General features: G+C 72.1%; 93 protein-coding genes and 1 riboswitch (1 of these 94 running past the window's edge). Of the genes, 32 read left to right on the top strand and 61 right to left on the bottom strand.

What is annotated here, in order from left to right:
- Positions 1–413 precede the first annotated feature (413 nt).
- Both OO68_RS19885 and ptsP read left to right on the top strand, forming a co-directional pair.
- Entirely contained in the window at positions 414–863 is a 450-nt protein-coding gene (locus OO68_RS19885) for a PTS sugar transporter subunit IIA (protein WP_033309748.1), read from the top strand.
- 78 nt (positions 864–941) lie between these two features.
- The gene (gene ptsP, locus OO68_RS19880) at positions 942–2,612 is read left to right on the top strand and encodes a phosphoenolpyruvate--protein phosphotransferase (RefSeq protein WP_033309747.1); all 1,671 of its coding nucleotides are present in this window, start codon (positions 942–944) and stop codon (positions 2,610–2,612) included.
- A gap of 68 nt (positions 2,613–2,680) precedes the next feature.
- Here ptsP and OO68_RS19875 read toward each other — a convergent pair whose 3' ends face one another.
- Both OO68_RS19875 and OO68_RS19870 read right to left on the bottom strand, forming a co-directional pair.
- Positions 2,681–3,571, bottom strand: coding sequence for a DUF8829 domain-containing protein (locus OO68_RS19875; protein ID WP_033309746.1), 891 nt, complete (start codon positions 3,569–3,571; stop codon positions 2,681–2,683).
- Between the two features lie 183 nt (positions 3,572–3,754).
- On the bottom strand, positions 3,755–5,722 hold the full coding sequence (locus OO68_RS19870; protein WP_033309745.1) for an acetoacetate--CoA ligase: 1,968 nt from the start codon (positions 5,720–5,722) through the stop codon (positions 3,755–3,757).
- 210 nt (positions 5,723–5,932) lie between these two features.
- Here OO68_RS19870 and OO68_RS19865 point away from each other — a divergent pair, with 210 nt between their 5' ends.
- Positions 5,933–8,299, top strand: a complete 2,367-nt coding sequence (locus OO68_RS19865; RefSeq protein WP_033309744.1) for a glycoside hydrolase family 31 protein — start codon at positions 5,933–5,935, stop codon at positions 8,297–8,299.
- A 2-nt stretch (positions 8,300–8,301) separates the two neighbouring features.
- Here the strand turns inward: OO68_RS19865 and OO68_RS19860 are convergent, their stop codons facing one another.
- Together OO68_RS19860 and OO68_RS19855 are read right to left on the bottom strand one after the other, a co-directional pair.
- Complete coding sequence (locus tag OO68_RS19860; protein WP_033309743.1) at positions 8,302–8,838, bottom strand: NUDIX domain-containing protein; 537 nt, start codon at positions 8,836–8,838, stop codon at positions 8,302–8,304.
- A gap of 47 nt (positions 8,839–8,885) precedes the next feature.
- On the bottom strand, positions 8,886–9,695 hold the full coding sequence (locus OO68_RS19855) for a M15 family metallopeptidase (RefSeq protein ID WP_033309742.1): 810 nt from the start codon (positions 9,693–9,695) through the stop codon (positions 8,886–8,888).
- A gap of 266 nt (positions 9,696–9,961) precedes the next feature.
- On the opposite strand from OO68_RS19855, the gene OO68_RS19850 reads away from it, so the two are divergent.
- From OO68_RS19850 to glpK, 3 genes are all read left to right on the top strand, one after another.
- On the top strand, positions 9,962–11,623 hold the full coding sequence (locus OO68_RS19850; protein WP_033309758.1) for a GGDEF domain-containing protein: 1,662 nt from the start codon (positions 9,962–9,964) through the stop codon (positions 11,621–11,623).
- Positions 11,624–12,432: 809 nt separating this feature from the next.
- Complete coding sequence (locus tag OO68_RS19845; protein WP_033309741.1) at positions 12,433–13,230, top strand: MIP/aquaporin family protein; 798 nt, start codon at positions 12,433–12,435, stop codon at positions 13,228–13,230.
- Positions 13,231–13,248: 18 nt separating this feature from the next.
- A complete protein-coding gene (gene glpK, locus OO68_RS19840; protein ID WP_033309740.1) occupies positions 13,249–14,766 on the top strand; it encodes a glycerol kinase GlpK in 1,518 nt (505 codons plus the stop codon).
- 84 nt (positions 14,767–14,850) lie between these two features.
- On the opposite strand, the gene OO68_RS19835 is transcribed toward glpK, so the two are convergent.
- From OO68_RS19835 to OO68_RS19815, 5 genes are read right to left on the bottom strand one after another with little or no spacing between them, the layout of a single operon-like run.
- Positions 14,851–15,456 carry a GTP-binding protein gene (locus OO68_RS19835; protein ID WP_033309739.1) on the bottom strand — a complete coding sequence of 202 codons (606 nt, stop codon included), beginning with the start codon at positions 15,454–15,456 and terminating at the stop codon, positions 14,851–14,853.
- Complete coding sequence (locus OO68_RS19830) at positions 15,437–19,111, bottom strand: hydantoinase B/oxoprolinase family protein (protein ID WP_033309738.1); 3,675 nt, start codon at positions 19,109–19,111, stop codon at positions 15,437–15,439. The genes OO68_RS19835 and OO68_RS19830 overlap by 20 nt, the downstream gene beginning before the upstream one ends.
- A gap of 24 nt (positions 19,112–19,135) precedes the next feature.
- Entirely contained in the window at positions 19,136–19,531 is a 396-nt protein-coding gene (locus OO68_RS19825) for a DUF742 domain-containing protein (RefSeq protein ID WP_033309737.1), read from the bottom strand.
- 9 nt (positions 19,532–19,540) lie between these two features.
- Positions 19,541–19,975: a roadblock/LC7 domain-containing protein gene (locus OO68_RS19820; protein ID WP_033309736.1), complete on the bottom strand. Its 435-nt coding sequence runs from the start codon at positions 19,973–19,975 to the stop codon at positions 19,541–19,543.
- Positions 19,972–23,049 carry a sensor histidine kinase gene (locus OO68_RS19815; RefSeq protein WP_033309735.1) on the bottom strand — a complete coding sequence of 1,026 codons (3,078 nt, stop codon included), beginning with the start codon at positions 23,047–23,049 and terminating at the stop codon, positions 19,972–19,974. Before OO68_RS19815 ends, OO68_RS19820 begins: the two co-directional genes overlap by 4 nt.
- A 419-nt stretch (positions 23,050–23,468) precedes the next feature.
- On the opposite strand from OO68_RS19815, the gene OO68_RS19810 reads away from it, so the two are divergent.
- Together OO68_RS19810 and OO68_RS19805 are read left to right on the top strand one after the other, a co-directional pair.
- Positions 23,469–24,032, top strand: coding sequence for a hypothetical protein (locus tag OO68_RS19810; RefSeq protein WP_033309757.1), 564 nt, complete (start codon positions 23,469–23,471; stop codon positions 24,030–24,032).
- A gap of 314 nt (positions 24,033–24,346) precedes the next feature.
- Positions 24,347–25,909, top strand: a complete 1,563-nt coding sequence (locus OO68_RS19805) for an APC family permease (protein WP_033309734.1) — start codon at positions 24,347–24,349, stop codon at positions 25,907–25,909.
- Between the two features lie 49 nt (positions 25,910–25,958).
- Here OO68_RS19805 and OO68_RS19800 read toward each other — a convergent pair whose 3' ends face one another.
- From OO68_RS19800 to OO68_RS19785, 4 genes are all read right to left on the bottom strand, one after another.
- Positions 25,959–30,605, bottom strand: a complete 4,647-nt coding sequence (locus tag OO68_RS19800) for a hypothetical protein (RefSeq protein WP_033309733.1) — start codon at positions 30,603–30,605, stop codon at positions 25,959–25,961.
- 52 nt (positions 30,606–30,657) lie between these two features.
- On the bottom strand, positions 30,658–31,539 hold the full coding sequence (locus OO68_RS19795) for a hypothetical protein (protein ID WP_033309732.1): 882 nt from the start codon (positions 31,537–31,539) through the stop codon (positions 30,658–30,660).
- A 31-nt stretch (positions 31,540–31,570) separates the two neighbouring features.
- Entirely contained in the window at positions 31,571–33,097 is a 1,527-nt protein-coding gene (locus OO68_RS19790; protein ID WP_033309731.1) for a hypothetical protein, read from the bottom strand.
- Between the two features lie 80 nt (positions 33,098–33,177).
- A complete protein-coding gene (locus tag OO68_RS19785; protein ID WP_033309730.1) occupies positions 33,178–33,873 on the bottom strand; it encodes a GntR family transcriptional regulator in 696 nt (231 codons plus the stop codon).
- Between the two features lie 171 nt (positions 33,874–34,044).
- Between OO68_RS19785 and OO68_RS19780 the strand changes: the two genes are divergently transcribed.
- From OO68_RS19780 to OO68_RS19760, 5 genes are read left to right on the top strand one after another with little or no spacing between them, the layout of a single operon-like run.
- Entirely contained in the window at positions 34,045–35,346 is a 1,302-nt protein-coding gene (locus OO68_RS19780) for an MFS transporter (protein ID WP_033309729.1), read from the top strand.
- Entirely contained in the window at positions 35,343–36,170 is an 828-nt protein-coding gene (locus OO68_RS19775; RefSeq protein WP_033309728.1) for a putative hydro-lyase, read from the top strand. Before OO68_RS19780 ends, OO68_RS19775 begins: the two co-directional genes overlap by 4 nt.
- Before the next feature lie 15 nt (positions 36,171–36,185).
- The gene (locus OO68_RS19770) at positions 36,186–36,944 is read left to right on the top strand and encodes a LamB/YcsF family protein (RefSeq protein ID WP_033309727.1); all 759 of its coding nucleotides are present in this window, start codon (positions 36,186–36,188) and stop codon (positions 36,942–36,944) included.
- Entirely contained in the window at positions 36,941–37,558 is a 618-nt protein-coding gene (locus OO68_RS19765; protein WP_033309726.1) for a 5-oxoprolinase subunit B family protein, read from the top strand. Before OO68_RS19770 ends, OO68_RS19765 begins: the two co-directional genes overlap by 4 nt.
- Complete coding sequence (locus OO68_RS19760) at positions 37,555–38,424, top strand: 5-oxoprolinase subunit C family protein (RefSeq protein ID WP_033309725.1); 870 nt, start codon at positions 37,555–37,557, stop codon at positions 38,422–38,424. Before OO68_RS19765 ends, OO68_RS19760 begins: the two co-directional genes overlap by 4 nt.
- Before the next feature lie 52 nt (positions 38,425–38,476).
- Here the strand turns inward: OO68_RS19760 and OO68_RS19755 are convergent, their stop codons facing one another.
- From OO68_RS19755 to OO68_RS19735, 5 genes are all read right to left on the bottom strand, one after another.
- Positions 38,477–39,352: an SGNH/GDSL hydrolase family protein gene (locus tag OO68_RS19755; RefSeq protein ID WP_051814727.1), complete on the bottom strand. Its 876-nt coding sequence runs from the start codon at positions 39,350–39,352 to the stop codon at positions 38,477–38,479.
- Positions 39,349–40,542 carry a glycosyltransferase gene (locus tag OO68_RS19750; RefSeq protein WP_033309723.1) on the bottom strand — a complete coding sequence of 398 codons (1,194 nt, stop codon included), beginning with the start codon at positions 40,540–40,542 and terminating at the stop codon, positions 39,349–39,351. Before OO68_RS19750 ends, OO68_RS19755 begins: the two co-directional genes overlap by 4 nt.
- The gene (locus OO68_RS19745) at positions 40,539–41,666 is read right to left on the bottom strand and encodes a glycosyltransferase family 4 protein (RefSeq protein WP_033309722.1); all 1,128 of its coding nucleotides are present in this window, start codon (positions 41,664–41,666) and stop codon (positions 40,539–40,541) included. Before OO68_RS19745 ends, OO68_RS19750 begins: the two co-directional genes overlap by 4 nt.
- A 185-nt stretch (positions 41,667–41,851) precedes the next feature.
- Positions 41,852–43,270, bottom strand: a complete 1,419-nt coding sequence (locus OO68_RS19740) for a HEAT repeat domain-containing protein (RefSeq protein WP_033309721.1) — start codon at positions 43,268–43,270, stop codon at positions 41,852–41,854.
- Between the two features lie 300 nt (positions 43,271–43,570).
- Positions 43,571–43,963, bottom strand: a complete 393-nt coding sequence (locus OO68_RS19735; RefSeq protein ID WP_033309720.1) for an ankyrin repeat domain-containing protein — start codon at positions 43,961–43,963, stop codon at positions 43,571–43,573.
- 298 nt (positions 43,964–44,261) lie between these two features.
- Between OO68_RS19735 and OO68_RS19730 the strand changes: the two genes are divergently transcribed.
- Both OO68_RS19730 and OO68_RS19725 read left to right on the top strand, forming a co-directional pair.
- Positions 44,262–44,456: a hypothetical protein gene (locus OO68_RS19730; RefSeq protein ID WP_030843336.1), complete on the top strand. Its 195-nt coding sequence runs from the start codon at positions 44,262–44,264 to the stop codon at positions 44,454–44,456.
- Between the two features lie 50 nt (positions 44,457–44,506).
- Positions 44,507–46,168, top strand: a complete 1,662-nt coding sequence (locus OO68_RS19725) for a P-loop NTPase family protein (RefSeq protein WP_033309719.1) — start codon at positions 44,507–44,509, stop codon at positions 46,166–46,168.
- A gap of 47 nt (positions 46,169–46,215) precedes the next feature.
- Here OO68_RS19725 and OO68_RS19720 read toward each other — a convergent pair whose 3' ends face one another.
- A complete protein-coding gene (locus OO68_RS19720) occupies positions 46,216–47,715 on the bottom strand; it encodes an SCO1417 family PLP biosynthesis transcription factor (RefSeq protein ID WP_033309718.1) in 1,500 nt (499 codons plus the stop codon).
- A gap of 101 nt (positions 47,716–47,816) precedes the next feature.
- On the opposite strand from OO68_RS19720, the gene yczE reads away from it, so the two are divergent.
- The 4 genes from yczE (at position 47,817) to OO68_RS19700 (ending at position 51,270) form a co-directional block, all read left to right on the top strand.
- Complete coding sequence (gene yczE / locus OO68_RS19715) at positions 47,817–48,470, top strand: membrane protein YczE (protein WP_033309717.1); 654 nt, start codon at positions 47,817–47,819, stop codon at positions 48,468–48,470.
- Entirely contained in the window at positions 48,467–49,234 is a 768-nt protein-coding gene (locus OO68_RS19710; protein WP_033309716.1) for a glycerophosphodiester phosphodiesterase family protein, read from the top strand. Before yczE ends, OO68_RS19710 begins: the two co-directional genes overlap by 4 nt.
- Before the next feature lie 48 nt (positions 49,235–49,282).
- Positions 49,283–50,629, top strand: coding sequence for an MFS transporter (locus OO68_RS19705; RefSeq protein ID WP_033309715.1), 1,347 nt, complete (start codon positions 49,283–49,285; stop codon positions 50,627–50,629).
- 266 nt (positions 50,630–50,895) lie between these two features.
- Entirely contained in the window at positions 50,896–51,270 is a 375-nt protein-coding gene (locus OO68_RS19700) for an RNA polymerase-binding protein RbpA (RefSeq protein WP_003977404.1), read from the top strand.
- Positions 51,271–51,826: 556 nt separating this feature from the next.
- Here the strand turns inward: OO68_RS19700 and fxsA are convergent.
- From fxsA to OO68_RS19680, 4 genes are all read right to left on the bottom strand, one after another.
- The gene (gene fxsA, locus OO68_RS19695; protein WP_033309714.1) at positions 51,827–52,402 is read right to left on the bottom strand and encodes an FxsA family membrane protein; all 576 of its coding nucleotides are present in this window, start codon (positions 52,400–52,402) and stop codon (positions 51,827–51,829) included.
- A 92-nt stretch (positions 52,403–52,494) separates the two neighbouring features.
- The gene (locus OO68_RS19690) at positions 52,495–53,298 is read right to left on the bottom strand and encodes a polyprenol monophosphomannose synthase (protein WP_033309713.1); all 804 of its coding nucleotides are present in this window, start codon (positions 53,296–53,298) and stop codon (positions 52,495–52,497) included.
- Positions 53,299–53,831: 533 nt separating this feature from the next.
- Positions 53,832–55,433, bottom strand: coding sequence for an amidohydrolase (locus OO68_RS19685; protein ID WP_033309712.1), 1,602 nt, complete (start codon positions 55,431–55,433; stop codon positions 53,832–53,834).
- A gap of 97 nt (positions 55,434–55,530) precedes the next feature.
- A complete protein-coding gene (locus tag OO68_RS19680; RefSeq protein WP_004002750.1) occupies positions 55,531–55,971 on the bottom strand; it encodes an Lrp/AsnC family transcriptional regulator in 441 nt (146 codons plus the stop codon).
- A 269-nt stretch (positions 55,972–56,240) separates the two neighbouring features.
- On the opposite strand from OO68_RS19680, the gene OO68_RS19675 reads away from it, so the two are divergent.
- Positions 56,241–56,672: a hypothetical protein gene (locus tag OO68_RS19675; protein WP_033309711.1), complete on the top strand. Its 432-nt coding sequence runs from the start codon at positions 56,241–56,243 to the stop codon at positions 56,670–56,672.
- Positions 56,673–56,838: 166 nt separating this feature from the next.
- Complete coding sequence (locus OO68_RS48735) at positions 56,839–57,087, top strand: hypothetical protein (RefSeq protein WP_078625374.1); 249 nt, start codon at positions 56,839–56,841, stop codon at positions 57,085–57,087.
- Here OO68_RS48735 and OO68_RS19670 read toward each other — a convergent pair.
- Complete coding sequence (locus OO68_RS19670) at positions 57,050–58,222, bottom strand: acyl-CoA dehydrogenase family protein (protein WP_033309710.1); 1,173 nt, start codon at positions 58,220–58,222, stop codon at positions 57,050–57,052. The genes OO68_RS48735 and OO68_RS19670 overlap by 38 nt on opposite strands.
- Positions 58,223–58,554: 332 nt before the next feature.
- Here OO68_RS19670 and OO68_RS19665 point away from each other — a divergent pair, with 332 nt between their 5' ends.
- On the top strand, positions 58,555–59,820 hold the full coding sequence (locus OO68_RS19665; RefSeq protein WP_033309709.1) for a glycoside hydrolase family 18 protein: 1,266 nt from the start codon (positions 58,555–58,557) through the stop codon (positions 59,818–59,820).
- A gap of 46 nt (positions 59,821–59,866) precedes the next feature.
- Here the strand turns inward: OO68_RS19665 and OO68_RS19660 are convergent, their stop codons facing one another.
- The 3 genes from OO68_RS19660 to OO68_RS19655 all read right to left on the bottom strand — a co-directional run bounded on the left by OO68_RS19660 (position 59,867) and on the right by OO68_RS19655 (position 62,209).
- On the bottom strand, positions 59,867–60,523 hold the full coding sequence (locus OO68_RS19660) for a TetR/AcrR family transcriptional regulator (RefSeq protein ID WP_033309708.1): 657 nt from the start codon (positions 60,521–60,523) through the stop codon (positions 59,867–59,869).
- A gap of 75 nt (positions 60,524–60,598) precedes the next feature.
- Positions 60,599–60,739 carry an SCO1431 family membrane protein gene (locus OO68_RS45525; protein ID WP_106974374.1) on the bottom strand — a complete coding sequence of 47 codons (141 nt, stop codon included), beginning with the start codon at positions 60,737–60,739 and terminating at the stop codon, positions 60,599–60,601.
- 90 nt (positions 60,740–60,829) lie between these two features.
- Positions 60,830–62,209 carry a C39 family peptidase gene (locus OO68_RS19655; protein WP_033309707.1) on the bottom strand — a complete coding sequence of 460 codons (1,380 nt, stop codon included), beginning with the start codon at positions 62,207–62,209 and terminating at the stop codon, positions 60,830–60,832.
- Positions 62,210–62,403: 194 nt separating this feature from the next.
- Between OO68_RS19655 and OO68_RS19650 the strand changes: the two genes are divergently transcribed.
- Positions 62,404–63,060: a uridine kinase family protein gene (locus OO68_RS19650; RefSeq protein ID WP_033309756.1), complete on the top strand. Its 657-nt coding sequence runs from the start codon at positions 62,404–62,406 to the stop codon at positions 63,058–63,060.
- Between the two features lie 432 nt (positions 63,061–63,492).
- Positions 63,493–65,352 (top strand): AAA family ATPase, encoded by a 1,860-nt coding sequence (locus OO68_RS19645; RefSeq protein ID WP_033309706.1) that lies wholly within the window; start codon positions 63,493–63,495, stop codon positions 65,350–65,352.
- Positions 65,353–65,469: 117 nt separating this feature from the next.
- On the opposite strand, the gene OO68_RS19640 is transcribed toward OO68_RS19645, so the two are convergent.
- From OO68_RS19640 to OO68_RS19600, 9 genes are all read right to left on the bottom strand, one after another.
- Positions 65,470–66,546: a hemolysin family protein gene (locus OO68_RS19640; protein WP_033309705.1), complete on the bottom strand. Its 1,077-nt coding sequence runs from the start codon at positions 66,544–66,546 to the stop codon at positions 65,470–65,472.
- Complete coding sequence (locus OO68_RS19635; RefSeq protein WP_033309704.1) at positions 66,543–67,877, bottom strand: hemolysin family protein; 1,335 nt, start codon at positions 67,875–67,877, stop codon at positions 66,543–66,545. Before OO68_RS19635 ends, OO68_RS19640 begins: the two co-directional genes overlap by 4 nt.
- Positions 67,878–68,122: 245 nt before the next feature.
- A complete protein-coding gene (locus OO68_RS19630; RefSeq protein ID WP_033309703.1) occupies positions 68,123–68,578 on the bottom strand; it encodes a PH domain-containing protein in 456 nt (151 codons plus the stop codon).
- Positions 68,579–68,592: 14 nt separating this feature from the next.
- Complete coding sequence (gene hisG / locus OO68_RS19625) at positions 68,593–69,441, bottom strand: ATP phosphoribosyltransferase (protein WP_033309702.1); 849 nt, start codon at positions 69,439–69,441, stop codon at positions 68,593–68,595.
- Between the two features lie 45 nt (positions 69,442–69,486).
- A complete protein-coding gene (locus OO68_RS19620) occupies positions 69,487–69,759 on the bottom strand; it encodes a phosphoribosyl-ATP diphosphatase (RefSeq protein WP_003988914.1) in 273 nt (90 codons plus the stop codon).
- A gap of 34 nt (positions 69,760–69,793) precedes the next feature.
- The gene (gene ribH / locus OO68_RS19615; protein ID WP_030038615.1) at positions 69,794–70,279 is read right to left on the bottom strand and encodes a 6,7-dimethyl-8-ribityllumazine synthase; all 486 of its coding nucleotides are present in this window, start codon (positions 70,277–70,279) and stop codon (positions 69,794–69,796) included.
- Between the two features lie 20 nt (positions 70,280–70,299).
- The gene (locus tag OO68_RS19610) at positions 70,300–71,589 is read right to left on the bottom strand and encodes a bifunctional 3,4-dihydroxy-2-butanone-4-phosphate synthase/GTP cyclohydrolase II (RefSeq protein WP_033309701.1); all 1,290 of its coding nucleotides are present in this window, start codon (positions 71,587–71,589) and stop codon (positions 70,300–70,302) included.
- Positions 71,586–72,227 carry a nicotinamide mononucleotide transporter family protein gene (locus OO68_RS19605; RefSeq protein WP_033309700.1) on the bottom strand — a complete coding sequence of 214 codons (642 nt, stop codon included), beginning with the start codon at positions 72,225–72,227 and terminating at the stop codon, positions 71,586–71,588. Before OO68_RS19605 ends, OO68_RS19610 begins: the two co-directional genes overlap by 4 nt.
- Positions 72,224–72,832 (bottom strand): riboflavin synthase, encoded by a 609-nt coding sequence (locus tag OO68_RS19600; protein ID WP_033309699.1) that lies wholly within the window; start codon positions 72,830–72,832, stop codon positions 72,224–72,226. The genes OO68_RS19605 and OO68_RS19600 overlap by 4 nt, the downstream gene beginning before the upstream one ends.
- Before the next feature lie 143 nt (positions 72,833–72,975).
- A riboswitch (FMN riboswitch) is annotated at positions 72,976–73,106 on the bottom strand.
- A gap of 306 nt (positions 73,107–73,412) precedes the next feature.
- Between OO68_RS19600 and OO68_RS19595 the strand changes: the two genes are divergently transcribed.
- Entirely contained in the window at positions 73,413–74,300 is an 888-nt protein-coding gene (locus OO68_RS19595) for an RNA polymerase sigma-70 factor (protein ID WP_033309698.1), read from the top strand.
- A gap of 102 nt (positions 74,301–74,402) precedes the next feature.
- Positions 74,403–75,179: an SDR family oxidoreductase gene (locus OO68_RS19590; protein ID WP_033309697.1), complete on the top strand. Its 777-nt coding sequence runs from the start codon at positions 74,403–74,405 to the stop codon at positions 75,177–75,179.
- A gap of 52 nt (positions 75,180–75,231) precedes the next feature.
- Here OO68_RS19590 and OO68_RS19585 read toward each other — a convergent pair whose 3' ends face one another.
- A complete protein-coding gene (locus tag OO68_RS19585) occupies positions 75,232–76,644 on the bottom strand; it encodes an ROK family transcriptional regulator (protein ID WP_033309696.1) in 1,413 nt (470 codons plus the stop codon).
- 135 nt (positions 76,645–76,779) lie between these two features.
- On the opposite strand from OO68_RS19585, the gene OO68_RS19580 reads away from it, so the two are divergent.
- Positions 76,780–77,985, top strand: a complete 1,206-nt coding sequence (locus OO68_RS19580) for an MFS transporter (protein WP_033309695.1) — start codon at positions 76,780–76,782, stop codon at positions 77,983–77,985.
- A gap of 58 nt (positions 77,986–78,043) precedes the next feature.
- Here OO68_RS19580 and OO68_RS19575 read toward each other — a convergent pair whose 3' ends face one another.
- Positions 78,044–78,532: an NUDIX hydrolase gene (locus OO68_RS19575; RefSeq protein ID WP_033309755.1), complete on the bottom strand. Its 489-nt coding sequence runs from the start codon at positions 78,530–78,532 to the stop codon at positions 78,044–78,046.
- A 140-nt stretch (positions 78,533–78,672) separates the two neighbouring features.
- Here OO68_RS19575 and OO68_RS19570 point away from each other — a divergent pair, with 140 nt between their 5' ends.
- Positions 78,673–80,052, top strand: a complete 1,380-nt coding sequence (locus OO68_RS19570) for a uracil-xanthine permease family protein (RefSeq protein WP_033309694.1) — start codon at positions 78,673–78,675, stop codon at positions 80,050–80,052.
- On the opposite strand, the gene OO68_RS19565 is transcribed toward OO68_RS19570, so the two are convergent.
- On the bottom strand, positions 80,031–81,164 hold the full coding sequence (locus OO68_RS19565) for a glycoside hydrolase family 6 protein (protein ID WP_033309693.1): 1,134 nt from the start codon (positions 81,162–81,164) through the stop codon (positions 80,031–80,033). The two genes, OO68_RS19570 and OO68_RS19565, sit on opposite strands and share 22 nt — an antisense overlap.
- A gap of 175 nt (positions 81,165–81,339) precedes the next feature.
- On the opposite strand from OO68_RS19565, the gene OO68_RS19560 reads away from it, so the two are divergent.
- On the top strand, positions 81,340–82,050 hold the full coding sequence (locus OO68_RS19560; protein WP_033309692.1) for a DUF5995 family protein: 711 nt from the start codon (positions 81,340–81,342) through the stop codon (positions 82,048–82,050).
- Between the two features lie 3 nt (positions 82,051–82,053).
- Here OO68_RS19560 and OO68_RS19555 read toward each other — a convergent pair whose 3' ends face one another.
- Positions 82,054–83,751, bottom strand: coding sequence for a flavin monoamine oxidase family protein (locus OO68_RS19555; RefSeq protein ID WP_033309691.1), 1,698 nt, complete (start codon positions 83,749–83,751; stop codon positions 82,054–82,056).
- A 50-nt stretch (positions 83,752–83,801) separates the two neighbouring features.
- The gene (locus OO68_RS19550; RefSeq protein WP_033309690.1) at positions 83,802–84,590 is read right to left on the bottom strand and encodes a carbon-nitrogen hydrolase family protein; all 789 of its coding nucleotides are present in this window, start codon (positions 84,588–84,590) and stop codon (positions 83,802–83,804) included.
- 301 nt (positions 84,591–84,891) lie between these two features.
- Between OO68_RS19550 and OO68_RS19545 the strand changes: the two genes are divergently transcribed.
- Positions 84,892–85,428: a hypothetical protein gene (locus tag OO68_RS19545; protein ID WP_033309689.1), complete on the top strand. Its 537-nt coding sequence runs from the start codon at positions 84,892–84,894 to the stop codon at positions 85,426–85,428.
- On the opposite strand, the gene OO68_RS19540 is transcribed toward OO68_RS19545, so the two are convergent.
- From OO68_RS19540 to rpe, 8 genes are all read right to left on the bottom strand, one after another.
- Complete coding sequence (locus OO68_RS19540; RefSeq protein ID WP_033309688.1) at positions 85,397–86,596, bottom strand: MFS transporter; 1,200 nt, start codon at positions 86,594–86,596, stop codon at positions 85,397–85,399. The two genes, OO68_RS19545 and OO68_RS19540, sit on opposite strands and share 32 nt — an antisense overlap.
- A gap of 136 nt (positions 86,597–86,732) precedes the next feature.
- On the bottom strand, positions 86,733–87,185 hold the full coding sequence (locus OO68_RS19535; RefSeq protein ID WP_033309687.1) for an Lrp/AsnC family transcriptional regulator: 453 nt from the start codon (positions 87,183–87,185) through the stop codon (positions 86,733–86,735).
- A gap of 10 nt (positions 87,186–87,195) precedes the next feature.
- A complete protein-coding gene (locus tag OO68_RS19530) occupies positions 87,196–88,665 on the bottom strand; it encodes an amino acid permease (protein WP_033309686.1) in 1,470 nt (489 codons plus the stop codon).
- A gap of 229 nt (positions 88,666–88,894) precedes the next feature.
- On the bottom strand, positions 88,895–89,389 hold the full coding sequence (locus OO68_RS19525; RefSeq protein WP_033309685.1) for a GNAT family N-acetyltransferase: 495 nt from the start codon (positions 89,387–89,389) through the stop codon (positions 88,895–88,897).
- A 91-nt stretch (positions 89,390–89,480) separates the two neighbouring features.
- On the bottom strand, positions 89,481–90,923 hold the full coding sequence (locus OO68_RS19520) for a GuaB1 family IMP dehydrogenase-related protein (protein ID WP_033309684.1): 1,443 nt from the start codon (positions 90,921–90,923) through the stop codon (positions 89,481–89,483).
- 108 nt (positions 90,924–91,031) lie between these two features.
- Positions 91,032–91,382: a barstar family protein gene (locus OO68_RS19515; RefSeq protein ID WP_033309683.1), complete on the bottom strand. Its 351-nt coding sequence runs from the start codon at positions 91,380–91,382 to the stop codon at positions 91,032–91,034.
- A gap of 25 nt (positions 91,383–91,407) precedes the next feature.
- Positions 91,408–92,451, bottom strand: a complete 1,044-nt coding sequence (locus OO68_RS19510; protein WP_033309682.1) for a sugar-binding transcriptional regulator — start codon at positions 92,449–92,451, stop codon at positions 91,408–91,410.
- Between the two features lie 78 nt (positions 92,452–92,529).
- Positions 92,530–93,216 carry a ribulose-phosphate 3-epimerase gene (rpe, locus tag OO68_RS19505; protein ID WP_033309681.1) on the bottom strand — a complete coding sequence of 229 codons (687 nt, stop codon included), beginning with the start codon at positions 93,214–93,216 and terminating at the stop codon, positions 92,530–92,532.
- Positions 93,217–93,380: 164 nt separating this feature from the next.
- Between rpe and OO68_RS19500 the strand changes: the two genes are divergently transcribed.
- On the top strand, positions 93,381–95,522 hold the full coding sequence (locus OO68_RS19500) for an MMPL family transporter (RefSeq protein WP_033309680.1): 2,142 nt from the start codon (positions 93,381–93,383) through the stop codon (positions 95,520–95,522).
- On the opposite strand, the gene OO68_RS19495 is transcribed toward OO68_RS19500, so the two are convergent.
- Positions 95,503–96,930 (bottom strand): RsmB/NOP family class I SAM-dependent RNA methyltransferase, encoded by a 1,428-nt coding sequence (locus OO68_RS19495; protein WP_033309679.1) that lies wholly within the window; start codon positions 96,928–96,930, stop codon positions 95,503–95,505. The genes OO68_RS19500 and OO68_RS19495 overlap by 20 nt on opposite strands.
- 298 nt (positions 96,931–97,228) lie before the next feature.
- Positions 97,229–98,161, bottom strand: a complete 933-nt coding sequence (gene fmt / locus OO68_RS19490; RefSeq protein WP_033309678.1) for a methionyl-tRNA formyltransferase — start codon at positions 98,159–98,161, stop codon at positions 97,229–97,231.
- A 322-nt stretch (positions 98,162–98,483) separates the two neighbouring features.
- Between fmt and OO68_RS19485 the strand changes: the two genes are divergently transcribed.
- Positions 98,484–99,035: a hypothetical protein gene (locus tag OO68_RS19485; protein WP_033309677.1), complete on the top strand. Its 552-nt coding sequence runs from the start codon at positions 98,484–98,486 to the stop codon at positions 99,033–99,035.
- Positions 99,036–99,193: 158 nt separating this feature from the next.
- On the opposite strand, the gene OO68_RS19480 is transcribed toward OO68_RS19485, so the two are convergent.
- From OO68_RS19480 to carA, 10 genes are all read right to left on the bottom strand, one after another.
- Entirely contained in the window at positions 99,194–101,347 is a 2,154-nt protein-coding gene (locus tag OO68_RS19480; protein ID WP_033309676.1) for a primosomal protein N', read from the bottom strand.
- A gap of 401 nt (positions 101,348–101,748) precedes the next feature.
- Positions 101,749–102,957 (bottom strand): methionine adenosyltransferase, encoded by a 1,209-nt coding sequence (metK, locus tag OO68_RS19475; protein ID WP_033309675.1) that lies wholly within the window; start codon positions 102,955–102,957, stop codon positions 101,749–101,751.
- A gap of 236 nt (positions 102,958–103,193) precedes the next feature.
- Positions 103,194–104,396, bottom strand: coding sequence for a bifunctional phosphopantothenoylcysteine decarboxylase/phosphopantothenate--cysteine ligase CoaBC (gene coaBC, locus OO68_RS19470; protein ID WP_033309674.1), 1,203 nt, complete (start codon positions 104,394–104,396; stop codon positions 103,194–103,196).
- A gap of 114 nt (positions 104,397–104,510) precedes the next feature.
- Positions 104,511–104,783, bottom strand: coding sequence for a DNA-directed RNA polymerase subunit omega (rpoZ, locus tag OO68_RS19465; RefSeq protein WP_003988945.1), 273 nt, complete (start codon positions 104,781–104,783; stop codon positions 104,511–104,513).
- Positions 104,784–104,851: 68 nt separating this feature from the next.
- Positions 104,852–105,445 carry a guanylate kinase gene (gmk, locus tag OO68_RS19460; protein WP_051814725.1) on the bottom strand — a complete coding sequence of 198 codons (594 nt, stop codon included), beginning with the start codon at positions 105,443–105,445 and terminating at the stop codon, positions 104,852–104,854.
- A gap of 58 nt (positions 105,446–105,503) precedes the next feature.
- Positions 105,504–105,827, bottom strand: coding sequence for an integration host factor (locus tag OO68_RS19455; protein ID WP_003977346.1), 324 nt, complete (start codon positions 105,825–105,827; stop codon positions 105,504–105,506).
- 277 nt (positions 105,828–106,104) lie between these two features.
- On the bottom strand, positions 106,105–106,950 hold the full coding sequence (gene pyrF, locus OO68_RS19450) for an orotidine-5'-phosphate decarboxylase (protein ID WP_033309672.1): 846 nt from the start codon (positions 106,948–106,950) through the stop codon (positions 106,105–106,107).
- The gene (locus OO68_RS19445) at positions 106,947–108,053 is read right to left on the bottom strand and encodes a quinone-dependent dihydroorotate dehydrogenase (protein ID WP_033309671.1); all 1,107 of its coding nucleotides are present in this window, start codon (positions 108,051–108,053) and stop codon (positions 106,947–106,949) included. Before OO68_RS19445 ends, pyrF begins: the two co-directional genes overlap by 4 nt.
- A gap of 70 nt (positions 108,054–108,123) precedes the next feature.
- A complete protein-coding gene (carB, locus tag OO68_RS19440) occupies positions 108,124–111,432 on the bottom strand; it encodes a carbamoyl-phosphate synthase large subunit (RefSeq protein WP_033309670.1) in 3,309 nt (1,102 codons plus the stop codon).
- On the bottom strand, positions 111,425–112,348 hold the 3' portion of the coding sequence (gene carA / locus OO68_RS19435; RefSeq protein ID WP_033309669.1) for a glutamine-hydrolyzing carbamoyl-phosphate synthase small subunit. It continues 219 nt past the right edge of the window; only the last 924 of its 1,143 coding nucleotides appear in the window; the start codon falls outside the window, past its right edge — the gene reads right to left on this strand; its stop codon occupies positions 111,425–111,427. The genes carB and carA overlap by 8 nt, the downstream gene beginning before the upstream one ends.

Genomic DNA, 112,348 nt, shown 5'->3' with positions numbered 1-112,348 from the left:
ATCTGGCGTTGACTTTTGGCACGCTGTTGAGTTCTCAAGGAACGGTCGCTTCCTTTGTACTCACCCTCTCGGGCTTTCCTCCGGGCGCTTCCCTTCGGTGTTCCAAACTCTATCAGTGTTTTTCCGGCCCCCTGACCACTCTCCCGCAGGCATGCAGAAGGTGATCCAAAGTTAGGATCTGACAAGTTGGTTGCTGCCCGGCCAGGACGCGAAGTCGCATCGCTCAGCCCCAAGCAGGAGTACGACTGTACACGCGGCCGCGGAGCGGGTGCAAATCGATTTGGGGTATGGTCTAGACCACTTCGACGTGCTCGCGCGGAACCGGCACTTCAGGTGACATACGCTGCTGAACAGTGTGCCGCCCGGTACCTACAGGGACGGCCATATCGATCTCCACCCCTGGGAGGCTTCCCATGACCACCGTGACGTCCCCGCTCGCAGGACGCGCCATCGGACTGGCAGCCGTGCCGGACCCCGTCTTCTCCGGGGCCATGGTCGGCCCGGGCACAGCGATCGACCCCGTACGTGAGCCCTCCGAGGCCGTCTCCCCCGTGGACGGCGTCATCGTCTCCCTGCACCCCCACGCGTTCGTCGTCGTCGACGAGAACGGACACGGCGTGCTCACTCACCTCGGTATCGACACCGTGCAGCTCAACGGCGAGGGTTTCGAGCTGCTGGTGAACAAGGGCGACACCGTCACGCGCGGCCAGGCGGTCGTGCGCTGGAACCCGGCTGCCGTCGAGGCCGCCGGCAAGTCCGCGATCTGCCCGGTCGTGGCCCTGGAGGCCACGGCCGAAGCTCTCTCCGATCTTCGCATCGACGGCGAAGTGAAGGCCGGCGACAGTCTCTTCCTCTGGAAGTGACGTCAGTGCCGTCGTATGACGGCGAGTACGACAACCATCGCGGCGGCGGGGCCCGCCGCTCTATCGGAGACGGGTGAGATGGAGACAACGCTGCGAGGCGTCGGGGTGAGCCACGGTGTGGCCATCGGCGAGGTTCGGCACATGGGAACGGCGGTGCTCGAGCCGCCCGCGAAGCAGATCCCGGCGGAAGAGGCGGAGCGTGAGCAGGGGCGCGCCCGCAAGGCCGTGGAGGCGGTGGCTGCTGACCTGATGGCGCGCGGCAACCTGGCCGGCGGTGAAGCCCAGGCCGTGCTCGAGGCGCAGGCCATGATGGCCCAGGACCCCGAGTTGTTGGCCGATGTGGAGCGGCGGATCGCCGTCGGCAGCACGGCGGAGCGCGGGGTGTACGACGCGTTCGCCTCCTACCGCGAGCTCCTGGCGGGGGCCGGTGAGTACCTGGCTGGTCGCGTGGCCGACCTCGACGACGTGCGGAATCGCATCGTCGCCCGTCTGCTGGGGGTGCCGATGCCTGGCGTCCCCGACAGCGACGAGCCCTACGTCCTGGTTGCCCGCGACCTCGCTCCGGCCGACACCGCGCTGCTGGACCCGACGCTGGTGCTCGGTTTCGTCACGGAAGAGGGCGGCCCGACCAGTCACAGCGCGATCCTGGCCCGGGCGCTCGGTGTGCCGGCCGTGGTGGCGCTGCCGGGGGCCGGTGAGCTCGCCGAAGGCACGATGATCGCAGTCGACGGCAGCACCGGAGAGATCTTCGTGGACCCGAGCGACGAGAAGAAGGCCCAGCTCGAGGCCGCGGCCGCCCAGCGGAAGGCCGCGTTGGCTGCCTCGACCGGTCCTGGTGCCACCGCTGACGGTCACAAGGTGCCGCTGCTCGCGAACATCGGTGGCCCCGCCGACGTGGCGGCCGCCGTCGAGGCCGGTGCTGAGGGAGTGGGTCTTTTCCGTACCGAGTTCCTCTTCTTGGACGACAGCAAGCAGGCGCCGTCCGAGGAGAAGCAGGTCGCTGCGTACCGGCAGGTGCTGGAGGCGTTCCCCGAGGGGCGTGTTGTGGTGCGCGTGCTGGACGCGGGCGCGGACAAGCCGCTCGACTTCCTCACGCCGGCCGACGAGCCGAACCCGGCGCTCGGCGTGCGGGGGCTGCGGACGCTCCTCGACCACCCCGAGGTCCTGCGTACCCAGCTGACCGCGCTGGCCAAGGCCGCGGAGGGGCTGCCCGTCTACCTCGAGGTCATGGCCCCGATGGTGGCGGACCGTACGGACGCCCGGGCCTTCGCTGACGCCTGCCGTGCGGCTGGGCTGCGGGCGAAGTTCGGTGCGATGGTCGAGATCCCGTCGGCCGCGCTGCGAGCCCGCTCGATCCTTCAGGAGGTCGAGTTCCTGTCGCTGGGGACGAACGACCTCGCCCAGTACACCTTCGCCGCCGACCGTCAGGTGGGCGCTGTGTCCCGTCTGCAGGATCCGTGGCAGCCCGCTCTGCTCGACCTGGTGGAGTTGTCCGCCGAGGCGGCGAAGGCCGAGGGCAAGAGCTGTGGTGTCTGCGGTGAGGCCGCGTCCGACCCGCTGCTCGCGTGTGTGCTGACCGGTCTGGGCGTCACCTCTCTCTCGATGGGTGCCGCGTCGATTCCCTACGTCCGGGCGACGCTGGCGAAGTACACGCTGGCGCAGTGCGAGCGGGCTGCTGCGGCGGCGCGGGCGACGGACAGCGCCGAGGACGCGCGCAGCGCCGCGCAGGCGGTGCTGTCGGGCGAATAGGCCGGGCCCGCGGCGACGGTTTTCCCAGGAGGGGCGCTCCACTGAGGTGGGGCGCCCCTCCCGGCGTTTCAGTGCTGGTGCCCAGGAGTGGGTTTCTCCTCCCCGAGGTCGGGCGGCGCACAGTAGTCGACGTTGGATTCAGGGGAGATCAGGTCTCCGGATTCGACGTCGGTGCAGTAGGCGTCGAAGACCTCCCCTGCGGTCAGGGGTTCGAGTCCGTGTGCGCGCATGCGCCAGCCGTAGACGCGGTCTGGTGTGTCGGGGGCGCTGATGCGGATGACGAGTCCTCCGGGGCTTTCGGTGGCCAGGCCGAGGGCCAGGATGGTGGTGAACTCGAGGGCTTCGGTTTCGTTCAGTTCCAGGGAGTCCCCGTCGTCGGTGATGTGGAGGGCGGCGGTGAGGGTGTCGGGCGGTCCGGTGACGCTGCAGACGAGGTGGCGGTCGCCGGGTGGGGCGGTGTCGAGGATGCGGACGAGCAGGCTCGCGGCTCGGGCGAAGGCGGCGCGCCCGATGTCTTCGCCGCAGGAAGTGCAGGCACCCAGGCGGGCGAGGAGGGTGGTCGCGTACTCCCAGGTGGCCTGCCGTACGGCCTCGTCGACGAGGGCCGGGAGGAGGTCGGCCAGGGGGCGGCCGTCGTAGGGAAGGGTCGGGCCGGTGGCTGCGATCTGGGCAGTGAAGCGTGTGCGGCTCGACGGGTGGTCGGGGTCCAGGCCCTTTCGTGTGCAGAACTCGGCGTACTCCTCGGGGTCGAAGAGCGCCACGGTGGTGTGGCTGCCCCGCAGGGCGCGGGTCCTGAGGAGGGCTTCCACCTGTTTCAGGTAGGTCGCGTGGTCGGCGAAGGTGAAGCTGCGGTAGCGCCGCATGGCCCGGAAGTCGTGTTCGTCGGTCAGCAGGCCGATGGTGCCGGCGATTTCGCGGTGCAGGACGCGTCGCATGGTCCGGTTGTCGGTGTGCGCCATTGTTTCCCCCAGTGCATGGTCGATCAATGCTCACTCACAGTAATCGGCGGCACTGACAATGACCCGGCTCCGGGTGATCGCGTACGCGGGTGAGGCCGGAAGGCGCAGGTCACAGGGGTGTGGCCGTGTGACCTGCGTCCGGAGCGCCGGTGACGGGGAGTGTGTGACGCAGGGTGGTTGTGGTCAGGCGCGCTTGCGGGCCAGGTCCTCGTAGAAGTTCAGCAGGTCGAGGTTGTCGATGGAGCCCGGGTTGACCGCCTTCTCCAGCGGGGTGCCCTGGAGGAGGCGCTTGACGGGGACCTCGATGCGCTTGCCGGTGAGGGTGTGCGGGACCCCGGGTACTTCGATGATCTCGTCGGGGACGTGGCGCGGGGACAGTTGCTCGCGGATCGTCTGCTTGACGCGGTTCAGCAGGGCCTCGTCGAGGACCGCTCCGGGGGCCAGGTGCACGAAGAGGGGCATCCAGTAGCCGCCGTCGGGCTGCTCGATGCCGATGACGAGGGACTCCTTGATCTCGGGGAGCCGCTCGACGGCTTCGTAGATGTCGGCCGATCCCATCCGGACGCCCTGGCGGTTGAGCGTGGAGTCGGAGCGGCCGTGGATGACGACGGATCCGCGGGAGGTGACGGTGATCCAGTCGCCGTGCCGCCACACGCCGGGGTAGGTGTCGAAGTAGCTGTCGTGGTAGCGGCTGCCGTCGGGGTCGTTCCAGAAGCGGATGGGCATCGACGGCATGGGGTTGGTGACGACGAGTTCGCCGACCTCGTCGATGAGGGGGCGGCCGTGGGGGTCCCAGGACCGGAGGTCGGTGCCGAGGCAGGGGGCCTGGAGCTCACCGACGTGGACCGGGAGGGTGGGAACGGCTCCGGCGAAGCAGGAGCACACGTCGGTGCCGCCGCTGACGGAGGCGATCCACAGGTCGTCGCGGACCTCGTCGTGGAGCCAGCGGAAGCCGTCGGGCGGCAGGGGCGAACCGGTGGTGGCGACGCACTGGACCGAGGAGAGGTCGAAGGCGCGGGAGGGGTGCACGTCCGCCTTGCGGCAGGCCATGACGTAGGCGGCGGAGGTGCCGTAGAGGGTGGTCTTCGTGCGTTCGGCGATCCGCCACTGGGCGCCGGTGTCGGGGTAGCCGGGGCTGCCGTCGTAGAGGACGATCGTGGTGCCGGTGAGCAGGCCGGAGACGAGGAAGTTCCACATCATCCAGCCTGTCGAGGTGTACCAGAAGAAGCGGTCCTCGGGGCCGAGGTCGCAGTGCAGGCCGAGTTGCTTGAGGTGCTCGACCAGGATGCCGCCCTGGGACTGGACGATGGCCTTGGGCAGTCCGGTCGTGCCGGAGGAGTAGAGCACCCACAGGGGGTGGTCGAAGGGCACCTGCTCGAAGACCGGGTCCGTGTCGGCGGAGGTGAGGGCCGACCAGTCCAGGGCGCCCTCGGGTGCGTCGGTGCCGAGGAGCGGGATGTGGATCACGGCCCGCAGGGTGGGGAGTTCGCGGCGCAGTTCGGTGACCACCTCGCGTCGGTCGTGCTCCTTGCCGCCGTAGCGGTAGCCGTCGACCGTGAAGAGCACGACCGGTTCGACCTGCTGGAAGCGGTCGAGGACGCTGCGGGCGCCGAAGTCGGGCGCACAGGACGTCCAGACCGCGCCGACGGCGGCGGTGGCGAGGAGGGCGACCACGGCCTGCGGGACGTTCGGAAGGTAGCCGCTGACGCGGTCGCCGGGGCGTACTCCGAGCGCGCGCAGTTCCGCGGCGAGGGAGCCGACCTGGCGGCGCAGCTCGGTCCAGGTGACGGGGCGTGGTTCGTGGGTCTCGTCGACGTACAGGAGGGCCGGTTCGTCGGAGCGGGTGCCGGCCGCGCGCAGGGCGTGTTCGGCGTAGTTGAGGGTCGCTTCGGGGAACCACTGGGCGCCCGGCATCGAGCGGTCGCCCAGCACGCGCGCGTAGGGGTGGGAGAAGCGGACGTCGAACCACTCGGTGACGGCTCTCCAGAAGGTTTCCAGGTCGTCGACGGACCACCGCTGCAGGGCCGCGTAGCCGCCCTCGGCGGGGGCGCCGTGGTGTTCGGCGGCCCAGGCCTGGAACCTGGTGATCCGTGCCCGGGCGATGCGCCCGGGGTCGGGCTGCCAGAGCGGCTGGAAACTGTCGGTGGGCATGTCGGCTCCCGGACTGTGCGCGTCGTGTGCGTCCTCCGCGCACGGGCTGGGGTGTGCGCGTGAGCGGCTGGCACGGACAATGCCATGTGATCGACTTCGGCACCAGGGTGCGCCCCACATAGTCCGTGTCGTGAAGATGTGGTCTTGGCACGGGTGAACGGCAGTTGAACGACACCCGTTTGCCAGGCGGTCAGTGGCAGGGTGAGCAGCATGAACGGTCGTGACCTGGTGCGTTCGGTGAAAGCGGTGGCTTCGGTGGGGGCGGCGCAGGGTGTGCGTACCGTACGAGCAGCGTGGCGCAGGCGCCGGGCCGACGCCACCGGGCTGCCGGCGCGGGGGGCCGAGCGTGCGCGGGTGCCCGGGCTCGTGGAGGGCGCGGAGCCGGGGCCGGGGGGCGGTGTCGTCCGGTTCGGCCGGTCGGAGCTGCGCATTCTGGTCGCCGTGAACGGGGCCGTGTTCTGGGGCTGGGACGGGGCGGAGCCCGAGCCGTCGTACGCGCTGGCCGGCCGTTGCCCGGAGCCGGATCCGCGGGCGGTGCTGGAGCCGGACAAGGACGGCGGCTGGCGTGTGGTGGCCGAGCGGGTGACGGTGGCGGTCTCGCGGCACGGCGCGGTGGAGGTGCTCACTCCGGGCGGTGTGACCCTGCGGCGTGATCTGCCGCCGCGGTGGTGGGAGCCGGTCGGCGGCGGCCCGGCGCGCTGGATGCAGCGGTCCGAGGTGGGTGCCGACGCGCGGTTCTTCGGACTCGGGGGGCGCGCCTCGGGTCCTCGGCTGGCGGACGGGACGTACCGGCTGTGGAACACCGGTCCGGGCCGTTCCTTCGCACCGGGGGACGACCCGCTGTACATCACGATGCCGGTGCAGCTGGTGGTGTCCGACGGAGGGACGCATCTGGCGTTCCACGACAGCTCGTGGGACGGCACGGTGACGCTGCGGGAGGGCGAGGAGGGCGCGGGTTCGGGGCACGACCGTGCCGGGACGAGCGAGCTCCGGATGGACGGTGGTCCGCTGCGCTGCTGGGTGATGGTGGGCACTCCCGCGCGCGTGCTGCTCGCCTGGGCGTCGCTCACCGGGGCGCCCGCGCTGCCGCCCGCGTGGGCGCTCGGGCACCATCACGCGCGGTGGGGGTCCGGCAGCGAGCAGGAGGTGCGGCGGATCGTCACGGGGTACCTGGAGCACGGTCTGCCCCTGGATGCCGTGCACCTGGACATCGACCACCTGGAGGCGCATCAGGTCTTCACCGTCGACCAGGACCGCTTCCCGAAGCTGCCCGTCCTGGCCGAGGAGCTCCGGCGGGACGGCGTCAGGCTGGTGTCGATCGTCGACCCGGCGGTGAAGGCCTTGCCCGGCCACGCGGTGTACGAGGGTGGGGCCGCCGAGGACGCGTTCGTGCGGGGCGCCTCGGGGGACGTGGTGGAGGGTGTCTCATGGTCCGGGGAGGCGGTGTTTCCCGATTTCACGCACGCGCGCGTGCGGGCGTGGTGGGGCGGGCTCTACGAGGAGCGGCTTGCCCAGGGCTTCTCGGGCTTCTGGCACGATCTGAACGAACCCACGTTGTTCACCGCCTTCGGTGAGTCGACGCTGCCGCGGTCGGCCCGGCACGCCCTGGAGGGGCGGGGCGGTGACCATCGTGAGGCGCACAACGTGTACGCCCTGTGCATGGCCAGGGCGGCGTACGAGGGGCTGCGGAAGCTCGCTCCCGAGGAGCGGCCGTTCCTGTTCTCCCGCTCCGGGTGGGCGGGCATGCAGCGCTACGGAGGGACGTGGTCGGGCGATGTGGCCACCGGCTGGCCGGGGCTGCGGGCCTCTCTGGCCCTGGTGATGGGGCTCGGACTGTGCGGTGTCCCGTACTCGGGGCCCGACGTCGGGGGCTTCGACGGGGATCCGTCCCCCGAGCTGTATCTGCGCTGGTTCCAGCTGGGCGCGTATCTGCCGCTGTTCCGTACGCACGCGAGTCTGCGGGCGGGACGCAGGGAGCCGTGGGAGTTCGGCGGTGAGGTGCTGGCGCACGCGCGCGTGGCGCTCGTCGAACGCCGGCGGCTGCTGCCGTACTTCATGACGCTGGCGCATCTGGCGCGGCGTACGGGGGCGCCCTATGTGCGGCCTCTGTGGTGGACGGCGCCGGAGGAGCGGGCGCTGCGGGAGTGTCAGGACGCCTTCCTGCTGGGCGACAGCCTGCTGGTGGCGCCGGTCCTTGACCCGGGCGCCGACCGGCGTGCGGTGCAGTTGCCGCGCGGGCGCTGGTACGACACCGCGACGGGGCTGGCGTACGAGGGGCCGGGGAAGGTGCTCGTCGACGCGCCTCTGTCACGCATCCCCGTGCTGGCACGCGCGGGTGCCGTGCTTCCGGTACGCGGGGAGGACGGCGGGCTGGAACTGGAGGTGTGGGCGCCTGCCCGGGGGCGTACCGGGGGCGGGCTGGTCGTGCCGGACGGGGGCGACGGGTGGGACGAGCCGGAGATCGAGCGCTACACCGCTCGGTGGACGGGCTCGCGGGTGGTCGTGGAGCGGGAGGGTGAGGACGGCGGGAGCGCGCCGCCCTACCCGGTGCGGGTCCGCGGGGTCGGTGAGCGGTGAGCTCAGATGTACCGGCCCTCGAACCAGGCGCGTACGGCCAGGGTGTGCAGGGGGAAGGCGAGTTCCTCGGGCCTGCGCAGGAGGTGCCAGCCCGCCGTCTCGTCCGTGGCGGCGGAGGAGGGCAGGCCCTCGGCGGGCCGCTCCGGCAGGAGACCGAACAGCAGCAGGTGTCCGTCGGGTGAGCTCATCGCGTCGGCGAGCCGTACGTCACGGCCGGCGGCGTCGATGCCGGTTTCCTCCCGCAGTTCGCGTATGACGGCCTGCCGCCAGTCCTCCCGGTCGTCGATGTAGCCACCGGGCAGGGCGATCCCCCCGCGCGCGGGGGCGATGGTTCGGGTGATGACGACCAGGGCGGTGCCCTGGGTGTCGTACACGGGCTGGAGGGCCACCGCGACCGGGAGTGGATTGCGGTAGGCCACGGCCCCGCACACCGGGCAGGTGCGGGGCCAGCCGGTGACGCCCTCTCCGTAGGGCGCGCCGCAGCTCGAACAGTGGGAGTTCGGCGCGGAGTTCGAAGCGGAGTGCTGATTCTCGGACACGCGGCGGACTGTAGCGGATCACGGAGAGAGCGCATCGAGCAGGCTGCTCAGTGAGCGCTGGTCAGCGACTTCCTGGACACGGGGAAGTCGAAGTAGGTGTCCGGATAGGCCTCCGGCTTGAAGGTGTAGTGCCACCACTCCTCTGCCAGGTTCACGAAGCCGAGCCCTTCCAGGGTGCTCTTGAGGAGCAGCCGGTTGTGGCGCTGTCGGCCCTGAATGCGGGGGTCGAGGGTGTGCGAGAGGGTGTCGAAGCAGTCGAATCCGGTCCCCATGTCGACCGAGTTGTCGGGGAACCGCTCGCCCTGGGGTGCGAAGCACGGCACCAGGGGCTCCCCGGGACGGTAGGGCCTGGTCGGTTTCGCCGGGAGCCTGACGAGCGTGACGTCCAGGGTGGAACCGCGGCTGTGGCCGGATTTCGCCGCGATGTACCCGTCGGCGAACAGCCGTGTCTTGTCGACATTCGGGTAGAACTCGCCCTTCATGGACTCGTCGCCGAGATCCTCGGCCCAGCGGACGAAGTGGTCCACCGCCCGTTGTGGCCGGTAGCAGTCGTACACCTTGAGCGTGTAGCCCTGGCGCAGAAGCTTGCGCTGGGCCTTGCGGAGGGCTTCGGCGGCGGGCCGGGTGAGGATGCAGACGGGCTGCCGGTAGCCGTCGATGCGCTCGCCGACGAAGTTGTGCGGGGTGACGTAGCGCATCTCCTGGATGATCGTCGGGTCCACGCTTCTGAGGGCCACAAAGTCGCCCGGCGCCTTGGGATCGGTGCCGCCCCGGGCGGTCGCGGCGGGGGCGGTCGACGCCAGCAAGGCGGCGAACGCGGTGAGCAGGGCACGTGCCACGGTGGTGAGTCGTGTCATGCCCGTGCGTCTATCAGGAGTGGGGGCGCCGTGGAAGGGGACCGCCGGCGGCACGACAACTGCCCGATGGCCGCGGGGGCGTGGGCTGCCGGCATTCGGTCCACCAGGGTGTCCATTCCCGATGGGGCGTCATATTGGTGTGCTGGGAGGGTGCTGTGGCTCGTACACCCACACCTGTGGCTACGCTGCGTGCTCGGTCCGGAATGCTGCGTGAACGTCTCATGAACTGCGCCTGGGCGTGTGCCGGTGGCGTCAATCATGCTGCCGTGCACTCCTGGACGGACACTCTCCGCTTCGCCTTCCAACCGGTGGTCAATCTGACGACCGGAGCGGTCGCGGGGCTGGAGATACTCGCCCGGCCGGAGACCGGCGACGTCCTTGCCGAGGCCCGCCGGGACCCCGGGCTCGACTGCCGGCTGGCGGTGTCGGCGGTTCGCGCGGCGGTGCGCAAGGAAACTCTGCTTCCGCTGTTCGTCAACGTGTTCGCCGGGACACTCGCGGACCTCGGCGGGCTCCCGTCACTGCACGACGCCGTGCGGGAGGCGGGGCGGCTGCCCTGGGAAGTCACGATCGACCTCTGCCCGCCGTACACGCATGTGCCGCAGCAGGCCCTGCTGGAGGCGGTGGCCACGCTGCGCGGGCAGGGTTTCCGGATCTGCGCGGACGGGATCGGGGACGGGGACGTGCCCTTGCGGCTGCTCTCGGACCTCTCCCCCGGCCTGGTGAAGCTGGACGCGTCGCTGCTGGCGCGACCGGCGGTGGTGCGGTCGATGCGGACGCTGTGCGACGAGCTGGGGGCGCTCCTGGCCGTTGAGGGCGTGGAGACCGAGGGGCAATGTGCGGCGGCACTGGCGGACGGGGCGCAACTGGCGCAGGGCGAACTGTTCGCACCGCCGGCGCGCCTGCCCGCCGCGGACGTCTACGTCCCGCCACGCTCCCCCGCCGAGACGGCCGCACCACGGACCGGACCGTCGGTGCGGGAGTTCGTCCGGCCCGCCGCCCTGCTGCCGGCCACCGCGTCGGCAGGGCAGGTGCGCGCCCTGCTGACGGGGTCGCCGGACGTGTCCGGGGTGTTGCTCGTGGACACCACCGGCGTGCCGGTCCGGTCGGTGCACCGCTCCCGCTTCCTGCTGTCGATGTCGGGGCGCTACGGACACGCCCTGTACGCCGACCGGCCCGCGGCCAAGCTCGGTGATCCACCGCGGACGGTGGGCGTCGACGCCACGGCCTGGGAGGTCCTGGACGTGGTGGCGGTCGGAGGGCGGGACCGCACGTCGGACGACGTGGCCGTGGTGGACGAGTACGGGCGGTGCGTGGGGGCCGTCCGGCTCGCGGACCTCGTGCGGGCACTGGCGGAGACGCGGGTGGAGGAGGCGGCGGGGCTCAATCCGCTGACGCGTCTGCCCGGCTCGGACGTGATCACCGGCGAGGTGGACCGGCGGATCGCTGCGGGGCGGGCGTTCGCGTTGAGCTGGCTGGACGTCGACCACTTCAAGCAGGTCAACGACGGTGCCGGGTTCGCGGCGGGAGACGAGCTGATCCGGGCGGTGGGCCGCACGCTGCAACAGGCCGCGACGGAGGGGGCGCGCGTCGGGCACATCGGCGGGGACGATTTCCTGGTGCTCGCCGATCCGGAAGGTCTCGATCCGCTGGCCGCATCGGTGCTGGACGCCGACTGGTCGGCCGGGGGCCGGCCGGTCACGCTGTCCCTCGCGACGGTGCTGTGCCCGCCGGGCAGCGTGACCGACCACCGGCAGGCGGCGGCCTGCCTGGCTCCGCTGAAGAAGGCGGCGAAAGCGCTGCACGGGGCGAGTTGGGTGCTGGGCCGGGCGGGCGTGCCGGGCCACGAGGCTCGCAGGGGCTCGCGGCCGACGCCGGCGTCGGCGGGGTGCGGGATGGCGGCCGAGAGGGGCGTGCAGGGCTTCTGAGGCACGCGGGAGACGCTGATGCGGCTGCGGACCCGACCGGGCTCCCCTGGGCTCGCTCCGGCACGGTTCCTGACCGTAGAGATGTGCCGGGCGGGGTCCTGAGTGGCGGGTGCCGACAGGGCCCGACAGGCGGTCCCAATGCGCGGCGTATGCGGCCCTTCGGCAGCTGCGCCAGGGGGCCCGGCGCACGGGTTGCGGCGCTGTCGAGGCCGTGCATGGGGCGGAAGGCAACCGGCCCGCCGGGGGCCCACAGCGGCGGTCATCGTGCCGCGGAACTCCTGCGGTTGAGAAACCGCCAGGTCAGGTGAATCCTGGACACTAGCAAGCGAGGAGTCAGGTGCGGCCGGGCGTTCGCCCCCCAGGCGGAGCCCGGCGGAGGCCGGACACCATCAGCCAAGCCTCGCGCGGCTCACCTAGGCCCGCGCGGGTCCGGAACAGATCTGAACATCGACCCGACCGGGCGCCGCCATGGCCGAGCAACCGGCCCGTCGGCCCGGCGCGAGCCCGGTGGCCGTCCGACGGCCGTCAACCGTTGCGGTCGGCGACCTTGACGCCCCTCAGGTGCCGGTGAACACTTCCGGTGTCAGTCGACATCGCCGTACATACGCGGCGTATTCCGGCACTGCGGCGCGTGGCTGCGCCTGCGCCAAGGCCCCTTCCCCCACGGGCGATTCGGCTGCGACGGCACGCTCGTCACAGATGCCGGGCGGGGCGCGGAACCCCTGCCTCCGGCTGAAGTAGCCACGGGAAACGCACCCTGCAGGTGAGAACCGGGGCCGATCGTCCCGGGCCAGGGCTGAGGAGCCGCCATGACTAACGGAGACATATTCGTCGGCGAGATGATCGGCACGGCGATCCTGATCCTGTTCGGTGCCGGCGTGTGTGCCGCCGTCACCCTCAGATTCTCGAAAGCGCGAGCCGCCGGGTGGGTGGTGATCGCGTTCGGCTGGGGCTTCGGCGTGCTGGCAGGCGCGTACACCGCCGCTCCCCTCTCCGGAGGACACATCAACCCTGCGGTCACGCTGGGTCTGGCCGTCGACACAGGCGTGTGGGACAAGGTCTGGATCTACCTGCTCGGACAGATCGTGGGCGCCATGCTGGGCGCGGTCCTCGCCTACTTGATCTACTTCGCCCAGTTCCAGGCAAACGTGCGGAAGACGGGCACCACCGAAGGAACGGTGGACGAACCGGTTCCCACCCTGGGCATCTTCTCCACCATCCCTGAGATCCGGAACCCGGCCGCCAACCTGATGACGGAGATCCTCGCCACCATCGCCCTGGTGCTGCCCATCCTGGCCTTGGTGGGTGACGACAGGGTCGTCCAGGGAGTCGGCATCGGCCCCATTCCCGGCGAAGCGGCGGGGATCTACGGATCCGGTATCTCGATCCTGCTGGTGTCCCTGCTGGTCGTCGGCATCGGCCTCTCGCTGGGTGGGCCCACCGGATACGCGATCAACCCGGCTCGTGACCTCGGTCCGCGCATCGTGCACCAGTTCCTGCCGATCCCGAACAAGGGGACTTCCGACTGGGGGTACTCCTGGGTACCGGTAGTGGGTCCTGCGGTCGGCGGCATTCTCGGGGCGCTCATCTACAACGCAGCCTTCTGACCAGCCGAAGGGGTAGCCATGACGGACAACTCCGGGAAGTACGTCGCAGCCATCGACCAGGGCACCACGTCGAGCCGCTGCATCGTCTTCAACCAGGACGGCGCGATCGTCGCCGTGGACCAGCGTGAGCACCGCCAGATCTTCCCGAAGCCCGGCTGGGTGGAGCACGACGCCACCGAGATCTGGTCCAAGACGCAGGCGGTAGTGGCAGGGGCGATCGCCAAGGCCGGCCTGAGGGCCGACCAGCTGAGCGCGATGGGGATCACCAACCAGCGCGAGACGACCCTTCTGTGGGACCGCGCGACGGGCAAGCCGGTGCACAACGCCATCGTCTGGCAAGACACGCGGACGGCGGCGCTCTGCAACCAGCTGGGTGGCACGGACGGACAGGACCGCTTCCGCGAGCAGACGGGCCTACCCCTGGCCACCTACTTCTCGGGGCCCAAGGCGGCCTGGCTGCTCGACAACGTGCCCGACCTCCGGGCGCGTGCCGAACGCGGCGAGATCGCCTTCGGCACGATGGACTCCTGGCTGATCTGGAACCTCACCGGCGGCACGGACGGCGGGCAGCACGTCACCGACGTGACCAACGCCGGACGCACCATGCTGATGAACCTGGAGACCCTCCAGTGGGACCCCTCGATCCTCTCGGCCATGAACATCCCCGAGGCCATGCTGCCCGAGATCCGCTCCTCCTCGGAGGTGTACGGCACCGCCGTCGGCCAGCTCGCCGGTGTGCCCGTGGCCTCCGCGCTGGGCGACCAGCAGGCGGCCGTGTTCGGGCAGGCCTGCTATGACGTGGGCACCGCCAAGAACACGTACGGCACGGGAAGTTTCCTGCTGCTCAACACGGGCGACCGCCCGGTGCCGTCGAAGAGCGGTCTGCTGACGACGATGGGGTACAAGATCGGCACCGAGGCGCCGGTCTACTGCCTGGAGGGCGCGATCGCCATCACGGGCGCGCTGGTGCAGTGGTTCCGGGACCAGCTCGGCATCATCCGGACGGCCGACGAGATCGAGCCTCTCGCAGCCAGCGTGGAGGACAACGGCGGCGCGTACATCGTTCCGGCGTTCTCGGGCCTGTTCGCCCCGTACTGGCGCTCCGACGCGCGTGGCGTGGTCACCGGCCTGACCCGGTACGTCACGAAGGCGCACCTCGCCCGTGCGGTGCTGGAGGCGACGAGCTGGCAGACCCGTGAGGTCGTCGACGCCATGTACCAGGACTCCGGGGTACACATCACCACCCTGAAGGTCGACGGCGGCATGACGAAGAACAACCTGCTCATGCAGCACCAGGCAGACGTGCTCGACGTCCCGGTGGTACGGCCGAAGATCTCCGAGACGACCTGTCTGGGCGCCGCGTACGCGGCCGGTCTGGCCACCGGGGTGTGGAACGACCTGGACGAACTCAAGGCGCACTGGCAGAAGGACGTCGAGTGGACTCCGGACATGGAGGCGTCGGTGCGGGACCGCGAGTACCACAACTGGCGCAAGGCCGTGGAGAAGAGCTTCGGCTGGGAGGAGGACGAGAGCTGACCACGCGCGCGTGGAGCGTCCTTTCCGACGGCGGCCCGTACCCCGGTCGGCGGGGGTACGGGCCGCGTACCCCGGCCGGGCGCGTCAGCCGGTGACGGTCTCGCGGTGGTCTGCGGCGTAGGCCATGGCGTGCTGGACGACGCCGATGAGTGCCTCCTTGACCGACTCGCGGTCCCGGGCGTCGCACATCAGAAGCGGGACGCCCTCGTCCAGGTCGAGGGCCTGGCGGACGTCCTCGACCGGGTAACGGGGAGCGCCCTCGAAACAGTTGACGCCGACGAGGAAGGGGATGGAGCGCCGCTCGAAGTAGTCGACGGCGGCGAAGCAGTCCTCCAGGCGGCGGGTGTCGGCGAGGACGACGGCTCCGAGGGCGCCCTCGGACAGTTCGTCCCACATGAACCAGAACCGCTCCTGGCCGGGCGTGCCGAAGAGGTACAGCACAAGGTCCTCGCGGAGGGTTATTCGGCCGAAGTCCATGGCCACGGTGGTGGTGTTCTTGCCCTCCACACCACTGGTGTCGTCGACCGGGCGCCCGGCCTCGGTGAGCAGCTCCTCGGTGCGCAGCGGCCTGATCTCGCTGACCGCGCCGACGAGCGTGGTCTTGCCCACGCCGAAGCCGCCGGCCACCAGGATCTTGAGCGTGACGGGCTCGACCGGAGGCTTGCCGCGCTCAGAACGCCCGAAGATCATCGATCTCTTCTCCTGCTTGATGGGGGTCGGGCGACGGCGGGCCGTAACCTCCGCCGCCGGGGGTTTCGACGACGAGTACGTCGCCGGTGACGAGGTCCGCGGAGTCGCTGCCGCCGAGTGCGGTCACCGTGCCGTCGGCGTGCTCCACCCGGTTGGCGCCGAGAGCGCCCGGCTCGCCGCCCGCCATGCCGTACGGCGGGACCCGGCGGTGCTGGGACAGGGTGGAGACGGTCATGGGTTCGAGGAAGCGGATGCGGCGTACCGCGCCGTCCCCGCCGTGCCACCGTCCCGCGCCGCCGCTCCCGCGCCGGACGGCGAACTCCTCCAGGCGCACGGGCAGTCGCCACTCCAGGACCTCGGGGTCGGTGAGGCGGGAGTTGGTCATGTGGGTCTGGACGACGGGTGCGCCGGGGAAGCCGTCGCCGGCGCCGGAGCCTGAGGCAACGGTTTCGTAGTACTGGTGCTGTTCGTTGCCGAAGGTGACGTTGTTCATGGTCCCGGAGCCCTCGGCCTGGACGCCGAGCGCCGCGTACAGGGCGCCGGTGACGGCCTGGGAGGTCTCGACGTTCCCGGCGACCACGGCAGCGGGCGGCTCGGGGGCGAGCAGGCAGCCGGGCGGGACGACGATGCGCAGGGGGCGCAGACAGCCGTCGTTGAGAGGGATGTCGTCGGCGACGAGGGTGCGGAAGACGTACAGCACGGCTGCGTTGACGACCGAGAAGGGGGCGTTGAAGTTGGTGGGCAGTTGCGCGGACGTGCCGGTGAAGTCGATCGTCGCGGAACGGTTCCGGCGGTCCACGCGCACGGCCACGCGGATGACGGCGCCCGAGTCGGTCTCGTAGGCGTAGTCGCCGTCGTCGAGGGCGCCGATGACGCGGCGTACGGCCTCTTCCGCGTTGTCCTGGACGTGCCTCATGTAGGCCTGGACGACGTCGAGGCCGTAGTCCTCGATCATGCGGCCGACCTCGTCGACTCCCTTGTGGTTGGCGGCGATCTGGGCGCGCAGGTCGGCGAGGTTGGTCTTCGGGTTGCGGGAGGGATAGGGCGCCTCGGTCAGGAGGCGGAGCGTCTCGTCCTCACGGAAGCGGCCGTTCTCGGCGAGAAGCCAGTTGTCGAAGAGGACGCCCTCCTCCTCGATGGTGCGGCTGCCCGCGGGCATGGAGCCGGGGGCGATACCGCCGATCTCGGCGTGATGGCCGCGCGAGGCGACGTAGAAGAGGATCTCGGGGTCGGGCACCGCCCTTCCGGCCGTGTCACTCTCCGTGTCGACCAGCGGTGGGGTGTCGAAGACCGGCGTGATCACGGTGACGTCGGGCAGATGGGTGCCGCCGTGGTACGGGTCGTTGACGGCATAGGTGTCGCCGGGGCGCATGCGGGAGCCGCGCCTCCGGATGACCTCCTTGACGCTCGTACCCATCGAGCCCAGGTGGACGGGGATGTGCGGGGCGTTGGCCACCAGGTTTCCGTCCGGGTCGAAGAGGGCGCAGGAGAAGTCCAGGCGCTCTTTGATGTTGACGGACTGGGCGGTGGATTCGAGGCGGGCGCCCATCTGCTCGGCGATCGACATGAACAGGTTGTTGAAGACCTCCAGCAGAACCGGATCGACTTTCGTGTCGAGATCGGAACTCTGCGTAATCGCGGCGCGTTCCATGACCAGATGCCCGTCGTCGGTCGCCGAGGCCCGCCAGCCGTCGTCGACGACGGTCGTCGAGCCGGCTTCGGTGATGATCGCCGGGCCGGTGACGGTGTCGCCGGGGGGAAGGTCCTCGCGGCGGTGGAGGGGTACGTCGCGCCAGGCGCCGCCGGTGTGGAGGCGGACGGTGCGCGGCGCCGCGTGGCTGCCGTCCGTGGTGGCTTCGTAGGGGGCGAGAGCGGAGAGATCGGGGGGTTCTGTGATGCCGGTGGCTTCGACAGAGAGGGCTTCGACGACGATCGGGCGGTCGAGCGTGAAGGAGTACGTGGCGCGATGACGGTCTTCGAAGGCTCGCCGCATCGCGTCGGGCTCGGTCAGCTCGACGGTGAGGGTGGTATCGGTGCCGTCGTAGCGGAGTTCCGCGCGGCGGGTGATCGCGATGTGCTCCTCGGGGACATCCTCCGCGAGGAGTTCGGCGCAGGCCGCCGCTTCCAGGTCTTCGGCGGTCTTGAGGACGCCGGGCATGGAGGCGGGTGCCAGGGGCGCCTCGACGGACTGCTCACGCATGGCGGTGGTGTCGGCGAGACCGATGCCGAGTGCGGACAGGACTCCGGCCATGGGGGGCACGAGGACGGTGCGGATCCCGAGGGAGTCGGCGACCATGCAGGCGTGCTGCCCGCCTGCCCCGCCGAAGGTGGTGAGGGCGTAGCGGGTGACGTCGTGGCCCTTCTGGACGGAGATCCGCTTCACGGCGGAGGCGATGTTGGCCACGGCGATCTGCAGGTAGCCCTCGGCGACCTGTTCGGGCGTGCGGTCGTCGCCGGTCTGCTCGCCGATCTCGCGGGCGAGGGCGGTGAAGCGGTCCCGGACGAGTGTCTCGTCGAGGGGCTGGTCGCCGTCCGGCCCGAACACCTTCGGGAAGTGAGCGGGCTGGATCCGGCCGAGCATGACGTTGGCGTCGGTGACGGCGAGCGGCCCGCCGCCGCGGTAGCAGGCGGGCCCCGGGTCCGCGCCCGCCGAGTCCGGCCCTACGCGGTAGCGGGAACCGTCGAAGTGCAGGACCGACCCGCCGCCGGCGGCGACGGTGTGGATGTCCAGCATGGGGGCGCGCAGCCGGACACCGGCGATCTGGCTCGTGAAGACGCGCTCGTAGGCGCCGGCGAAGTGGGAGACGTCGGTGGAGGTCCCGCCCATGTCGAAGCCGATGACCCGGTCGAAGCCGGCGAGCTGCGACATGCGGGCCATGCCGACGATGCCACCTGCCGGCCCGGACAGGATGGCGTCCTTCCCGCGGAACTGCCCCGCTTCGGTGAGGCCGCCGTTGGACTGCATGAACATCAGCCGCACGCCTTCGAGCTCGTCGGCGACCTGCCGGACGTAGCGGCGCAGGACGGGCGAGAGGTAGGCGTCGACGACGGCGGTGTCCCCACGCGGTACGAGTTTCATCAGGGGGCTGGCCTCGCTGGAGAGCGAGATCTGCGGGAAGCCGATGCGGGCGGCGATCTCCCCGACGGCCTGTTCGTGGGCCGGGTGGAGGTGGCTGTGCATGCAGACCACCGCGACGGCGCGGATCCCGTCGTCGTACGCCTCCTGCAGTGGCCCGGCGAGGGCGTCCGGGTCGGGTGCGCCCAGGACGGTGCCGTCGGCGGCGATGCGCTCGTCGATCTCGACCACCCGCTCGTACAGCAGCTCGGGCAGGTCGATGCGGCGGGCGAAGATGCGGGGGCGGTTCTGGTAGGCGATGCGCAGGGCGTCGCGGAAGCCGCGGGTGATGAGCAGCAGGGTGCGCTCGCCCTTGCGCTCCAGCAGGGCGTTGGTGGCGACGGTGGTCCCCATGCGCACGCTGTCGACGGGGTCGCCGGAGCCGGCCAGCAGGGTGCGCACGCCCTCGACGGCGGCGTCGGCGTAGCGTGCGGGGCTGTCCGAGAGCAGTTTGTGCGTGAGCAGCCGGCCGTCCGGGCGCCGGGCGACGATGTCGGTGAAGGTGCCGCCCCGGTCCACCCAGAACTGCCAGCCAGTCACGTCAGTACCCCGCTTCCGCGCTGTTCACAGCGCCCGGAGGCCGTTGATCACGTCGCGCAGAATACTCTCGTCCGGCAGCTCGGCAGGGGGTACGGGCCGGTTCACATGGACGAATTCCGCGTCCACGAGATCTCCGACGAGGACCCGTACCACCCCGATCGGCAGGTCGAGTTCCGCTGCGAGTTCGGCGACCGACTGCGGGAGGTCGCGGCACAGTTCGACGATGTCCACGTGCTCCGGGGAGAGCATGTGGTCGGCTTCCGGATCGTCCGCGTGCGGCTCCGTGACCACGACCGCGATCAGGTCCAGGCGGTGCTGGCCCTGACTGCTGGTGCGGCCGCGGGTCATGGCGTACGGGCGGACGACCGGTCCGGCATCGTCGTCGAACCAGTGGCTTCTTCCCTGACCGTCAGCGCTCATGTCATCCCACTACCCGCCTGCGGGCAGATCGGTGCGCGGAGCGCTGGCCAGATGCACGCCGACTCGCTTCACCAGGAGCGTCATCTCGTACGCGACCTGACCGACGTCGGAGTCGGCGTCCGAGAGGACGGCGAGGCAGCTGCCGTCACCGGCGGCCGTCACGAACAGGAAGGCGTCGTCGAGTTCGACAACCGTCTGGCGGACGTTGCCGGCCTCGAAATGGCGCCCCACGCCCTTGGCGAGGCTGTGGAACCCGGAGGCGACGGCGGCCAGGTGCTCGCTGTCCTCCCTGGTCAGGTCCTTGGACACGCCCGTCGGCAAACCGTCGCCGGAGAGCACGAGGGCCTTGCGGATGCTCGCGACACGGTCCACCAGGTCGTCGAGGAGCCAGTTCAGCTCCCCCTTGATGGTCGCGGTGTGGCCGGTCGCCTTCGGTGCGGTCATCGACCGTCCCCCTCTGTCGTTCCTTGTGGTGCTGCGCCGCTGTGGGCTGAATCGCCCTCGGCGTTCTCCTCACGGCCACGCTGCCAGCCACGCTGGAGCGATGCCATGCGGCTGCGTACTTCCTCGGCGTCGCGTTCGACGGGCTCGGCCCTGTCGTCCTTGCGCGGCCCCGGGCTCCGCTTCAGCTGCGGGGCCAGGTTGGCCTGGCGGACCCGCCGGGGCAACGGCGCGGAGCCGGAGCCGGGCGGTGGTGCGGAGCCGGTCTCCCGGGCCGCGGGGCCGGAGCCCGTCCCGCGGCGCGAAGGCCCTCCGGCGACCTGCGACGGGGAGCCGGAGCCGTGGTCCGATCCGTCAGGGCCGCTGGAGGCGATCTCCGCGCGACGCGTCCGCAGGGGTAGAGCGGGCGGCTCGGACCGGTTGCCGGCGGTGCTGCCGGGCGAGGCCGGGGACTGCGTGCGGTCCTCGTCGCGGCCGGCCGAGCCGATGCCACGACGGGCGGATTCCGTCCCGCGACGGCGCGCGGGCAGCGGCGGCGCGTCCGGCAGGGCGTCCCCGCGTCGGTTGCCGGTCGAGGAATCCTCGCCGGGGCGCCGGGACGGAAGGGCCGACGCGGGCTCAGGGCCCGGCCTGCCGGTGGCCCGGCCGCCCGTGGGCTCCTCGCCCCGGCGGCGTTGCGGGAGGGCGGAGGTGGGGCCCGACTCCGTTCGGCCGGTGGCCGGGGTGGTCTCCCCGTCGGTCTTCCCCCGCCGGGGGCGCTGCTCGGTGACCGGCCGCCCGTGCGAGCTGACCAGCTTGGGGGTGTGGCGGCGGGGCAGCGGGACGGGAGCACTCAGCTCCTCGTCGCTGTCGCTCCGGTCCGCCGCACCGCGGCCATCGGCGCCCTGCCGGCGCGGGTCGGTGCGGCGGCCCGCCGTCTCGTCCGGGGTGCGGGTGAGGGAGTGGCGGGGGCGGAAGAGGCCGCCGTGTTCACTGTCCTCGTCCTGGATGGCGCCGGGGAAATCGCCGATGGTCTCCAGCTCGACGGGGGCCTCCAGCTCGACCGGGCCGTCCAGCAGGGAGGCGGGCAGGCCGGTGCGCTGCGCGGGTGCCTGGGACAGCGCGGCACGACGGCTGTCCTGCGGCTCGCTCTCCGGGGCCAGCTGGGGCCGGTCGAGCCGGAATCCGATGCCGTTGGTGTCGGGGACGTCGTCGGTCAGCAGGGCGTCGGGGATGAAGACCACCGCGGTCGTGCCGCCGTACGGGGAGGGCTGCAGGGAGACCCGGACGTTCTGGCGCTGGGCGAGTCGGCTGACCACGAACAGGCCGAGCCGGTCGGTGTCGGACAGCTCGAACTCCGGCGTCTCGGCGAGCCGCAGGTTGGCGTCCAGCAGTGCTTCGGCGGCCATGCCGAGGCCTCGGTCGTGGATCTCCAGGGTGAAGCCGTTGGCGACGCGCTCGCCGTGAACCTGCACGGCGGTGTGCGGCGGCGAGAACACCGTGGCGTTCTCCAGGAGTTCGGCCACGAGATGCGTGAGGTCCGCGACGGCCGGGCCGCTGATGGCGATGCGCGGAAGGCGGCGGACCTCGATGCGTTCGTAGTCCTCCACCTCGGCGACGGCGGCGCGCACGACGTCCATGAGCTGGACGGGCTTGCGCCACTGCCGGGAGGGCGCGGCGCCGGAGAGGATGACGAGGCCCTCGGCGTGCCGGCGCATGCGGGTGGTGAGGTGGTCGAGGCGGAACAGGTCGGCGAGTTCCTCGGTGTCCTCGGTCCGGCGTTCCATGGTGTCGAGCAGGGTGAGCTGCTTGTGGAGCAGGACCTGGCTGCGGCGCGCGAGGTTGACGAAGACCTCGGAGACGCCCGCGCGCAGCTCGGCCTGCTTCACGGCGGCCTCGACTGCTGCGCGCTGCAGGGTGTTGAGGGCCTGGCCGACCTCGCCCATCTCGTTCTTGTCGTACTCGAGGCGCGGGACCTCGGTTTCCACGTCGACCTGCTCGCCCGCGGAGAGGCGGCGCATGACGCTGGGCAGGCGCACCCCGGAGGCCTCGTGGGCCTCCAGACGCAGCTGCCGCAGATCGCGGATGAGGGTGCGGCCGACGCGCACGGAAAGGAAGAGGGAGAGCAGGAGCGCGATCAGGCCGAGTGCGCCGGCGATGACCGCCTTGGCGATGACGCCTACGGCGACGGGGTGGACGCGGTCCTGGTAGCGGTCGTTGGCCTGGTCGTTGAGGGTGCCGAGTTCGTCGAGCACATTGCCGGCGGCGCTGTCCCAGCCCTTGGCGGAGACACCGCGGGGGGTTCCGGCCCCGGAGGAGACGGCGGCTTCCTCGGCCACGCGCAGAGGGGCGGAGGAGGCGTTCTTCCAGAAGCTCTGGTAGCGGTCCCGCTCCGCCACGGGCAGCAGCGGCAGGTTGACGTCGTACATCAGGGTGCGCTGGGCCACGAGGTCGGAGATGTCCCGCTCTTCGGAGTGGGAGATCCTGCCGACGATCAGGGCGGAGCCGAGGAGGGCGTCCTCGCGGGAGAGCAGTTCGCGGGCGCGGGCGAGGTTGACCAGCGCGCGGTACTGCTTGTCCAGTTCGACGTTGTCGACCACGTGCAGGTTGGCGAGGAGGACGTAGCAGGGGTCGACGAGCCGGTTGTAGAGGTCGAGGGCCTGGGTGCGGTTGACGGTGCCGTCCTCGACACTGCGGCGCAGCGACTCGATGCCGTCGAAGGCGTCCAGGACGGCGGTCAGCCGCTCGTCGGTGTCCGCACCCATGGCGTCGCGCACATCAGGGTTGCGGGCGTTCTCGCGGATGCTGCTGACGGCCTTGTCGGTGGCGGCCCGGCTGCGCCGGAGCGCTGCGAGCCCGTCGGAGGCGCGGGGGTCGGCGAGGTGGACGAGGGTCTGGCGGCGTTCCTCCTGGAGGACGCGCACGGTGTCCTCGATGGGGTAGCCGATCTTCTCCACGACGGACGACACGTTGAACAGGTCGCCCGCCTCACGTCCCGTGAGCACGGTGGCGAAGGCCCAGATCGCGGTGAGGGACACCAGCGGCACGAGAAGCAGCGCCACGATCTTCCGGCGGATGGACTTCCCGCGAAAGCGCATGGCCTCCCCCAGCTCGGGCCCCCGGCTACCGGGGGTACACATGTGCGTCAACAAACGGCGCGAGCCTACTACCGACCCACAGGGAACTCGAAAGCCGGTCCGGAACCTGAACTTCCGCGCCAGCCACGCGACGTGGCGAGTTGTCCGGGCATTGCGGGAGTTGTCTCCCCGAAACCGGTGGTCGTGGCGCGGACCGATCCCCGGACTCCGCCAGGGTGGTTGGCTGGAATTTTTCGGTTCCTGGGAATCTTCGTGAGGAGTTGTTCGTCCTTCCTTACGGGAAACGGGGGCGGAATCGGCCACAGGAGCCGCGTCCTGCACCTGGGCGGCGTAAAACAGCGCAAGCCGGGCAGCCACTGGGAAGCACGGGTCTTCGGATGCGAGCGAGCGGTCTGCTGGCGGTGGGGAGTGACAGGGTGATGGGCACGGCGGAACGGCGCGGTGCGCCCAGTGCGGGTGGGGCGCAGCTGACGGGGCATCGGGATCCCGAGGCGACCGATCGCGACAGTCCCGGGGGCGTGGCGGACGCCCCGGGGCGGAAGACGGAGGGCCTGGCGCACGAGGTGGGTCGTGGCGCCAAGGCGCAGCAGTACTACCGGCCCCTGTGGATCGAGGAGCCCGCGCGCCGGCGCCGCTTGCCGGATCCGGTGCGGACGGCGGCCGTTCGGGCGGTCCTCCTCATAGCCGTGACGCTGCTCCAGGCGATGGTGGCCTTCCTGTGCACGATGGCCGGGTCCTGGCTGGCGTTCCCGATGGTGATCAGCAGTGTGGTCAGTACGATCGCGGCCACCTGGGGTGCGCTCGACGTGTGGGTGACGCGCCAGGTCTGGAACCAGCGCAACGGGGTGGTGTCCGTTCCGAGCAGCACGGCGCGGGCCCTGCGGCGCGAGCGGCGCCGGATCCGACGGCAGGAACGGGCCGCCGAGCGTGCCCACGGGCGGATACGCCGCCGGGGTGGAGCCGGGCAGTTGTCCCACTCCTAGGCCCCTTGGCGACGGGGGGCGGGGCCCGCTTATCCCCCTGGTAGTCCGATCGCGTTGTCGACTCGCCCGCATGAGGGGCGCGGGAGTGCGGGTGACGGGTGCGGAGTGGGGCAGTCACGAGCCATCCGGGATCGGTCCGGGCTTCGATCCGGAATCAGTCCCTGCTGCGGTCCGGGATCGGTCCCGGACGCAAGCTCGTGGGGCCGGCGGAGCATCGCGAGACGAAGCACCTCTGGCGCAACACTTGCCTCACCCACCAGGGTTGGTGCGACTGATCCACATCGCCCTGAGGCACACCCGTTGAGGAATCCGCCATGAGAACAACCGCAGAGCCGACCGACTCACACGGCCGGGACGATGCCGAACTCACCGCATTCGGCTACCGCCCCGAACTCAAACGCACCCTCGGCAACTTCCATACCTTCGCCGCCGGGATCAGCTACATCTCGATCCTGACCGGCACCTTCCAGCTCTTCTACTTCGGCTACGGCAGCGGAGGTCCCGCCTACTGGTGGTCGTGGCCGATGGTGTTCGCCGGCCAGTTCATGGTCGCCCTGTGCTTCGCGGAGCTCGCCGCCCGCTACCCCGTGGCGGGCTCGGTCTACAACTGGTCGAAGAAGATTGGCAATCCGCATCTGGGCTGGCTCGCCGGCTGGATGATGCTGATCGCCTCGATCGTGTCCATATCGGCGGTCGCGCTGGCGTACCAGTTGACGCTGCCCCAGATCTCGTCGTTCTTCCAGTTCGTGGGGGACGGCACCGGTACGTACGACGTGGCGACCAACGCGGTCATCCTGGCCGCGGTGTTGATCCTGTTCACGACCCTCGTGAACGCCTTCGGCGTCAAATTGATGGCAAGGATCAACACGGCGGGCGTGTTCATCGAGTTGATCGCCACCGTCGTTCTGATCGTCCTCTTCGCGGTCCACATCACACGCGGTCCGCAGGTCGTCATGGAGACGCACGGCACCGGCGCGGGGTACGGAAACGGCTATCTGGGCGCCTTCCTGGTGGCCTCGCTGGCCTCGGCGTACGTCATGTACGGCTTCGACACCGCCGCCTCGCTCGGCGAGGAGTCCCTGGACCCGACCAGGAACGCGCCGCGTGCGATCATCCGGGCGATCGTGGCGTCGTTCGTGCTCGGCGGCCTGATCCTGCTGCTCGCGCTGATGAGCGTGTCCAGCCTCAAGGGAGAGAAGCTGTCCACGGACGGCCTGCAGTACATCGTGCTGGACGTGCTCGGGCCGACGGCCGGCAAGGCGATGCTGTGGTGTGTGCTGATCGCGGTGACGGTGTGCGCCCTCGCCGTGCACACGGCGGCGGTCCGGCTGGCGTTCGCGATGGCCCGTGACAACAACCTGCCCGCGTCCTCGAAAATGGCCAAGTGCCACCCCCGGTTCCAGACGCCGGTCCTGCCGACCGTGATCATCGGAATCCTGGCGCTGGCGATCCTCGTGGTCAACATCCGCCAGCCGCAGATCTTCACCGTCGTCACCAGCATCGGCATCATCATGATCTACCTGGCCTACCTGGGCGTCACGGTCCCGCTGCTGGTCGCCCGCCTGCGCGGGAAGTGGCAGCCCGCGGGCGAGGGCCGGTTCTCGCTGGGCCGCTGGGGTCTGCCGGTCAACGTCGTGGCCGTCCTGTGGGGCGCCGCCATGACGCTCAACCTGATCTGGCCGCGCGCCGCGGTCTACAACGCCGCGGCTCCCTACCACTGGTACCTGCGCTGGGGCGCGGTGCTGTTCGTCGCCGTCATCGCGGGCGGCGGCTTCGCCTACTACTGGTTCGTCCAGCGGCACCGGACCGGCGTGCTCGCCGAGCACCGTTCCGAGGCCACGGCCACCGCTCCCGTCGCCGCGCCGAAGGGCGACTGACCGCCAGCCGATCGCCGTTCACCGACCGCCCGCCGCCGGCCGCCCGGGCCTAGGAAACCGGGCGCTTGTACATCCTGGTCGCCGTGATCTCGCTGTGTACGGCTTCCCCGGCGGGAGCCTCGCGCGGCAGGCCCGGGCGGAGGTGTTCCTCGACGCTGATGTACTTGAGACCCGCCCTCAGGTCGGCGTCGTTGCGCATGCGGATGACCAGGGGGAACTCGGCCAGCGCGGTGGTGTCGAACAGGCCCGTGGTGTACAGGAGCTGGACGCCCAGGGCGTCCGACACCGCCCGCTGGAGTTCCAGCAGGTACGTGGCGTTGGCGCGGCCGATGGGGTTGTCGAGGAACAGCGTGCCGGCGTGCCGGTGCTTGTCGCGGCCCCGGTCGTTCGAGCGCAGCGCGGCCATCGTGCAGTACAGGGCGATGGCGGCGGTGAGGAGCTGCCCGCCGGAGAAGACGTCGCCCATCTGCCCGACGGGGACGCGCTCGGCGCGCAGCACCGCGTCCGGCTTGAGGATCTCGACGGCGACCCCCTTGGGCTGCAGGGCGGCGGCGACGCCCCGCAGCAGCAGGGACATGCCGTCGCGGCGCAGGTCGGAGTTCTTCTTCACGGCCGCGCGGGTGGCTTCGTCGATGACCTCGCCGAGCCGCTCGGTGAGGGTGGCCTGGTCGGGCTCCTCGAAGCGGATGCGGAGGAACTCCTGACCGGACCATTCGCCGAGGCCCTCGGGCAGCCGGGAGAGCCGCTGGGCGGAGCGCAGGGTGGCCAGGGCCGACTCGACGAGGCCGCGCAGGCGGTCCACGATCGAGTCACGGTTGCGCTCCAGCTGCTCCAGTTCGTCGGTCAGGACGCGGAGCCGGGGCGCGAAGGCGTCCGCCCACTTCTGGGCGTGCTCGGGCAGCGTGGAGGCGGGCAGTTCGCGGATCTGCTGGCGGGCCGGGGTGCGGACCTGTTCGTAGCGCGTGGAGTTGGCGTGCCGGACGAGGATGTCGCTCGCCTCGCGGACGGCGGCCTCGGCGGCGGACAGGTCGGCGGCGCAGCCGCGCAGGGAGCGGCGGGCCTCGGCGGCCGCCTGCCGGGCCTCCTCCGTGGTGCCGGGGTAGGGCTCGGGCTCGTCGTGCTCGTCGTCCGTGGTGTGTTCGCGCAGCAGGTCGCGGAGCATGGCGGCGATCTCGTCGAAGCCGCTCGCCGCGTCCTCGGCGGCGCGGTGGGCGTCGAGGAGTTCGGCGTGTGCCTCCCGGGCCCGGTCGAGCGCCTCGGTGTGGGAGGCGAGTTCGGCCGTGGCGGTGCGCAGCAGGGTCTGCGCGTGCTCGGCGTCGCGCGGTTGGAGGTCCTCGGGCAGGTCGGTGTGCGTCTCGCCGTCGTCGGCGGGAGCGAGGCGTTCGGCCTCGCCGCGCAGCCGTCCGAGCTGCTCGCTGGCGGTCGACATCCGCGTCTCCAGGAGCTGCACCAGCTCCTCGGCGCGGGCGGCGGCGGCCTGGCGGCTGGGCCCGTCGGAGCCGTCGGGGGATTCGAGGAGCTGCTCCGCGCGCGTACGGACCTTGTTGCTGAGCCGGTCCAGCTCCGCGCGGGCCGCGCTCTCGTCGCTCTCGGCGCGGGCCTGCTCGGCACGCAGGTCGGCACCCACGCCCACCTTCTCGTACACCTGGGACGCGGCCCGGTATGCCTCGCGCAGGGCGGGCAGGGAGGCCTTGGGGGTCTCGGCGTCGTCCTCGGGCACGTCGTCGGGGGCGCCGGCGATCTCGGAGCGCTCGGCGCGCAGCGCGCGGGCGGTGCGGCGGGTGTCGTCGGCGGCGCGCTGGGCGGCGCGCCGGTCCTCGTCGGCGGCCCGGGCCCGCTCCAGGCAGGCCTGGGCGCTCGCCTCGGACTCGGCCGCCTCGTCGGCCAGTTCGCGCAGCTTGACCTGCCAGCCGGCCCGCTCGCGCAGCCGGAAGGCGAGCCCGGCGAGGGCGTCGGCGGAGCGGCGGGCCTTCTGGGCGGCTTCCTGGCGCTCGTCCCGGACGTGCGCGGCCTCGGCCGCGACCTCGTCGGCCTCGGCCCGCACGGTGCGCGCCTCGGCCAGTTCGGCCTCCGACTCCTCGGCGAACGTCCGGGCGGCGTGGGCCGCCTGGGCCAGTTCGGCGAGCCGTCCGGCGGGGCAGCCGGTGCGCCAGGAAGCGAGCCGCGCGGCCAGCTCGCGGTCCTTTCCGAGCCGGGCGGCGAGCCTGCGGATCTCCTCGTCCCGCTCGGTCGCCCGGGCGCGCAGTGCCTGCCGCTCCTCGTCGGCGGCGTGTTCGTCGTGCATGGCGGGGTTCGGCGGCACGAGGAACACGTCGCCGCTGTCGCCGTCCTGGGCGGGGGTCGGGGCGAGAAGGGCGGCGGCGGTGCCGACCGCCACGGCGGAGCGGGGCAGCAGCGCGGCGTCGCCCAGCGTCTCCCGGGCCCGGGCGTGGGAGTCCGGGTCGGTGATGATCACGCCGTCGACGAGTTCGGGCCGGGCGGCCAGCACGCGTGCGTGGTCGACCGGGTCGACGGCCTGGGCGAGGTAGCGCCAGCCGGGCAGCGCGGGGATGCCGTGCTCGCCGAGGAACTCGACCGTGGCGAGCACGTCCGGGCCGGGCGGCAGCAGCCCGCCGTCGCCGAGCGCGCCAAGAATCCGGGAGTCGTCGGCAGCGGCCGTACGCAGCTCGAACAGTTGCCGCTCGGCGGAGGAGACGGCGTCGTCGAGCAAGTCGCGCAGGTCGTCGGCGAAGCGGTCGAGTTCCTCGGCGGTGAGGTGCTGCTCGCCGGGGGCGGACGGCGTGACCGGCGCGCTGTCCGTGCTGTGGCTGTCCGCGCCGTGGCGGGGCTGCGGGATGCCGGGGCGTCGCTCCGGGGTGAGGCTGAGCAGTTCCGCCAGCCGCTCCTCCCCCGCCAGTGCCTCGGCGGTGCGGCGCTCGGCCTCGTACGACCGCTCCGCCGCTGTCGCCGCGTCGGCCGCGCGGGCTGCGGTCAGTTCGGCGCGGTTTTCGCCCGCAGCGGCTTCGCGGGCGTGCTCCGTGGCGCGGCGGGACGCCTCGCGGGCCGAGTCCCAGGCCGCGACGGCGGACTTCTCGGCGTCGCTGGCGGCCAGGGCCGCCCGGGCCGGGTCGGCGTCGGGCGCGGAGTCGTCGAGCCAGCCGGCCCGCACCGCCTCGGCGGTCTCCTGCTCGACCTCGGCGAGACGCTGCTTGAGGTGGCCGACCTCGCTGCGGGCGCGCTGCGCCTGCGTGGCGGCGGCGGTGGAGTCGCGGTAGGCCGCGTCGCTGACCTCCTGGAGGGCGGCGGAGCGCTCCTCCTCCTCGTTGGCGTGGCTCTCCGCCTTCTCCGCGGCCGCGTGCAGGGCCCGCACGAGGTCGACGGCGGCCTTGGAGCGGGCGGCCAGCGCCGGGGCGGCGTCCCGCTCGGCCTCCTGGATCGCGGCGGCCACGCGGGTGACGCGGTCGGAGGCGGCACGGTGGCGCAGCACGGCCTCGGCGGCCTGCCACGCCGCGTACAGCGTGCGGGCGTCGGCGAGCTCGCGCTTCTGCGCGGCGGCGGACTTCTCGGCCCCGGCGAGCGCCAGCGAGGCGTGCCGGTAGGCGAGTTCGGCGGAGATCAGCGCGCTGCGCTCGCGGGCCGCCTCGGCGTGGGTGACGGCGTATGCGGCGGCGGTGACGCGCTGGGCCAGGTCGGCGGCCCGGACGCGCTCCCGGACACCGCGAGCGGAGAGTCTGCGGGCCAGGGTCCGGGTGCGGCGCTCGGCTCCGGCATGGATGTCACGTGCGCGGGAGCGGGCCTCGGCGGCCTCCACGATGCGTCCGAGCAGGTCGACGGACCCGGCGGTGAAGTCGCGTTCGGCCATCAGTTCGGCGCGTCGGCCCAGCTTGTTGCCGAAGCCGCTGACCAGGTCGGCGAGCCCGTCGGTGTCGCGGGTGTCGGTGACGGCCCGCAGCAGCAGATCGGTGAAGTCGGCGTCCTTCTTGACCGCGAAGAGACCGGCGGCCTCACCTTCGTCGGCGTTCATCTCGCGCTGGTAGCGGAAGAGTTCGGGGTCGAGGCCGAGGTCGCCGAGGTGCTCGATCCAGCGGTCGTGGATCTCCTCCCAGTGCACCTCCAGGTGCGGGTACGTCTTGCCCGCCTCCGTGAGGGCGTCCCGGAAGCCCTTCATGGTGCGGCGCCGCCCGCGCGCGCTGGACTGGCCCTCGGCCGGGGCCCGGACGGCGGTGGCCTCCGCCACGGGGAGGTTGTCCAGGCTCAGTCCGGGCCCTGGGCGGAAGGAGTACCAGGCCTCGGCGAACTTCCGCGGGTCGTTGGAGACCTGCCGCCCGCGCCACTCGCTGACCTTGCCGACGACGACGCACTCGCCGGTCAGCACGTGCTGCCACTCCAGCGCGACGTGCCCGCAGTCGTCGGCGAGCAGGAACTTGCGCAGCACGCCGGAGCTGGCGCCGCCGAGGGTGTTGCGGTGGCCCGGCAGCATCACGGAGAAGATCAGCTTGAGCAGCACCGACTTGCCGCCGCCGTTCTCCAGGAAGAGCACGCCGGCGGGGGCGGGGCGGCGCGGCGGTCCGGCCGGCTCCTCCTCGAAGAACTCCGCCTGCGTGGGGGCGGGGTCGGGCACGATCTCGCCCACTCCCCGCAGGTCGAGCACGGTGTCGGCGTAGCGCGCACCGGCCGGCCCGATGGAGTAGAGGCGGACCCGGGACAGCTCGTACATGGCGGACTCTCGTAAGCCTTCGTGAAGTGAGGTGGAGCGAGGTGGGGGGAGCTCAGGAGGAGTGGAACGGCAGCCCGGCGTCGGCGACCAGCTCCAGGTCGTCGCCCTCCTCGGGGGGCAGCAGCGTCGGTGTCCCGTCGGTGACCGGGACGACGCCCAGCTCCAGCAGCTCGGCCAGGGCGGCGCTGCCGGCCAGGTCGCGGACCTGGAGCTGGTAGCGGGCGGTCGTGCGGTACGTGCCGCCGTGGTCGTCGCCGGTGCGCTGGAGGAAGCCGGAATCGGTGAGGAACGCGACGGCCTTGGCGACGATGCCGGTGGTCGAACCGGCGAGCCTGCGCGCGTCCTTGGTGGCGCCGGTCGCGCTGCGCCGCACCCAGACCCGCCAGGCGGCCTCCAGACCGGGTGCGTCGGTCGCCGGGTCGGTGTTCTCGCCCTGTTCCTCGGCGCGCTCCTCCAGCCGGCGGCAGGCCTGGCGCACGAAGGCGTCGACGCCGTTGACCGTGACGCGGCCGATGTAGCCGTCGTCGGCGAGGTCCTCGGGGCGCGGGAACGCCATGGCGGCGACGGCGAGATGGGCGAGGCCGTGCAGGAACCGGTCGCCGCCGTCGGCGGACGTACGACGCGCGTAGTCGCCCATGCGGACGGCGAACACCGAGTCCTCCGCGGCGGTCACGGCCATGCCCGCCCGCGGGGACACCTCCAGGACGATCAGCCCCAGACCGGTCGCCACGGCGTCCGCGAGCCGCGCGAACGGCGGGTCCTCGCGGTAGCGCCGCAGCAGGTCGGCGTACTCCTGGTCCCGGGCGGGCTGCAGCTTGGGCTGCAGGCCGAAGGACACGAGCCGCGCCGCGTCGGCGGCGTCGGCGGGAGTGACGGCGGCGCCGGCCGTGGGGGCCGGTCCGTCCGGCTCGCTCCACTCGACATGCTCGCTCACGGTCGGGACTCCTTGTGCCACTCGTAATGATTCATGCTGCTTCCGTCCGGTCCGCCGCCATCCCCGCCGCGTCCAGCAGTGCGGTGCCGACGATCAGGTCCGCCCCGCCGAACTCCGGGTCGTCGAGCTCGGTCCCGTCGTCCACGGCGAACAGCAGCTTCTGCTCGCCCTGGCGGTAGGCCGTACCGACCGGCGGGCTGGCGGCGTGCACCGCCAGCAGGGCCACCAGGTAGGGCAGCTCGGGATCCTGCCGCCGGGCCTCGGCGAGGAGCCCCGACAACCGGCGCGGCGCGTCCGCGGGCAGGTCGAGCAGCTCCTGCGCCGCCGCCATCTGCTCCTCGCTGAACCGGCTGTCGTCCGGCGTGGCGATCAGGTCCGGCTCCGGCATCTCCGCACCGAGGTGCTCCCGCTCCGCCGGCGGCGTCAGCAGTATGTCGACGAGGTCGCCGACCCGGACGGAGACCGGCGTGCGCAGCCCGGTGCCGCGGCCGAAGAAGGCGTCGGTGACGCGGGCGGCCTGCTCCAGCGGCAGGGGCAGCACCGGCGAGAGGAGGTGCCCGTACAGGTCCGTCCCCGAGGTCGTCATCGGGGTGGCAAAGGCCTGCCGGTCCTGCTCGGCCCGGAACAGCGGTCCGGCTTCCAGCAGCCGGGACTGCAGCTGTGTGTGCCGTCGGATGCAGTCCTTGACGATGTCGACGAGCTCGGCGGCGCGGCGCTTCTGCTCGGGGTCCTCGGATTCGTCACGCGCCTTGCGGATGTTGGTGAGGATCGCGTTCTCGTGGCGGTAGCGGTCGGCGACGTGCTCCAGCGCCTCGGCGATCATGTCGGGCACGGTGCTCAGCCAGTCCACCGCGCGCACGTTGCGCCGGGTCGCGTCCAGGGCGCGGCGCAGGGTCTCCGAGTACTGGACGGTGCGGTAGCGGGCCTGTTCGGCCGCGAGCTGGGCGTCGGCGAGCCGGCCGCGGCTGATCAGCACCTCCAGCTTGACCTCGGCGGCGATCTGCGCGCTGGTGACGTCCGTGTCGAGGGCGCCGACGAGGACGTTGACCGCTTCGTCCGTCGTACGGAGGTAGACCGTGCCGCCGGGGCCGGGGACCTCCTCGATCAGTTTGAAGTCGTAGTCGCGGCGCACATAGGTGCCGTCCGCCCCGAACGTGCCGTACACGGCGCGGAAGCCGCGGTCGACGCTGCCGACGTTGATCAGGTTCTCCAGGACCCAGCGGGCCACCCGCTCGTGCTCGGCGGCGGGCCGCTGGGCGGCCTGGGCGGCGATGCGCGGGATGAGGCGGGCGACGATCTGGTCGTGGTCCGCGCCCGTGTCGAAGTCCATGTTCAGGGTGACCAGGTCGATGGCCGCGAGGGCGACCTCCGCCATGCCGTACACCGAGTACTCGCCGGCCAGGTTGGCCTTGCGGGCGTCCAGGTCGTGCAGCGGCGCGGTGCATGCGAGCGCGCGCAGCCGCCGCGCCAGGCCCTCGTCGGCGGCCGGCCCCGGGGCGGGGCGCGGCCCCGCGCTGAGCTGGGGCGGAACGCTGTCCGTCGATGCAGGCGAAGTCACGGTGCACAGACTAGGTCCTGGGTCTGACAACCACCCAAACGACGCGGTGCGCCCCCCGGGCCGGCAGCTGCGGGAGGCCTTCAGCCGTCCTCGCCGACCCGCCGCCGGTACACCTCGACCACGCGCTCCAGCGAGTCGTCGAGGTACCCGGCGAGCAGGCTCTCGGCCTTCCCCCGGTCCCCCGCCTGAAGAGCCTCCAGAATTGCGACATTTCGCGCGATGTACGGCTCGTGCAGGCGCTGCGGCTCGTCCACCACGTGGAAGGCCAGCCGCAGTTCGGCGAAGACGCTCCGCATCAGCTCGGCGGTGCGCTCGCTCGCGGCGAGGGCCACCAGTTCCCGGTGGAAGTGGATGTTGGCCGTGCCCACACCCTTCCAGTCACCTTCCCGAGCCGCCCGGCGCCCCTCCTCCACGGCACCGGCGAGACCATCGAGGCCGTACGGGGGCTCGCCCAGACCGCGCACGACGGCGCACTCGACGAGCCGCCGGGTGCGGTAGATGTCCTCGACGTCCTCCACGGTCAGGACCCTGACGAAGACCCCCCGGTTCAGCTCGTGTACGAGCAGACGCTCGTGCGTGAGCAGCCGGAACGCCTCGCGCAGCGTGTTGCGGGAGACACCGAGGGCGCCGCCGATGCTGTCCTCCGACAGGCGGGTGCCGGGAGGGAAGTAGCCCTCGGCGATCCGGCTCCTGAGGATGTCCGAGACCCGCTCCGCGGTGCTGGTGCGCCCCAGGAGAGCCCGGTCGTCGGCGAGGTCCTTCAGCTGCTCTGCCATGCCGGAATTCAATCGCAGATCCCAAGAACGAACCAACATGGGTATTGAGGGATCGTTGAACAATCCTCTACGGTGCTACGCACGGCCTCGCTCCCCCACGGCGGCGCCGGCCGCTTCCGCACGGCACGGCTCACTCCGAAGCACCCTCCGTCCTCCCACTGCGAGGTGCCCATGAGCACGACCCCTCCACCGCAGGCCAAGATCGACGACACACGCCCCGCGAGCCCCGAACGCACCTCGGACGACGGGGCGTTCGGCTGGCTGCGCGCACTGGGCCCGCGCGGCCGCCGCGCCTTCGCCGGTGCCTTCGGCGGCTATGCCCTGGACTCGTACGACTACTTCACGCTGCCGCTGAGCATGGTCGCGCTGTCCGCCTACTTCGGCCTGAACAGCGGCCAGACGGGCCTCTTCACGACGGTCACCCTCGTCGTCTCCGCGGTCGGCGGCGCCCTCGCGGGCGTCCTGGCGGACCGTGTCGGCCGGGTGAAGGCGCTGATGGTCACGGTGATCACCTACGCGGTGTTCACCGTCGCCTGTGGCTTCGCACCCAACTACGAGACGCTGCTGGTCTTCCGCGCCCTCCAGGGCCTCGGTTTCGGCGGCGAGTGGGCGGTCGGCGCGATCCTGGTCGCCGAGTACGCGAGCGCCAAACACCGGGGCCGGACGCTCGGCGCGATCCAGAGCTCCTGGGCGGTGGGCTGGGGCATGGCCGTGATCGCCTACACCGTCATCTTCTCGCTGGCCGGCGACGACCTGGCCTGGCGCATCATGTTCTGGACCGGGGCGCTGCCCGCGCTGCTCGTCATCTGGCTGCGGCGCAGTGTGCACGACGCCCCCGAGGCGGCCGCGGCGCGTGAACAGAGCGCGGAGAAGGGCTCGTTCAAGGCCATCTTCAAGCCCGGCCTGCTGCGGGTCACGATCTTCGCCGGCCTGCTGTCGACCGGTGTCCAGGGCGGCTACTACACGCTGGCCACCTGGGTGCCGACGTATCTGAAGTCCGAGCGCGACCTGTCGGTCGTCGGCACCGGCGGCTATCTGACGTTCCTCATATCGGGCGCCTTCATCGGCTACCTGACCGGCGGCTATCTCACCGACAAGCTGGGCCGGCGGCGCAACATCTGGCTCTTCGCCCTGCTCTCCGCACTCTGCATTCTGGCGTACGCGAACATCCCGAGCGGCGCCAACACCCTGCTCCTGGTGCTCGGTTTCCCGCTCGGGTTCTGCATGTCGGCGATCTTCAGCGGCTTCGGGTCCTACCTGAGCGAGCTGTACCCGACGGCGGTGCGCGGGACGGGGCAGGGCTTCACGTACAACACGGGCCGTGCGGTGGGTGCCGTGTTCCCGACGACGGTCGGGTTCCTGGCCGACAGCTGGGGCGTCGGCGGCGCGCTGGTCTTCGGAGCGATCGGCTACGGCATCGCGGCGCTCGCGCTGCTGGGGCTGCCGGAGACGCGCGGAAAGGAGCTGGCGTGAACCGCACGAGCACCGAGGACCGCCCCCTGCTCCTCATCGACGAGCACGCGCGCGCGTGGAGCCCCGCAACGGCCCGGTCCCGCTTCCGGGCGGGCCTGACCGGCCCCACGGCCGGGGTCGCGGCGGGCCACACCCAGGTCAACCTGATCTCGGTGCCCGCCGACTGGGCCTACGACATGCTGCTGTTCTGCCAGCGCAACCCCAAGCCCTGCCCCGTCCTCGACGTCACGGACGCCGGATCCTGGACGACCGTGCTCGCCGAGGGCGCGGACCTGCGCACCGACCTGCCGCGCTACCGGGTCTGGCAAGACGGCGAGCTGGTGGACGAACCGACGGACGTGCGCGGGTACTGGCGGGACGACCTGGTGTCGTTCCTCATCGGGTGCAGCTTCACCTTCGAGTGGGCGCTGGGCGAGGCGGGCGTGCCGATGCGCCACGTCGAGCAGGGCCGCAACGTGCCGATGTACGTGACGAGCCGGCAGTGCCGTCCGGCGGGGCGGCTGCACGGCCCGCTGGTGGTGTCGATGCGGCCGGTGCCGCCCCGGCGGCTGGCGGCGGCGATCCGGGAGAGCAGTCTCATGCCGGCGGTGCACGGCAGTCCCGTGCACTGCGGCGATCCCTCGGGCCTCGGCATCGACGACCTCGGCCGCCCCGACTTCGGGGACCCGGTGGACGCCGAGCCGGACGACATCCCGGTCTTCTGGGCCTGCGGAGTGACCCCGCAGGCGGCCGTGATGGCCTCGCGTCCGCCGTTCGCCCTCACGCACGCCCCGGGGCAGATGTTCCTCACCGACGCCCGCGACGAGCAGTACCGCGTGGCCTGACAGGAGACACGGCACATGACCTCGATCGACCTGAACGCCGACCTCGGCGAGGGCTTCGGCCGCTGGCGGCTCACCGACGACGAACGACTGCTGTCCGTCGTCACCAGCGCCAACGTGGCCTGCGGCTTCCACGCCGGGGACGCGGTCACCATGCGCCGGGTGTGCGAGCTGGCGGCCGAGCGCGGGGTCCGGATCGGGGCCCAGGTGTCCTACCGGGACCTGGCCGGGTTCGGGCGGCGCGCGATGGACGTGCCGCCCGCCGAACTGGCGGCCGAAGTGGCCTACCAGATCGGTGCGTTGGAGGTCTTCGCACGTGCGGCGGGCGCCCGCGTGGCCTACGTCAAACCGCACGGCGCGCTCTACAACCGGGTCGTGCACGACGAGGAGCAGGCCGCCGCGGTCGTCGACGGCGTGCTCCTCACGGACGCCGCACTGCCCGTCCTCGGGCTGCCCGGTTCGCGCCTGCTGGAGCTGGCCGGGAAGGCCGGACTGCCGGTCGTCACCGAGGCGTTCGCGGACCGGGCGTACACCGACGCGGGCACCCTGGTGCCGCGCACGCTGGAGGGCGCCGTGGTCACCGACCCGGACGCCGTCGTGGAGCGCTCCCTGGGCCTGGCCCGTTCCGGAGAGGTCGTCTCCCGCTCGGGCACGCGTATCGGGGTACGCGCGCGCTCCTTGTGCCTGCACGGCGACACCCCGGGCGCGGTGGAGCTGGCGCGCCGGGTGCGGGAGCGGCTGGAGGCGTCTGGGGTCCGGGTGGAGGCCTTCGCATGAAGGTCCTGCCCGTCGGCGAGGACGCCCTGCTCGTCGAGGTCTCCTCGGGCGACGAGGCCCAGGCCCTGCACGCGGAGCTGCTGCGGCGCCGCGCGGACGGAACGCTGTCGGTCCGCGAGATCGTGCCCGCGGCCCGCACGGTCCTCCTCGACGGCCTCGACGCCCCCGCCCGGCTGGCCGCCGAACTGACCGCCGCCGACCTGCCGGCCGCTCCCCCACGCGCGGGTGACGTGGTGGAGATCGCGGTCCGCTACGACGGCCCGGACCTGGCCGAGGTCGCCGCGCACTGGGGCGTGCCGGTGCGGGAGGTCGCCCGTATCCATAGCGGTACCGAGTTCCGGGTGGCCTTCTGCGGCTTCGCGCCCGGCTTCGGCTACCTCACGGGGCTGCCGCCGCGCTACGACGTTCCGCGCCGGGCCACTCCGCGTACGGCCGTTCCGGCCGGGTCGGTCGCCCTGGCGGGCCCGTACACGGGCGTGTACCCGCGCTCCTCGCCCGGCGGCTGGCAGCTGATCGGCACCACGGACGCCGTGCTGTGGGACCACGCGCGCGTGCCGGCCGCTCTGCTGTCACCGGGCACGCCGGTGCGGTTCGTCCCCGAGGCGGGGTCATGACGGACCGCGCCCTCGCCGTCGTCCGGGCCGGGGCCCTCACCACCGTGCAGGACGCGGGCCGCCCCGGGCACGCCCATCTCGGCGTCCCCCGCTCCGGGGCGCTGGACCGGCCCGCGGCCGGCCTCGCCAACCGGCTCGCCGGAAATCCACCGGGGACGGCCGTGCTGGAGACGACCCTCGACGGCTGTGCCGTACGCCCCCGTTCGACCGTCACCGTGGCGGTCACGGGTGCGTCCTGCCCGGTCACGGTGGACGGACGGCCCGCCGCCTGGGGCGCGCCGGTGCGCGTGCCCGGCGGTGCGCTGCTGGACGTCGGTCCCGCTGTGTCGGGCCTCCGCGCCTACGTGGCGGTCTCCGGGGGCATCGCAGTCGAGCCGGTGCTCGGCAGCCGGTCGACGGACCTGCTGTCAGGGCTCGGCCCGCCCCCGCTCGCGGCCGGGACGGTGCTGCCCCTGGGCCGGCCGGCCGGCGTGCACGCGCGCGTGGACGTCGCCCCGCAGCCGGCGCCCCCGGCCGAGCTGGTGCTGCGGGTGACGCTCGGCCCGCGGGACGGCTGGTTCACGCCCGAGGCCGTACGGGCGTTCGTTTCCCGGCCCTACCGGGTGTCCTCCGCGAGCAACCGCATCGGCCTGCGCACCGAGGGGCCCGCCCTGGAGCGGGCTTGGCCGGGTGAACTCGCCAGCGAGGGCATGGTCCTGGGCGCCGTGCAGGTCCCGCCGGACGGCAGGCCGGTGGTGTTCCTGGCCGACCACCCGACCACCGGGGGCTACCCGGTGATCGCCGTCGTCCGCGCCGCCGACCTCCCGGCCGCCGCTCAGGCGGTCCCGGGCACACCGGTCCGCTTCGTGGCCGTACGCCGCCGCTAAACCCCGCCTCTGCGGGAGACCCACCTGTCTATAACGTCCGTCAGTTTCAGACCTAGGCCGCGTCCGCCCGCTCCACCACCGCCAGGGCGGCCAGCGCGGCGGACACCGCGGCCGAGGCCCGCAGGTCGAGCCGGGCGCTCGTGCCGCGGGCGCGGTGCCGGAGTTCCTCGGCGGCCAGGGTCAGGAGCTGGGGCAGCAGGTCGGTGCATCGGCGTGCCACCCAGCCGGTGCCGGCCGTGGCCAGCCACCACAGGCTCGCCGCCTTCGCCGGGGCGGGGAACTCGGGTTCCGCCGACGGAGCGGGCCCCGTAGCGAGGACGTGCTCCGCGAGCAGCGCGTGGAAGCGCAGGGCAAGTTGCCGGTGCCCGCGTTCCCCGGGGTGCAGCCGGTCCGCGCTCCACAGGGCACGGTCGGTGGTCCAGTCGCCCTCGCACGCGTGCAGGTGCAGCGCCCCGTACCGCTCGGACAGGGCGTGCACCACCATGTTCACGGCCCGCTGCCGCCGGGCCAGTGGATCGGCGAGGGCGGCCGGCACGCCGAGCATCCTGCCCGGGTCGGGCAGGCACGCGGTGAGCAGGACGGCGCCGTGCTCCGTACAGGCCGCGTACACCCGGTCGAGCCGGGTGGCCACGGCCTGGATGTCGAACGTGCAGCGCAGGGTGTCGTTGACGCCGACGACCACGGACACGAGGCCGGGCCGCAGGTCCAGCGCGGCCGGCAGCTGCCGCTCCAGCACGTCCCGGGTCTGTGAGCCGCTCACCGCGAGGTTGGTGAACGCGGCCGGCTCCTCGGAAAGCCCGTCGGCGAGCAGCGCGGCCCAGCCGCGCCACGCCCCGCCTCCGACGGGGTCTCCCACACCCTCGGTGAGCGAGTCCCCGAGGGCCACGAATCGCGGCGGCCCGAGCGGGCCGGGCCCCGGGGGTCTCATGCCACGCCCCCGGGCACGAACGGCCGAACCGGACGCACGGGGACGGCCACGTCGTGCGCGGCGAGAAACGCGTCGACCGCCGCGTTCCACCCGAAGCACTCCGCACGCGCGCGTGCCGCCTCGCGCCGGTCCGCCTCCCGGCGTTCCAGCAGGAGGTCCACAGCGTCAGCGAACGCCTCGCCGTGGTCCGCCGCGACGGCACCGGCGGCACCGATCACCTCCGACAGCGCCGACGAGGCGCTCGCTACCACGGGCGTGCCGCAGGCCATGGCCTCCAGCGCGGCGAGCCCGAAGGTCTCGGCCGGCCCCGGGGCCAGTGCCACGTCGGCGGACGCCTGGAGCGCACCCAGCAGCCCGCGGTCGGAGACGTGCCCGAGGAAGGTGACCGGCAGGCCGCTTTCGCGCGCCCGCCGTTCGAGCCCGGCCCGCAGCGGACCGTCCCCGGCCACCACCAGCACGGCCCGGCGGCCGCTCCGCCGCAGCGCCTGGAGGGCGTCCAGCGCCGTGCCGGGCCGCTTCTCCACGGACAGCCGCGAGCACATCACGAGCAGCGTCTCGTCGACGCGCGCGTGCCGCTCCCGTACCTCCGGGTCGCGCAGCGCCGGGTGACGCTGCACCAGATCGACACCGAGCGGGGCCCGGACGACGTTGCGGGCCCCGATCCGCACGAACTCCCGCTCGGCGAACTCGGTGGTGCACACCACGCGCGCGTAGGTGTGGGCCGTACGGACGTTGAGGGCGTCCGCGGCACGCCGGGCGGCCCCCTCGGGCACACCCCAGGTGCGCAGCACCCCGTCGGCCGTCTCGTGGGAGACCATCACGGCCGGGATCCGGGCGCGGCGCGCCCACTTGCCGGTCCAGCGCAGGGTCGTCCGGTCGGACACCTCCAGCCGGTCGGGGGCGAGTTCCTCCAGGAGCCGGGCCACCCGCCGCTTGTCGGCGAGGACGCGGTAGCCGCCGGTGCCGGGCAGCAGCGGCCCCGGAAGAGTGATCACCCGCCCCTGCTCGGTCTCCCGGTCGCTCATGCGCTCGCCGGGGACCACGAGGACGGGTTCGTGGCCCGCCGCCTTGAAGCCCTTGCCGAGTTCACGCAGCGCGGTGCGCAGACCACCGGAGGAGGGGGCGACGAAGTTGGCGAGCCGGACGATCCGCAGCGACCGGGTGCTGCCGCCGGAGCGGGAGTCGATCATGCCGCCACCGCCGTCCGGCGCCCGGCGAGCACCTTGGCGTAGTGCCCGATCAGCTGGTCTCCGACGGCCGCCCAGGTGCGGCCCTCGACCGTGGCGCGCCCGGCGGCGCCGAAGGCGGCCCGCAGCCCGGCGTCGGCGGCCAGGGACCGCACCGCGTCGCGGACGGCGCTCGCGTCGCGCGGCGGCACCAGCAGGCCGGTACGCCCGTGCGCGACCAGGTCCAGCGGCCCGCCCGCGGCGGGCGCCACCACCGGCAGGCCACTGGCCATGGCCTCCTGGACCGTCTGGCAGAACGTCTCGAACGGGCCCGTGTGGGCGAAGACGTCGAACGAGGCGAAGACCCGGGCGAGGTCGTCACCGGTGCGCCGGCCGAGGAAGACGGCACCCGGCAGCGCCTGTTCCAGACCGGGCCGGCTGGGTCCGTCGCCGACGATCACGACTCGGACGCCCTCCAGGGCACAGACGTCGGAGAGGAGTTCGACCTGCTTCTCGGGGGCGAGCCGGCCGACGTAGCCGACGATCACCTCGCCGTTCGGGGCGAGTTCCCGCCGCAGGGTCTCGTCACGCCGGTCGGGCCGGAAGCGCTCGGTGTCCACGCCGCGCGGCCACAGCTCGACGCGCGGCACACCGTGGGTCTCCAGGTCACGCAGGGCAGCGCTGGACGGGGCGAGGGTGAGGTCGCAGGCGCCGTGCACGGAGCGGATGCGCCGCCAGGCAGCAGCCTCGCCGGCGCCCATGTAGGTACGGGCGTAGCCGGCCAGGTCGGTCTGGTAGACGGCGACGGCCGGGATGCCGAGGCGCGCGGCTGCGGCCATGCCGCGCACACCGAGGACGAAGGGGCTGGCGAGGTGGACGACATCGGCGCGGTGCTCGACGAGGGTGGCGGCCAGGCGGCGGCTGGGGAGGGCGACGCGCACCTGGGGGTAGCCGGGGAGCGGGAGGGAGGGGACGTGGACGACGGGGCACGGCGCTGAGGCGTCGGGCTTGTTGCCGGGCGCGGGGGCCGGGGCGACGACGACGGGGGCGTGACCGCGATCGACGAGGTGCCGGGCGGTCTGGAGCGCGCAGTGGGCCACGCCGTTCACATCGGGGGGAAAGGATTCGGTCACGATGACGACACGCATACCGCTGTTGTCGCCGTGCCGGACGTGGCCGCGTCAACGTGGATCTTTCCGGCCGAGGAACGTCCTATGAGCGTTCTGAGGTGCACCCGCGCAGGTCAGGCGGCGTCCATGCCCTCCTGACCCGCGAGTCATCCCGTGTTCACCCCGGAGGCGTGCATCCGCCCCGCCCTCCCGTCGGAGGGGGGTCACACAGCGGTCTCCTCGGGCCCGATCCGGCTGCGTACGGCCGTCTGCACCTCGTCCTCCTCGGCCGGGTCGGCGGCGAGCCGTCGCAGTCGCTCGACGACACGGGTGTCGCCGGTCTCGGCGTGCCGGGCGGCGATCTCCCGGGTGGTCTCCTCGCAGTCCCACAGGCACTCGACGGCGAAGCCGGTGGCGAAGGAGGGGTCGGTGGCGGCCAGGGCCCGGGCGGCGCGGCCGCGCAGATGGGAGGAGGCGGTCTCGCGGTAGACGTGGCGCAGTACGGGGGCGGCGCAGGCGATGCCGAGCCGTCCGGTGCCGTCCACGAGGGTCCACAGGGTCTGGGCGTCGGGGCCTTCGCCCCTCACGGCCTCACGTAGCGCGGCGAGGACCAGGTCGCGGTCCTGCACCCCGCCCCGGCAGGCGAGGACGCGTCCGGCGGCCGCGCCCAGCGCGTCGGGTCGCGGGGCCCAGCCGCGCGCGCGGTCCACGGCGGCCAGTGAGCGCATTCGTTCGAAGGCGTCGACGGCCGCGTCCACGACGAGGGTCGAGCCGGTGGTGACCGCGCCCTCGATGAGATCTAGGGCGTCGGGATCGTTGCCGTCGGCGAGGTACCTCAGGGCCGTGCACCGGGCTCCGTCGGTGCCGTCCCGCGCCGCCCGGACGATCTCGGCCCGGTCCTCGGGGCCCGCCACGGCGGTGAGACAGCGGGCGGCCGGCACATGGAGGGCGGCACCGCGGTCGATGCCCTGCTGGGCCCACTCGAAGACGGCCTGCACGCTCCACCCCGGGCGGGGGCCGGAGGGCCGCATCTGCCGCTGCCAGCGGTCGAAGGACCCCGTCTCGTGAGCGGCACGCACGCGTGCGGCGACGGATGCGCGCGGATCCTCGGCCCACAGGCGCCACGGCCGGGGCTCGAAGGCGTCCCGGACGGTGGCGGCCAGTTCGGCATCGCCCTCCGGGTCGGCGGGGAACCGGGCGAGGACGGGTGCGGCAAGGGCGCGCAGGCCCGCGTCGTCGTCCCTGAGGGCGAGTTCGTCGAGGGCCCAGGCCCAGTTGGACCCGTGGGCGGCGTACCTGCGCAGCAGTTCCAGCGCGTCCCGCCTGCCGTAGGAGGCGAGGTGCCCGAGGACGGCGAGGGCGAGCCCGGTGCGGGTCTCGTCGGTGTCGAGGACGTCCTCGGCGCAGAAGAGATGCGCCTCGACCTCGTCCAGCTCGCCGTTCAGGTCGAGGTAGAGGCGGGCGTAGTAGAGGGAGCGGTTCTCCACCTGCCAGTCGTGGCGGGGATCGCGCAGCACACAGTGGTTCAACGCCGCCAGCGCCTCGGGGCGCGGGGCGGTGAGCGCGTGCAGCGTGCCGTCGCCGCGGCCCCGCTGAAGCAGGCCGAGCAGCGTACCGCTAGGCGCTATGACCGGATCGAACATGGGAAACAGCCTCACATCAAGCGTCGACGCAACCGGGGACGTGTACTACCTGGCCGCGCGACAACACGTCGGAGTGCCCGCCGTTTCCTGCTTGCTGTAGACCATCTTCCTCTGCCTCTCGTCGGTGGCCCTTGCGGACCGCGTCACGGCCCGCGCGGTGCGGCAAAACCTGCCCAACCATCACGTCCGTGAACCACGTCGTCATGATGACTCGGCACTCTCGTCCGCCGCGACCGAAATTTCGGCGGCCCTGTACCGCCTCCCCCGTTTTCCGTGTCTGTGCTGGTCAGACCTGTCGGTTCAGTGCTCGCCGAACAGTTCGAGCAATTGCGTCCGCCCGAACATCCGGGCGGTGTCGACGGCCGACGGCGTTCCGATCGACGGATCGGCGCCGCCCTCCAGAAGGGCCTTGATCACGTCCGTCTCGCCCTTGAAGACCGCTCCGGCGAGCGGGGTCTGACCCCGGTCGTTCACCCGGTCGGCCTCGGCGCCGCGCTCCAGCAGCGCACGCACCGCGTCGGAGTGGCCGTGGTAGGCGGCGAGCATCACGAGCGAGTCGCCGCGGTCGTTGGTGAGGTTGGCCGGAACACCCGCCTCGACGTACGCCACGAGCGCCTCGGTCTGTCCCCGCCGGGCCAGATCGAAGATCTTCGTCGCCAGCTCCACGACCTCGGGGTCGGGGACTTCGGTCATCGGCCGGACCGCCTCTCCACTGCGCATCGTCTCGGTGCGTACGACTGCGAGGGACGCAGCCGTACGAGTGAATCGCCAGGGTACTGGCTCGTGCGGCACATGACCCGATGTGCCCGAGGTAAAGATCAGCACAGACCCGGACAAGCGCAACCACCCGGCTCCACCGGGCCCGGGACCACTCCGCCACTGGGTGCAAATCGTTCGATTTTCACCCAGTTGCACCTTTTATCGTATGGATACATGCTGTGAGCCTGGAAGTACTCATGGTGACTGTCCCCGCGAAACCAGGAGAACTCAAATGATCCTCTCCATCTCAGGCGTGGTCCTGCTCGGCATCGTCGTCTTCATCTTCTTCCGCAAGGACGGACTGAAGGCGTCCCATGCCGTGGTCGCCATGCTGTTCGGCTTCTATCTGGCGAGTACGGCCATCGCCCCGAGCATCAAGGCGGGCGGCGAGAGCCTGGCGAGCCTCCTCGGCGGCATCAAGTTCTGACGCCACGCTCCCGTACGCATCCCGCCTGTACGCACTCCCTGGAGGCAGCAGTGGCCCGGCGCCCCCTCCCCCGCATTCTGAGCAACGGCAGCGCGCAGCTCGCCCGGAGCCGGGAGTTGGCCCGGACGGCCGCCGACAGCGCCACCGACGTCCTCCACCCGCTGATCACGATCGCGCGGGGTCTGCGCCGGCTGGCAGCGGCCGGACGGCGCAGATGGACCGAGACGCCCAAGGAGCGACGGGGGGCGCTGCTGTTCCTGGCGGCCTCCGTGGTCCTGGTCGTGGCGCTGGTGCCGTACGGACCGCTGCTCGCCGCCATCACCCTGATGGCGGCGGCGGCGTGGCAGGGCCGGGACCGCTCTCCGGCAGCGTCCGACGGGCCCGACGAGTCGCAGACCCAGCGGCTGACGTCGCTGTACGAGGCGCTGGTGCCGTACTTCTCCGCCGCCGAGGACCCCGAGCCGCTGTACTCCCACGGCGGCGCCTGGGACAAGGCCTTCCCCACCTACGCCTTCGACGGCGGAGGCCGCATCTCGCAGCTGGTGATCCGCTACCCGGCGTACTTCACCGACGGCGAGGCCGAGGCCCGCGCCCGGATCGAGCACCTCCTCGCGGCCAAGTCGGGCCGGGGCCGCGAATACCACTTCACGTGGGACGAGGAGGGCAACCAGTTGACAGTGGGCGTACTCCTGCCGCTGCCCGTCGACATCGCAGCCCAGCGTTTCGTCACCACCCCCGGCGAGACGGTTCTCGGCTTCACCGACCCCACCCGGGTCCAGCGCACGCTCCCCCTCACCCAAGGGGAACGGCAACGGGACGTGCCGCCGGTCGTCTGGCGCACGGGCCTGCGCTCCACCGAGCCGCACCTGCTGGCTCTCGGCCAGCCGGGCAGCGGCACCTCCACCCTGCTGCGGTCCATCGCCCTGCAGGCCCTGCTCCACGGCGACGTGGTGATCATCGACGGCGGCGGCACCGGCGAGTACGCCTGCCTGACCGGCCGGGACGGCGTCCTGGCGGTCGAGGCGGGGCTCGCCGGGGTCACGGCCAGCCTGGAGTGGGCGGCGACCGAGACGGAGCGCCGCCTCATCGCCGCCAACCGGGCCCACCAGGCCGGCGACCCGCCGCCCGACGACACCAAGCGCCCGCTGTGGATCCTCCTCGACCGTCCGACGGCCTTCACCCACCTGGCCACGGCGGACGGCCGCAAGGATCCGCAGTCCCTCCTCCAGGTCCCCCTCCGGCACGGCCGCCCGGCGAACGTGACGGTGGTCGTGGCCGACCAGCTGGACAGCATGGACGCCCTGAGCGACCCGGTGCGCCGGCACACCCGCGCCCGTGTGGTCCTCGGCCCGGCGACGGCGGAGGAACTGGAGTCGGTCCTGGGCGCGCCCCCGCACACCACTCCGATCGACGAGCTCCCGCCCGGCCGCGGCTATGCCCGCCTCGGTTCGGGGCCGGTCCACCGCCTCCAGGTGCCGGCCACCCCGAACCCCTACGACGACGCGACGCCCGACGCCCTCTGCGAGGCGGTCCTCAGCCTGCTGCCGCCGCGCACGACCCCGGCGGACGGCGAGACGATCCCGGAGCAGGACCAGTCGGAAGACGCACCGGAGCCGGCGGCGGAGGAAGCGGAGCCGGAACCGGAGCCCGGGGCCCCGCAGACGCCGGAAGCGGCTCCGGCCGCGGTGCCCGTCCTGACCAAGGAGACCTAGCCAGGCCTCCGGCTTTCGCCCCCCCCGGCCGACGTACCCGTCCGGCGCTACGCCACGAACGTACGCGGCGCCTCCGCGTTCCCCACCGCACCGCTCTCCACCAGCGCCGCCGCAGCGGCCAGCCGCACGGCGGCCTCCTCGGCCACCGCGCCGCCCACGGTGAACGGCAACCGCACGTACCCCTCGAAGGCCCCGTCCACCCCGAACCGCGGCCCGGACGGCACCCGCACGCCCACGCGCTCCCCCGCCTCGGCCAGCCGTGACCCGGACAGGCCGCCCGTGCGCACCCACAGCGTCAATCCGCCTTGCGGCACCTCGAACTCCCACCCGGGCAGCTCCCGCCGCACCGCGGCCACCAGCTCGTCCCGGTTCGACCGCGCCTGCTCCCGCCGCACCTCCACGGCCTGCTCCCAGCCCCCGGTCCCGAAGAGCCAGTTCACCGCCAACTGCTCCAGCACCGGCGTACCGAGATCGGCGTAGGCCCGGGCGGCGACCAGGCTGCGGATCACGTCCGGCGCGGCCCGCACCCACCCGATCCGCATTCCGGCCCAGAACGCCTTGCTGGCCGACCCCACCGTGATCACCGTCGACCCGGCGGGATCGAACGCGCACACCGGCCGCGGCATCCGCACGTCCGCGTCGAGCCACAGCTCGCTCATCGTCTCGTCCGCGATCAGCACCGTCCCCGCGGACCGTGCCGCGTCCACCAGCCGCCGCCGCTGGTCCTCGTCGGCGAGCGCCCCGGTCGGGTTGTGGAAGTCGGCGACGACGTACGCGATGCGGGGGGCGGCGTCCCGCAGGACCTGCCGCCAGCGGTCCATGTCCCACCCGGTGAGCCCCTCGGCCATGGCCACGGGCACCAGCCGGGCCCCGGCCTCCCGCATCAGCTGGAGGATGTTGGCGTACGAGGGCGACTCGACGGCGACGCGCTCACCCCGCCCGGCGAACAGATGGCAGATGGCGTCGATCGCGCCCATCGCCCCGGTCGTCACCATGATCTGCTCGGGCATGGTCGGAATCCCGCGCGCGGTGTACCGCTCGGCGATCATCGCCCGCAGCGCGGGCAGCCCGGCGGGGTAGTCGCCGTGCGTGTGCGCGTAGGGCGGCAGTTCCTCCAGGGCGCCCTGGACGGCCCGGGTGAGCCAGGGTTCGGGAGCGGGGAGGGCGGCGCAGCCGAGGTCGATCAGCGAGCCGAGGGCCTCCGGAGGCAGGGGCTCGAGACCGCGCGCGGGCAGCGGGTTCCCGGCCGGGACGGCGGTCCAGCTGCCGGCGCCGCGCCGGGACTCCAGGAACCCCTCGCTGCGCAGCGCCTCGTACGCGGCGGCGACCGTCGTGCGGCTGACGGACAGGGAGAGGGCGAGTTCTCGTTCGGCGGGCAGCCGGGCTGCCACCGGGACCCGTCCTTCGAGCACCAGCAGCCGGATGCCGTCGGCGAGGGCACGGTAGGCCGGCGGCCGGCGCGTGCCGGGTCCCGCCGGGCGGTCCTGCTGGGAGCCGAGGAGCCGGGCGAGCTGCGCCGCACCCACGGCCGAAGTCCACTCCGCCATCGAAATCAGTCCACCTTCCCCGGATTGGCCATGGATGGCCTCTCCACTCAAGCCACAGGGTGTCATGCAGCAGTCCACTACCGCCACACAGGGGGCGCATCATGTTCACGCGGGACCGGCTCACCCGGCGACTCGTCCAGCTCTACACCGGTCTCGCGCTGTACGGCGCGAGTTCGGCTCTGCTCGTCCGGTCGGGGCTCGGCCTGGAGCCGTGGAACGTGCTGCACCAGGGGCTGGCCGAGCGGACCGGTCTGTCGATCGGCGTCGTCCTGACCCTCGTGGGCGCGGCGGTGCTGCTCGCGTGGATCCCGCTGCGCCAGCGGCCGGGCCTTGGCACGATCTCCAACGTGCTGGTCATCGGCATGGCGATGGACGCGGCGCTGGTTCTGGTGCCCGACGCGCACGGCCTGGTGCCGCGCATCACGCTGATGCTGGCGGGGATCGTCCTGAACGGCGCGGCGACCGGCCTGTACATCGCGGCCCGCTTCGGACCGGGCCCCCGGGACGGCCTCATGACCGGACTGCACCAGCTCACCGGCGTCTCGATCCGGCTGGTGCGCACGGGCATCGAGCTCACCGTCGTCGCGACCGGTTTCGCCCTCGGCGGCACCGTCGGGATCGGCACCCTTCTGTACGCCCTGGCGATCGGCCCCCTGGCCCAGGCGTTCCTGCGCGTGTTCGCCGTCCCCGCGGCATCCGGCGTCAGCACCACCGTTGCCACCGGTCAACCCCGAGGGGCGATACTGCGTCCGTGACCCCGCGGATACGCCATCCCTACCTCGACCATCCCGGCCCCATCGCCTTCGCCCACCGAGGTGGAGCCGCGGACGGCCTGGAGAACACCGTGCGGCAGTTCCGGTGCGCGGTCGAGGCCGGATACCGGTACATCGAGACCGATGTGCACACCACCCGGGACGGCAGACTCGTCGCCTTCCACGACGCGACCCTGGACCGGATGACGGACGGCGCCGGCCGGATCGCGGATCTGCCGTGGCAGGAGGTACGGCAGGCGCGCGTGGCGGACGGGGAACCGCTGCCCCTCTTCGAGGAGCTCCTGGAGACCTTCCCCGGCGTGCGCTGGAACGTGGACGTCAAGGCGGAGGCCGCCCTGCTGCCCTTCCTCGACCTGGTCGGCCGGACGGACTCCTGGGAGCGGATCTGCCTCGGCTCGTTCTCCGAGGCACGGGTGGTCCGCGCCCAGCGACTGGCCGGCCCCCGCCTGGCCACGTCCTACGGCACACGCGGCGTGCTGGGCCTGCGGCTGCGCTCCTGGGGACTGCCGGCCGCGGTCCGCCGCTCGGCGGTGGCCGCCCAGGTCCCCGAGATCCAGTCGGGGATCCAGGTCGTGGACCGGCGCTTCCTGCACGCCGCCCATGCACGCGGGCTCCAGGTGCACGTGTGGACCGTCAATGACGCCGAGAGCATGCACCGGCTTCTCGACCTGGGCGTGGATGGCATCATGACCGATCACATCGACACGTTGCGCAAGGTCATGGAGGACCGCGGCGTCTGGGCCTGAGGCCCACGTCCGACCCCTCTGCGCGTTCATGGGGAAGCGAGGGCACGGGTGGGCAACGACACCGTGCGGACACCGCCGGCCGACGGTGCGGCGGAGCTGAGGCGCGAGCAGCGCGGCTGGTACTTCTACGACTGGGCCTGCTCCGTCTACTCGACGAGCGTGCTGACCGTGTTCCTCGGCCCCTATCTGACCTCGGTCGCCAAGTCGGCCGCGGACGCCGACGGGTACGTCCATCCCCTCGGCATCCCGGTGCGGGCCGGCTCCTTCTTCGCCTACTCGGTGTCCCTGTCGGTGATCGTGGCCGTGCTGGTGATGCCGCTGGTGGGCGCCGCCGCCGACCGCACCGGCCGCAAGAAGCCCCTGCTCGCGGCCGCCGCCTACACCGGCGCCACGGCCACGGCGGCCATGTTCTTCCTGGATGGCGACCGCTACCTGCTGGGCGGGGCCCTCCTGATCGTCGCGAACGCCGCGCAGTCCGTGGCGATGATGCTCTACAACTCCTACCTGCCGCAGATCGCCCCGCCCGAGCAGCGGGACGCCGTCTCCTCCCGCGGCTGGGCCTTCGGCTACGCGGCGGGTTCACTGGTCCTCGTCGCGAACCTGGTCCTCTACACGGGGCACGAGGGTTTCGGCCTCTCCGAGAGCACGGCGGTCCGCGTCTGCCTGGCCTCGGCGGGCCTGTGGTGGGGCGCGTTCGCCCTCATCCCGCTGCGGCGGCTGCGCGATCGCAGGACGGCCGGGCGGGAGGCGGCCCTGCCGGGCTTCAAGCAGCTCGCGGCGACGGTCCGCGACATGCGCCGCCACCCGCTGACGCTGGCCTTCCTGCTCGCCTACCTCGTCTACAACGACGGCATCCAGACTGTGATCTCCCAGGCCTCGGTCTACGGCTCCGAGGAGCTCGGGCTCGGGCAGTCCACCCTCATCGGTGCCGTGCTGCTGGTGCAGGTGCTGGCGGTGGCGGGCGCGCTGACCATGGGCCGGCTGGCCCGGGCGTACGGGGCCAAGCGCACGATCCTCGGTTCGCTGGTCGCGTGGACGGTGACGCTGGCGGCCGGGTACTTCCTGCCGGCCGGGGCGCCGGTGTGGTTCTTCGTCCTGGCCGCCGGGATCGGCCTGGTCCTGGGCGGCAGCCAGGCACTGTCGCGCTCGCTGTTCTCCCACCTGATCCCGCCGGGCAAGGAGGCCGAATACTTCTCGGCGTACGAGATGAGCGACCGCGGCATGAGCTGGCTCGGGCCGCTGCTGTTCGGGATCACCTACCAGCTGACCGGGAGCTACCGGGACGCGATCATCTCGCTGGTGGCCTTCTTCGTTCTCGGGTTCGTCCTGCTCGCGCGGGTGCCGGTGCGGCGTGCGATCGGCGAAGCGGGGAATCCGGTTCCCGACAGGATTTAGCACTCGGAGCGAAAGGGCTGTAGTGTACGCGTTTGGCCTGCCAGGCGGACCGTTACTGCGCGTCAAAGATGCCGAAACGCTGGGTTATATCTGCTATCAGATGTGACAAACCGGGCGCTGGTGGGTACAACAAGGGCGGCTACGACGGCGACGCATGACCCGGAACGGGACTCGGAACGGGAATCTTTACCGCCGACCGGACGTTGACCGGATGACGACGACAGCGACACCTGTCCTGTGGGCGACAAGCCCGGGAGGCACGATTCATGAGTGAGCGAGCTCTTCGCGGCACGCGCCTCGTGGTGACCAGCTACGAGACGGACCGCGGCATCGACCTGGCCCCGCGCCAGGCCGTGGAGTACGCATGCGAGAAGGGGCACCGCTTCGAGATGCCCTTCTCGGTCGAGGCGGAGATCCCGCCGGAGTGGGAGTGCAAGGTCTGCGGGGCCCAGGCACTCCTGGTGGACGGCGACGGCCCGGAAGAAAAGAAGGCCAAGCCCGCGCGTACCCATTGGGACATGCTGATGGAGCGGCGCACCCGCGAGGAGCTCGAAGAGGTCCTCGAGGAGCGCCTGGCGGTTCTGCGATCCGGGGCGATGAACATCGCTGTTCATCCCCGCGACAGCCGCAAGTCGGCATAGCCCCGCGAGGGCCTGGCCGAAGTAACAGCGCATCAGAAGACCGCGGGCGCCGTACGAGAAGTACGGCGCCCGCGGTCTTCCGCGTGTTCGCTGCACGGGCTGCCGGGTGTCCGGCGCCGGGGGCTGCCGCTTGTCCGGCGCCCGGGGCTGCCGGGTGCCCGACACCCGGGCTCGCGCTTTGCCCGGTGCCCGGATCTGCCGGGTCTGCGGCGCCCGGAGGCTGCCGCCGTGTCCGACGCCCGGGGCTGCTGGGTGTCCGGTGCCCGGGACTGACGCTTGCCCGGTGCCCGGAGCTGCCGGGTGCCCGACGCCCGGAGGCTGCCGCCGTGTCCGACACCCGGGGGCTGCCGGGTGTCTGACACCCGAAGCTGCCAGGTGTCCGGTGCCCGGGACTGGCGCTGGTCCGGCGCCCGGAGGCTGCCGCCCTGTCCGACACCCGGGGGCTGCCGGGTGTCCGACACCCGGGCTCGCGCTGCCCGGTGCCCGGAGCTGCCGGGTGTCCGGCGCCCTGGCCAGGCGCTTGCCCGGTGCCCGGGCGTGTGCACCCGGGGAGGGCTCAGTGCGTCAGCGGCGGGTGGGGCGGCTGTGGGGCGCCCCCGGGCTCGTCCCTGATGACCTCGCCCTGGACGACCTTGCCGTCGGGCTGGTGCATCCGGGCCTGCTGGAAGGCGCCGCCCAGGGTGCCCGGGCGGGCCTCCCTGAGCTTGCGCTCGAAGGTGCGCTCCGCCGAGCGGCTCACGGCCTTCTGGACCGGCGGCAGCAGCAGGAGCAGGCCCACCGCGTCCGACGCCAGGCCGGGGATGATCAGGAGCAGACCGCCCAGCATCATCAGGCCGTTGCCCTCACTGTTGGGCCGCGCCGCGTCGGGCATCACACCGCTCTGCTGCTGTTGCAGCGCCTCGGAGAGCTTGCGGAAGGCCCGTCGGCCGGCCCGCTTGATGACGAGCGAGCCCAGGACGAGACCCGCCAGCAGGACGAGGAAGACCACCAGCCCGCTGGTCGCCCCCGCGACCAGCATGAGCAGCCAGATCTCCAGCACGAACCACGCGGCGACGCCCAGCGGCAGGAACGTACGCAGCCGGGAGCGCTGGGGCCGGGCAGGGGGCAGCGGGGTCTGAGCGCCAGTCGTCATGCCTCCAGTGTGCCTGGCCCCGGCTCAGCACGGGATAAGGCCACCATCAGCTGTTTCTGTGAAGGTCCGGCCCGGTCCCGTCGGGCGCGCGGTCACGGCTTCGAGGGTCTGCCGCCGCGCCCCGTGACCTTGCCGACCCGCTCTCCCACTCCCCAGGCCGTGACGCGCCACAGCGCCTCGACGAGGATGTCGCGGCTCATCTTGGAATCGCCGAGTTCACGCTCGACGAAGGTGATCGGCACCTCGACCACGTGGTAGTCGGCCCGTACCGCGCGGCGCGCTAGGTCGACCTGGAAGCAGTACCCCTGCGAGGCGACCTCGTCGAGGCCGAGGCCCTCCAGGGTCTCGCGGCGGAAGGCGCGGTAGCCGCCGGTGATGTCGCGCAGCGGCAGGTCGAGCGCCAGCCTCGAGTACAGGCTGCCGCCCCGGGAGATCACCTCGCGGGACTTCGGCCAGTTCACCACCCGGCCGCCCGGCACCCAGCGCGAGCCCAGGACCAGGTCGGCGCTCTTGAGAGCGGTGAGCAGACGGGGCAGCTCCTCGGGCTGGTGGGAGCCGTCGGCGTCCATCTCGACCAGCACGCCGTAGTCGCGCTCCAGGCCCCAGCGGAAGCCCGCGAGGTAGGCGGCGCCGAGGCCCTCCTTGCCCTTGCGGTGCAGCACGTGGACGTGGTCGTCCTCGACGGCCACTTCGTCGGCCAGCTTGCCCGTGCCGTCCGGGCTGTTGTCGTCGGCCACGAGCACGTGCGCCTCGGGGACGGCCTTGCGTACCCGGCCGACGATGCTCTTGATGTTCTCCGCCTCGTTGTAGGTCGGGATGATCACCAAGGCCGTACCGAGCGGGCCGAACTTCCTCACCTGGGCTTCTGCCGCGAGGGTTCCGTCGCCGTCGTTCACTGCTGCCCCTTCATGTTCATACGCAGGGGTCCACCATAGTGGGCCCCGCCTGCGCTGACGTGACAGGACGTTCGAATCGTGGTGTCGAATCCGCAAGACGCGGGTAAGACGGCGCCTCCGGGTGTGCGCGTACGGCGGATGGGGGCCCGGCGCCCTTCGGGCCGGCCTGGGATCCGCCGGCTGCGGATCGACCGAGAGCCGTTGTCTACTGAGCGCCCGGGCCCCACCCGGGTCACACCTCCCCGACCGGCCGGAACGTACCCTCGGCGCTGCGCCGGCCTGAGCCTGGCTCCCAGTGGCGGTGCCCCGGTGCGGCACACCGTCCCTGACCCGGCGGCGCCGCGGCGAGTGCTCGGACGTTCCCGGTCGGGCGTCCGGTGGTGGACTCGGACGAACCTACCGGCCTCCTGCGGCCGCCTGTCAACAGCCCTCCGACCTGCGCATCTTACGGCAAAGCCCTGGTCAGGGCCGAGGATGCGCAGGTCGCGTGCCGGGGGCGCGGCGCACGACTTCATGCGCGCCGCCCCCGTAGATCACTCGCCCGGCCCTACGAAGACCGTGCGTCCGCCCACGACGGTGCGCAGGCAGACGGGCAGGTCGTGGCCCGGAGTGAGGTCGGGCAGTCCGGGGGTGCCGGAGCGGGGGTCCGTCGACCAGCGGGCGACGCGGTCGTCCGGGGCCTGGACGACGAGTTCGCCGGTGCGCCAGACGGCATAGTCGGCGGGGGCGCCGGGGACCAGCACGCCCGCGTCGTCCCGTCCGACGGCCCGCCAGCCGCCGCGCGTGTGGGCCGTGAACGCGGCGCGCACGGAGACGCGATGCTCCGGCGTGCGGTGGAAGGCGGCGGCCCGGACCGTGCCCCACGGGTCGAGCGGGGTGACCGGGCTGTCGGAGCCGAACGCGAGCGGGACACCGGCGCGCAGCAGGGCCGCGAAGGGGTTCAGGGCCCCGGCCCGCTCCTTCCCGAGCCGCTGCGCGTACATGCCCTCCTCGCCGCCCCACAGGGCGTCGAACGCGGGCTGCACGGAAGCGGTGAGGCCCAGTTCGGCGAAGGCGGCGACACTCTCCGGGGTGAGCATCTCGGCGTGCTCGACGCGGTGCCGGGCGGCCCGGATCCGGCCGAGCCCGAGCTTGTCGGCGGCGGCGCGCACGCCCTCCACCACGGCGTCCACGGCGGCGTCGCCGATGGCGTGGAAACCGGCCTGCAGCCCCGCCTCCGTGCACGCCACGACGTGCGCCGCGACAGCGGCGGCGTCCAGGTAGGCGATGCCGGTGTGCCCGGCGTCGGCGTAGGGCTGGTGCAGACAGGCCGTGTGCGAGCCGAGGGCGCCGTCGACGAACAGGTCCCCCGCGGCGCCCGCCGCGCCCAGCTCCCGCGCCTTGGCGACGTCCTGCTCGGCCCAGTAGCCGACGACCCGCGGCCCGGGCTCCTCCCCCGCGAGGCGCAGCAAGCCGGTGAAGTCGTCCTCGGAGGAGATCTCGGGCCCGGCGCACTCGTGGACCGTGCCGATCCCGAGCGAGACGGCGTGCGCGAGGGCGGCGCGCTGCGCCTGCGTGCGCTGCTGCGGCGTCACGGCGGCGAACGCCGCGCGCCGCACGGCGTGATGGGCGTCCGTGGTGAGCGGGCCGTCCGCACGGGTGACATCGGGAACCAGGTCGAGCAGGGCGGAGCTCACGACCGCCGAGTGGACGTCGATCCGGCTGAGGTAGAGGGGCCGGCGCCCGGTCGCCTCGTCGAGTTCGGCCCGCGTCGGGGGCCTGCCTCCGGGCCAGCGGGCGGCGTCCCACCCGTGCCCGAGCAGGACGCGGTCGCCCGGACGCTCGGCGGCGAAGTCCCGTACGAGGGCGAGGGCGGCTTCGAGGGAGGGTGCGCCGGACAGATCGAGCCCGGTGAGGGCGAGCCCCGTGGCGGTGGTGTGCACATGCGCGTCCGTGAACGCCGCGGTGACCAGGGCCCCGTCGAGGTCGACCACCTCGTCCACCCCGTCGGCGAAGGCGTCAGCGGCCCCCTCGGACCCGACCCACGCGACCTGCCCCCGCTCCACGACCATGGCGGTGGCGAAGGGATCGGCGGGGCTGTGGACCTCTCCACGGCGGAGAAGAACGGTCTTGGGCGGGGCGGTGGACTCACTCATGGAGCACAGTCTCACAGGGGTGGGGGTGACGCCTGAATGAGGGGCGCGGGGAAGTGCGCGATCAGCCGCACACGACCCGCACTCGCCGAACCACCGGTCAGATCCGCGGCGGTCGCGCCTCGTACGGCGTGGACAGCACCACCGTCGTCCGCGTGGACACCCCGGCCAGCGACCGCAACCGGGCCAGCAGCTCCTCCAGCTCGTGCGGCGTCGCCACTCGCACCTTCAGGATGTAGTTCTCGTCGCCCGCGACGCTGTGGCACGCCTCGATCTCGGGCACGCCGGCCAGCCGGTCCGCGATGTCGTCCGGCGCGCTGGGATCGAACGGTTTCACCGAGATGAACGCCGTCATCGGCAGCCCCACGGCCTCCGGGTCGACGACCGCGGCATAGCCCCGGATGACACCCCGCTGCTCCAGCCGCCGCACCCGCTGGTGCACGGCCGACGTGGACAGCCCCGTGGCCTTGCCCAGGTCGGTGTAGCTCATCCGCCCGTCCTTGACGAGCAGCTGCACGATCTGTCGGTCCAGCTCCTCCATGGCGCAAGAACCTACAGGGCGGTTGATCTCCTCGGATACCTGAGCAGCCCAGGTCATGCCCGGTTCGTGATGTGGCCGGAAGCCGACGGTCAGCCGTCCGGGGGACAAATGCGCCGCAGTGGACACCTGCACGGGGCATGTGACGAACGCCACAGGCCTCGAACGGTCTCCGTGATGTTCTCGTGATTACCGCCCAGGGGTGACGGGAAGTGCTTGCTGTGGTCGAGGCCGCAGTGCCTGATACGGCCCAGCCCGAGGGGGAGAACACAATGCAGAGTCTTAAGCGCCCTGGTCGCACCGCACCCAAGCGGCAGCAACTCGTCGTCGAGCCCGAGCCGGAGGGCGTCGAACCCGACGCCTACGACGACGAACCCGACGCCTACGACACGTTCGAGATGTTCCGGGTCGTCTGCCCGGACTGCGCGCAGCCCATCGCCCTGCTGGCGGACGAGGAGGTTCTGCCGGAGCACGCGCTGTGCGCCTCGCCGTGGAACCCCTTCGGGCTCACGGTCTGCGCCGGGACCGGCCGCAGGGCCACGGACGCCCACGCCGCGGACGAGTCCGCGGAACCGCAGGAGCAGGACACCGCACTGCTGTTGACGCTCCCTCAGGGGCTCGACTGGCGGACCCAGCCCTTCTCGCACGTCGGCGGCCCGGGCTCACGCCCCATCAGGGTTCCGGTCATGCGCCGCGCGGCCTGAGCGCGGGCTCTCCCGAGCCGTTCGCTCCACACCCGTAGCTGAACCGCACCGCGGCTCGCGGATCGCCGTGGTGCGGTTCGGTGTGCCCGGAACCGGGTGCGGAACTGAACGAACGCCCGATTCCGTCATCCGGTGACCTGTCCGGGGTTTGCCGCGTTGCCCTGGTATGACCCCCATCTCCTCAGCGACCGGGCGTCAGCGCCTCCTGTACGTCCCGCCGCCCGCAGAATCGGTTCGGCCGGCCCCGCCCCGCCACCAGGACCCGCCGATCTACCGCGACTTGATGCGGACCTGGGCCGAGGGCGGCCGCACCCTTCCGGGCCGGCACGACCCGGAGTGGATGCGGCTCGCGGCCCCCTGGCGGGGCCTCGACCAGTTCAGCGTCCCTCTGGACCCACGAGATGGCGGGCGATGACCATCCGCTGGATCTGGTTGGTGCCCTCCACGATCTGCAGCACCTTGGCCTCGCGCATGTAGCGCTCGGCCGGGAAGTCGGCGGTGTAGCCGTAGCCGCCGAGGATCTGCACGGCGTCGGTGGTGACCCGCATCGCCGTGTCCGTGCAGTGCAGCTTGGCCATGGCCGCCTGCCGCGCGAACGGCCGGCCCGCGTCCTTCAGCCGCGCCGCCGCGAGGTAGAGCGCACGGCCCGCCTCGATCTGCGTCGCCATGTCGGCGAGCATGAACCGCAGCCCCTGGAAGTCGGCGATCGGCTTGCCGAACTGGCGCCTTTCGGCCGCGTAGGCGAGCGCCTCGTCGAGCGCGGCCTGTGCCACACCGATCGCGCACGCCGAGATGCCGAGCCGCCCCGAGTCGAGCGACGACAGGGCGATCGCGAAGCCCTGCCCCTCCTCGCCGATGCGGCGGTCGTCCGAGACGCGGACGCCGTCGAAGTGAACCTGTGCGGTGGGCGAGCCCTTCATGCCCATCTTCTTCTCGGGCACCGCGGCGCTCAGCCCCACGGCGTCGCCGGGCACCAGGAACGCGCTGATCCCGCGGGGGCCCTCCTCGCCGGTGCGTGCCATCACCGTGTAGAAGTCCGCGATGCCGCCGTGCGTGATCCAGGCCTTGGTGCCGGTGATCACCCAGTCGTCGCCGTCCCGTACGGCCTTGGTGCGCAGGGCCGCCGCGTCCGAGCCGGAGTGCGGCTCGGAGAGGCAGTAGGCGCCGAGCAGGCCGCCGCCGAGCATCGCGGGCAGGTGCTCGACCTGCTGCTCCTTGGTGCCGTACGCGGCAAGCGCGTAGGAGGCCAGGGAGTGGACGCTGACGCCGAGGCCGACGGTGAGGCGGGCCGCGGCGAGCTCCTCCAGGACCTGGAGGTAGACCTCGTAGGGCTGGTCACCGCCGCCGTACTCGGAGTCGTACGGCAGGCCCAGCAGCCCGGAGCGGGAGAGCAGGGTGAACAGCTCGCGCGGGAAGCGGCCGGCGTCCTCCTCCTCGGCCGCCTGCGGGGTGATCTCCTGCTGCGCGATGTCGCGCACGAGTGAGATCAGGTCCCGGGCCTCCTCCGTGGGCAGTTGTCGGTCCACCGGCTGCGGGGCGCGGTCGGGCATGGCGACGCTCTCCTCCCTGTCGGGCACTGGCGGACGGGCCCATGGGTGGGGGCGGCGCCGCCGGGTCGTTCTGGTGCCTGGCCGATGCTTGCAGTCCCGGGTCTCGAGAGCTGCTGACCAGCGGCTGTGCGCTGTGAGTATGCCCGATCGGAGGCATCCCGTCACCAGTTAACGACCGCTCACTTCAAGAATAGGCCGCGCGCGACGGGAGCGGCGGAATTGGTCCGCACCATTGACCCAACTGGTCTAGTCCTCCTACTGTTTCGCTCCACCGATTCACCGCGTTCATGCCAATCGGCGCGCGTTCCCCTCTCCCCACGAGGAGACACCGGATGCACACCCCCCACCGTTCCCGCTTCCGGGCCATCGTGTCCGCGGCCTGCTGCGCCGTCCTCGGCGCCGGTCTGCTGGCCGGCGCGGGCACCTCCGCCACCGCGGCGACCTCGGCTCAGGAGGCCGCCGCCGGTTCGAAGGCCGCTCCCGGCGCCAGGGCCGCCGGATCCAAGGTCATCGGGTACTTCACCGAATGGGGCACCTACGACCGCAAGTACTACGTCAAGAACATCGAGACGTCCGGATCGGGCAGCAGGCTCACCCACATCAACTACGCCTTCGGCAACGTCACCGGCGGCAGGTGCGCCATGGGCGACGGCTACGCCGCCACCGACCGGGCCTACACCGCCGCCGAGTCCGTCGACGGCAAGGCCGACACCTGGGACCAGCCGCTGCGCGGCAACTTCAACCAGCTGCGCAAGCTGAAGCAGAAGCACCCGGATCTCAAGGTCCTGTGGTCCTTCGGCGGCTGGACCTGGTCGGGCGGCTTCGGTGAGGCCGCGAAGAACCCGGCCGCCTTCGCCCAGTCCTGCTACGACCTCGTCGAGAACTCCAAGTGGGCGGACGTGTTCGACGGCATCGACATCGACTGGGAGTACCCGAACACCTGCGGCGCCACCTGCGACACCAGCGGCAAGGCCGCCTTCAGGAACCTGATGCAGGCGCTGCGGGCCAAGTTCGGTCAGCGGAACCTCGTGACCGCGGCGATCACCGCCGACGCCACCCCGGGCGGAAAGATCGACGCGGCGGACTACGCGGGCGCCGCCCGGTACGTCGACTGGTACAACCCGATGACGTACGACTTCTTCGGCGCCTGGGACGCGGCCGGTCCGACGGCCCCGCACTCGCCGCTGACCTCGTACTCCGGCATCCCGAAGGCGGACAACCACAGCTCGGCGACCATCGCCAAGCTCAAGGGCCTCGGCATCCCCGCGTCCAAGCTGCTGCTCGGCATCGGCTTCTACGGCCGAGGCTGGACGGGTGTCACCCAGGCGGCCCCCGGCGGCACCGCGACCGGCCCGGCGGCGGGCACGTACGAGCAGGGCATCGAGGACTACAAGGTGCTCAAGAGCACGTGCCCGGCGACGGGGACGGTGGCCGGCACGGCGTACGCCAAGTGCGGCGGCAACTGGTGGAGTTACGACACCCCGGCGACCATCGGCACCAAGATGAACTACAAGAACCAGCAGGGACTGGGCGGCACGTTCTTCTGGGAGCTGAGCGGCGACACCTCGAACGGTGAGCTGATCAAGGCCATCCGGTAGCGCGCCGAGCGAGGGGCGGAGGTCCGGCGGACCCTCCGCCCCTTTCTCATGCGCCCCGGCGGGCGGGCTGCGGTGCCGGATGGGCGGGGTCGAGCTCCTCGATCGCGCGCAGGACGCCGCCGAGGGTCTTCACGAGCAGCTCGCACATGGTGTCGCGGGGCAGCTCGGGGCGGTCGATCCATTCCAGCGTGGCCCCCTCGACACCGCACACCCAGGACAGCAGGCCCATCCGCGCCAGCGCGGCGACGTCGGCCCGGCCGTACGCACCCTCGGCGATGGTGGTCACGACGGCCTCGCGCACTCCGTCACGGATGGCGTGCACCTCGGTGTCGAAGCCGACTCCGCCGCTCACGATCGTGCGGTACGCGGCCTGGTTGTGCTCGGCGTAGCGCAGATAGCTGTCGACGGTGCGCTGGACCCGGTCGACCGGGGGCAGTTCCAGACCGCTCGCGGCCAGGGTGAGCAGCTCGGCGACCGAGTCCTGGATGATGGCCAGGTAGTAGCCCCGCTTGGACTGGAAGTAGTAGTAGATCAGCCCCTTGGCGACGTGCGCCTGCCGGGCGATGTCGTCCATCGACAGCGCGTCGTAGGACGTGTCGGCGAACAACCTCCGCCCGATGGCGATGAGTTCGGCACGGCGCGCCATCGAACGCTCGGTGCCGCGGGCCCTGGGACGCGCGGCGGGCTGGGGGCTGATATTCAATTTCGACCCTGGTCTCAACGGGCGGGGTGGGACCTCCGCAGTATGGCAGGCCCCACTCCCGGTCCGTGGGTCAGGTCACAGCAGCCCCAGCTGGGTCACGAGCATCGCCACGACCACGACGAGGGCCCAGCCCATGAGGTGCTCGACGACCTTCGGACCGTCGTCCTGAGGGCCGCCGGTGCGGACGCGTGGGGCGGTCGCTGAGTGTGCGGTCATGGCTTCTCGCTCATTCGGTGGTACGGACGGACTCCCCCGGAGTTCCGTCCACCTTGCCACCGGACGCGGCTTTTGCGGCCGAGAGCTTGCTCACACGCGGACGCCCACGGCCGCCAGCGCCTTGGTCTGGGCCGCGCTCGGGCGCGCCGGGAAGTACAGGTAGCAGACGCCTCCCGTGCCCGAGACGACCTTGCCGGAGGCGTTGTACCGCTTGGTCCGGAGCCAGATGTTCTCCCACTCGCGCCGGCGGTAGACGCGCCGTACGGCCTCGTTGCTCGCCGAGAAGGGGTCGTTGGCGATGACGTCGCCGTCGGCGGTGAAGCCGATGACGGTCATCAGGTGCCCTGCGGTGCCGTAGCCGGCGCCCGTGAGCTCCTCCTTGAGGAACGACTGGGACGTTATGGCCGGGATGCCCGCGGCGATGAGCGTCTCCAGGTCGGTGAGCGAGCCGAGCCGGGTGACCACGCCCCGCAGGTCCTTGAACGTGGCCGCGTAGGCGGCGTTGAACGGCCAGTTGCCGCAGCCCCCGTACTGGTAGTCGTAGGTGAAGCGGGCCGCGTGGCAGACCTGTGGGTCGGCGTACGAGGGATCGACCCAGGCCAGCTGTCCGTCGGTGAGCCGGCCGCCCCAGTACTCGATGACCATCTGGGAGGACGTCGGGCTGCACCAGGCCTCGCCTCCGTTGTCGTACTCGGGGTACTGGCCCTTGTGGATCTCCTGCGAGTAGCGCGGGACGGCCAGTTCCTTCGCGAGGCGGGGCACGGACGCCGGGACGGTGAACCGGTCGGGCACGTCGGAGCCCATGACACCGAGCCGCCACACGGTCGGGGTCGCCTTGGTGCCGGGCTTGCGGTAGAGGGTCAGGCGCAGCCGGTACGACGTGAGGCGCAGACCGGTGGAGGCGTCGTCGATCGCCAGGGTGTCGGTCCAGACGGTGCTCTTGCCGTCGCTCTGGTCGTCGACCGAGGTGCGCCGGATGTCCTGGTCGCCGGCCGCCCAGCGGGCCATCACGTACCAGGGGGTGCTTGTGCCGTCGGTGTAGGTGCCCTTGATCTCGACCTGGATCCAGGTGCCGGCCGGGGTGCGCGCGTTCCACGTGACGATCGCCTCGGTGGCGGGGACGGCGAGCCGGTGGACGGGGGACGTCCAGGTGCCGTACTGCCAGTCCGCGGTCTTGCCGGTGTGCGGATCCGTGTAGGCGGCGGTTCCGGCGGGCTTCGCGATCACCAGGCCCGGGAGGCTACCCGCGACGGCCCCGGTGCCCTTTGCGGTACCGCCGCGCCAGTCGCCGTACGAGACCCAGGCCCGGTTGTCGACGGTGCGGGCCGGGACGGCCCGGGCGGGATCGGTGGCGTCGGTCGTCACGGGGGCCTCGGGGTCGGCGGCCGCCGGACCCGCGCCCGCGGTGACGGCGGCGGCGACCGCGGCGACCAGGACGGTTCGGCGGGAGGGCGGTTCGGCTCTGCGCATGACGGGGACCCCCGGATGTCGGAGTCGGGCAGGAGCGGGGCAAGGCCGTGCACGGCCGGTCGTATCCGTGCGTGCGCCACATATGAGCACAGCCCGCCGTGTCCTGCCAGCACTTCGACGCGCGCCGCGCCCACCAATATTGGCGTCGACCAGTGGCATCCGTGCCGGACCCCGTCGTTAGAGTGCTGAGCGAGATGAATCCCTCCTTCCGCCCCGCACCGGGCCCCGCCGTCCGCGACCTGGCCGCCCGCATCCGGCGCCTCTCCCCCTCCTGCGGCCCGGTCCGGCTCGTCGGCGTCGACGGGCACGCCGGGTCCGGAAAGAGCACGTTCGCCGGGCAGTTGGCCGCGGCGCTGGGCGGTGCGCCGGTGCTGCGCCTCGACGACATCGCGAGCCACGACGCGCTGTTCGACTGGACCGGCCGGCTGCTGGAGCAGGTGATCGAGCCGCTGTTCCACGGCCGGACCGCGCACTACGCCCCCTACGACTGGCGGGCCCGCCGCTTCGGTCCGCCGCGTCCGCTCCCGCCGGCCCCGGTGCTCCTCGTGGAGGGCGTCGGCGCCGGGCGCCGGGCGCTGCGCCACCACCTGGCCCTGCTGCTGTGGATGGAGCTGCCGCGCGAGGAGGCCTGGGCACGAGGAAGGTCCCGTGACGGCGAGGAACAGCGGGAGTTCTGGGACCGGTGGGTTCCGGCGGAGTGCCGGCATTTCGCCGACGATCCCTCGCGGCCGTTCGCCGACCTCCTGGTACGGCAGCGAGACGAGGGATACGAGGTGCTCGCGGGGCCTGCTGGGACCGTTGGACCGGACCAGTCCCTCACGCACGGTGACGAGCCGCCCGCTGTGTGCTGAACTTGTGAAGGCACTTGCGGGGCAAGTTGCCGGAGTGCTTCAACTCGGCTTGACCGCTGGGCCGGACAGGTCTTACGTTCTCAATGTGCGGCATCGGAGCCGCCCGCAGACGCGAAGCCCCCGGTTGTTCCCCCGTGATCGGGGGCTTCGTTCTGCCCTCTTCCGGTTTCACGGCCGCCTCGGGGCGCCGGACGCTCACCCTGGGTCACCGCGCGCGGGTGCGCCGCGTCCCCTCCCACCTCGCCGAACGGCCTGTGCGGCACCCTACGGGCGCGCCGCCCCCGCAGGTACGATGCCCTCGTCGCGACCTACGGACGGTTGCTTCGCGCACGGTGCAACTCCGGTCCGTGGCACAGCGGTTCGAGCAGGGCAGCGCCGGCTGGGGGACGGCTCGTTGGCATACCGACGGGGGCACGCTTTGTGGGGGACGTGATGGACTTCGGCACGCAGGGCCCTCAGGCCCCGGCCGACCTCGCCTGGCTGCGAGGCGTGGACGCCTACACCATGGGCGCGTATCCGCAGGCGGAGGAGGAGTTCCGCGCCGCCGTGCGCATGGACTCCGGGATGGCCGACGGCTGGCTGGGGCTGCACGCGCTGCGCGTCGACACGACGACCGCGCTGCTGCGGATGTTCCGGCACCGGGACCGTTTCGGGGAGCAGCGCTCCCGCTACCGCCGCACGCTCAACTCCTGGTACTGGCTGGGCTGGTGGGTGCAGCCCGTGCTGGAGAGCCCTCGCGATCTGCTGCTCGCGCACGCCTCCCACTGGCTGGACGGCCGCCACGTCCCCGAACTGGACCAGGCCCTCGCCGGGCTGCCGCCCGTCGACACCGACCCCCAGGTCCGCTTCCTGCACTCCTGCCGCGCCTACCTGGTCAAGGACTGGGAGCAGCTGGTCCGCCACACCGATCCGCTGCTCGGCGATCCGATGCTCGGCATCGAGGCCGGCCTGTTCGGCGGCATGGCCCGGGTCCGCCTGGAGATGTACGGCCAGGCCGAACCGCTGCTGTCCGCCGCGCTGATGCGCTGCCGCAGCGAGCAGCCGCAGCGCAAGGAGCTGCGCTACTGGCTGGCCCGGGCACACGAGGGCACGGGCCGCAGCGCCGCCGCGCTCCCCCTGTACCGGGCCGTGCATCGCGTCGACCCGGCCTTCATGGACACCGCCGCCCGGCTCGCCGCCATCGCCGAGGGCGACGGGTACGACGACGTCACGGACCTCGCGGCGATCACACTCACCGGCGCGGGCCAGGACGCCGTGGACGGACCGGACGGGTTCGATCCGCTCTTCGGCATCGAAGGGCGCGACCTGAGACTGCCCGAGCCCGAGCTGTCGGTCGCTCCCCTGCCGCCGGTGACCGGCCCGCCGGTGCGTGAGCGGACCGGCCCCGTCCCCTCCCTGCCCGCCGGGCCCACCGACCCGGCGTTACTGGAGGAGGCGCTCGCCGAGCTGGAGCGCATGGTGGGGCTGGAGCCGGTGAAGCGCCAGGTCAAGGCGCTGTCGGCCCAGTTGAACATGGCCCGGCTGCGGGCCGGGCAGGGCCTACCGGTCCAGCCGCCGAAACGCCACTTCGTCTTCTCCGGCCCCTCCGGCACCGGCAAGACCACCGTCGCCCGCATCCTCGGCCGCGTCTTCTACGCTCTCGGGCTGCTCGGCGGCGACCATCTCGTGGAGGCCCAGCGGGCCGACCTGGTCGGCGAGTACCTCGGGCAGACGGCGGTGAAGGCGAACGACCTGATCGACTCGGCCCTCGGCGGTGTCCTCTTCGTCGACGAGGCCTACTCGCTGTCCAACTCGGGCTACGGCAAGGGGGACGCGTACGGCGACGAGGCCCTGCAAGTGCTGCTGAAGCGCGCAGAGGACAACCGCGACCACCTCGTGGTGATCCTGGCCGGCTACCCGGAGGGCATGGACCGCCTGCTCGCCGCGAACCCCGGGCTGTCGTCCCGGTTCACCACCCGCGTCGACTTCCCCTCGTACCGGCCACTCGAACTCACCGAGATCGGCAAGGTGCTCGCAGCGGAGAACGGCGACCTGTGGGACGACGAGTCCCTCGACGAGCTGCGGTCCATCGCGGGGCACGTGGTGGACCAGGGGTGGATCGACGAGCTGGGGAACGGGCGGTTCCTGCGGACGCTGTACGAGAAGAGCTGCGCGTACCGGGATCTGCGGCTGTCGGTGTGTCCCGGGGCGTTGAGCAGGGACGACCTGGCGACGTTGCGGCTGCCGGATCTGATGCAGGCGTACGGGGAGGTCTTGTCGGGGCGGGGACCGCAGGACCCGTCGGCTGGGTGAGTTCGTCGGCCCCGGGCCGGTCGGGGCTGGTCGCGCAGTCCCCCGCGCCCCTGAGTGGGTGCCGTGAAGGCCGGTCGAACTGCGCGACCGGCCCCCACGACGCCAGGAGCTGCACTGCTAGGTCGCCAGCACCTCTTCACCGGACCTCGGCTCGGTCAGCTTCACCTCGCGCACCTCACGATGCGCGGGATCCCGCACCTCCCCCACCAGCAGTTCCAGCACGTCCTCCAGGGCGACCAGCCCGAGCACCTTGCCGGACGCGTCCGCCACCTGGGCCAGATGGGTCGCCGCCCGTCGCATCACCGTCAGCGCGTCGTCGAGCGGCAGCTCGGGCCGCAGGGTGGTCATGGGACGCCACAGGTGCTGCGGGACGGCCCGGTCCGAGTCCTCCAGGTCGAGGACGTCCTTGACGTGCAGGTAGCCCATGAACGCGCCGGTGTCCGCGGCGACCGGGAACCGGGAGTAGCCCGTGCGGGCGGTGAGCTCGACGATGCGCCCGGGCGTGACCGACGGGCTGACCGTGACCAGGGACTCCCGCTTCAGCAGGACGTCCGTCACCGGGCGGGAGCCCAGCTCCAGGGCGTCCTCCAGGCGTTCGGCCTCCTCGGGGTCGAGCAGGCCCGCCTGGCCGGCGTCCTCCACCAGCCGGTTGAGCTGCTCGCTGGTGAAGACGGCCTCGACTTCGTCCTTGGGCTCGACGTGGAAGAGCCGCAGGATGCCCTGCGAGACCGCGCCGAGGGCGGCGGTGATGGGCTTGCAGAAGCGCGCGAACCAGACCAGGCCGGGGCTGAGCCACAGCGCGGCCTTTTCCGGCGCCGCCATCGCCAGGTTCTTCGGGACCATCTCGCCGATGACGAGGTGGAAGAAGACCACCGCGGCCAGCGCGATGACGTAGGTGAGCGGGTGGATCATGCCGTGCGGCAGGTGGATCCACTCGAAGACCGGCTCCAGCAGGTGGGCGACCGTCGGTTCGGCGACCGCGCCGAGGGTGAGGGAGCAGACGGTGATGCCGAACTGGGCCGCCGCCATCATCTGCGGCAGCCGCTCCAGCCCGTAGAGGACCTGCCGGGCGCGGGCGGTGCCGAGCGGTTCGATCTGGCTGCGGCGTACGGAGACCAGCGCGAACTCGGCGCCGACGAAGAAGCCGTTGGCGAGTACGAGCAGCGCGGCGAACAGAAGTTGGAGCACGCTCATCGGACGGCCTCCGCCATGGAGACCACCGGGGCGGTCCGTACCAGCCGGACCCGTTCCGCGCGGTAGTGGCCGACCTGGCGCACCGCCAGCCGCCAGCCGGGCAGTTCCGCCTTGTCGCCGACGGCCGGGATGCGGCCCAGCAGGTCGGCGATGAGGCCGGCGACGGTCTCGTACGGGCCCTCGGGCACGTCGAGGCCTATGCGCTGCAGGACGTCGACCCGGCAGCTGCCGTCGACGTCCCAGGCCGGCCTGCCGTCGTCCGGCGGCGCGGCGGCCAGCTCGGGCAGGTCGTGTCCGTCGTGCTCGTCGCGGACCTCGCCGACGATCTCCTCGACGATGTCCTCCAGCGTGACGACCCCGGCGGTGCCGCCGTACTCGTCGACGACGACCGCGATGGGCTGCTCGCTGCGCAGGCGGGTGAGGAGCGGCCGTACGGGCAGCGTCTCGGGGACGAGCAGCGCCGGTCGGGCTATGTCCCCGACGGGGGTGCGCAGCCGGTCCTGGACGGGCACGGCCAGGGCGTCCTTGAGGTGGGCCATGCCGACGACCTCGTCGATCTTCTCCCGGTAGACCGGGAAGCGGGACAGGCCGGTGGCGCGGGTCAGGTTGACGACGTCCAGGGCGGTGGCCGAGGACTGCAGGGCGCTGACCTTCACGCGCGGCGTCATCACGTGCTGCGCGGTGAGCTCGCCCAGCGACAGGGTCCGCACGAACAGGTCGGCCGTGTCCTGCTCCAGGGCGCCGGCCCGGGCCGAGTGGCGGGCCAGGGAGACGAGCTCCCCCGGGGTGCGGGCGGAGGCCAGCTCCTCGGTGGGTTCGATGCCCAGGGCGCGCACGAGCCGGTTGGCGACGGCGTTGAGGCCGGCGATGACCGGGCGGAACAGCCGGGCGAAGACGTGCTGCGGGCCCGCGACGAAACGCGCGACCTGCAGCGGCCGGGACACCGCCCAGTTCTTGGGCAGCAGCTCGCCGATCACCATCTGCACGGCGGAGGCCAGCAGCATGCCGACGACGACGGTGACACCGGAGACGGCTCCCTGGGGGATGCCGATCGAGGTGAACGGGCCGTGCAGCAGCTCGGCGAGCGCCGGTTCGGCGAGCATGCCGACGACGAGCGAGGTGATGGTGATGCCGAGCTGGGTGCCGGAGAGCTGGAAGGACAGTTCCCTGAGTGATGCGACGACCCGGAGGGCGCGCCGGTCGCCTTCGGCGGCGGCCTTCTCGGCCTCCGCCCGCTCGACCGTCACGAGTCCGAACTCGGCCGCCACGAAGAATCCGTTGGCGAGAATCAGCAGGAACGCGGCTGCCAGGAGCAGCAGGGGGGTGGTCATGGTGCCGCCGCCTCCGCACGGTCGCGAACCTCGGCCACGAGGTCCGCGCTATGTCGGCAGGGGGCGGCGCAGGTACTGCAGGACGATCCGTCCATCGCCGGAGGGGGTCACTCCTCGGTTAGCAGGAGCCTCTGCGCACCGGTCGGGGCGACAGAAGCGGAGGCGCATCCTTCACGCCTCCGCCAACAGATTAATCAAGACATGGCCCGGTTCGGCAGTGGCGGCCGCCCGGAGGATCCCGCGAGTCAGCTCTGGTGCCGGTCGGGGCCGGCTGTGGAACGGGCCTCGACGAGCGCCCGCAGCGCCCGGGCGTCGGCGATCGCACGCTGCTTGGCCAGGCCCGGCTGGATGCCCAGAGCAGGCAGGCTGGTGCCGTCGCTGAGGTTGAGGAACACCCAGGGGTCGCCCGGCCGGAGGGTCACCTGGAGGATCTCCGCCCACTCCAGCCGGCGCTTGTTCGTGAGATTGACGACAGTGACGCCGCCCTCGTCGACGACGACCTTGGGACGCGCCAGGACCAGCAGCACGGCGTCCAGCAGGAGCGCCGTGAAGATGAAGCTGACGCGTTCGCCGGGGCTGAGCTGCTTCAGCAGCATCGCGACGGCCGTGATCACCACGAAGATGGCGACGGCCGCGGTGAGCAGCACCACGCGGGTGCTGCCCGGCCGGAACGTGACGGGCAGGGTGGGCAGATCGGACATCTCGCGTACGCCCCTCAGAGACGGCAGGCGTGGATGGCCGTGGTCAGGATGGCCCGGGCGCCAATGTCGTACAGGTCGTCCATGATCCGCTGGGCTTCCTTGGCCGGGACCATGGCGCGGACGGCGACCCATCCCTCGTTGTGCAGCGGGGAGACGGTCGGGGACTCCAGGCCGGGCGTGAGGGCGACGGCCTTCTCCAGCTGCTCGACGCGGCAGTCGTAGTCCATCATCACGTACGTCCGGGCGACGAGGACGCCCTGGAGGCGGCGCAGGAACTGCTGCACCTTGACGTCGTCGGCGTCCGCGCCGGTGCGGCGGATCACCACGGCCTCGGACTTCATGATCGGCTCGCCGGCGACCTCCAGGCCCGCGTTGCGCAGCGAGGTGCCCGTCTCGACGACGTCGGCGATGACCTGGGCGACGCCGAGCTGGATGGCCGTCTCGACGGCACCGTCGAGGTGGACGACGGAGGCGTCGATGCCGTGCTCGGCGAGGTGCGCCGCGACGATGCCCTCGTAGGAGGTGGCGACGGTCTTGCCGGACAGGTCGGCCAGGCCGCCGATCGTGCCGGGCTTGGCGGCGTAGTGGAAGGTGGAGCGGGCGAAGCCGAGGGCGAGGATCTCCTCGGCTTCGGCACCGGAGTCGATGAGCAGGTCCCGGCCGGTGAGGCCGATGTCCAGCTGCCCGGAGGCGACGTAGATCGCGATGTCGCGGGGGCGGAGGTAGAAGAACTCGACCTCGTTGACCGGGTCGACGATCCGCAGTTCCTTGGACTCCCGGCGCTGCTGGTAGCCGGCCTCATGCAGCATCTCCGCCGCAGGGCCGGACAGGGAACCCTTGTTGGGGACGGCGATGCGCAGCATGAGGTCGGCTTCCTTTGCGTGGAGTCGTACGGGGACGGGTGCGGCTTACAGGTGGGCGTAGACGTCGTCGAGGGAGATGCCGCGGGCGACCATCATCACCTGGACGTGGTACAGCAGCTGCGAGATCTCCTCGGCGGCGGCTTCCTTGCCCTCGTACTCGGCGGCCATCCACACCTCGGCGGCCTCTTCGACGACCTTCTTGCCGATGGCGTGGACGCCCTTCTCGACCAGTTCTGCGGTGCGGGAAGTGGCGGGATCACCCTGGGCGGCCTTGTGCTGGAGCTCGGTGAAGAGCTCCTCGAACGTCTTCTTGGACATGGTGACGCTCAGCCTATGCCACAGGTGGCTTCCGTCAGCGCCAGGGTTCGGATACTGAGCGGAGGGTGGCCGCGGTCGCCACCGCCGCCGTCACCGCCTCGTGCCCCTTGTCCTCGTTGGAGCCCTCGATGCCGGCGCGGTCCAGGGCCTGCTCCTCGGTGTCGCAGGTGAGCACGCCGAAGCCGACGGGGACGCCGGTGTCGACGGAGACCTGGGTGAGGCCCTGGGTCACGCCCTGGCACACGTACTCGAAGTGGGGGGTTCCGCCGCGGATGACGACGCCGAGGGCGACGATCGCGTCGTAGCCGCGGCCCGCGAGGACCTTGGCGACTACCGGGAGCTCCCAGCTGCCGGGAACCCGGAGCAGCGTCGGCTCGTCGATGCCCAGGTCGTGCAGGGCGCGCAGGGCGCCGTCCACCAGTCCGTCCATCACCTTCTCGTGCCACTGTGCCGCGATGACGGCGACCCGGAGGTCACCCACATTGCGTACGGACAGCTCCGGTGCACCCTTGCCGCTCACGTTGCTCCTCTAGTGCTCTGTTACTGGTTGCCGCAGGCCGGCACGGTGGTCGTGTCCAGCCAGGGCAGGTCGTGGCCCATCCGGTCCCGCTTGGTGCGCAGGTAGCGGAGGTTGTGCTCGCCGGCGTTCACGGGCATCGGCACACGGGCCTTGACCACGATGCCGTGGCGGACGAGCGCGTCGGTCTTGTCGGGGTTGTTGGTCAGCAGCCGGACGCCGCGAACGCCGAGGTCGGCGAGGATCTGCGCGCCGGCGGCGTAGTCGCGGGCGTCGGCGGGCAGGCCGAGTTCGAGGTTGGCGTCGAGGGTGTCGCGGCCGCGTTCCTGGAGTTCGTAGGCGCGCAGCTTGGACATCAGGCCGATGCCGCGGCCCTCGTGTCCGCGCAGGTAGACCACGACGCCGCGGCCCTCCTCCTGGATGCGGGCGAGGGAGGCGTCCAGCTGGGGGCCGCAGTCGCAGCGGGCCGAGCCGAAGACGTCACCGGTGAGGCATTCGGAGTGGACGCGGACGAGGACGTCCTGGCCGTCGCCGATCTCGCCGTGCACCAGGGCGACGTGCTCGACGCCGTCGACCGTGGAGCGGTAGCCGTGTGCGGTGAAGGTGCCGTGGGCGGTGGGCAGTTGGGTCCTGGCCTCGCGGCGGACGGTGGGTTCGCTGCTGCGGCGGTAGGCGATCAGGTCCTCGATGGAGATGATCGTCAGGCCGTGCTTGCGGGCGAAGGGGATCAGCTCGGGCAGGCGCAGCATGGTGCCGTCCTCGCCGGCGATCTCGACGATCGCGCCGGCCGGGCGCAGGCCCGCGAGCCGGGCGAGGTCGACGGCGGCCTCGGTGTGGCCGTTGCGGGTGAGGACCCCACCGGGCCGGGCGCGCAGCGGGAAGATGTGGCCGGGGCGGACGAAGTCGTCTGGCCCGGAGACACCGTCGGCGAGGAGCCGGAGCGTGGTGGCGCGGTCGGAGGCGGAGATGCCGGTGCTCACGCCGTGCGCGGCGGAGGCGTCGACGGAGACCGTGAAGGCGGTCTTCATCGACTCGGTGTTGTCCTCGACCATCTGCGGGAGGTTCAGCCGGTCCAGTTCGTCGCCCTCCATGGGGGCGCAGATCAGGCCGCGGCACTCGCTCATCATGAAGGCGACGATCTCGGGGGTCGCCTTCTCGGCGGCGATGACGAGGTCGCCCTCGTTCTCCCGGTCCTCGTCGTCGACGACCACGACGGGACGGCCGGCCGCGATGTCGGCGATGGCCTGCTCGACGGGGTCGAGGGCGAACGTCTCGACGTCGTCGGTGCTGTACAGGGCGGTTGTGGCGCTCATGCCGGCGCTCCTTCCAGGGTCGGCCGCGCGGCCTGACGCGAGCGCAGCCACCAGTCGCGCAGGCCCCACAGGACGAGCGCGCCGTAGATGACGTAGACGAAGCCGGAGAAGGCGTAGCCGTTGGCGAAGTTGAGGGGGACGCCGACGAGGTCGACGAGCAGCCAGGCGAACCAGAACTCGACCATGCCGCGGGCCTGGGCGTACATGGCGACGATCGTGCCGACGAAGATGTAAGCGTCCGGCCACGGGTCCCAGGAGAGGGTCGGGTACGTCTTGAACAGCAGCGCCACCGCGACCGTGCCGACGGCGGCCGCCGCGGCCATGGCCGCGCGCTCGCGCCAGGTGGCGAACCGGACGGCGATATGGCCGTCGCCTCCCTGCTCCTTGCCGCGCTGCCACTGCCACCAGCCGTAGAGGGCGACGATCATCACGACCGCCTGCTTGCCCGCGCTGCCGGTGAGGTGGCCGAAGAAGGCACCGAAGAGGATGAGGCCGGCCAGGAACTGCACGGGCCAGGTCCAGATGGAGCGCCGCCAGCCGAGGGCGAGGGCGGCCAGGCCGAAGAGGTTGCCGACCATGTCGGACCAGAGGATGTGCTGGCCGAAGAGGACGAACGCCTCGGAGTTCAGCGAGTTCACCGGGTCGCCCCCTGCGCGCGGTCGCCCAGCATCCGCTCGACGTACTTGGCGATGACGTCCACTTCGAGGTTGACCGGGTCGCCGGGCTGCTTGTGGCCGAGCGTGGTCAGATCGAGGGTGGTGGGGATGAGGCTGACCGTGAAGTAATCGGGGCCTGCGTCGACGACCGTGAGGCTGATGCCGTCGACGGTGATGGAGCCCTTCTCGACCACGTAGCGGGTGAGGTCGGCGGGCAGGGAGATCTTCACGATCTCCCAGTTCTCCGAGGGCTTGCGCTCCAGGATCTCGCCGGTGCCGTCCACGTGGCCCTGCACGATGTGCCCGCCGAGGCGTTCGCCGACGGCCATGGGGCGTTCTAGGTTGACCCGGGATCCTGCCTTGAGGGCGCCGAGGCTGGAGCGGTTCAGCGTCTCGGCCATGACGTCGGCGGTGAATTCGTCGCCTTCGTGGTCGACGACCGTGAGGCAGACGCCGTTCACGGCGATCGAATCACCGTGCTTGGCGCCTTCGGTGACGACCGGGCCTCGCAGGCGGAAGCGACAGGCGTCGTCGAGGGTCTCGACGGCGGTGACCTCGCCCAGTTCTTCGACGATTCCGGTGAACACTTCCCGGGTCCTCCTGCCTCTTCGGGCACGGACTCCGGGGCTGTCGATGACGACAGAAGTACGAGCAGGGACACCGGGGACGACGCCGGACGAAGTCCGCCACGGGGACGGACTTCTCGGCGGCGCGCACGAATGCCCGCTCGCCGCGCACTGCCTCCCATCCGGACTTTAACCGTCGGTCCAGGAATTTCACCTGGTCAACCGGCCGCTGGAGGCGACCGGGTCGCGGACTGTAACCGCCGGTTCGGACTTTCACCGACCCCGGAGTGCGCTGCTACTGGTACAGGGCCAGTGTGCCACGCCTGATCGCGGTTCAGAGAGGCCCCGCGTGTGGGCTGCCTCACAGGCCGCGTCGCACCCCTTCCCGAGCGCGACCGGCACCCCAACTCGCGCGGCCGGCCGACCTCTTGGGATTTCGCATTGGTACACACCTATTGACGATGTGGTCTAGTCCTTTCTAGGGTCATCGCCAGGGTCGGCTCAACCCACCACTGACCGGCCCGGCGGCGGTGACGACGGCCCTTGCCCGCCGTCGGGCCTTCCCACGCCCGGCGTGCGGCTCTCTGGCAGGGTGAGGCGTATGACCACGACCACCGCCGAGGAGTTCGAAGTCCACCGGCCCCGGCTGTTCTCGCTCGCCTACCGGTTGCTGGGCTCCGCCGAGGAGGCCGAGGACGCGGTCCAGGACGCCTACCTGCGCTACCGCGGCGCCGAGCGGGCGGAGATCGAGCACCCGGCGGCCTGGCTGGCCAAGGTCGTCACCAACCTCTGCCTGAATCGGCTCACCTCCGCGCGGGCCCGGCGCGAGCGGTACGTCGGGACCTGGCTGCCCGAGCCCGTGGTCACCTCGGACGGCACGCTCGGCCCGCTGGAGTCCGCGGAGCAGCGGGACGCCGTGTCGATGGCGATGCTGGTGCTGCTGGAGCGGCTGACGCCGACCGAACGGGCCGTGTACGTGCTGCGGGAGGCGTTCGGCTACGGGCACCGGGAGATCGCCGGGGTGCTGGACCTGAGCGAGGCCAACTGCCGTCAGCTGTACCGGCGTGCCGTGCGGCGGGTGGGCGAACCGCAGGCCCGGTTCGAGCCCGCCCCCGAGCGCCAGAAGGAGCTCGTCACGTCGTTCATCACGGCCGCCCGTGACGGGGACCTGGCCGGGCTGGAGAAGCTGCTCGCGGCCGACGCGACCTGGTGGAGCGACGGTGGCGGAAAGGTCACCGCGGCGCGGTGGCCCATCGAGGGCGGACCCGGGATCGCCCGCTTCCTGGCGGGCGGCGGGCCGAAGTTCGCGCGGGGCCTGGACTTCGTGCCGACCGAGGTCAACGGGGCGCTGGGGCTGGCGAGCTGGGCGGGCGACACGCTCGTCGGACTGTCGGTGATCGAGGTGCGCGACGGGCTGGTGACGGGTGTGCGTGCCGTGGTCAACCCGGAGAAGCTGGCGTTCGCACGGCGTCAGCTCACCCGGCCGTAAAACCGCGGGGCGCGCTTGTCACATTCGGCGGGGGTTGTTCGGTCTCAGTCGGAGAGGGGCGCTCCATCCGGGAGCGCCCGGCGTCCGAAGGGGCTGAACAGCATGACCAGGATCCTGGTGACCGGCGGCACCGGAACGCTGGGGCGGCTCGTCGCCGAGCGGTTGCGCGCGAGCGGCCACGAGGTGCGGGTGCTCAGCCGGCACAGCGAGCCGTACGCGGTGGATCTACGGGCGGGCGGAGCCGGACTGGACACGGCCGTCGCCGGTGTGGACACGATCGTGCACTGCGCGACGGCACAGAAGGGGGACGAGCAGGCGGCTCAGAACCTGATCAGGGCGGCGCGCGGTGCGGGCGTGCGGCATCTCGTCTACGTGTCGATCGTGGGTGTCGACGAGGTGCCGTTCCCGTACTACCGGAGCAAGCTCGCGGTGGAGAGGCTGATCGAGGAGTCGGGGCTCGGCTGGACCGTACTGCGGGCGACGCAGTTCCACGATCTTCTGATCATGATGTTCCAGGGGCTGTCGAAGCTGCCCGTGATGTTCCTCCCGGCGGGGGTGCGGGACCAGCCGGTGGAGGTGGCCGAAGTCGCGGACCGGCTGGTCGAGCTGGCGGCGGCCGCGCCGGCGGGGCGGGTCGAGGACATGGGCGGGCCGGAGGTACGGCCGCTGGAGTCCTTCGCCCGTGCGTATCTGAAGGCGTCGGGCCGTCGGCGAGCGGTGGTGAACGTACCGCTGTGGGGAGCGGCGTACCGGGGCTTCCGGAGCGGGGGCCACTTGACGCCGCGACGGGCGGTGGGTGAGGGATCGTTCGAGGAGCACTTGGAGAGGCGGTTCGAGGGCGGCCAGGTCCAGGCGGGTAACGGGCCGTCCGGGGTCTGAGGGGGGAGGACGGAGGGGGAAGGACGGAGGGGACGGTCCCGGGCCTGACTGCCTATCGGCCCGGGGAAGGCCGGGGCGGGGGCCCTCCGGGCGCGAAGAGTTCCTCCTGAGCGCGGTCCCTGGCCGTCAGCAGCGCGCCGCGCAGGACCGCGCCACCGCCCAGGGAGGTGGCGCGCACCTCCGTGGGCAGTGGCGTCATCCGGGCGATCCGGTCCTGCACCCGCGTGGCGAGGACGGCGCCGCCGGCCTGCCCGACCTCCCCGCCGAGGACCACGCATCCGGGGTCCAGGATGGCCACGACCGAGGCGACGCCGACGGCGATACGGTCGGCGAGGGCGTCGAGGAAACGGGCGGCGGGGGCGGGACCTGCCGGCGGGACCGCGCCGACCGCCCCCTCCGGCATCCGATCCGGCGGGACCGCGCCCGGCACCACCCCCGACACCCGGTCCGGCGAGACCGCCCCCGCCACCACCCCCGACACCCGGTCCGACGTGGCCGCGCCCGGCGCCGCCTCCGGCACCCGGCCCGACGGGACCACCGCGCTCGGTGCCCGGCCCACCGCCTCCCTCATCACCGCGGCGGCAGCACGCACCACCCCCACCACGGAGGGCTCCTGTCCCGCCACCACCGGAACCCCGCACGCCACCGCGAGGTCCACGACCGCGGCAGCGGAGGCCAGGGAATGGAAGCCGCCCTCGCAGTCCGTCGAGGTCGGCAGCGCGCTCGTACCCGGGACCGGCAGGAAGCCGATCTCTCCCGTGCCGCCGGAGGCGCCGCGCCGCAGGGCGCCGTCGAGGACCACGGCCGCCCCCGTTCCATGGCCCAGCCACAGCAGGACGAACGTGTCCCGGTCCCGGGCCGCCCCGTCGCGCTGCTCGGCCAGCGCCGCGAGGTTGGTCTCGTTCTCGACGCTGACGCGGGCCTCGGGCAGCCGATCCTGGAGGGTGGCGACGAGCCGGCGGTGCCACTTTGGCAGCCCGGTGGAGTCGCGCAGTTCGCCGCTGGACGGGTCGATCAGACCGGGCGCCCCGATCCCCACGGTGTGCAGGCGGTCGGCACCGGCCTCCTTCGCCACGCGCTCGACCAGCGTGACCGCCTGTTCCACGGCGGGACCCGTTCCGGTGTCTCCGCCGATCGGCACCGAGGCCTCGGCCAGCACCCGCCCCACCAGGTCCGCGACGGCCACGGCGACGCCTTCGGTACGGACGTCGAGGGCGGCCAGGTGGGCCCGGTCGGCGACGATGCCGTACACCTTCGCGTTGGGGCCGCGCCGCTGCTCCCCCGCCTCGCCGACCACCGCGATGAGTCCGGCGGCGGTGAGGCGTTCGACGAGGTCGGCGACGGTCGGCCGGGACAGACCGGTCAGCTGCTTCAACTGCCCTGCCGTCAACGGGCCTTCCTGCTGGAGCAGACGCAGGGCGAGCCGGTCGTTGATGGCCCGGGCGGTGCTCGGGGATGCGGGCATGCCGGGATCCTTCCAGATCGGCGGAGCCGTTCACCGGGGCCCGCCGGGAGACCCTCTTATTATCAGGCAGGGTTCCTGATAGTTTACGCCCGCACCAGACACGAGCACGGCAGAGACCTGGAGGGGGACCGCAGAATGGGCAAGGTGGCCGACGAACAGCGCGAGGTGAAGCGGTCCCGGTACGCCGTGGCCGCCGTCTTCGCCGTGCACGGCGCCGTGACCGGCTCGTTCGCGACCCGTGTGCCGTGGATCCAGGACCACGCGGGCGTGAGCGCGGGCCAGTTGGGGATCGCCCTCGCCTTCCCCGCGCTCGGCGCGTCCGTGGCGATGCCCCTGGCCGGCAGCATCAGTCACCGCTTCGGCGCGCGCAACGCCCTGCGCGGACTGATCGCCCTGTGGACGCTGTCACTGGTCCTGCCGTCGCTCGCCCCGAACCTTCTGACGCTGTGCCTGGCCCTGTTCACGTACGGCGCGACGGCGGGCATGGCGGACGTGGCGATGAACGCGCTGGGGGTCGAGGTCGAGAACCGCCTCGGCCGGTCGATCATGTCCGGGCTGCACGGCATGTGGAGCGCCGGTGCCCTGGTCGGCTCGGCGGCCGGCACCCTCGCCGCACACCTCGGCTCGGACGCCCGGCTGCACCACATCCTGGCCGCCGCGGTCCTCACCGTCGTCGGCGTGGCGTCCTGCCAGTGGGTGCTCGACCTTCAGCCCGCCGAGGACGAGGAGCCGCCGCCGCGCTTCGCGCTGCCGCCCCGCTCGGCACTGCTCATCGGCGCGATCGGGTTCTGCGCGGTGTTCGCGGAGGGCGCGAGCCTGGACTGGTCGGCGGTCTACCTGCGTGAGCAGCTGGAGACCTCGGCCGGTCTCGCCGCGGCCTGCACGACGGGCTTCACGCTCACGATGGCCGTCGCCCGGCTCGCCGGTGACCGGATCGTCGACCGCTTCGGTGCCGTGCGGACGGTGCGGGCGAGCGGTGTGTTCGCCGTCCTCGGCGGGCTGCTGATCGTCGTCGCGGACCATCCGGCGGTGGCCATGAGCGGGTTCGCGCTGATGGGCCTGGGCATCGCCGTCGTCGTGCCGCTGTGCTTCGCTGCGGCCGGCCGCAGCGGATCCAACCCGAGCCTGGCGATCGCGGGCGTCGCGACCATCACCTACACCTCGGGGCTGATCGCGCCGAGCGCGATCGGCATGCTGGCGCAGGCGACCAGTCTGATGGTGTCGTTCTGCCTGGTGACGGTGCTGTCGTGCGGCCTGGTGGCGTTCGCCGGTGTGCTCCGCCCCGGCGAGCGGACGAAGATCGGCCGACGGGACGCGGTGGTTCCCGACCGGCGGCCCTGAAGCCGCTGCACGGCCTGGAACAGCACCGGGCGCGCCCAACGCCCGCACCCGGCGACGCTCAGCCGTTCACCATGATCGGAGAGTCGGGTGGGCCGTCCCTCAACAAGCGCGGCAGCAGCTCCGGCAGCTCGGTCGGCCTCAGCACATCCGAGGTCGTGACCAGTTCCGCCGCGGTCCACCAGCGGTGCCCTGTGATCGCTGCCTTCTCGATCTCCTCGAATGCCGAGGTGTCGACCTCGAACGCATGCACCCGGGCCATGTAGTAGCGCTGGCGGACCTCGTAGGCCACGCCGCCCCGGACCGTTGTCCACGGACGCCCTCGCCATATCTCCGGCCCCAGCGAGACGTGCGTCAGCCCGGTTTCCTCCCGCAACTCCCGCAGGGCTGCCTGTTCATGGCTCTCGCCCGGGGCTAGTCCGCCTCCAGGGGTGAACCAGCGGACGGAACCGTCGTCCTTGTTCCTGGCCGAGAACAGCAACAGCCGATCGGCGTCGTCCAGCAGCACCACGCGCGCGCTCGGGCGCGGCACCAGCCTTCCCTCCGGCATCACCACCTCGTCAGGGTAGAACCACGCCGGCGACCGCCCACCGAGGGGCGCCCAGGTCGGCACTGACGTGTGCGGAGCACTTCCGGCCATCCCTGACAATGGTCCGGACATAAACAGCCCCACGACGAAAGCGACACCCGATGGATCTCGGCGTCCGCTGGAAACTGCACGGCGACGGACGCACCCCGGCGCCCGGCGCGGTGGTCCGCCCCGACGAGCGGCTCTCCTGGCCCCGTACGGCCGGGCTCGGTGCCCAGCACGTCGTGGCGATGTTCGGGGCGTCCTTCGTGGCGCCGGTCCTGATGGGTCTGGACCCGAACCTCGCGATCATGATGTCGGGCGTCGCGACCGTCGTGTTCCTGCTCGCCACCCGCGGCAGCGTGCCCAGCTACCTGGGATGCTCGCTCTCCTTCGTCGGTGTGGCGGCGGTGATCCGCGCACAGGGCGGCAGCAGCGCGACCGTCACCGGCGCGGTGTTCGTCGTCGGGGGCGCGCTGTTCCTGGTGGGGCTGGCCGTGCGGCGCTTCGGGGCGCGGATCATCCACGCCACCATGCCGCCCATCGTGACCGGCGCGGTGGTGATGCTGATCGGCTTCAACCTGGCGCCGGTGACGGCCTCGACGTACTGGCCGCAGGACCAGTGGACGGCCCTGCTGGTGATGCTGTTCACCGGTCTGGCGGTCGTCTGCCTGCGCGGCTTCTGGTCCCGGATCGCGATCTTCCTGGGGCTGGTCTTCGGGTACGGCATCTCCTGGGTCTTCGACCTGGTCTTCGGCAAGATCCACTCCGTGGACGCGAGCGGCGAACTGACCGACCACTGGCGGCTCGACCTCTCCGGCGTGGGCAAGGCCGACTGGATCGGGCTGCCCACACTGCACGCCCCGTCATTCGAGTGGTCGGCGGTCCTGGTCGCCCTGCCGGTCGTCATCGCGCTGGTCGCGGAGAACGCCGGGCACGTGAAGGCGGTCGGCGAGATGACCGGCGACTCGCTGGACGACAAGCTCGGCACGGCGATCGCGGCCGACGGCGTCGGCTCGATGCTGTCCACCGCGGTCGGCGGCCCGCCCAACACGACGTACTCCGAGAACATCGGCGTGATGGCCGCGACCCGCGTGTACTCGACGGCCGCCTACTGGGCCGCCGCCGGTTTCGCCCTGCTGTTCGGCGTCTGCCCGAAGTTCGGCGCGGTGGTGGCGGCGATCCCGGGCGGTGTGCTCGGCGGCATCACCGTCATCCTGTACGGCATGATCGGCCTGCTCGGGGCGCAGATCTGGATCAACGCCAAGGTGGATCTGCGCAATCCTCTGAACCTGGTCCCGGCCGCCGCGGGCATCATCATCGGGGTCGGCAACGTCTCCCTGAAGTTCTCGGACACGTTCTCGCTGAGCGGCATCGCGCTCGGCACCATCGTCGTCATCACCGGCTACCACGCCCTGCGGGCCTTCGCCCCGGCCCACCTGAAGACGCAGGCGCCCTTGCTGGACGAGGGCACCTCCTCCTACGACGACGCCAAGTCGTAGGCGTACGAGGCCGTGAACGTCCCCGGTCTGCCCTTGCAGCCGTCCGACTCCCCCGGCAGCTTCACCCACAGGTAGGCGTCGATCCGGGCCTCGCCCGTGTTCAGGGTCGGGGTCCTGCCCAGTTTGCGGCCCGCCGGGTCGCACCACTCGCCGTCGGCCGGGGCGCCGTTGCCGTTGCGGCTGGTGTCGATGACGGCGCCGAGGCCCGCCGGTCCGCCGAGCACGTCGAGGACCCGCCGGTCGTAGGCGACCTCGTCGGCGGTGGTGTGGAAGTTGGAGACGTTGCTGAAGATGCCGTCGGAGGACTCGGGTGAGGCGGCACCGGCCTGTCTGAGCCAGGCCGCCTGCTTGCCGGGCGCGTTCCAGCCCGAGTGCCCCGCGTCGTAGTAGACCCGGGCGCGGGGGTTGGCGCCCTTCAGGACCCGGCCGGCCCGGGCCAGCGAGGCGAAGCGGTCCGCGCGTTCACCGGCGGAGAGGCACTCGGCCTGGGCGACGGAGTCGGGCTCCAGGACGACGATGACCTCGTCCGAGCCCAGCCCGGCCGCGAACCGGTCGATCCAGGCGTCGTAGGCGTCGAGGCCGGGCGCCCCGCCCTGGGAGTGGCCGCCGCAGTCCCGGCCGGGGATCGTGTACGGCACGACGACGGGCACCCGGCCCAGCGCGGCCCCGCCCGAGGTCACGGCGGCGACCCGGGCGGTGACGGTGTCCGGGGCGTAGTCGGCGAACCAGACGGCCGCGGGCTGCTCGGCGATACGGGAGGCGATGACCGCGTGGCGGGGGTCGCGGGAGTGGGAGCGGACCCACTCCAGGACCTGGGAGTCGGGGTGGCGGTAGAGCCGTCCGGCAACGGCTGTGCGGTGCTCCCGCTTCTTCGCCGGCTTCGAGGGCGTGGGAGTTGTCGTCCGGCGCGCGGACGGGGACGGCGAGAGCGGGGCGGACGCGGTGGTGGCCGGTGCGGACCGCGTCGGCACCGCCGGCAGCGGCGCCGGCCGGGGTGAGGCCGACACCTCGGGAGGACCGGCCTCGTCGGAGGCCCGTCCGCCGTCGTCGAACGCGGCGAGGGCCCCCGCGACCGCGCCGGCCACGACGACGAGCGAGGCCGCCACGACCATCGCGCCACGCCGGGCGGCACGCCTGCGCACCGCCCTGCGGGCGGCCAGGCGCTGGGCACGCGAGCCTGCCACGGTGGTGCTCCCCCTCCCCCTGCGGCGGGCACTGTTCCCCCGTTTCGGGGAAGCGCCGGGCCCGCCGGTGCTCCCGCCAGCCTAGAGCTGCGACTCTGCCCGCATGCCGCGATGCGAACAACTCCCCCCAGCCGTGGACACTCCGGTCGACGCCGTCATCTCCCGTATGCGCGCGCTCGACGCGGCCCTGCACCCGCGGGACGGAGTGGCGGTGTTCAACCGCGTCTACCTCGCCGTGACGGAGGCGGTGGACCGGTACGTCGACACCGGGCGGTTCGCGGACGCCCACGCCGCGATCACCCTGGACGTACGGTTCGCGCAGCGGTACCTGGCGGCCGTCGGGGCGGTGGCGGACGAGCGGTGCCCGCCGGCCTGCTGGCGGCCGCTGTTCCAGTTGCGCCGCCATCCCGGGGTACGTCCGGTGCAGTTCGCGCTGGCGGGCATCAACGCGCACATCGGGCACGATCTCGCGCTGGCCGTGGTGGACAGCTGCCGTACGCTCGGCTGCGCTCCCGTCGAGCTGGAGGACGAGTTCGACATGGTGGGCGATCTCCTCGTCTCGCTGGAGGAGCGCATCCGCGACGATCTGATGCCGGGCCCCGACCTGTTCCGGATCGCCGACCCGCTGACCCACCTGATCGGCTCCTGGAGCCTGGACCGCGCCCGGGACGCCGCGTGGACGGCGGCCCGGGCCCTGTGGGCGCTGCGTGAACTCCCCGATGTGGCCGACGAGTTCACGGAGCGCCTGGACACGGCGGTCGGCTTCGCGGGGCGCATGCTGCTCACGCCCCTGGCCGAGCCCGGGTGCCGCTAGCCCCTAGTCCTCCGGCAGTTCCACGGGGGCGATCTCGTCGTAGACGTCGCCGGGGCCCGGGTTGGTCGGGTCGGTCGTGCCGCCGAGGTGGTGCATGACGCCCCAGACCGCGTTGAGGGCGGTCTGGATGGCGCCCTCGGCCCAGCCGGCCGTCCAGGAGATGTCGTCGCCGGCGAGGAAGATGCCGCGCTTGTCCTCGGGCAGCCGGTCCTGCATGAAGTGCGTGAACAGGCGCCGCTGGTAGCGGTAGTGGCCGGGGAGGTTGGCCTTGAACGCGCCCATGAAGTAGGGCTCGTTCTCCCAGGAGACCGTCACCGGGTTGCCGATGATGTGCTTGCGGATGTCGACCTTGGGATAGATCTCGCCCAGCGACTTCAGCATGACCTCCATCCGCTCGTTCGCGGACAGCGGCAGCCACTTCAGGCTGTCGTCGCACCAGGTGTAGGAGAGGCAGATGACGGCGGGCTTGTCCGGGCCGTCGTCGAGCAGGTAAGTACCGCGCGTCATACGGTCGGTGAGCGTCATCGACATGACGTCACGGCCCGTCTCCTCGTCCTTGTCGAGCCAGAACGGCCGGTCCACCGGGACGAAGAGCTTGGAGCTCTCCATGTAGTGCGTGCGCTCGATCGCCGTCCAGTGGTCGATCGGGAAGAGCGAGTCGTCGCAGGCGATCTTCGACAGCAGCATCCAGGACTGGGCGGTGAAGATCGCCGCCTGGAAGGTGCGGATGTCGCCGTCCGCGTCGGTCACCGTGATGCGGTTGCCGGCGGTGCGGTGCAGCCGGGTCACCGCCGGGCGGGGCTCGCCGCCCTCGTGCAGCGTCGTGAGCGAGGTCCCGAGCGGCCAGTGGACGATCTTCTGCGGCTCACGCTCCCACAGGCGCAGCGGCAGCTGCTGCGAGCCGCCGACGATGCCGCGGTGGTGGTCGTCGGCCTCGGTGTAGACGACGCGCAGGATCTCCAGGATGGAGTTGGGGAAGTCGGTGTCCCAGCCGCCCGTGCCGAAGCCGACCTGGCCGAAGATCTCGCGATGCCGGAAGGACTTGAACGCCTCGGAGTCGCAGAGGAAGCCGTAGAACGTCTGGTTGTCGAGCTTCTCGACGAGCCGGGACCAGATCTCGCGGATGCGCGGGACGTCGCGCTCGCGCAGGGCGCGGTTCATGTCGGAGAAGTCGGCGCCCTCCTCCAGGCACCGGTTCCAGGCCTCGGCGACGTCCCGGTAGACCTGGGGCAGGTCGGCGATCGTCTCGGCGTAGTGCGACTCGCCCTTGAGGTCGACGACGGTCGACGGGGTCGCCTCGGCGAGGGGGTTGGGGAAGGCCCGGGTCTCCAGGCCGACGAGGTCGATGTAGTGCTGGAGGGCCGTGGAGGAGGGCGGGAAGCGCATCGCGCCCATCTCGGCGGTGAGGGAGTCGTCGCAGCCGTCGAACCCCACCGTCCGCAGCCGGCCGCCGATCTGGTCGGCCTCGTACACGACCGGCTTGAGGCCCATCTTCATCAGCTCGTACGCGGCGACGATGCCGGACAGGCCGCCGCCGATGATCGCGACCTCCGTGCCGTGCCCGGTCGCGGGTATCTGCCCGAGGCCCGCCGGGTGGGCGAGAAAGTCGTCGTACGCGTACGGGAAGTCCGGGCCGAACATGGTGATCGGCGGCTGCTGCGCGTCTGCGTGCTCGACGGCGTTGGGCACGGTGGACGTCATGGGGTACGGACTCCTTGCACGGGTGTGAACGGGCGGTTCGGCGGGGGTGGTCAGACGAGCGGCCCGTAGAGGGCGGGCCGCCGGTCGAGCAGATACGGGTTGGCCTCGCGCGAGGCGGCGAGGAAGGCGGGGTCGACGTCGGCGAGGACGAGGTCCTCACCGCGTCCGGCCCGGGTGCGGGCGACCCCGTCGGGCCCGGCGAGCGTGGACAGGCCCACGAACTCGAACTCGCCCTCCTGGCCGGCCCGGTTGACGTACGCGACGTACATCTGGTTCTCGAAGGCCCGCACCGGGATCATCGACTCGGCGACGAACTGGAACGGGTGCATCTGCGCGGTCGGCACGACCAGCAGGTCGGTGCCGGCCAGGGCGTGGGCGCGGACGTTCTCCGGGAACTCCACGTCGTAGCAGATGAGGATGCCGACGCGGACGCCGTCGATCTCGGCCTGGACGATCTGCTGGTCGCCGGGCGTGAAGTGGTCGCGCTCGAAGCAGCCGAAGAGGTGGGTCTTGCGGTAGTTCGCGAGCCGGGTGCCGTCGGCGGAGATCAGCTGGGCGGAGTTGAACACGGCGTCGCCGTCGCGCTCGGGGTACGCGTAGGCGACCGCCAGGCCGTGGTTCGTCGCGATCTCGGCGATCGCGTCCGCGCACTCGCCGTCGGCGGGCTCGGCGAGGCGGCCGATGGCGTCGCCGATCGCGTACCCGGTCAGGAACATCTCCGGCGTCACGAGGAGCCCCGCGCCCGCGGCGGCGGCCCGGCCCGCGGCCTCGTCGAGGACCTTGAGGTTCTCGACGGTGGAGCCGGGTCGGCCGGAGCTCTGGAGCAGGGCGGTGCGCATGCGTGTTCCTCACCGGGCGGAAGAGTGGTTGGAGGGGCCACGTAGACGGTACGGGCGGCTGACCAGGGCGGACAAGAAGGAGCCGTTGCGCGCCGGTGAACGGTTCGTTGCGTGCGTCGGGGGGCGGGCGGCGATTCGTTGCGCACCCTGAGTCGTAGCCCGGCTCCACCTCGGAGCCCGGGGCCGACCCCCTCTCCCCCGCCGCGCGGCGGAGACGGGGTCCCGCCCTGCGAGCGATGTCCAGGAGGCACCGGGCCGGGAGAGTAGAGGCTGTCCCGTCGACCTGCGGAAAGGCCCGAAAATGAAGCGCCGTACGAAGATCGTCGTGCTCGGCTCCGCACTGCTGCTCACCGCCGGGGCGGCCTCGGCCGCGACCGCGTCGGACGCGCCCCGGCAGCGGGAGGCCGCCGCCCTCACCGGCACCGCCAAGCTGTACCGCTCGGCCGGGGACGACATCACGTTCTCGTTCGACGCGCATCTGGCCGCGAAGGACAAGGCCGATCCGATGAAGGCCACCGGCACCTTCCGCTTCAGCCACTACCTGAACGGCTCCGGCGCCCGGGCCGAGGTCGCGGTCGACTGCCTGGTGACCGGCGGCAAGGTGGCCGTCGTCTCCGGTGTGATCACCGAGTCGGACCTGCCGGGCGCCGAGGGCAAGCGCGTCGGCGTCACCGTCCACGACCTCGGCCGCCACGACCGGCTCGGCTACAGCTGGGCCTCGACGGGCCATCCCGGCGAGGGCGACGAACCGCCCAAGTGCGTGAGCTCTGCCCCCTTCGAGAAGGTGAAGAAGGGGACGGGCGACTTCACGGTCGTGCCATGGCAGCCCGAGCTCTAGCCAACGCCAGGGCCGTCACGAGGTAGGGAAACGCCAGCACCGCGAAGACCGTGCCGTGCGGCAGGTCCGTGCCGAGCAGCGCGTACACGCCGAACGCGGCGACGGTGGCCAGCTCGGTGCCCAGGTTCGCCACGGACGTCAGCGTGGCCCGGCGGGACTCGTCGATGCGGTGCTGGAGACGGACGTCGGCGAGGACCTCGGCCAGCTGGAACCCGGCGAAGGCGAGGCTCACGAGGGCGATTCCGGCCAGGGAGCGGGACGCGGCTCCCACGGCCAGGGCGAGGGCGGCACCCGCAAGCAGCATCGCGAGCCCGCCCGTGCCGAGACGTTCGGCCGGTCCGGCCAGGAGGCTGCCGAGGGTGACGCCGGCCCAGATGAGCATGATCAGGTAGGGCACCGTCGCCTCGGCGACACCGGTGTCGCGGACCAGCAGGGGGGTGTACTCGTCGAGCGCGCCCCACACCGCGGCCACCGCCGGGACCAGCAGCAGGGCGCCACGCACCGAACGGTCCCCGCGGACCTCGGCCAGTCCGGTCCGCAGGGTCCTCGCCCAGGTGTCACTCGCCGCGTCGTCCGCCCGCAGCCGGTGCTCGGGGAACCGGGTCGCGGTGACGGCGGTCAGCACACAGGCCAGGAGGCTCGCGGCTCCGACGGCCGCGTAGCCGCCCTGCGCGAAGACGGGCCCCGCCAGGCCGATGGACGCCACGGTGCCCAGCAGTCGCGCGGCCCGGGCCCGGCCCATGGTCCGCGCGTACCGGTCGGCGGCACCGAGCCGGTCGAGCTCGTCGTAGACCAGCGCCTCCAGGGCACCGGAGCCGAGGGCCCCGCCGGCGCCCCACAGGATGAAGCCCACCGCGAAGGCCCCGTACGACGGCACGGCCACCCACAGCGCGAAGCCGGCGGCCGTGAGCAGGGGACCGATCCACAGCAGCCTGCGGCGCGACACGGCGTCGGCCCAGGCGCCGGAGGGCACTTCGAGCACCACACCGGTGATCGACCACAGGGCGAACAGGGAGGAGATCTGCCAGAGCGACATGCCGGTGTCGGCGAACAGCAGCGCGTACACCGGGTAGAGCAGGACGAAGTCGTCGAGGAACGCGTAGCCGTACAGCGTGCGGGTCAGACGGCGGACGCCGGTGGCGGGCACGCGTGCGGGTGAGAGTGTCATGAGGCCTTCCCGGAAGGACGGATCGGACGCCGGAGGTACGGCGTCCGAGGCGGTCCTCGGGAGGCACGGCTGGTGGATCAATGTCGCCAGGTCATGGCACCGATGCTAGGCCCGGCGCCGGGGCCGGGCCAGTGACTTACGTGGGCGACCCGGACGAGAAGCGCCGCAGCAGCGGCGAGAGCACGAGCACGGACTTGGTCCGCTCGACGAACGGCTCCCCGGCGATCCGCTCCAGGACCCGTTCGAAGTGGCGCATGTCGGAGGCGAAGACCTGGACGATCGCGTCCGCGTCCCCGGTGACGGTGGACGCGGCCACGACCTCCTGGTAGCGCTCCAGACCCCGCTGGATGGTCTCCGGGGAGGTGTTCCCGCGGCAGTAGATCTCGACGAACCCCTCGGTCTCCCAGCCGAGGGCGCCCGGGTCCACCCGTACGGTGAAGCCGGTGATGGCTCCGGTGGCCCGCAGCCGGTCCACGCGCCGTTTCACGGCGGGCGCGGACAGGCCGACGAGCGAGCCGATGTCGGCGTAGGAGCGGCGGGCGTCCTCGGCGAGGGCGTGCACGATGCGTTCGTCGAGATCGTTCAGCACAGTGGGTCGATCACTTCTCGGATGGTGCCAGTCGGGAGCGGCGGAAGCCGTACACGAAGTAGAACACGAGCCCGGCGGCCATCCAGACACCGAAGACGACCCAGGTCACGGTCGACAGGCTGCCCATCATCCAGATGCAGAAGGCGAAGCCCAGCGCGGGCAGGACCGGGGAGAGCGGCACCCGGAAGGTGCGGGGCATGTCCGGCTTGGTCCGGCGCAGTACGACGACGGCCACGTTGACGAGGGCGAAGGCGAACAGGGTGCCGATGCTGGTGGCGTCGGCGAGCTGCCCGAGCGGGATCGCGGCGGCCAGGACACCGCAGAACAGCGACACGATCAGGGTGTTGGCGCGCGGGGCACCGGTCTTCGGGTGGACCCTGGCGAACACCTTGGGCACGAGCCCGTCGCGGGACATGGCGAACAGGATGCGGGTCTGGCCGTACAGCACGGTCAGGACGACGCTCGCGATGGCGATGACGGCGCAGAAGGCGAGCAGCGTGCCCCAGAACGTCTGGCCGGTGACCTCGCGCATGATCTGGGCGAGGGCGGCCTCGGAGTCGGTGAAGTTCTCCCAGGGCTTGGCACCGACGGCGACGGCCGCGACGAGGACGTACAGCGCGGTGACGACGACCAGCGACAGCATGATCGCGCGCGGCAGGTCGCGCTGGGCGTTCTTCGCCTCCTCACCGGCGGTGGAGGCGGCGTCGAAGCCGATGTAGGAGAAGAACAGGGTGGCACCGGCGGCGCTGACACCCGCCATGCCGAGCGGCATGAAGTTCTCGTAGTTGCCGGAGCGGAAGCCCTGCACGCCGATGGCGCAGAACATCACCAGTGCGGCGATCTTCACGATGACCATGACGGTGTTGGCGCGGGCGGACTCGCGGGCGCCGCCCAGCAGGAACGCCATCGCGAGCAGCACGACGATCAGGGCCGGCAGGTTGAACACGCCGCCGTCGCCGGGCGGGGCGGACAGGGCGGCCGGGATGGTGACGCCGATGGTGCCGTCGAGCAGCTCGTTGAGGTACTCGCCCCAGCCGACGGCGACGGCGGCGACCGACACGCCGTACTCCAGGACCAGGCACCAGCCGCATATCCAGGCGATCAGCTCGCCCATCGTTGCGTACGCATACGAGTACGAGGAGCCGGAGACCGGGATGGAGCCGGCCAGCTCGGCGTAGGACAGGGCCGAGAAGAGGGCGGTGAGGCCGGCGATGACGAAGGAGAGCGTGACGGCCGGGCCCGCCTTGGGGACGGCCTCGCCGAGCACGACGAAGATGCCGGTGCCGAGGGTGGCACCGATGCTGATCATGGTGAGCTGCCACAGCCCGAGGGTGCGGCGCAGCGAGCCTCCCTCGCCCTGGCCACCCTCTGCGACCAGGCGTTCCACCGGCTTGCGGCGCATGAGGCGCGCACCGATGCCGGGGGACCCGGATGCGGCTGTCTGGCCTGGGTTCTGCAGGGGTGCGCCTTGGTCGAGCACGCGCTGGCTCCTTTTCGCTGCCGGTCAGGGCGGCAGGGACCGCGGGCACCCTTGAGCAGGGACCCACCGAGCGGAGTCCCCGCCACGCCACGTACGAGGCGACAGCCTATGAGCAACGGCGTTGCTGGTGAAATGCAGCAACCTTGCGCATACCCGCAAGATCATTGCGTTCCCCGGGGCTGGGCGGGTGTTCGTTGCGGGACGGCTGTCGACTGTTGCGGCGCGACCGTCAGAGCGCCTTGACCAGGAACACGCAGGGATCGGCTTGCTCGTGCCGTACGCCGTCGGGGTCGAGGCGCGTCCAGCGGTCCATGTACGCCACCGCGGGGCGATAGCCGAGCCGGGCGTAGAGCTCCGCGGCACGGGGGTTTCCGTCCCCGACGCCGAGGCCCATGGCGTCGATACCGCGTTCGCCGGCCAGTCGCTCGGCGGTGTGCACGAGGGCGGTGCCGATGCCCCGGGAGCGCAGCGGTGCGGGCCAGACGAAGAGGCCGTTGATCTCCGGGCACCCCGGCCGAGCCGCCCGCACCTCGGGCGCCGCGCACCCGGTCCAGCGGATCTCCGCATGGTCCACGGGCCTGCCCTCCAGCCACGGGATCAGATAGGTGCTCTCCCCGGCCCGCTGCCGCGCGAAGCGGGCGCCATGGCTGCCCTCGGCGCTGTGCGACGGCATGCGACGCTCCAGCACCTCGACGTCCCCGGCCCGGCACTCGGCGATCTCCATGCGTCGACGGTAAGGCCCGGGCACGCGAGACGGCCCCCGAATTTCCCGTGGGGCGGGTCGACGGGGGCCGTTCGACGGGGAGTTGGGGCCGTCAGCTCCAGCTGGCGTGCAGCGGCTTGCCCTCGGCGTAGCCGGCCGCGCTCTGGATGCCGACGATGGCCTTCTCGGCGAACTCCTCCAGGGAGCCCGCGCCGGCGTAGGTGCACGAGGAGCGGACGCCCGCGATGATCGAGTCGATCAAGTCCTCGACGCCGGGGCGGGCCGGGTCGAGGAACATGCGGGAGGTGGAGATGCCCTCCTCGAACAGCGCCTTGCGGGCGCGGTCGTACGCCGACTCCTCCGAGGTGCGGTTGCGCACGGCCCGGGCGGAGGCCATGCCGAAGGACTCCTTGTAGGCACGGCCCTGGGCGTCGTGCTGGAGGTCGCCCGGGGACTCGTAGGTGCCGGCGAACCAGGAGCCGACCATCACGTTGGACGCGCCGGCCGCGAGGGCCATGGCCACGTCGCGCGGGTGGCGGACACCGCCGTCGGCCCACACGTGCTTGCCGTACTTCTTCGCCTCGGCGGCGCATTCCAGGACGGCGGAGAACTGCGGCCGGCCGACGCCGGTCATCATGCGCGTGGTGCACATGGCGCCGGGGCCGACACCGACCTTGACGATGTCCGCTCCGGCCTCGATCAGGTCGCGTACCCCCGCGGCGGCGACCACGTTGCCCGCGACGACCGGCACCTGCGGATCGAGGTCGCGCACCAGCTTCAGGGCGCTGATCATCGACTCCTGGTGGCCGTGCGCGGTGTCGATGACGAGCGCGTCGACGCCCGCGTCCAGCAGCTGCTGGGCCTTGCCCGCGACGTCGCCGTTGATGCCGACGGCGGCGGCGATGCGCAGCCGCCCCTGTGCGTCGGTGGCCGGAGTGTAGAGCGTGGCCCGCAGGGCGCCCTTGCGGGTCAGGATGCCGGCGAGCGTGCCGTCCCGGTTCACGGCCGGGGCGTAGCGGCGGTTGGCGTGGTCGAGGGTGTTGAAGGCCTGGCCCGGGTCCATGTCCGCGTCGATGAGCAGCAGGTCCCGGGACATGACCTCGGCGAGCTGCGTGAAGCGGTCCACGCCGGACAGGTCGGCGTCGGTGACCACGCCGACCGGCTTGTGGTCGCCGTCGACGACCACACCGGCGTTGTGTGCCCGCTTGGGCAGCAGGGCCAGCGCGTCCGCGACGGTCTGGTGCGGGGACAGGACGATCGGGGTGTCCAGCACCAGGTGCCGGCTCTTCACCCAGGTGACGACGTCGGTGACCACGTCGTTCGGGATGTCCTGCGGTATCACCACGAGGCCGCCGCGGCGGGCCACGGTCTCGGCCATGCGGCGGCCGGCGATGGCGGTCATGTTGGCGACGACGAGCGGGATGGTGGTGCCCGTGCCGTCCGGGGAGCTGAGGTCGACGGCCTGCCGCGAGCCCACCGAGGAGCGGCTGGGGACCATGAAGACGTCGTCGTACGTCAGGTCGTACCCGGGCTGGATGTCATTGAGGAAACGCACGTGCTGCACATCCCAGTCGATCAGAGGTGACCCCCGGACCGGCCGGCCAGGGGGAAAGAGCACGTACTTCATTCTCCCATGACCGCCGCCCGTACCGCCCCCAGCGGATCATCCAGGCTGGTCAGGGGGGCTCTCGGAGGATTCTCCAAGGCCGAGGGTCACGAACAGCCCCGGGCCCCGGTCCGTCGCCTCGGCGAAGATCTCCTCGGCGACCTGCCACTCCTCCGGCCGCGTCTCGGCGTACGTCCGCCAGCCCTGGACGACGACCAGCAGGCCCCGCTCGCCGGCCCCGTCCGGCCAGAGCGCGGGGTCGGCCATGGAGTCGGCGAGGGCGTCCCAGTTGCGGCCGAACCAGTCGGGCAGGGCCAGGTCACGGGCGCAGCGGTCCATGAAGGCCGCCTTGTCCGTGACCCCGCCCAGGTCCAGGACGACCACGATCCGGCCCGCCGGGTCGTGCACGCCGTGCTCCTGTCCGGCCACCCCGTCAGACCCCGTCCGGGTCGGACCGGTTGAGCGCGGACCTCGGCGCCGGGCCGGCCGTCATCAGGTAGTCCGCGGCCGACGTGTCCGTCACGAGGCTGGTGACGAGCCCGGACCGCAGCACGGCGTCGATCGCGGGTCCCTTGCGCTGACCGCCCGCGATGGCGACGACCTCGGGGATCCGGCGGAGCTGGTCGGCCTTCACCGTGATGCACCGCTCGCCCAGGTCCCGGCCGACCCGGCGGCCCTCGGCGTCGAAGAGGTGCGCGGACATCTCGGCGGCGACCCCGAGGGACGCGTAGTGCGCCCGCTCCTCGTCGCTGAGCATGTCGTGCACCGTGGAGATGCCCGGCTCCCAGGACCCGATGGAGACACAGGCCACGGTGACCTTGTCGAAGTGCTCGAAGGCCCGGGCGATGCCCGTCTGGTTGCGCAGCGCCGCGGCCGTGGCTGCGTCGGGCAGCAACATGGGCGCGTAGATGGGGTGGGCGTCCCCGCCGGCCACCTGGGCGGCGCGGCGCACGGCCTCGACCGAGCCGCGCTCGGCGGTCCCGGCGTCGTACACGCCCGTCAGCTGCACCACCGTGCACGGCGGCAGCCGGTCGAGCGCCGCCGCCATGTGGATGGTGGAGCGGCCCCAGGCCAGGCCCAGCACATCCCCTTCGTTGACCAGTTCGCCGAGCAGGTCGGCGGCCACTTCTCCCAGGTTCTCGGGGTCGGGCGACTCCTCGGCCTCGGCCGGGGACTCGACCACCACGGCGTGCCTGAGGCCGTAGCGGGCGCGGAGCGCGTCCGAGCGCTCGGCGTCCAGCTCCGCAGGCACACGGATCTCGATACGTACAAGATCCCGTTCGAGGGCGGTCTCCAGGACCCGGGCCACCTTGAAGCGGCTGACGCCGAACTCCTCCGCGATCTGGATCTTGGACTTGCCCTCGAGGTAGAAGCGGCGGGCCATGGCCGCCGCCTGCACCAGCTCAGCGGGTCCCATCCGCATGGCTGACCGGCCCGCCGACATACCCGACACGGCGATCTCCTCACTGCTGTTCACACTCTGGATTCGCCGTTCATCCTTGCAGATCCGGCGCGGATGATCAGCCCTGATGAGAGCCGTTCACTTTGCTGTGGCTCAGTGGTCGCAGGCCCAGGAGGCCTTGGCCGTCGCCGCCTCGGCCTGGGTGCGTAGTGCACGTACCGCCTCTGCCGGGTCGTTTGCCCCGTAGACCGCCGATCCGGCCACGAAGACGTCGGCTCCGGCGTCCGCGCACCGCTCGATCGTGGAAGCGGAAACTCCGCCGTCGACCTGGAGCCAGAGCTCCAGCCCGTGCTTGCTGATCAACTCGCGGGTGCGGCGAATCTTCGGAAGCATGATGTCGAGGAAGGCCTGTCCCCCGAAGCCCGGTTCGACCGTCATGATCAGCAGCATGTCGAGCTCGGGGAGCAGGTCCTCGTACGGCTCGATGGGGGTCGCGGGCTTCAGCGCCATGGAGGCGCGGGCGCCCTTGGCCCGGATCTCACGGGCGAGCCGGACGGGAGCGGCGGCGGCCTCGACGTGGAAGGTGACGGAACCGGCCCCCGCCTCCACGTACTGGGGCGCCCAGCGATCGGGGGCCTCGATCATCAGGTGGCAGTCCAGCGGGGTGTCCGTCGCACGGGCGAGCGACTCTACGACCGGCACGCCGAGCGTGAGGTTCGGGACGAAATGGTTGTCCATGACGTCGACGTGGAGCCAGTCGGCTCCTTTCACGGCCTTCGCCTCGTCCGCGAGGCGGGCGAAGTCTGCGGACAGGATACTGGGGTTGATCTGCGCGGCCATGTCCTAAGACTGCCATGCCCTCCGGGGGTTGCGGGCATCGGTCCCGGGTGGGGACGGTGGTACGTCGGCCGCGGGCCGTGGCGGGGCGCGCGCGCCCACGCGGCGGAGCCGCATATGTCACAGCCCCGCGCCCCTTACGGGGCGCTGCCGCTGAGGGGGATGACATGAAGCAGGGCGTGGCGCACCTTGTCTGCGGGCGGCGGGCCAAGTGGCTGGTCCTGGGCCTGTGGGTGGTCGTGCTGTTCATCGCGGCGCCGTTCGCCATGAAGCTCGCCGACGCGCAGGACAACGACGCCGCGTCCTGGCTGCCGGGGTCCGCGGAGTCGACGCAGGTGCTGGAGATCTCCGAGGACTTCCGGCCGGAGCAGATCCCGGCGGTGGTGATCTACGCGCGGGAGAGCGGCCTGACGGCGCGGGACCGTGCCGAGATCACCGAGGACGTCTCACAGCTCAAGCAGCTGCGTGACCACGGCATCATCGGTGAGCAGACGCGGGGGCCGGTGTTCGACCGGCAGACCGATCCGCGGGCCGCGCAGGTCTTCGTGCCGATCATGATGGACGAGGAGGGCTGGGAGCGGATCTCGCCGGCCGTGGAGTCCATCCGCGACGACGTCGGCACGGGCGGCGACGGGCTGAGCGTGCACATCACCGGCCCGGGCGGCACCTCGGCGGACTTCGCGGAGGCCTTCGAGGGCATCGACTCGACGCTGCTGTTCGCGGCGATGACCGTCGTCATCGTCATGCTGCTCATCACCTACCGCAGCCTGACCTTGCTGCTGGTCCCGCTGGTCGCGGTGGTCTGCGCGCTGTTCACGGCCCAGGCGCTGATCTACGTGCTGGCCGAGCACGCGGGCCTGACGGTCAACGGCCAGAGCGCCGGCATCCTCACGGTGCTCGTCTTCGGTGCCGGTACGGACTACGCCCTGCTGCTGGTCGCCCGCTACCGGGAGGAGCTGCGCCGCCACGAGGACCGGCACGAGGCGATGGCCCTGGCCCTGCACCGCGCCGGTCCTGCCGTGCTCGCCTCGGGCGCGACGGTCGTCCTGAGCATGCTGGTGCTGCTGACCGCCGAGATGAACTCGACCAGCGGCCTGGGCCCGGTCGCCGCGATCGGTGTCGCCGTCGCCCTGCTCGCGATGATGAGCCTGTTCCCGGCGCTGCTGGTGATCTTCGGCCGGTGGATCTTCTGGCCGGTGATCCCGCACCTGGGCTCCCCCGAACCGACCGAGCGCGGCATCTGGGCGCGCACGGGCCGCCGTATCGCCCGCCGCCCGCGCATGACCTGGGCCGTCACGGCGCTCGCCCTGGCGGTCTGTTCCCTGGGCCTGATCCAGTTGCGCGCGGAGGGCATCGGCAACGCGGACGCCTTCACCGGGAAGCCGGACTCGATCACCGGCCAGGAGGTGTCCGCGCGCTACTTCCCGGCGGGCAGCGGTGATCCGCTGGTCGTCGTCAGCAACCAGGCGCAGGCCGTGCAGGTGGGCCGCGCGGTCGCCGGGACTGAGGGCGTGGTGCCCCAGTCCCTGGGTCTTCCGCCCGGCACGAAACCGGCCTTCGAGGGCAGGGTCCTCTTCGAGGCCACCATGACCGCCCCGGCGGACAGCGAGGCCGCCAAGCGGACGGTGGAGCGGGTGCGGGACGCCGTGCACGCGGTGCCGGACGCCGACGCCAAGGTGGGCGGCGGTACGGCGGCCCTGCTCGACATGGACCGGGCGACCACGCACGACAACGTGCTGATCATCCCGCTGGTGCTGGTGGTCGTCCTGCTGATCCTCTGCGTCCTGCTCCGGGCCCTGATCGCCCCGCTGCTGCTGATCGGCACGGTGATCCTGTCGTTCACGGCCGCACTCGGCATCAGCGCGCTCGCCTTCCGGTACGTCTTCGACTACGCGGGCGAGGCGACCGACTTCCCGTTGTTCGTCTTCGTGTTCCTGGTCGCCCTGGGCATCGACTACAACATCTTCCTGACCACCCGCATCCGTGAGGAGGCGGCCCGCCAGGGCACCAGACCGGGCGTGGTCACCGGTCTGGCCGCCACCGGCGCGGTCATCACCTCGGCGGGCCTGGTTTTGGCCGGCACCTTCGCTGCCCTCGGCACCCTCCCGATGGTGGCCTTCGCCGAGATCGGCTTCGCGGTCGCCCTCGGCGTCCTCATCGACACCTTCATCGTGCGCTCGGTGCTGGTGACGTCCCTGTTCCTGGACGTCGGCCCGAAGGTGTGGTGGCCGCACCGGCTGGCCCGGGAGGACGGCGGTGCGGCGGCCCGGGAGAGCGCCGGGGCGGGGGTCAGCCGGTCCGGCGGATGAGGGCCAGGTACATCGCGTCGGTGCCGTGCAGATGCGGCCACAGCTGCACGTCGGGCCCCTCGCCGAGGTCCGGTACGCCGGGCAGCAGCGGCCGGGCGTCGACGAGGTCGGTGTCCGGGTGCTGCTTGAGCAAGTCGGCCACGACGGCCCGGGTCTCGGCCAGATGCGGCGAGCAGGTCGCGTAGCCCACGACTCCGCCGACCCGCACGGACTCCAGGGCGGTGCGCAGCAGCCCGCGTTGCAGCGGCGCGAAGCCCTCCAGGTCCTCCGGGCGGCGCCGCCAGCGGGCCTCCGGGCGGCGGCGCAGGGCACCGAGGCCCGTGCACGGCACGTCGACCAGCACCCGGTCGAAACTGCCCGGCCGCCACGCCGGACGGGTCCCGTCGGCGGCGATCACCTGGTACGGCCCGGGGTTGCCGTCCAGGGCCCGGGCCACCAGACCGGCGCGATGGGTCTGCTTCTCGGAGGCGACCAGCAGCGCGCCCCGCTCGGCGGCCAGCGCGCCGAGCAGCGCCGCCTTGCCGCCGGGTCCCGCGCAGCCGTCCAGCCAGCGCCGGTCGGGCCCGTCCAGGGGCGCGTTGGCGAGGGCGATCGCCACGAGCTGGCTGCCCTCGTCCTGCACGCCCGCGCGCCCGTCCCGCACGGCGGCGATGGCACCCGGCTCCCCGCCCTCGGTCAGCCGCACGGCATAGGGCGACCAGCGCCCCTGCACGGCGGCGTCCTCGTGGAGCAGTTCCTCGGCGGTGGCCCGTCCGGGGCGCGCCACCAGCGTCACCTCGGGCCGCTCGTTGTCCGCGCGCAGCAGTTCCTCGACGCCGTCGCGCCCGCCGCCGAGGGAGTCCCACAGCGCGGACACGACCCACCGGGGATGGGAGTGCACGACGGCGAGGTGGTCCTCGGGGTCGTCGTCGTAGGGCGGCGCGACCCGCTCCAGCCAGCCGTCCAGATCGTCCTGCGCGACCTTGCGCAGCACGGCGTTGACGAACTTGGCGCGCCCGTCACCGAGCACCACCCGGGCGAGTTCGACGGTGGCGGACACGGCCGCGTGCGTCGGGATCCGCGTGCCGAGCAGCTGGTGCGCGCCGAGGCTCAGCACGTCCAGCACCGGCGGATCGACCTCCCGGAGCGGCCGGTCCACGCAGTGGGAGAGGACCGCGTCGTACGTCCCCTGCCGGCGCAGCGTCCCGTACACCAGCTCGGTGGCGAGCGCCGCGTCCCGGGCGTCGAACGTCTCGGGTCCCTCCTTCTCCCGCGCCTTGCGCAGCAGCGGCGGGAGAACGAGGTTGGCGTAGGCGTCCCGCTCCTCCACGGCCCTCAGGGCCTCGAAGGCGAGGATGCGGACGGGGTCCTTCTTGGGCCGGCGGTAGGGCTTGCCCGACGTGCGGGCTCGGCGGGGCTGTTCGCTCACGAAAAAGGTGCTCCGGGGGTGAGAAGAAGTGCGCCGTCCAGCCTACGCCGCCAAGACCGGGGCGTGACCGGCAGCGGGGCACCGAGGCAGGTCGCCGACGCTGCTCCGGCGTCGGCCTCGGAGTCGCCGAACGAGACCGGCCGCAGGACCGCCACGTCGTCGCCGACGCGAGACGTGACCGGCAGCGGGACACCGAGCCGGAGCGCCCGCACCGCTCGGGCACCCAGCCTCCGAGCCACCGGAAACGGGACGTGACCGGCACCAGAGCCGGGGTCGGACCGCCGGACCGCTTCCGGCTTCAGTCCCCGAGCCGCTCGCCCTCCCCGATGCGCACCCCGCGGGCCCAGTCCGCCGCCCGCATCGGCTTCTTGCCCTGGGCCTGCACCCACAGCAGCTCGACGCCGTAGGAGCCGGTGCCGGCGTGGACGGTGTTCTTCCCGGCGGCGATCTGCCCGGGGGCGAGGTCCGTCCGGTCCGGCACGGGGGCGACCTGGATGAGCTTGAGCCGCTCACCGCGGAAGGTGGTCCAGGCACCGGGGGCCGGGGTGCAGCCCCGCACCATCCGGTCGACGCGCAGCGCGGGTGCGTTCCAGTCGAGGTGCGCGTCCTCGACGTTGACCTTCGGGGCGAGGCTGATCCCGTCGGCCGGCTGCGGAACGGCCTTCAGCGTGCCGTCCTCGATGCCGTCCATGGTCGCCGCGAGCAGCCCGGCCCCGGCGAACGCCAGCCGGGTCAGCAGGTCCCCGCTGGTGTCGGTGGCCCGGATCTCCTCGGTCACCGTGCCGTACACCGGCCCGGAGTCGAGCCCCTCCTCGATCAGGAACGTCGACGCCCCGGTGATCTCGTCACCGGCCATGATGGCGTGCTGCACGGGCGCGGCACCGCGCCAGGCCGGGAGCAGGGAGAAGTGCAGATTGACCCAGCCGTGCGCGGGGATGTCGAGCGCGACCCGGGGCAGCAGCGCTCCGTAGGCGACGACGGGGCAGCAGTCCGGTCCGATCTCGCGCAGCCGCTCCAGGAACTCGGGGTCCTTCGGTTTCGCGGGCTTCAGCACCTCGATCCCGGCCTCCTCCGCCCGCTCGGCGACGGGCGACGCGACGAGCCTGCGTCCACGCCCGGCCGGCGCGTCGGGCCGCGTGACGACGGCGGCCACCTGGTGCCGTCCGGAGGCGAGCAGGGCGTCCAGGGCGGGAACGGCGACCTCGGGTGTACCGGCGAAGACGAGCTTCATGGGGTGGTGGGGGCCTCTCGGGCGGGGGTCGATGCGGGCAACGCCCAAGTCTATGAGCCGCATACCGAAAGCCGCCGACGGCGTTCAGCCCTCACAGGAGGGCTCGGCCTCCTGATCGGCCGCTACCGGCGGTGCGTGGGCGGGAGACGAGCGCCGAAGGCCGACGGCCGAGGCGCACACCCCGCGCAAACGGGCGCACGCATATGCCCCCACGCCCCCACACCGTGACCCGCGGAGCGAATCCGCGTTGGTCAAGACAGAGTTGACCACACCGGGCCGCCATCGGCCCATTCCTTTCATCGCCGGTTCGAGAGGCTTGTTCATGGCCGACCACGCAACCCACGACGCCCAGGCTCGGGCCAGCCTGCACTTGCTGGTGCGGGACATCGAGCGGGTCCGCCGGCAGGTGGACGCACTGCGCACACTCACCGCCCAGTTGGGCAACGTCTACCGCCCGCGCCGCTCCGGCCCTTCCACGGGCTTCGTCGTCTACGGGCGCGCCCCCGCCCCGACGGTACGCCTCGCCCAGGAGCTGCGGGACAGCGTCGAAACCCTGGTCACCGCGGCCGTGGACTTCGACCGCTCACTCGGCTTCTCGTGGGACGCCGTGGGTTCCGCACTCGGAGTCACCAAGCAGGCGGTCCACCGCCGTTACGGCTCCCGCCGTGCCACGGCCCCAGCGGTCACGCCCGAGCCGGAGCGCACGCCGGAGCCGACGCCGGCGGCCGGACGCGCGGTCAATGTGACCACCGGCCTGCCCACGGTCCCGACGGTCCCCGCGGCCCGCTCCATGCCCACGCAGCCGACAGCCGGCAGCCCGGCTCTCCGCGACGAGGCGAGGCCCACGTCTTTCCCCGGCCCGCGCAACGGCTGACGCCCTCCGCCCCTGCCCTCCCGGAACGCCCCGGGAGGGCAGTCGCATATCCGGCCGGTGACCAGGCACCCATCCCAGCGGGCGCCCGCGATCACGGGCCACGCATCACCCGATGCCCACGCATCACCCATGCATTCGCATCTCCCGGTGGCCACGCATCACCCGATGTCGGGCGGATCGACCCGCACCCACACAGCGGCACCGTTCCCGCTCCCCCGGGCCATCCGGGCGGCCTGCGCGTTCTTGAGCGCGGTGGCCAGCGCGGCGCCCCTGCCCGGCGGCACCCGCAGCAGCGCCCGCTCCCACTGCTCCCCGGGCGGCGGCGCCCCCGCCCGCCGCGGTCGCCCGGCGGCGGAGACGGGCAACGGCACCGGCCCCAGCACCTCGGCCTCGGGCGGCAGTTCGGCCGCACGGAGGAAGTCGGCCACCGCCTCCGCAGGGCCCGACAAGGCCGCCATCCGGGACACCGGCGGGAACCCCAGCTCCGCCCGCTCGGCGAGCTCCCGCACCGCGTGACCGACGGGATCCCAGCGGACGAGCGCCTGCACGGGCCGCAGCGTCGGCTCGGCCACGACCACCACCGTGCCGCCGTCCGACTGCGGCCGGACCAGGGACGCGGCCGCGATCCACCGCCGCAACGCGTCCTCCCCGGCCCGCAGGTCGGGCCTCCCGAGCATCGCCCAGCCGTCCAGCAGCAGCGCCGCCGCGTACCCGCCCTCGGCGACGGGCTCGGCCCCCGGCGTGCTGACGACCAGCGCGGGCGCCCCCGGCACCGTGTCGAGCACGTGTTCCCGGCCCGAGGTGCGCACCGGTACGGCGGGGAAGGCCCGGCCGAGTTCCTCGGCGGTCCGCCGCGCCCCGACGACCGAGGCGCGCAGGCGGAAGGAGCCGCAGTCCGGGCAGTGCCAGCCGCCCTCCTCGCGTCCGCACCACCCGCAGTTCAGCGCACCGCCGTCCGGCGCCTCCAGCGGCCCGGAGCAGTGCCGGCACCGCGCGGGCGCCCGGCAGCCGGCACACGCCATGCGCGGCACGTATCCCCTGCGCGGGACCTGCACCAGCACCGGGCCGTGCCGCAGCCCCTCCCTGACGGCCTGCCAGGCGAGGGTCGGCAGCCGGGCGGCCCGGGCGGCCTCGTCCCTGGCGAGATCCTGGTCCCCGACGGTCCGTACGAGCGGGGCCGTGGCTCGCACCTGGTCCCGTCCGGCGACGAGCGGCCTCGCCCAGCCGCTCTCGACGAGCTGCGCGGCCTCCACCGTGCAGCCCCAGCTCCCCAGCAGGAAACCGCACTTGTCCTGCGCGGCCCGTAGCAGGAGCACCTCGCGGGCATGGGGCTGCGGGGCGTGCTGCTCGCTGTGGCTGTCGTCGCCGTCGTCCCAGAGGGCGACCAGGCCGAGATCCTGGACCGGCGCGAACATGGCGGCCCGGGTCCCGATCACGGCCCGCACGGAACCGCGCCGCACAGCGAGCCATTGCGCGTACCGCTTCTCGGGGCCGGCGTCGGCGGTGAGCACCGCGTGCCGCCCCTGGCCCAGCAGGGAGGTCAGGGCGGCGTCGACCCGAGCGACGGCGCGACCGTCGGGCAGGACGGCGAGCGCCCCGCGCCCGGAGGCCAGCGTCGCGGCGACGGCCCGGGCCAGCTCGTCGCTCCACTGCGGCCCGGGCAGCGCGTTCCAGACGGCACGGGGCGCTCCACCGGAGGCCAGCGATCCCAGGAAGGCCGCTCCCCGCTCGTAGCGCTGCCAGGACGCCGCCTCGGGTGCTGGGGGCGGCGGCAGTGGCTCGGGCGAGGGTCGCTGCTCGGCCCGTGCGTTGCGCGGGGGTACGGCGAGCTGCAGGACGTCGGCGAGGCTGCCCGCGTACCGGTCGGCGACCGCCCGGGCCAGCCCCAGCAGTTCCTCGCTGAGCACCTGCTCGGGTGAGACGACCTGGGCGAGGGCTGCCAGCGGCCCGGAGTAGTCGGACTCGGCCAGCCGCTCGACGAGGAACCCGTCGATCAGTCCGCCGCCCTCGCGCCGTCCGTCCCGCACGCGATGCCGCCCGGCCCCGAACCGCACCCGCACCCGCACGCCCGGCCGGGCGTCCGCGTCCAGCTCCTCGGGCACGGCGTAGTCGAAGTAGCGGTCGAGATGGAGGACGCCCTTGTCGACGAGGACCCGTGCGACGGGGAGCTCCTTGGCGAGCGCGGCACCCCGCCAGGTGCGCGGTTTGGCCCGGGGCGTCTTGGCCTTGCGCACGCTGTCCCGGATGAGCGCGAGCTGCTCGGGCGGCGCACCCTCGGCTCCGCCGCCCGCCTGTTCGTTCTCGCTGCTCACGCTTGCATTCTTACCAAACGCCACTGACAAGCGGAGACGCCCGAGTTCTCTCGCGGTGACGGCGCGCACTCGCCTTGGACCACTCGGCCACGCCACCGGGCGCCACCCGGCCGACGGCGGGATGCGAACCCGCGGGGGCTGCATCGAGCCCAGAAGTGTCCGTCACCTTCGCACCGGGCGCCCCGGCACTCTCCACCGTAGAGAGCGCCCGCCGCCGCCCGCGAGCCGTTGTGACGGCCGTACGGCAGGAACGGGGCCGCGCCCGGCGGGAGCGGCCCACGCGAGGCGAGCAGCCCGCGCGGGGCGGGTGCGGTCCCGACGAGGCCGGAGAGCAAGAGCATGCCGGAGGCCCGGCCCCCCGATGGGTGCCGGGCCTCACGTGATGCCCTGAGGGACGGGACCTACAGCCCCGCGGCCTTGCGCAGCGCGTCCACGCGGTCCGTCCGCTCCCAGGTGAAGTCGGGCAGCTCGCGGCCGAAGTGGCCGTACGCCGCGGTCTGGGAGTAGATCGGGCGGAGAAGGTCGAGGTCGCGGATGATGGCGGCCGGACGGAGGTCGAAGACCTCGTCGATCGCCTTCTCGATCTTCTCCGTGTCGATCTTGGCGGTGCCGAAGGTCTCGACGAACAGGCCGACCGGCTCGGCCTTGCCGATCGCGTACGCGACCTGGACCTCGCAGCGGGTGGCGAGGCCCGCGGCCACGATGTTCTTCGCGACCCAGCGCATCGCGTACGCCGCGGAACGGTCGACCTTGGACGGGTCCTTGCCGGAGAACGCGCCACCGCCGTGACGGGCCATGCCGCCGTAGGTGTCGATGATGATCTTGCGGCCGGTCAGGCCGGCGTCACCCATCGGGCCGCCGATCTCGAAACGGCCGGTCGGGTTGACCAGGAGACGGTAGTTCTCCGTGTCGAGCTTGATGCCCTCGTCCAGCAGCGCCTTGAGCTCCGGCTCGACGACGAACTCCTTGATGTCCGGGGCCAGGAGCGAGTCCAGGTCGATGTCGGAGGCGTGCTGGGAGGAGACCACCACGGTGTCCAGGCGGACCGCCTTGTCACCGTCGTACTCGATGGTGACCTGCGTCTTGCCGTCCGGGCGGAGGTAGGGGATCGTGCCGTTCTTGCGCACGTCGGACAGGCGCTTCGACAGGCGGTGCGCCAGGAAGATCGGCAGCGGCATCAGCGTCGGCGTCTCGTCCGTCGCGTAGCCGAACATCAGGCCCTGGTCGCCCGCGCCCTGCTTGTCGAGTTCGTCGTCGTCACCCTCGACCCGGTTCTCGTACGCCGTGTCCACGCCCTGGGCGATGTCCGGGGACTGCGCGCCGATCGACACCGACACGCCGCAGGAGGCGCCGTCGAAGCCCTTCTTGGAGGAGTCGTAGCCGATTTCGAGGATCTTGTTCCGGACCAGCGTCGCGATGTCCGCGTACGTCTTGGTCGTGACCTCGCCGGCCACGTGCACCAGGCCGGTCGTGATCAGGGTCTCGACGGCGACCCGGGATGAGGGGTCCTCGCGCAGAAGCGCGTCGAGAATGGTGTCGCTGATCTGGTCAGCGATCTTGTCGGGGTGACCCTCGGTCACGGACTCCGAGGTGAACAGACGACGGGACACAACGCTCCCTGAGGTTGCAGCGGCTGCTGGCTGATCATTGGCGGACGGCGGGGGCTGCACCCGACGCCGTCCGTGGAACAGTTTACGGGTCACGCTTCGGCCACGGTCCCCCCGTCTCGCCACTCGGGAGTGCTGTGACCTGCGGCACGGGCATTCTGCCCAATGCCTGGCGGCGTTGGCCAGAGGCGCCACGCCCCGATCCGCCGCTTTCGCGGGGGTACGCGGCGCCTGAGCCGTCAGCTGAGGCGATCGGCCACCAGGTCCCACACGGTTTCGGCCAGGGCTTCCTTGGGTCCGTGCGCCACCGCGGTCTCGCTGCCGTCGGCGCCGAGCACGACCGCCTCGTTCTCCTCGGAACCGAAGGTCTTGCGCTCCCCCACCTCGTTCACGACCAGGAGATCGCAGCCCTTGCGCTTGAGCTTGGCGCGGCCGTTGGCCAGGACGTCGTCCGTCTCCGCGGCGAAGCCGACGATCACCTGTCCGGGGCGGGCCCGGTCGGCCGAGATCTCCGCGAGAATGTCCGGATTCCGCACCAGGGTGACCGGCTCCGGCTCTTGGCCGTCCTTCTTCTTGATTTTCCCTGCCGCGTACGCCGCAGGGCGGAAGTCCGCCACCGCGGCCGCCATCACCACGGCGTCGGCCTCCGGGGCGGCCCGCAGCACCGCCTCGCGCAGCTCCACGGCGGTTCCGACCGGCACGACGTCGACGCCCGCCGGGGCGGGCAGGGTGCTGTTGGCGGCGATCAGCGTGACACGGGCGCCGCGGGCGGCGGCGGTGCGGGCGAGGGCGTAGCCCTGCTTGCCGGAGGAGCGGTTGCCGAGGAAGCGGACGGGGTCCAGGGGCTCGCGGGTGCCGCCGGCACTGACGACGACGTGCCGGCCCATGAGGTCGGGCTCGGTGACGCCCCGGGCCAGGACGCGGCGGCACACCTCGAAGATCTCGCCCGGGTCGGGCAGCCGGCCCTTGCCGGTGTCGACGCCGGTGAGGCGGCCGACGGCCGGTTCGATGACGAGGGCGCCGCGGCGGCGCAGCGTCGCCACGTTCTCCTGGGTGGCCGGGTGCTCCCACATCTCCGTGTGCATGGCGGGGGCGAAGACGACCGGGCAGCGGGCGGTGAGCAGGGTGTTGGTGAGGAGGTCGTCGGCGAGGCCGTGGGCCGCCTTGGCGAGCGTGTCGGCGGTGGCGGGGGCGACGACGACCAGGTCGGCGTGCTGCCCGATGCGGACGTGCGGGACCTCGTGCACGTCGTCCCATACCTCGGTGGAGACGGGGTTGCCGGAGAGGGCGGACCAGGTGGCGGCGCCGACGAAGTGCAGCGCGGAGGCCGTGGGCACCACCCGCACCTCGTGGCCCGACTCCGTCAGCCGCCGCAGCAGCTCACAGGCCTTGTAGGCGGCGATGCCCCCGCTGACCCCCAGAACGACCTTCGGCTTGTCCACGTCTCTCCCCGGACCTCGGCAACCGGCACACCGTACGACTCCATGACACACCACAGGCCCGGCAGTCGGCCTGCCGGGCCTGTGGATAAGTCAGCGCAATGCTGTAAATCCTACTTACTGCGCCGGGCCCTCGACGGCCTCGGACGTCAGGAGCCCCGCGTTGATCTCGCGGAGGGCGATCGAGAGCGGCTTCTCGTGGACGTGGGTGTCGACGAGAGGACCGACGTACTCAAGGAGACCCTCGCCGAGCTGCGAGTAGTACGCGTTGATCTGGCGGGCACGCTTGGCCGCGTAGATCACGAGGCTGTACTTCGAGTCGGTGGCCTCGAGGAGCTCGTCGATCGGCGGGTTGATGATGCCCTCGGGCGCGGAGATGGAAGAGGACACGCTCTACCTTCCGATGGATGGGAAAGAATCTGTCGGGGTGATCCGCCGACCGGAACGATCAGCGATGGTCACACGACGTCCATCAAGGCTAGCAGCTCGCGTGCTACGTCCTCGACGGAGGTGTTGACCAGGGTGGTGTCGAACTCCGGCTCGGCCGCGAGTTCGATCTTCGCCGCGTCGAGCCGGCGCTCGATCACCTCGGGCGGTTCGGTGCCCCGCCCGGTGAGCCGGCGCACGAGCTCCTCCCAGGAGGGAGGAGCGAGGAACACCAGCTGGGCCTCGGGCATCGACTCGCGGACCAGGCGGGCGCCCTGGAGGTCGATCTCCAGGAGGACGGGCTCGCCGTTCTCCAGGCGCTCCTGCACGGCCGCACGCGGCGTGCCGTAGCGGTTGCCGGCGAACTCGGCCCACTCCAGCAGCTCCCCGTTGGCGATCAGCTTGTCCATCTCGTCGTCGGAGACGAAGAAGTAGTGGACTCCGTGCTGCTCGCCGGGGCGGGGCTTGCGGGTCGTCGCCGACACCGAGAGCCAGACCTCGGGGTGTTCCTTGCGCATATGAGCGACGACCGTGCTCTTGCCGACCCCGGAGGGGCCGGAGAGCACGGTCAGCCGCGGACGTACGTCCGGGGGTACGGGGGACGTCCCCCGGGGTGTTGCAGCCATGCAGCGATTATCCAGCAATCGCGGAGTGCCCGGGACGCGCTTCCCCGGAGCGCCCGTTTCAGGAGCCGGTGCTGCCGAACTCGCGCTCCAGGGAGGCGATCTGGTTGGAACCGAGACCCCGCACGCGGCGGCTCTCGGAGATGCCGAGTCGCTCCATGATCTGCTTGGCGCGGACCTTGCCCACGCCGGGCAGCGACTCGAGGAGGGCGGAGACCTTCATCTTGCCGATGACGTCGTTCTCCTGGCCCTGCTTGATGACCTCGTGAAGGGAGGCGCCGGAGTGCTTGAGTCGATTCTTGACCTCGGCCCGCTCCCGGCGAGCCGCGGCGGCCTTTTCGAGCGCGGCTGCGCGCTGTTCAGGGGTAAGGGGCGGAAGAGCCACGCCTACGTCACCTCGGATGTCGAACTGTCGGATACGGACCGGTGAGGAACCTAGTCGCCCCACACCTGGGGAGCCACGAGCAACACACGCTTGCCCGTTCTCTCGTCGGAGACTAGCGGGCAAGTCCGCCAGAGTCAGCGAGAACAGCGGAAAAGTCCTGGTCAGCCTTCATCTGAACGGACATTTAGGACATAATGCCCCGGATTTGAGGATGTATTCAGACTCAAGCGGGCCCCTGACCACTCATCGGAGGTCTCGCGGTAAGGTCTGGACCGCCTCACGAGGGCGTCACGGCGTGCCGGATCTCCTCCGCGAAGCGCTCCGCGGCGTCACGCAGAGCGACCGCCTCGGGACCGTGGCGTAGCACTCCCCGGCTGACGTTCGGCACGACGTTGCGCACCGCCGCCCCGAAGACCCCGGGGAGATCGGCCGGCGTGGCGCCCTGCGCGCCGATGCCGGGTGCGAGGAGCGGGCCGTTGATGTCCAGGTCGTACGTCGACAGATCACCGAGGGTGGCGCCGACGACCGCGCCGAAGGACCCCAGGGGCTGCTCCCCGGTGTTCTCGGCGGCCAGGTGCGCCAGCATCGTCGCTCCGACGTTCCGGCCGTCGGAGCGCACGGCGTGCTGGACCTCGCCGCCCTCCGGGTTGGACGTCAGCGCCAGCACGAAGAGGCCCGCGCCGTTCTCCCGGGCCAGGGCCACGGCCGGGCTGAGCGATCCGTAGCCGAGGTACGGCGAGACCGTCAGGGCGTCGGAGAACAGCGGCGCGTCCTTGTGCAGGAAGGACTCGGCGTAGGCGGCCATGGTGGAGCCGATGTCGCCGCGCTTGGCGTCCATCACGACCAGCGCGCCCGCCGCCCGGGCCTCGGCGACGGACTTCTCCAGGACGGCGACGCCGCGCGAGCCGAAGCGCTCGAAGAACGCGCTCTGCGGCTTGAGCACGGCGACCCGGTCGGCCACCGCCTCGACGACCGTGCGGCTGAACCGCTCCAGGCCCGCCACGTCGTCGTTCAGGCCCCACTCGGCGAGCAGGGAGACGTGCGGGTCGATGCCGACGCACAGCGGGCCGCGCTCGTCCATGGCGCGGCGCAGACGCGCGCCGAAGGGTTCGAGACCACTCATGCCGTCTTCCTCACGTCGGCGCCCACCGCGTCGGCGAGCGTGGCGTAGGGGCTCGTGGCCAGGCGAGCGGCGAGCCCCTTGTGGATCGCGCGGCCCCAGAAGGGCCCCTCGTAGATGAAGGCGCTGTAGCCCTGGACCAGCGTGGCGCCGGCCAGGATGCGCTGCCAGGCGTCCTCGGCGTTCTCGATGCCGCCGACGCCCACCAGGGTGATCCGGTCGCCCACGCGCGCGTAAAGGCGCCGCAGGACCTCCAGGGAGCGTTCCTTCAGGGGCGCCCCGGACAGGCCGCCGGTCTCCTTGATCAGGGAGGGGTGGGACTTCAGGCCGAGGCCCTCGCGCGCGATGGTGGTGTTGGTCGCGATGATGCCGTCCAGGCCGAGTTCCACGGCGAGGTCGGCGACGGCGTCGACGTCCTCGTCGGCCAAGTCCGGCGCGATCTTGACCAGGAGCGGCACGCGACGGGCGGACACCGTGCGGTCGGCGGCCTCGCGGACGGCGCTCAGCAGGGGGCGCAGGGCCTCGGTGGCCTGGAGGTTGCGCAGCCCCGGCGTGTTCGGCGAGGAGACGTTGACGACCAGGTAGTCGGCGTAGGGCGCGAGCCGCTCGGCGGACTTCACGTAGTCCGCGACGGCCTCCTCCTCGGGGACGACCTTGGTCTTGCCGATGTTGACGCCGACGACCGGCTTGAAGACGGGCGTGCGGGAGGCGAGGCGGGCGGCGACGCGGAGCGAGCCGTCGTTGTTGAAGCCCATGCGGTTGATCAGCGCGCGGTCCTCGACCAGGCGGAACAGCCGCTGCTTGGGGTTGCCGGGCTGCGGTTCACCGGTCACCGTGCCGATCTCGACGTGGTCGAAGCCGAGCATGGCCATGCCGTCGATGCCGACGGCGTTCTTGTCGAAGCCCGCGGCGAGCCCGAAGGGGCCGTGCATACGCAGGCCCAGGGCCTCCGTGCGCAGTTCCTTGTACCGGGGCGCGAGGGCGGCCGCCAGGAAGGTGCGCAGCACGGGCACGCGGGCGGCCAGGCGGATCCAGCGGAAGGCCAGGTGGTGGGCCTGCTCCGGGTCCAGCCTCTTGAAGACGAGACGGAAGAAGTACTTGTACATGGTGTCCTCACGAAGACATGGCGTCCTCACGAAGAGGGGGACACCGTTTCCGGTGTCCCCCTCGGGGCTGCTAGTCGCGGGCCGCGGTCAGGTGTTCCGCGTGTTCCTGGAGCGAGCGGACGCTCACGTCGCCGCGGTTGAGGGCGTCGATGCCCTGGACCGCCGCCGCGAGGGCCTGGACCGTCGTCAGGCAGGGCACGGAGCGTGCCACGGCCGCCGTACGGATGTCGTAGCCGTCGAGGCGGCCGCCCGTGCCGTACGGGGTGTTGACGATGAGGTCGACCTCGCCGTCGTGGATGAGCTGGACGATGGTCTTCTCGCCGTTCGGGCCGGTGCCCTCGGACTGCTTGCGCACGATGGTGGCGTTGATGCCGTTGCGCTTGAGGACCTCGGCCGTGCCGGAGGTGGCCATCAGCTCGAAGCCGTGCGCCACCAGCTCCCGGGCCGGGAAGATCATCGAGCGCTTGTCGCGGTTGGCGACCGAGATGAACGCGCGGCCCTTGGTGGGCAGCGGGCCGTAGGCGCCCGCCTGCGACTTGGCGTACGCCGTGCCGAAGACGGAGTCGATGCCCATGACCTCGCCGGTGGAGCGCATCTCCGGGCCGAGGACGGTGTCGACGCCGCGGCCGTGGATGTCGCGGAAGCGCGACCACGGCATGACGGCCTCCTTGACGGAGATCGGCGCGTCGAACGGCAGCTCGCCGCCGTCGCCGGTCGCCGGGAGCAGGCCCTCGGCGCGCAGCTCGGCGATCGTGGCGCCGAGCGAGATCCGGGCGGCGGCCTTGGCCAGCGGCACTGCCGTCGCCTTCGAGGTGAAGGGGACGGTCCGGGACGCGCGCGGGTTGGCCTCCAGGACGTAGAGGATGTCGCCCGCGAGCGCGAACTGGATGTTGATCAGGCCGCGCACTCCGACGCCCTTGGCGATGCCCTCCGTGGAGGCGCGCAGGCGCTTGATGTCGAAGCCGCCGAGCGTGATCGGGGGCAGGGCGCACGCCGAGTCGCCGGAGTGGATCCCGGCCTCCTCGATGTGCTCCATGACGCCGCCGAGGTAGAGCTCCTCGCCGTCGTAGAGGGCGTCGACGTCGATCTCGATGGCGTCGTCGAGGAACCGGTCGACCAGGACCGGCCGGGAGGGGCTGATCTCGGTCGACTCGGCGATGTAGGACTCCAGCCGGGTCTCGTCGTAGACGATCTCCATGCCGCGTCCGCCCAGGACGTACGAGGGACGGACCAGGACCGGGTAGCCGATCTCGTCGGCGATGGCCTTGGCCTCGGCGAAGGTGGTGGCGGTGCCGTGCTTGGGGGCCGGGAGGCCGGCCTCCTTGAGGACCCGGCCGAAGGCGCCCCGGTCCTCGGCGGCGTGGATGGCCTCCGGGGAGGTGCCGACGATCGGCACGCCGTTGTCCTTCAGCGCCTGCGACAGGCCGAGCGGCGTCTGGCCGCCGAGCTGCACGACGACGCCCGCGACCGGTCCGGCCTGCTGCTCGGCGTGCACGATCTCCAGCACGTCTTCCAGCGTCAGCGGCTCGAAGTACAGGCGGTCGGAGGTGTCGTAGTCCGTGGAGACGGTCTCCGGGTTGCAGTTGACCATCACCGTCTCATAGCCCGCGTCGCTCAGGGCGAACGAGGCGTGGACGCAGGAGTAGTCGAACTCGATGCCCTGGCCGATGCGGTTCGGGCCGGAGCCCAGGATGATGACGGCCGGCTTCTCGCGGGGCGCGACCTCGGTCTCCTCGTCGTAGGAGGAGTAGAAGTACGGCGTCTTCGCGGCGAACTCGGCGGCGCAGGTGTCGACCGTCTTGTAGACCGGGCGGATGCCGAGCGCGTGCCGGACCTCGCGGACGACGTCCTCGCGCAGACCGCGGATCTCGCCGATCTGCGTGTCGGAGAAGCCGTGCCGCTTGGCCTCGGCGAGCAGGTCGGTGGTCAGCTCGGGCGCCTCGGCCAGCTCGTCCGCGATCTCCTTGATGAGGAAGAGCTGGTCGACGAACCAGGGGTCGATCTTCGTGTAGTCGAAGACCTCCTCGGGCGTGGCGCCGGCGCGGATGGCCTGCATGACGGTGTTGATGCGGCCGTCGGTGGGGCGGACCGCCTGCTCCAGCAGCTGCGTCTTGTCGCCGGGCTCGCCGACGAAGGTGAACTGGCTGCCCTTCTTCTCCAGCGAGCGCAGCGCCTTCTGGAAGGCCTCGGTGAAGTTGCGGCCGATGGCCATGGCCTCGCCGACGGACTTCATGGTGGTGGTGAGGGTGGCGTCGGCGCTCGGGAACTTCTCGAAGGCGAAGCGCGGGGCCTTCACGACCACGTAGTCGAGCGTGGGCTCGAAGGAAGCCGGGGTCTCCTGGGTGATGTCGTTCGGGATCTCGTCCAGCGTGTAGCCGACGGCGAGCTTGGCGGCGATCTTGGCGATCGGGAAGCCGGTCGCCTTGGAGGCGAGCGCCGAGGAGCGGGAGACGCGCGGGTTCATCTCGATGACGATGACCCGGCCGTCCTCGGGGTTCACCGCGAACTGGATGTTGCAGCCGCCGGTGTCGACGCCGACCTCGCGGATCACGGCGATGCCGATGTCGCGCAGGATCTGGTACTCGCGGTCGGTGAGCGTCATCGCGGGCGCGACCGTGATCGAGTCGCCGGTGTGCACGCCCATGGGGTCGAAGTTCTCGATGGAGCAGACGACCACGACGTTGTCGTGCTTGTCGCGCATCAGCTCCAGCTCGTACTCCTTCCAGCCGAGGATGGACTCCTCCAGGAGCACCTCGGTGGTCGGGGAGAGCGTGAGGCCCTGGCCGGCGATGCGGCGCAGCTCCTCCTCGTCGTGGGCGAAGCCGGAGCCGGCGCCGCCCATGGTGAAGGAGGGGCGGACGACGACCGGGTAGCCGCCGAGCGTCTCGACGCCCTGGAGCACGTCGTCCATGGAGTGGCAGATGACCGAGCGGGCGGACTCGCCGTGCCCGATCTTCTGGCGTACGGCCTCGACGACCTCCTTGAAGAGGTCGCGGTCCTCGCCCTTGTTGATGGCCTCGACGTTGGCGCCGATCAGTTCGACGCCGTACTTGTCGAGGGTGCCGGCCTCGTGGAGCGAGATGGCCGTGTTGAGGGCCGTCTGACCGCCCAGGGTGGGCAGCAGCGCGTCGGGGCGCTCCTTGGCGATGATCTTCTCGACGAACTCGGGGGTGATCGGCTCGACGTAGGTGGCGTCGGCGATCTCCGGGTCGGTCATGATCGTCGCCGGGTTGGAGTTCACCAGGACGACCCGCAGGCCCTCGGCCTTCAGGACGCGGCACGCCTGGGTGCCGGAGTAGTCGAACTCGGCGGCCTGGCCGATGACGATCGGGCCGGAGCCGATGACCAGGACGGACTGGATATCGGTGCGCTTAGGCACGCTGGCCCTCCATCAGGGATACGAAGCGGTCGAACAGGTAGGCGGCGTCGTGCGGGCCGGCTGCCGCTTCGGGGTGGTACTGGACGCTGAAGGCGGGGCGGTCGAGGAGCTGCAGCCCCTCCACCACGTTGTCGTTCAGGCAGACGTGCGACACCTCGGCGCGGCCGAACGGGGTGTCGGAGACCTTGTCGAGCGGGGCGTCGACGGCGAAGCCGTGGTTGTGCGCGGTGACCTCGACCTTGCCGGTCGTGCGGTCCTGCACCGGCTGGTTGATGCCGCGGTGGCCGTACTTCAGCTTGAAGGTGCCGAAGCCGAGCGCGCGGCCCAGGATCTGGTTGCCGAAGCAGATGCCGAAGAGCGGGGTGCCGCGCTCCAGGACGCCCCGCATCACGGAGACGGGGTGGTCGGCGGTGGCCGGGTCGCCCGGGCCGTTGGAGAAGAACACGCCGTCCGGGTTCACGGCGTAGACGTCCTCGACGGTCGCGGTCGCCGGGAGCACGTGCACCTCGATGCCGCGCTCGGCCATGCGGTGCGGGGTCATGCCCTTGATGCCGAGGTCGACGGCGGCGACGGTGAACTTCTTCTCGCCGATGGCCGGGACGACGTAGGGCTCGGTGGTGGCGACCTCGGCGGAGAGGTTCGCGCCCTTCATCTGGGGGGCTTCCTGGACGCGGGCCAGCAGCGCGGCGTCGTCCTGGACGGCGCCGCCGCTGAAGATGCCGACGCGCATGGCGCCCCGCTCGCGCAGGTGCCGGGTGAGGGCGCGGGTGTCGATGCCGCTGATGCCGACGACGCCCTGGGCGTCCAGCTCCTCGTCCAGCGTGCGCCGGGAGCGCCAGCTGGACGGCACGCGCGCGGGGTCGCGCACGACGTAGCCGGAGACCCAGATCTTCTTCGACTCCATGTCCTCGTCGTT

Source organism: Streptomyces iakyrus (assembly GCF_000717055.1).
Classification (GTDB): domain Bacteria; phylum Actinomycetota; class Actinomycetes; order Streptomycetales; family Streptomycetaceae; genus Streptomyces; species Streptomyces iakyrus.
The sequence above is the reverse complement of the archived record's forward strand: the minus strand, read 5'-3'. Positions and strand labels throughout refer to the sequence as shown.

Excerpts from the sequence above, each read along its gene's own strand:
- OO68_RS19885 (WP_033309748.1), top strand. The coding sequence starts at position 414 with ATGACCACCGTGACGTCCCCGCTCGCAGGACGCGCCATCGGACTGGCA.
- ptsP (WP_033309747.1), top strand. The coding sequence starts at position 942 with ATGGAGACAACGCTGCGAGGCGTCGGGGTGAGCCACGGTGTGGCCATC.
- OO68_RS19875 (WP_033309746.1), bottom strand. The coding sequence starts at position 3,571 with ATGGCGCACACCGACAACCGGACCATGCGACGCGTCCTGCACCGCGAA.
- OO68_RS19870 (WP_033309745.1), bottom strand. The coding sequence starts at position 5,722 with ATGCCCACCGACAGTTTCCAGCCGCTCTGGCAGCCCGACCCCGGGCGC.
- OO68_RS19865 (WP_033309744.1), top strand. The coding sequence starts at position 5,933 with ATGAACGGTCGTGACCTGGTGCGTTCGGTGAAAGCGGTGGCTTCGGTG.
- OO68_RS19855 (WP_033309742.1), bottom strand. The coding sequence starts at position 9,695 with ATGACACGACTCACCACCGTGGCACGTGCCCTGCTCACCGCGTTCGCC.
- OO68_RS19845 (WP_033309741.1), top strand. The coding sequence starts at position 12,433 with ATGACTAACGGAGACATATTCGTCGGCGAGATGATCGGCACGGCGATC.
- glpK (WP_033309740.1), top strand. The coding sequence starts at position 13,249 with ATGACGGACAACTCCGGGAAGTACGTCGCAGCCATCGACCAGGGCACC.
- OO68_RS19835 (WP_033309739.1), bottom strand. The coding sequence starts at position 15,456 with ATGATCTTCGGGCGTTCTGAGCGCGGCAAGCCTCCGGTCGAGCCCGTC.
- OO68_RS19825 (WP_033309737.1), bottom strand. The coding sequence starts at position 19,531 with ATGAGCGCTGACGGTCAGGGAAGAAGCCACTGGTTCGACGACGATGCC.
- OO68_RS19820 (WP_033309736.1), bottom strand. The coding sequence starts at position 19,975 with ATGACCGCACCGAAGGCGACCGGCCACACCGCGACCATCAAGGGGGAG.
- OO68_RS19815 (WP_033309735.1), bottom strand. The coding sequence starts at position 23,049 with ATGCGCTTTCGCGGGAAGTCCATCCGCCGGAAGATCGTGGCGCTGCTT.
- OO68_RS19810 (WP_033309757.1), top strand. The coding sequence starts at position 23,469 with ATGGGCACGGCGGAACGGCGCGGTGCGCCCAGTGCGGGTGGGGCGCAG.
- OO68_RS19805 (WP_033309734.1), top strand. The coding sequence starts at position 24,347 with ATGAGAACAACCGCAGAGCCGACCGACTCACACGGCCGGGACGATGCC.
- OO68_RS19800 (WP_033309733.1), bottom strand. The coding sequence starts at position 30,605 with ATGTACGAGCTGTCCCGGGTCCGCCTCTACTCCATCGGGCCGGCCGGT.
- OO68_RS19785 (WP_033309730.1), bottom strand. The coding sequence starts at position 33,873 with ATGGCAGAGCAGCTGAAGGACCTCGCCGACGACCGGGCTCTCCTGGGG.
- OO68_RS19780 (WP_033309729.1), top strand. The coding sequence starts at position 34,045 with ATGAGCACGACCCCTCCACCGCAGGCCAAGATCGACGACACACGCCCC.
- OO68_RS19770 (WP_033309727.1), top strand. The coding sequence starts at position 36,186 with ATGACCTCGATCGACCTGAACGCCGACCTCGGCGAGGGCTTCGGCCGC.
- OO68_RS19765 (WP_033309726.1), top strand. The coding sequence starts at position 36,941 with ATGAAGGTCCTGCCCGTCGGCGAGGACGCCCTGCTCGTCGAGGTCTCC.
- OO68_RS19760 (WP_033309725.1), top strand. The coding sequence starts at position 37,555 with ATGACGGACCGCGCCCTCGCCGTCGTCCGGGCCGGGGCCCTCACCACC.
- OO68_RS19755 (WP_051814727.1), bottom strand. The coding sequence starts at position 39,352 with ATGAGACCCCCGGGGCCCGGCCCGCTCGGGCCGCCGCGATTCGTGGCC.
- OO68_RS19750 (WP_033309723.1), bottom strand. The coding sequence starts at position 40,542 with ATGATCGACTCCCGCTCCGGCGGCAGCACCCGGTCGCTGCGGATCGTC.
- OO68_RS19745 (WP_033309722.1), bottom strand. The coding sequence starts at position 41,666 with ATGCGTGTCGTCATCGTGACCGAATCCTTTCCCCCCGATGTGAACGGC.
- OO68_RS19740 (WP_033309721.1), bottom strand. The coding sequence starts at position 43,270 with ATGTTCGATCCGGTCATAGCGCCTAGCGGTACGCTGCTCGGCCTGCTT.
- OO68_RS19735 (WP_033309720.1), bottom strand. The coding sequence starts at position 43,963 with ATGACCGAAGTCCCCGACCCCGAGGTCGTGGAGCTGGCGACGAAGATC.
- OO68_RS19730 (WP_030843336.1), top strand. The coding sequence starts at position 44,262 with ATGATCCTCTCCATCTCAGGCGTGGTCCTGCTCGGCATCGTCGTCTTC.
- OO68_RS19720 (WP_033309718.1), bottom strand. The coding sequence starts at position 47,715 with ATGGCGGAGTGGACTTCGGCCGTGGGTGCGGCGCAGCTCGCCCGGCTC.
- yczE (WP_033309717.1), top strand. The coding sequence starts at position 47,817 with ATGTTCACGCGGGACCGGCTCACCCGGCGACTCGTCCAGCTCTACACC.
- OO68_RS19700 (WP_003977404.1), top strand. The coding sequence starts at position 50,896 with ATGAGTGAGCGAGCTCTTCGCGGCACGCGCCTCGTGGTGACCAGCTAC.
- fxsA (WP_033309714.1), bottom strand. The coding sequence starts at position 52,402 with ATGACGACTGGCGCTCAGACCCCGCTGCCCCCTGCCCGGCCCCAGCGC.
- OO68_RS19685 (WP_033309712.1), bottom strand. The coding sequence starts at position 55,433 with ATGAGTGAGTCCACCGCCCCGCCCAAGACCGTTCTTCTCCGCCGTGGA.
- OO68_RS19680 (WP_004002750.1), bottom strand. The coding sequence starts at position 55,971 with ATGGAGGAGCTGGACCGACAGATCGTGCAGCTGCTCGTCAAGGACGGG.
- OO68_RS19675 (WP_033309711.1), top strand. The coding sequence starts at position 56,241 with ATGCAGAGTCTTAAGCGCCCTGGTCGCACCGCACCCAAGCGGCAGCAA.
- OO68_RS48735 (WP_078625374.1), top strand. The coding sequence starts at position 56,839 with ATGACCCCCATCTCCTCAGCGACCGGGCGTCAGCGCCTCCTGTACGTC.
- OO68_RS19670 (WP_033309710.1), bottom strand. The coding sequence starts at position 58,222 with ATGCCCGACCGCGCCCCGCAGCCGGTGGACCGACAACTGCCCACGGAG.
- OO68_RS19665 (WP_033309709.1), top strand. The coding sequence starts at position 58,555 with ATGCACACCCCCCACCGTTCCCGCTTCCGGGCCATCGTGTCCGCGGCC.
- OO68_RS45525 (WP_106974374.1), bottom strand. The coding sequence starts at position 60,739 with ATGACCGCACACTCAGCGACCGCCCCACGCGTCCGCACCGGCGGCCCT.
- OO68_RS19655 (WP_033309707.1), bottom strand. The coding sequence starts at position 62,209 with ATGCGCAGAGCCGAACCGCCCTCCCGCCGAACCGTCCTGGTCGCCGCG.
- OO68_RS19650 (WP_033309756.1), top strand. The coding sequence starts at position 62,404 with ATGAATCCCTCCTTCCGCCCCGCACCGGGCCCCGCCGTCCGCGACCTG.
- OO68_RS19645 (WP_033309706.1), top strand. The coding sequence starts at position 63,493 with ATGGACTTCGGCACGCAGGGCCCTCAGGCCCCGGCCGACCTCGCCTGG.
- OO68_RS19640 (WP_033309705.1), bottom strand. The coding sequence starts at position 66,546 with ATGAGCGTGCTCCAACTTCTGTTCGCCGCGCTGCTCGTACTCGCCAAC.
- OO68_RS19635 (WP_033309704.1), bottom strand. The coding sequence starts at position 67,877 with ATGACCACCCCCCTGCTGCTCCTGGCAGCCGCGTTCCTGCTGATTCTC.
- OO68_RS19630 (WP_033309703.1), bottom strand. The coding sequence starts at position 68,578 with ATGTCCGATCTGCCCACCCTGCCCGTCACGTTCCGGCCGGGCAGCACC.
- hisG (WP_033309702.1), bottom strand. The coding sequence starts at position 69,441 with ATGCTGCGCATCGCCGTCCCCAACAAGGGTTCCCTGTCCGGCCCTGCG.
- OO68_RS19620 (WP_003988914.1), bottom strand. The coding sequence starts at position 69,759 with ATGTCCAAGAAGACGTTCGAGGAGCTCTTCACCGAGCTCCAGCACAAG.
- OO68_RS19610 (WP_033309701.1), bottom strand. The coding sequence starts at position 71,589 with ATGAGCGCCACAACCGCCCTGTACAGCACCGACGACGTCGAGACGTTC.
- OO68_RS19595 (WP_033309698.1), top strand. The coding sequence starts at position 73,413 with ATGACCACGACCACCGCCGAGGAGTTCGAAGTCCACCGGCCCCGGCTG.
- OO68_RS19590 (WP_033309697.1), top strand. The coding sequence starts at position 74,403 with ATGACCAGGATCCTGGTGACCGGCGGCACCGGAACGCTGGGGCGGCTC.
- OO68_RS19585 (WP_033309696.1), bottom strand. The coding sequence starts at position 76,644 with ATGCCCGCATCCCCGAGCACCGCCCGGGCCATCAACGACCGGCTCGCC.
- OO68_RS19580 (WP_033309695.1), top strand. The coding sequence starts at position 76,780 with ATGGGCAAGGTGGCCGACGAACAGCGCGAGGTGAAGCGGTCCCGGTAC.
- OO68_RS19575 (WP_033309755.1), bottom strand. The coding sequence starts at position 78,532 with ATGCCGGAGGGAAGGCTGGTGCCGCGCCCGAGCGCGCGCGTGGTGCTG.
- OO68_RS19570 (WP_033309694.1), top strand. The coding sequence starts at position 78,673 with ATGGATCTCGGCGTCCGCTGGAAACTGCACGGCGACGGACGCACCCCG.
- OO68_RS19565 (WP_033309693.1), bottom strand. The coding sequence starts at position 81,164 with ATGGTCGTGGCGGCCTCGCTCGTCGTCGTGGCCGGCGCGGTCGCGGGG.
- OO68_RS19560 (WP_033309692.1), top strand. The coding sequence starts at position 81,340 with ATGCCGCGATGCGAACAACTCCCCCCAGCCGTGGACACTCCGGTCGAC.
- OO68_RS19555 (WP_033309691.1), bottom strand. The coding sequence starts at position 83,751 with ATGACGTCCACCGTGCCCAACGCCGTCGAGCACGCAGACGCGCAGCAG.
- OO68_RS19550 (WP_033309690.1), bottom strand. The coding sequence starts at position 84,590 with ATGCGCACCGCCCTGCTCCAGAGCTCCGGCCGACCCGGCTCCACCGTC.
- OO68_RS19545 (WP_033309689.1), top strand. The coding sequence starts at position 84,892 with ATGAAGCGCCGTACGAAGATCGTCGTGCTCGGCTCCGCACTGCTGCTC.
- OO68_RS19540 (WP_033309688.1), bottom strand. The coding sequence starts at position 86,596 with ATGACACTCTCACCCGCACGCGTGCCCGCCACCGGCGTCCGCCGTCTG.
- OO68_RS19525 (WP_033309685.1), bottom strand. The coding sequence starts at position 89,389 with ATGGAGATCGCCGAGTGCCGGGCCGGGGACGTCGAGGTGCTGGAGCGT.
- rpe (WP_033309681.1), bottom strand. The coding sequence starts at position 93,216 with ATGGCCGCGCAGATCAACCCCAGTATCCTGTCCGCAGACTTCGCCCGC.
- OO68_RS19500 (WP_033309680.1), top strand. The coding sequence starts at position 93,381 with ATGAAGCAGGGCGTGGCGCACCTTGTCTGCGGGCGGCGGGCCAAGTGG.
- fmt (WP_033309678.1), bottom strand. The coding sequence starts at position 98,161 with ATGAAGCTCGTCTTCGCCGGTACACCCGAGGTCGCCGTTCCCGCCCTG.
- OO68_RS19485 (WP_033309677.1), top strand. The coding sequence starts at position 98,484 with ATGGCCGACCACGCAACCCACGACGCCCAGGCTCGGGCCAGCCTGCAC.
- gmk (WP_051814725.1), bottom strand. The coding sequence starts at position 105,445 with ATGGCTGCAACACCCCGGGGGACGTCCCCCGTACCCCCGGACGTACGT.
- pyrF (WP_033309672.1), bottom strand. The coding sequence starts at position 106,950 with ATGAGTGGTCTCGAACCCTTCGGCGCGCGTCTGCGCCGCGCCATGGAC.
- OO68_RS19445 (WP_033309671.1), bottom strand. The coding sequence starts at position 108,053 with ATGTACAAGTACTTCTTCCGTCTCGTCTTCAAGAGGCTGGACCCGGAG.